This is a genomic window from Gleimia europaea ACS-120-V-Col10b (assembly GCF_000411155.1).
Lineage (GTDB): Bacteria > Actinomycetota > Actinomycetes > Actinomycetales > Actinomycetaceae > Gleimia > Gleimia europaea_B.
In genome coordinates this window covers 1,095,254-1,210,596 of the sequence record NZ_KE150266.1, presented here as the reverse complement: position 1 = coordinate 1,210,596, position 115,343 = coordinate 1,095,254, and the positions used below count along the sequence as shown (strand labels likewise).

Annotated in this window: 98 protein-coding genes, 3 tRNA genes and 1 pseudogene (1 of these 102 cut by a window edge); 49 read left to right on the top strand and 53 right to left on the bottom strand. The window is 57.3% G+C overall.

Features of this window, described 5'->3' with window-relative positions; genetic code table 11:
• Positions 1-319: 319 nt before the first annotated feature.
• The 11 genes from HMPREF9238_RS08980 to dnaA all read right to left on the bottom strand — a co-directional run bounded on the left by HMPREF9238_RS08980 (position 320) and on the right by dnaA (position 11,807).
• Positions 320-697, bottom strand: a complete 378-nt coding sequence (locus HMPREF9238_RS08980; protein ID WP_016444462.1) for a hypothetical protein — start codon at positions 695-697, stop codon at positions 320-322.
• 226 nt (positions 698-923) lie between these two features.
• Positions 924-999, bottom strand: a tRNA-Ala gene (locus tag HMPREF9238_RS05500).
• Positions 1,000-1,012: 13 nt separating this feature from the next.
• Positions 1,013-1,159, bottom strand: a complete 147-nt coding sequence (locus HMPREF9238_RS08870) for a hypothetical protein (RefSeq protein ID WP_016444461.1) — start codon at positions 1,157-1,159, stop codon at positions 1,013-1,015.
• Positions 1,160-1,191: 32 nt separating this feature from the next.
• Positions 1,192-1,265 (bottom strand) — tRNA-Ile (locus HMPREF9238_RS05495).
• A gap of 119 nt (positions 1,266-1,384) precedes the next feature.
• Positions 1,385-1,792, bottom strand: a complete 408-nt coding sequence (locus HMPREF9238_RS05490; RefSeq protein ID WP_016444460.1) for a DUF3566 domain-containing protein — start codon at positions 1,790-1,792, stop codon at positions 1,385-1,387.
• Entirely contained in the window at positions 1,789-4,365 is a 2,577-nt protein-coding gene (gene gyrA, locus HMPREF9238_RS05485; protein WP_051109819.1) for a DNA gyrase subunit A, read from the bottom strand. The genes HMPREF9238_RS05490 and gyrA overlap by 4 nt, the downstream gene beginning before the upstream one ends.
• 108 nt (positions 4,366-4,473) lie before the next feature.
• Positions 4,474-6,504: a DNA topoisomerase (ATP-hydrolyzing) subunit B gene (gene gyrB, locus HMPREF9238_RS05480; RefSeq protein WP_016444458.1), complete on the bottom strand. Its 2,031-nt coding sequence runs from the start codon at positions 6,502-6,504 to the stop codon at positions 4,474-4,476.
• A 311-nt stretch (positions 6,505-6,815) separates the two neighbouring features.
• Positions 6,816-7,433: a DciA family protein gene (locus HMPREF9238_RS05475; RefSeq protein WP_016444457.1), complete on the bottom strand. Its 618-nt coding sequence runs from the start codon at positions 7,431-7,433 to the stop codon at positions 6,816-6,818.
• On the bottom strand, positions 7,430-8,713 hold the full coding sequence (gene recF / locus HMPREF9238_RS05470) for a DNA replication/repair protein RecF (RefSeq protein ID WP_016444456.1): 1,284 nt from the start codon (positions 8,711-8,713) through the stop codon (positions 7,430-7,432). The genes HMPREF9238_RS05475 and recF overlap by 4 nt, the downstream gene beginning before the upstream one ends.
• A gap of 92 nt (positions 8,714-8,805) precedes the next feature.
• A complete protein-coding gene (gene dnaN / locus HMPREF9238_RS05465; RefSeq protein WP_016444455.1) occupies positions 8,806-9,942 on the bottom strand; it encodes a DNA polymerase III subunit beta in 1,137 nt (378 codons plus the stop codon).
• A gap of 389 nt (positions 9,943-10,331) precedes the next feature.
• Entirely contained in the window at positions 10,332-11,807 is a 1,476-nt protein-coding gene (dnaA, locus tag HMPREF9238_RS05460) for a chromosomal replication initiator protein DnaA (protein ID WP_016444454.1), read from the bottom strand.
• A 423-nt stretch (positions 11,808-12,230) separates the two neighbouring features.
• On the opposite strand from dnaA, the gene rpmH reads away from it, so the two are divergent.
• The 8 genes and pseudogenes from rpmH (at position 12,231) to HMPREF9238_RS08805 (ending at position 18,139) form a co-directional block, all read left to right on the top strand.
• Entirely contained in the window at positions 12,231-12,368 is a 138-nt protein-coding gene (gene rpmH, locus HMPREF9238_RS05455; protein ID WP_040316502.1) for a 50S ribosomal protein L34, read from the top strand.
• Positions 12,369-12,722: a ribonuclease P protein component gene (gene rnpA, locus HMPREF9238_RS09180; RefSeq protein WP_016444452.1), complete on the top strand. Its 354-nt coding sequence runs from the start codon at positions 12,369-12,371 to the stop codon at positions 12,720-12,722.
• Positions 12,719-13,009, top strand: coding sequence for a membrane protein insertion efficiency factor YidD (gene yidD, locus HMPREF9238_RS08810; RefSeq protein ID WP_016444451.1), 291 nt, complete (start codon positions 12,719-12,721; stop codon positions 13,007-13,009). The genes rnpA and yidD overlap by 4 nt, the downstream gene beginning before the upstream one ends.
• Before the next feature lie 11 nt (positions 13,010-13,020).
• Positions 13,021-14,364, top strand: a complete 1,344-nt coding sequence (gene yidC, locus HMPREF9238_RS05450) for a membrane protein insertase YidC (RefSeq protein ID WP_016444450.1) — start codon at positions 13,021-13,023, stop codon at positions 14,362-14,364.
• A gap of 41 nt (positions 14,365-14,405) precedes the next feature.
• Positions 14,406-14,960 (top strand): Jag family protein, encoded by a 555-nt coding sequence (locus HMPREF9238_RS05445; protein WP_016444449.1) that lies wholly within the window; start codon positions 14,406-14,408, stop codon positions 14,958-14,960.
• Between the two features lie 30 nt (positions 14,961-14,990).
• Positions 14,991-15,641: pseudogene (rsmG, locus tag HMPREF9238_RS05440) on the top strand (16S rRNA (guanine(527)-N(7))-methyltransferase RsmG).
• A 115-nt stretch (positions 15,642-15,756) separates the two neighbouring features.
• Positions 15,757-16,653, top strand: a complete 897-nt coding sequence (locus tag HMPREF9238_RS05435; RefSeq protein ID WP_016444446.1) for a ParA family protein — start codon at positions 15,757-15,759, stop codon at positions 16,651-16,653.
• Positions 16,640-18,139, top strand: a complete 1,500-nt coding sequence (locus HMPREF9238_RS08805; protein WP_016444445.1) for a ParB/RepB/Spo0J family partition protein — start codon at positions 16,640-16,642, stop codon at positions 18,137-18,139. The genes HMPREF9238_RS05435 and HMPREF9238_RS08805 overlap by 14 nt, the downstream gene beginning before the upstream one ends.
• 1,245 nt (positions 18,140-19,384) lie before the next feature.
• Here HMPREF9238_RS08805 and HMPREF9238_RS05425 read toward each other — a convergent pair.
• From HMPREF9238_RS05425 to HMPREF9238_RS05390, 8 genes are all read right to left on the bottom strand, one after another.
• Positions 19,385-20,341: a D-alanine--D-alanine ligase family protein gene (locus tag HMPREF9238_RS05425; RefSeq protein ID WP_016444444.1), complete on the bottom strand. Its 957-nt coding sequence runs from the start codon at positions 20,339-20,341 to the stop codon at positions 19,385-19,387.
• 14 nt (positions 20,342-20,355) lie between these two features.
• Positions 20,356-21,675, bottom strand: coding sequence for an aminotransferase-like domain-containing protein (locus tag HMPREF9238_RS05420; RefSeq protein ID WP_040316500.1), 1,320 nt, complete (start codon positions 21,673-21,675; stop codon positions 20,356-20,358).
• A 268-nt stretch (positions 21,676-21,943) separates the two neighbouring features.
• Complete coding sequence (trxA, locus tag HMPREF9238_RS05415; RefSeq protein ID WP_016444442.1) at positions 21,944-22,267, bottom strand: thioredoxin; 324 nt, start codon at positions 22,265-22,267, stop codon at positions 21,944-21,946.
• Positions 22,268-22,294: 27 nt separating this feature from the next.
• Positions 22,295-23,212 carry a thioredoxin-disulfide reductase gene (trxB, locus tag HMPREF9238_RS05410; protein ID WP_016444441.1) on the bottom strand — a complete coding sequence of 306 codons (918 nt, stop codon included), beginning with the start codon at positions 23,210-23,212 and terminating at the stop codon, positions 22,295-22,297.
• Positions 23,213-23,323: 111 nt separating this feature from the next.
• On the bottom strand, positions 23,324-25,186 hold the full coding sequence (locus HMPREF9238_RS05405) for a hypothetical protein (protein ID WP_016444440.1): 1,863 nt from the start codon (positions 25,184-25,186) through the stop codon (positions 23,324-23,326).
• Between the two features lie 139 nt (positions 25,187-25,325).
• The gene (gene murJ / locus HMPREF9238_RS05400; protein WP_051109785.1) at positions 25,326-27,074 is read right to left on the bottom strand and encodes a murein biosynthesis integral membrane protein MurJ; all 1,749 of its coding nucleotides are present in this window, start codon (positions 27,072-27,074) and stop codon (positions 25,326-25,328) included.
• Entirely contained in the window at positions 27,064-29,112 is a 2,049-nt protein-coding gene (locus tag HMPREF9238_RS05395; protein WP_016444438.1) for a DUF6049 family protein, read from the bottom strand. The genes murJ and HMPREF9238_RS05395 overlap by 11 nt, the downstream gene beginning before the upstream one ends.
• Positions 29,109-29,651: an NUDIX hydrolase gene (locus tag HMPREF9238_RS05390; RefSeq protein ID WP_040316499.1), complete on the bottom strand. Its 543-nt coding sequence runs from the start codon at positions 29,649-29,651 to the stop codon at positions 29,109-29,111. The genes HMPREF9238_RS05395 and HMPREF9238_RS05390 overlap by 4 nt, the downstream gene beginning before the upstream one ends.
• Positions 29,652-29,769: 118 nt before the next feature.
• On the opposite strand from HMPREF9238_RS05390, the gene HMPREF9238_RS05385 reads away from it, so the two are divergent.
• Positions 29,770-31,227 carry a CCA tRNA nucleotidyltransferase gene (locus HMPREF9238_RS05385; RefSeq protein WP_156824391.1) on the top strand — a complete coding sequence of 486 codons (1,458 nt, stop codon included), beginning with the start codon at positions 29,770-29,772 and terminating at the stop codon, positions 31,225-31,227.
• Positions 31,228-31,309: 82 nt separating this feature from the next.
• A complete protein-coding gene (locus tag HMPREF9238_RS05375) occupies positions 31,310-33,634 on the top strand; it encodes a transglycosylase domain-containing protein (RefSeq protein WP_016444435.1) in 2,325 nt (774 codons plus the stop codon).
• Positions 33,635-33,733: 99 nt separating this feature from the next.
• On the opposite strand, the gene rplI is transcribed toward HMPREF9238_RS05375, so the two are convergent.
• The 5 genes from rplI to HMPREF9238_RS05350 form a co-directional block, all read right to left on the bottom strand.
• Positions 33,734-34,186 carry a 50S ribosomal protein L9 gene (gene rplI, locus HMPREF9238_RS05370; RefSeq protein ID WP_016444434.1) on the bottom strand — a complete coding sequence of 151 codons (453 nt, stop codon included), beginning with the start codon at positions 34,184-34,186 and terminating at the stop codon, positions 33,734-33,736.
• Between the two features lie 19 nt (positions 34,187-34,205).
• Positions 34,206-34,448: a 30S ribosomal protein S18 gene (gene rpsR, locus HMPREF9238_RS05365; RefSeq protein WP_016444433.1), complete on the bottom strand. Its 243-nt coding sequence runs from the start codon at positions 34,446-34,448 to the stop codon at positions 34,206-34,208.
• A gap of 67 nt (positions 34,449-34,515) precedes the next feature.
• Entirely contained in the window at positions 34,516-35,052 is a 537-nt protein-coding gene (locus HMPREF9238_RS05360) for a single-stranded DNA-binding protein (protein WP_016444432.1), read from the bottom strand.
• Between the two features lie 28 nt (positions 35,053-35,080).
• Positions 35,081-35,368: a 30S ribosomal protein S6 gene (gene rpsF, locus HMPREF9238_RS05355; protein ID WP_016444431.1), complete on the bottom strand. Its 288-nt coding sequence runs from the start codon at positions 35,366-35,368 to the stop codon at positions 35,081-35,083.
• A gap of 161 nt (positions 35,369-35,529) precedes the next feature.
• On the bottom strand, positions 35,530-36,915 hold the full coding sequence (locus tag HMPREF9238_RS05350; protein ID WP_016444430.1) for an MATE family efflux transporter: 1,386 nt from the start codon (positions 36,913-36,915) through the stop codon (positions 35,530-35,532).
• 350 nt (positions 36,916-37,265) lie between these two features.
• On the opposite strand from HMPREF9238_RS05350, the gene dnaB reads away from it, so the two are divergent.
• From dnaB to HMPREF9238_RS05265, 17 genes are all read left to right on the top strand, one after another.
• Entirely contained in the window at positions 37,266-38,600 is a 1,335-nt protein-coding gene (gene dnaB / locus HMPREF9238_RS05345) for a replicative DNA helicase (RefSeq protein WP_016444429.1), read from the top strand.
• Positions 38,601-38,679: 79 nt separating this feature from the next.
• The gene (gene thiD / locus HMPREF9238_RS05340) at positions 38,680-39,480 is read left to right on the top strand and encodes a bifunctional hydroxymethylpyrimidine kinase/phosphomethylpyrimidine kinase (protein ID WP_016444428.1); all 801 of its coding nucleotides are present in this window, start codon (positions 38,680-38,682) and stop codon (positions 39,478-39,480) included.
• Between the two features lie 224 nt (positions 39,481-39,704).
• On the top strand, positions 39,705-40,862 hold the full coding sequence (locus HMPREF9238_RS05335; RefSeq protein ID WP_016444427.1) for an LLM class flavin-dependent oxidoreductase: 1,158 nt from the start codon (positions 39,705-39,707) through the stop codon (positions 40,860-40,862).
• Positions 40,863-40,876: 14 nt separating this feature from the next.
• Positions 40,877-41,575 (top strand): CE1759 family FMN reductase, encoded by a 699-nt coding sequence (locus tag HMPREF9238_RS05330; protein ID WP_156824390.1) that lies wholly within the window; start codon positions 40,877-40,879, stop codon positions 41,573-41,575.
• 34 nt (positions 41,576-41,609) lie between these two features.
• A complete protein-coding gene (locus HMPREF9238_RS05325; protein ID WP_198009475.1) occupies positions 41,610-42,089 on the top strand; it encodes a MarR family winged helix-turn-helix transcriptional regulator in 480 nt (159 codons plus the stop codon).
• 138 nt (positions 42,090-42,227) lie between these two features.
• Entirely contained in the window at positions 42,228-42,803 is a 576-nt protein-coding gene (locus HMPREF9238_RS05320) for a 2-oxoacid:acceptor oxidoreductase family protein (RefSeq protein WP_040316497.1), read from the top strand.
• A complete protein-coding gene (locus HMPREF9238_RS05315; protein WP_016444423.1) occupies positions 42,796-44,082 on the top strand; it encodes a transketolase C-terminal domain-containing protein in 1,287 nt (428 codons plus the stop codon). Before HMPREF9238_RS05320 ends, HMPREF9238_RS05315 begins: the two co-directional genes overlap by 8 nt.
• Positions 44,079-45,344, top strand: coding sequence for a thiamine pyrophosphate-dependent enzyme (locus HMPREF9238_RS05310; RefSeq protein ID WP_016444422.1), 1,266 nt, complete (start codon positions 44,079-44,081; stop codon positions 45,342-45,344). Before HMPREF9238_RS05315 ends, HMPREF9238_RS05310 begins: the two co-directional genes overlap by 4 nt.
• 2 nt (positions 45,345-45,346) lie before the next feature.
• Positions 45,347-47,044, top strand: coding sequence for an NAD(P)-binding protein (locus HMPREF9238_RS05305; RefSeq protein ID WP_016444421.1), 1,698 nt, complete (start codon positions 45,347-45,349; stop codon positions 47,042-47,044).
• Positions 47,045-47,168: 124 nt separating this feature from the next.
• Positions 47,169-48,104 (top strand): glycosyltransferase family 2 protein, encoded by a 936-nt coding sequence (locus HMPREF9238_RS05300; RefSeq protein WP_232217601.1) that lies wholly within the window; start codon positions 47,169-47,171, stop codon positions 48,102-48,104.
• A gap of 30 nt (positions 48,105-48,134) precedes the next feature.
• Positions 48,135-48,890 (top strand): alpha/beta hydrolase family protein, encoded by a 756-nt coding sequence (locus HMPREF9238_RS05295; RefSeq protein ID WP_016444419.1) that lies wholly within the window; start codon positions 48,135-48,137, stop codon positions 48,888-48,890.
• A gap of 116 nt (positions 48,891-49,006) precedes the next feature.
• Complete coding sequence (locus HMPREF9238_RS05290) at positions 49,007-50,689, top strand: hypothetical protein (RefSeq protein WP_016444418.1); 1,683 nt, start codon at positions 49,007-49,009, stop codon at positions 50,687-50,689.
• A gap of 196 nt (positions 50,690-50,885) precedes the next feature.
• Positions 50,886-52,358, top strand: a complete 1,473-nt coding sequence (locus tag HMPREF9238_RS05285) for an SLC13 family permease (protein ID WP_016444417.1) — start codon at positions 50,886-50,888, stop codon at positions 52,356-52,358.
• 30 nt (positions 52,359-52,388) lie between these two features.
• Positions 52,389-54,452 (top strand): sensor histidine kinase, encoded by a 2,064-nt coding sequence (locus tag HMPREF9238_RS05280; RefSeq protein WP_016444416.1) that lies wholly within the window; start codon positions 52,389-52,391, stop codon positions 54,450-54,452.
• Entirely contained in the window at positions 54,452-54,922 is a 471-nt protein-coding gene (locus tag HMPREF9238_RS05275) for a response regulator (RefSeq protein ID WP_040316495.1), read from the top strand. The genes HMPREF9238_RS05280 and HMPREF9238_RS05275 overlap by 1 nt, the downstream gene beginning before the upstream one ends.
• Positions 54,923-54,962: 40 nt before the next feature.
• Positions 54,963-55,991, top strand: coding sequence for a pseudouridine synthase (locus HMPREF9238_RS08635; RefSeq protein WP_198009474.1), 1,029 nt, complete (start codon positions 54,963-54,965; stop codon positions 55,989-55,991).
• Positions 55,992-56,151: 160 nt separating this feature from the next.
• Entirely contained in the window at positions 56,152-56,883 is a 732-nt protein-coding gene (locus tag HMPREF9238_RS05265) for an aldo-keto reductase family protein (protein ID WP_016444413.1), read from the top strand.
• Between the two features lie 140 nt (positions 56,884-57,023).
• Here the strand turns inward: HMPREF9238_RS05265 and HMPREF9238_RS05260 are convergent, their stop codons facing one another.
• Positions 57,024-58,514 (bottom strand): amino acid permease, encoded by a 1,491-nt coding sequence (locus HMPREF9238_RS05260; protein WP_016444412.1) that lies wholly within the window; start codon positions 58,512-58,514, stop codon positions 57,024-57,026.
• Positions 58,515-58,734: 220 nt separating this feature from the next.
• On the opposite strand from HMPREF9238_RS05260, the gene HMPREF9238_RS05255 reads away from it, so the two are divergent.
• Positions 58,735-59,193, top strand: coding sequence for a RidA family protein (locus HMPREF9238_RS05255; protein WP_016444411.1), 459 nt, complete (start codon positions 58,735-58,737; stop codon positions 59,191-59,193).
• 42 nt (positions 59,194-59,235) lie between these two features.
• Here HMPREF9238_RS05255 and HMPREF9238_RS05250 read toward each other — a convergent pair whose 3' ends face one another.
• On the bottom strand, positions 59,236-59,934 hold the full coding sequence (locus HMPREF9238_RS05250; RefSeq protein WP_016444410.1) for an N-acetylmannosamine-6-phosphate 2-epimerase: 699 nt from the start codon (positions 59,932-59,934) through the stop codon (positions 59,236-59,238).
• Positions 59,924-60,907, bottom strand: coding sequence for an ROK family protein (locus HMPREF9238_RS05245; RefSeq protein ID WP_016444409.1), 984 nt, complete (start codon positions 60,905-60,907; stop codon positions 59,924-59,926). The genes HMPREF9238_RS05250 and HMPREF9238_RS05245 overlap by 11 nt, the downstream gene beginning before the upstream one ends.
• Before the next feature lie 120 nt (positions 60,908-61,027).
• On the opposite strand from HMPREF9238_RS05245, the gene HMPREF9238_RS05240 reads away from it, so the two are divergent.
• On the top strand, positions 61,028-62,011 hold the full coding sequence (locus HMPREF9238_RS05240) for an acetylxylan esterase (protein WP_016444408.1): 984 nt from the start codon (positions 61,028-61,030) through the stop codon (positions 62,009-62,011).
• A 79-nt stretch (positions 62,012-62,090) separates the two neighbouring features.
• On the opposite strand, the gene HMPREF9238_RS05235 is transcribed toward HMPREF9238_RS05240, so the two are convergent.
• From HMPREF9238_RS05235 to HMPREF9238_RS05215, 5 genes are all read right to left on the bottom strand, one after another.
• Complete coding sequence (locus tag HMPREF9238_RS05235; RefSeq protein WP_016444407.1) at positions 62,091-63,470, bottom strand: ABC transporter permease; 1,380 nt, start codon at positions 63,468-63,470, stop codon at positions 62,091-62,093.
• Positions 63,467-64,201 carry an ABC transporter ATP-binding protein gene (locus HMPREF9238_RS05230; RefSeq protein WP_016444406.1) on the bottom strand — a complete coding sequence of 245 codons (735 nt, stop codon included), beginning with the start codon at positions 64,199-64,201 and terminating at the stop codon, positions 63,467-63,469. The genes HMPREF9238_RS05235 and HMPREF9238_RS05230 overlap by 4 nt, the downstream gene beginning before the upstream one ends.
• A 3-nt stretch (positions 64,202-64,204) precedes the next feature.
• Positions 64,205-65,179: an efflux RND transporter periplasmic adaptor subunit gene (locus HMPREF9238_RS05225; RefSeq protein WP_051109781.1), complete on the bottom strand. Its 975-nt coding sequence runs from the start codon at positions 65,177-65,179 to the stop codon at positions 64,205-64,207.
• Positions 65,180-65,301: 122 nt separating this feature from the next.
• Positions 65,302-67,404, bottom strand: coding sequence for an exo-alpha-sialidase (locus tag HMPREF9238_RS05220; protein WP_232217600.1), 2,103 nt, complete (start codon positions 67,402-67,404; stop codon positions 65,302-65,304).
• Between the two features lie 73 nt (positions 67,405-67,477).
• Positions 67,478-68,245: a FadR/GntR family transcriptional regulator gene (locus tag HMPREF9238_RS05215; RefSeq protein WP_016444403.1), complete on the bottom strand. Its 768-nt coding sequence runs from the start codon at positions 68,243-68,245 to the stop codon at positions 67,478-67,480.
• 93 nt (positions 68,246-68,338) lie between these two features.
• On the opposite strand from HMPREF9238_RS05215, the gene HMPREF9238_RS05210 reads away from it, so the two are divergent.
• The 5 genes from HMPREF9238_RS05210 to HMPREF9238_RS05190 all read left to right on the top strand — a co-directional run bounded on the left by HMPREF9238_RS05210 (position 68,339) and on the right by HMPREF9238_RS05190 (position 74,836).
• Positions 68,339-69,907, top strand: coding sequence for an ABC transporter substrate-binding protein (locus HMPREF9238_RS05210; RefSeq protein ID WP_016444402.1), 1,569 nt, complete (start codon positions 68,339-68,341; stop codon positions 69,905-69,907).
• A 122-nt stretch (positions 69,908-70,029) separates the two neighbouring features.
• Entirely contained in the window at positions 70,030-70,983 is a 954-nt protein-coding gene (locus tag HMPREF9238_RS05205; protein ID WP_016444401.1) for an ABC transporter permease, read from the top strand.
• Between the two features lie 6 nt (positions 70,984-70,989).
• Positions 70,990-73,065 (top strand): dipeptide/oligopeptide/nickel ABC transporter permease/ATP-binding protein, encoded by a 2,076-nt coding sequence (locus HMPREF9238_RS05200; protein ID WP_016444400.1) that lies wholly within the window; start codon positions 70,990-70,992, stop codon positions 73,063-73,065.
• Entirely contained in the window at positions 73,065-73,916 is an 852-nt protein-coding gene (locus HMPREF9238_RS05195; RefSeq protein WP_016444399.1) for an ABC transporter ATP-binding protein, read from the top strand. The genes HMPREF9238_RS05200 and HMPREF9238_RS05195 overlap by 1 nt, the downstream gene beginning before the upstream one ends.
• An 8-nt stretch (positions 73,917-73,924) precedes the next feature.
• Complete coding sequence (locus tag HMPREF9238_RS05190) at positions 73,925-74,836, top strand: dihydrodipicolinate synthase family protein (RefSeq protein ID WP_016444398.1); 912 nt, start codon at positions 73,925-73,927, stop codon at positions 74,834-74,836.
• 309 nt (positions 74,837-75,145) lie between these two features.
• On the opposite strand, the gene HMPREF9238_RS05185 is transcribed toward HMPREF9238_RS05190, so the two are convergent.
• From HMPREF9238_RS05185 to HMPREF9238_RS05170, 4 genes are all read right to left on the bottom strand, one after another.
• A complete protein-coding gene (locus HMPREF9238_RS05185; RefSeq protein ID WP_016444397.1) occupies positions 75,146-75,334 on the bottom strand; it encodes a hypothetical protein in 189 nt (62 codons plus the stop codon).
• Between the two features lie 5 nt (positions 75,335-75,339).
• On the bottom strand, positions 75,340-76,800 hold the full coding sequence (locus HMPREF9238_RS05180; protein ID WP_016444396.1) for an NAD(P)/FAD-dependent oxidoreductase: 1,461 nt from the start codon (positions 76,798-76,800) through the stop codon (positions 75,340-75,342).
• A 325-nt stretch (positions 76,801-77,125) separates the two neighbouring features.
• Positions 77,126-78,604: a Re/Si-specific NAD(P)(+) transhydrogenase subunit beta gene (gene pntB / locus HMPREF9238_RS05175; RefSeq protein WP_016444395.1), complete on the bottom strand. Its 1,479-nt coding sequence runs from the start codon at positions 78,602-78,604 to the stop codon at positions 77,126-77,128.
• A 5-nt stretch (positions 78,605-78,609) separates the two neighbouring features.
• A complete protein-coding gene (locus HMPREF9238_RS05170) occupies positions 78,610-80,160 on the bottom strand; it encodes a Re/Si-specific NAD(P)(+) transhydrogenase subunit alpha (RefSeq protein ID WP_016444394.1) in 1,551 nt (516 codons plus the stop codon).
• Between the two features lie 218 nt (positions 80,161-80,378).
• Between HMPREF9238_RS05170 and HMPREF9238_RS05165 the strand changes: the two genes are divergently transcribed.
• The 4 genes from HMPREF9238_RS05165 to HMPREF9238_RS05150 all read left to right on the top strand — a co-directional run bounded on the left by HMPREF9238_RS05165 (position 80,379) and on the right by HMPREF9238_RS05150 (position 85,704).
• On the top strand, positions 80,379-81,164 hold the full coding sequence (locus HMPREF9238_RS05165) for a class I SAM-dependent methyltransferase (protein ID WP_016444393.1): 786 nt from the start codon (positions 80,379-80,381) through the stop codon (positions 81,162-81,164).
• A 110-nt stretch (positions 81,165-81,274) separates the two neighbouring features.
• Positions 81,275-82,627: a branched-chain amino acid transport system II carrier protein gene (gene brnQ, locus HMPREF9238_RS05160; RefSeq protein WP_016444392.1), complete on the top strand. Its 1,353-nt coding sequence runs from the start codon at positions 81,275-81,277 to the stop codon at positions 82,625-82,627.
• 28 nt (positions 82,628-82,655) lie between these two features.
• The gene (locus HMPREF9238_RS05155; RefSeq protein WP_083938922.1) at positions 82,656-84,455 is read left to right on the top strand and encodes an alpha/beta hydrolase; all 1,800 of its coding nucleotides are present in this window, start codon (positions 82,656-82,658) and stop codon (positions 84,453-84,455) included.
• Between the two features lie 25 nt (positions 84,456-84,480).
• Positions 84,481-85,704 carry a CapA family protein gene (locus HMPREF9238_RS05150; RefSeq protein WP_016444390.1) on the top strand — a complete coding sequence of 408 codons (1,224 nt, stop codon included), beginning with the start codon at positions 84,481-84,483 and terminating at the stop codon, positions 85,702-85,704.
• 12 nt (positions 85,705-85,716) lie between these two features.
• On the opposite strand, the gene HMPREF9238_RS05145 is transcribed toward HMPREF9238_RS05150, so the two are convergent.
• The 4 genes from HMPREF9238_RS05145 to HMPREF9238_RS09130 form a co-directional block, all read right to left on the bottom strand.
• Positions 85,717-86,523: a hypothetical protein gene (locus HMPREF9238_RS05145; RefSeq protein ID WP_016444389.1), complete on the bottom strand. Its 807-nt coding sequence runs from the start codon at positions 86,521-86,523 to the stop codon at positions 85,717-85,719.
• Positions 86,513-87,364, bottom strand: coding sequence for a cytochrome c biogenesis CcdA family protein (locus HMPREF9238_RS05140; protein ID WP_016444388.1), 852 nt, complete (start codon positions 87,362-87,364; stop codon positions 86,513-86,515). Before HMPREF9238_RS05140 ends, HMPREF9238_RS05145 begins: the two co-directional genes overlap by 11 nt.
• A 3-nt stretch (positions 87,365-87,367) precedes the next feature.
• Positions 87,368-88,147, bottom strand: coding sequence for a DsbA family protein (locus HMPREF9238_RS05135; protein ID WP_016444387.1), 780 nt, complete (start codon positions 88,145-88,147; stop codon positions 87,368-87,370).
• 95 nt (positions 88,148-88,242) lie between these two features.
• On the bottom strand, positions 88,243-90,804 hold the full coding sequence (locus HMPREF9238_RS09130) for a lysylphosphatidylglycerol synthase transmembrane domain-containing protein (RefSeq protein WP_016444386.1): 2,562 nt from the start codon (positions 90,802-90,804) through the stop codon (positions 88,243-88,245).
• 127 nt (positions 90,805-90,931) lie between these two features.
• Here HMPREF9238_RS09130 and HMPREF9238_RS05125 point away from each other — a divergent pair, with 127 nt between their 5' ends.
• Both HMPREF9238_RS05125 and HMPREF9238_RS05120 read left to right on the top strand, forming a co-directional pair.
• Complete coding sequence (locus tag HMPREF9238_RS05125) at positions 90,932-91,714, top strand: DedA family protein (RefSeq protein ID WP_016444385.1); 783 nt, start codon at positions 90,932-90,934, stop codon at positions 91,712-91,714.
• A gap of 20 nt (positions 91,715-91,734) precedes the next feature.
• Positions 91,735-93,699 (top strand): DUF6541 family protein, encoded by a 1,965-nt coding sequence (locus HMPREF9238_RS05120; protein WP_016444384.1) that lies wholly within the window; start codon positions 91,735-91,737, stop codon positions 93,697-93,699.
• 84 nt (positions 93,700-93,783) lie between these two features.
• Here HMPREF9238_RS05120 and HMPREF9238_RS05115 read toward each other — a convergent pair whose 3' ends face one another.
• On the bottom strand, positions 93,784-96,153 hold the full coding sequence (locus tag HMPREF9238_RS05115; RefSeq protein WP_016444383.1) for a heavy metal translocating P-type ATPase: 2,370 nt from the start codon (positions 96,151-96,153) through the stop codon (positions 93,784-93,786).
• Positions 96,150-96,380 (bottom strand): heavy-metal-associated domain-containing protein, encoded by a 231-nt coding sequence (locus HMPREF9238_RS05110; RefSeq protein WP_016444382.1) that lies wholly within the window; start codon positions 96,378-96,380, stop codon positions 96,150-96,152. The genes HMPREF9238_RS05115 and HMPREF9238_RS05110 overlap by 4 nt, the downstream gene beginning before the upstream one ends.
• Before the next feature lie 154 nt (positions 96,381-96,534).
• Between HMPREF9238_RS05110 and HMPREF9238_RS05105 the strand changes: the two genes are divergently transcribed.
• The gene (locus tag HMPREF9238_RS05105) at positions 96,535-98,091 is read left to right on the top strand and encodes a PGAP1-like alpha/beta domain-containing protein (protein ID WP_016444381.1); all 1,557 of its coding nucleotides are present in this window, start codon (positions 96,535-96,537) and stop codon (positions 98,089-98,091) included.
• Positions 98,088-98,648 carry a hypothetical protein gene (locus HMPREF9238_RS05100; RefSeq protein ID WP_016444380.1) on the top strand — a complete coding sequence of 187 codons (561 nt, stop codon included), beginning with the start codon at positions 98,088-98,090 and terminating at the stop codon, positions 98,646-98,648. The genes HMPREF9238_RS05105 and HMPREF9238_RS05100 overlap by 4 nt, the downstream gene beginning before the upstream one ends.
• 102 nt (positions 98,649-98,750) lie before the next feature.
• Here HMPREF9238_RS05100 and purB read toward each other — a convergent pair whose 3' ends face one another.
• Positions 98,751-100,193: an adenylosuccinate lyase gene (purB, locus tag HMPREF9238_RS05095; RefSeq protein WP_016444379.1), complete on the bottom strand. Its 1,443-nt coding sequence runs from the start codon at positions 100,191-100,193 to the stop codon at positions 98,751-98,753.
• A gap of 146 nt (positions 100,194-100,339) precedes the next feature.
• On the opposite strand from purB, the gene HMPREF9238_RS05090 reads away from it, so the two are divergent.
• Together HMPREF9238_RS05090 and HMPREF9238_RS05085 are read left to right on the top strand one after the other, a co-directional pair.
• Complete coding sequence (locus tag HMPREF9238_RS05090) at positions 100,340-100,582, top strand: hypothetical protein (RefSeq protein ID WP_016444378.1); 243 nt, start codon at positions 100,340-100,342, stop codon at positions 100,580-100,582.
• The gene (locus HMPREF9238_RS05085) at positions 100,579-102,153 is read left to right on the top strand and encodes a hypothetical protein (protein ID WP_016444377.1); all 1,575 of its coding nucleotides are present in this window, start codon (positions 100,579-100,581) and stop codon (positions 102,151-102,153) included. The genes HMPREF9238_RS05090 and HMPREF9238_RS05085 overlap by 4 nt, the downstream gene beginning before the upstream one ends.
• A 23-nt stretch (positions 102,154-102,176) precedes the next feature.
• Here the strand turns inward: HMPREF9238_RS05085 and HMPREF9238_RS05080 are convergent, their stop codons facing one another.
• From HMPREF9238_RS05080 to HMPREF9238_RS05070, 3 genes are all read right to left on the bottom strand, one after another.
• On the bottom strand, positions 102,177-102,566 hold the full coding sequence (locus HMPREF9238_RS05080) for a phage holin family protein (protein WP_016444376.1): 390 nt from the start codon (positions 102,564-102,566) through the stop codon (positions 102,177-102,179).
• Between the two features lie 49 nt (positions 102,567-102,615).
• Positions 102,616-103,380, bottom strand: coding sequence for a YwiC-like family protein (locus HMPREF9238_RS05075; protein WP_016444375.1), 765 nt, complete (start codon positions 103,378-103,380; stop codon positions 102,616-102,618).
• Between the two features lie 230 nt (positions 103,381-103,610).
• Positions 103,611-104,975, bottom strand: a complete 1,365-nt coding sequence (locus HMPREF9238_RS05070) for a DUF5692 family protein (RefSeq protein WP_040316491.1) — start codon at positions 104,973-104,975, stop codon at positions 103,611-103,613.
• 320 nt (positions 104,976-105,295) lie between these two features.
• On the opposite strand from HMPREF9238_RS05070, the gene HMPREF9238_RS05065 reads away from it, so the two are divergent.
• Positions 105,296-106,261: a hypothetical protein gene (locus HMPREF9238_RS05065; RefSeq protein ID WP_232217632.1), complete on the top strand. Its 966-nt coding sequence runs from the start codon at positions 105,296-105,298 to the stop codon at positions 106,259-106,261.
• Between the two features lie 2 nt (positions 106,262-106,263).
• The gene (locus HMPREF9238_RS05060; protein WP_016444372.1) at positions 106,264-107,274 is read left to right on the top strand and encodes a DUF5692 family protein; all 1,011 of its coding nucleotides are present in this window, start codon (positions 106,264-106,266) and stop codon (positions 107,272-107,274) included.
• 487 nt (positions 107,275-107,761) lie between these two features.
• Here the strand turns inward: HMPREF9238_RS05060 and HMPREF9238_RS05055 are convergent, their stop codons facing one another.
• The 5 genes from HMPREF9238_RS05055 to HMPREF9238_RS05035 all read right to left on the bottom strand — a co-directional run bounded on the left by HMPREF9238_RS05055 (position 107,762) and on the right by HMPREF9238_RS05035 (position 112,771).
• Positions 107,762-108,466, bottom strand: a complete 705-nt coding sequence (locus tag HMPREF9238_RS05055; RefSeq protein WP_016444371.1) for a hypothetical protein — start codon at positions 108,464-108,466, stop codon at positions 107,762-107,764.
• 36 nt (positions 108,467-108,502) lie between these two features.
• On the bottom strand, positions 108,503-109,204 hold the full coding sequence (locus HMPREF9238_RS05050; protein ID WP_016444370.1) for a hypothetical protein: 702 nt from the start codon (positions 109,202-109,204) through the stop codon (positions 108,503-108,505).
• A 255-nt stretch (positions 109,205-109,459) separates the two neighbouring features.
• Positions 109,460-109,533 (bottom strand) — tRNA-Pro (locus HMPREF9238_RS05045).
• A gap of 82 nt (positions 109,534-109,615) precedes the next feature.
• On the bottom strand, positions 109,616-110,578 hold the full coding sequence (locus tag HMPREF9238_RS05040) for a metallophosphoesterase (protein ID WP_016444369.1): 963 nt from the start codon (positions 110,576-110,578) through the stop codon (positions 109,616-109,618).
• 57 nt (positions 110,579-110,635) lie between these two features.
• Positions 110,636-112,771, bottom strand: coding sequence for a transglycosylase domain-containing protein (locus HMPREF9238_RS05035; protein WP_016444368.1), 2,136 nt, complete (start codon positions 112,769-112,771; stop codon positions 110,636-110,638).
• A gap of 249 nt (positions 112,772-113,020) precedes the next feature.
• On the opposite strand from HMPREF9238_RS05035, the gene HMPREF9238_RS05030 reads away from it, so the two are divergent.
• Positions 113,021-113,362 (top strand): WhiB family transcriptional regulator, encoded by a 342-nt coding sequence (locus HMPREF9238_RS05030; RefSeq protein WP_034510614.1) that lies wholly within the window; start codon positions 113,021-113,023, stop codon positions 113,360-113,362.
• A gap of 27 nt (positions 113,363-113,389) precedes the next feature.
• Positions 113,390-113,548, top strand: a complete 159-nt coding sequence (sp36, locus tag HMPREF9238_RS08800) for a Sp36 family protein (protein WP_016444366.1) — start codon at positions 113,390-113,392, stop codon at positions 113,546-113,548.
• 95 nt (positions 113,549-113,643) lie between these two features.
• Here sp36 and HMPREF9238_RS05025 read toward each other — a convergent pair whose 3' ends face one another.
• Entirely contained in the window at positions 113,644-114,333 is a 690-nt protein-coding gene (locus HMPREF9238_RS05025; RefSeq protein WP_040316489.1) for a Crp/Fnr family transcriptional regulator, read from the bottom strand.
• Positions 114,334-114,519: 186 nt separating this feature from the next.
• Here HMPREF9238_RS05025 and nth point away from each other — a divergent pair, with 186 nt between their 5' ends.
• Positions 114,520-115,182 (top strand): endonuclease III, encoded by a 663-nt coding sequence (gene nth / locus HMPREF9238_RS05020; protein WP_016444364.1) that lies wholly within the window; start codon positions 114,520-114,522, stop codon positions 115,180-115,182.
• A gap of 52 nt (positions 115,183-115,234) precedes the next feature.
• On the opposite strand, the gene HMPREF9238_RS05015 is transcribed toward nth, so the two are convergent.
• Positions 115,235-115,343, bottom strand: partial view of an alpha/beta fold hydrolase gene (locus HMPREF9238_RS05015; RefSeq protein ID WP_016444363.1) — the 3' end only. 821 nt of this gene lie beyond the right edge of the window; 109 of the gene's 930 nt are visible here — the last part of the coding sequence; its start codon lies beyond the right edge, outside the window — the gene reads right to left on this strand; it ends in the stop codon at positions 115,235-115,237.

Genomic DNA, 115,343 nt, shown 5'->3' with positions numbered 1-115,343 from the left:
GGTGCTAGACGTTATTATTTAGGGTCCGGCTATCGAATCCTCCTTCCAACAGATGAACGATTGTTGCGTTTTCTTCTTGCCATGCTGCGGCGTTAGGGTCTATCCAGCCTAGTAGGGTGTGGGCGTTCTCGAAATCCTTACTGAAGTCACGTTTAAACACTGGTTCGAGGTGAGCGGCTCTGTTGCGAACAAAGTTCAAATCGGAGAGCAATGTTGTCACCTGTTTTTGGCGTGTCCAGATGTCTTTATTCCCGTTCGGGAAAGCATACTGCAATGCTGGAGTCCACAACGAGGTTAAGTATCGTTTGGAAGTTAGAAATCACCAAAAACCAAAAGAGAGTTCGGCAAGAACTTTGGAATGTGTTACAGGTTTTCTTAAACGGAGTACCCGTTGGCGTGCGATGGCAATATCTTTCTGGGCGTGGTCATCTAGAACATCAAGATCAAACCAGTCAGTATGCGGGCTTATTTTTGCATTCCACTCAGTGAGTGCTCGATCGATAGCGTTGCGCGCCACGACTTCCACCATCGCCGTCATTCCTTGCAGCGCTGTAGCTAATTGAATATTACGGTTATAGAGCACGAAAGCGGTTTCGATGTTGCCATCCATGGCAGCGAGATAGGTGGCCATCCGTTGTTTTGAGAGCAGGTGTAACATCGCCTGAGGATCCCACATGGATCTCTTCGGCAGTGACATCACCGCCTTCTAAGGTAGGATAAGTAACGAAGACCCCGGAACGATCACCAGCCTCGGCTGCATCGCCGGGGTTACGTCTATTGCTCAGGTTATAGGCCATTTTAGCTTTTTGTCGCGTGGCCTAAATGAGTGCTCTTGTGTGCAACTTATGCGCTCTTAGCGGTTCAACGCCAAGAAAACAAAACAAAACCTGCCGGCACGAAAACCTATTCGCACCAGCAGGTAATGGTGGAGCTAAGGGGACTCGAACCCCTAACCCCCTGCTTGCAAAGCAGGTGCGCTACCAATTGCGCCATAGCCCCTATTGGGAATCTGTTAGTCCATCGCGTTAGATGGTTCAGCCGGAACGGGCTGCCACAGACTCTTGTCGTCTGAAAGATCGCGAGTGATCTGGTAAGTGACTATGCCTACCGTACCAACGATCCCGCCAATAACTAGATTTCGTAGTCCTTCGCGAATCATACGAACCTCCGTTACGGTGCTTCAAACGCCGGTGGGCCTAGCTGGACTCGAACCAGCGACCTCTTCCTTATCAGGGAAGCGCTCTAACCGACTGAGCTATAGGCCCATGCGCTGTCGCACCAAATAAGATTACCCAACGCAGTTCAACATTGCCAAACTGCTACCAGTGACAATCATTACACTAGAACTTTTACGCACTTTCTGCACGTTTGTTCTACGAAATGATCATTCGTCCATAAGGGTTACTCGCACGCCGCCCACAAGTGCAGCAACGAGGTTGTAAATGAGCGCTCCGAGCGTACACAGGGCCGTGAGTATCACGATGTTCACCACGCCCACCAGCGTTGCCATTGACATCACCTGCGGCAGACGAGCGTAGTCAAGTAGCTTGACGAACGATTCGGCACCAATGCTGACCAGGAAGTGCTCAATGTCAGCAAAAACATGCATTCCATCGAGCATTAACCAAATCACGAACGTCGCAATGACCGACGCGATCGCGAAGGCCACTGAAAGCATGAAGCTAACCTTCATCACGGTCCATGGGTCAACTCGGGCAACTGCCAGCATCACCTGATGCGGCGTGTCGTTCTCCCAATCTTGTTGAACGTCAGATCGCGAGGTGTCGCTCATTCGTCACCTTCCTCATCTTGCGGCGCGGACTCGGGTTCGATTCCTGGAACGGCCCCAACAGCATTTTGTGCTTCAGGTGTCGCCATGGCCTCATCATCTGAGTCTACTGCTTCAGAATCGTCATCCAACTGCGATTCCAAGTTTTTGGTGATTGCAATGATGCGGTCATCCTTTGAGGGGCGCGCGAATGTCACGCCCTGCGTGTTACGACCGGTACGCGGGACTTCGCTTACCGCGCTACGCACGATGTTGCCGCTCTCCATGATGACGAGCACTTCGTCTTCTTCCGTGACTTCAAGCCCGGCAACGAGGTCACCGCGCTCGTCCACGAGGTTTGCTACCTTGACGCCGAGGCCACCGCGGCCCCGCGTTGGGTAGGTATCGATTGCCGAGCGCTTGGCGAACCCTCCCTCGGTGATGACCAGGAGGTCGCGATCTTCATGCACGACGTCGAGGGAGAGCAGGTAGTCACCGTCACGAAACTTCATCCCGCGCACGCCAGAAGTTGCGCGGCCCATCGGGCGAACCGACTCGTCGCTCGCCTCGAAACGCAAGGCCTGCCCCATCTTCGAAATAAGAATCAGGTGCTGATCGGCATTCACCAGCTTTGCCGATACCACCGAGTCGGACTCTCCATTCACGTCACGAAGGTTAATAGCGATCAGGCCACCGCTTCGCGGCGAGTTGTAGTCCTGTAGCGCGGTCTTTTTCACGAGGCCAGACTTGGTTGCAAGAACCAGGTAGTCGGCCTGATCATAATCCTTGATAGCGAGCACGTCGCTAATTTCCTCATCCGGCTGGAAAGCTAGGAGGTTGGCAACGTGCTGCCCGCGCGAATCGCGACCGCCCTCGGGAATCTCGTACGCCTTGACCCGGTAGACGCGGCCAAGGTTAGTAAAGAACAGCAACCAGTGGTGGGTCGTGGTAACAAAGAAGTGCTGTACAACGTCATCTTGCCGTAGCTTAGCTCCGCGAATGCCCTTACCTCCACGGTGCTGACTCTTGTAGGAGTCAACACGGGTACGCTTTGCAAAACCATCGCGCGTGATCGTCACAACCACGTCTTCTTCAGGAATGAGGTCTTCGGTAGACATCTCGCCCATAAACGGCACGATGCGCGTACGCCGATCATCGCCAAACTTGTCCACGATCTCAGCGAGCTCCTCCGAAACGATCTGACGCTGGCGTTCCGGCTTTACAAGCACGTCTTCGAGGTCCGCTACGCGTGCAGCAAGCTCTGCGTGCTCGTCCAAAATCTTTTGGCGTTCAAGGGCGGCAAGCCTGCGTAGCTGCATCGCGAGGATTGCATCTGCCTGCACCTCGTCGATCTCCAAGAATTCCATGAGGCCGGTGCGCGCGTCGTTTACGGTTGGTGAACGACGGATCAATGCGATCACTTCGTCAAGTGCATCAAGCGCCTTGAGGTAACCGTTCAGGATATGCAGACGCTCGCGCGCCTTATCTAAGCGGAACTTGGTGCGACGAACAATGACGTCAATCTGGTGCTTAGTCCAGTAGTAGACGAATCCATCAATAGACAGCGTGCGCGGCACACCATCGACAAGGGCAAGCATGTTCGCGGGGAATGAATCTTGCAGCTGCGTGCGCTTATACAAGTTGTTCAACACAACCTTTGCAACCGCGTCACGTTTCAATACAATCACTAGACGCATTCCGGAGCGGCCCGAAGTCTCATCGCGAATATCCGCAATGCCCTGAACAACACCATCCTTGGCAAGCTGAGCAATCTTAGCTGCAAGGTTGTCCGGGTTGACCTGATACGGCAGCGAGGTGACAACCAGACAAGTGCGGCCCTTGATTTCTTCCACCGTAACACCGGCACGCTGCACAATAGGGCCACGTCCCGTACGGTAAACCTGCTCGATTCCAGACTTACCGAGAATCGTTGCGCCCGTTGGGAAATCAGGGCCCTTGATGATGCCAAGAAGTGCCTCAAGTAGCTCTTCGCGGGTTGCTTCTGGATGCTCGAGGTGCCACTGCACACCCTCCGCAACCTCACGCAGGTTGTGCGGCGGGATACGGGTGGCCATACCAACGGCAATACCCTCTGAACCGTTTACTAAGAGGTTTGGGAACCTTGCCGGCAAGACCGTCGGCTCCTGGTTACGACCATCATAGTTGTCAATAAAGTCAACTGTATTTTCGTCAATGTCGCGCACCATCTCCATAGCCATCGGGTGCATGCGGCACTCCGTGTAACGCGGAGCAGCGGGGCCCAGGTTACCCGGTGAACCAAAGTTACCCTGACCGGCCACAAGCGGGTAACGCATGGACCAGGGTTGCACGAGTCGGGCGAGCGCATCATAAACTGAAGCATCACCGTGCGGATGGTAGTGCGAGAGTACATCGCCAACCACACGCATGGACTTGTAGAATCCGGCATCTGGCCTGTAGCCGCCGTCGTACATCGCGTAGAGAATCCGTCGATGTACCGGCTTGAGACCGTCACGAACCTCAGGAAGTGCACGTCCTACGATGACGGACATCGCGTAGTCGAGATAGGAGCGCTGCATCTCAACTTCAATATCAACGTGGCTAATCTTTTGAGCCACCGCGCTACCGGCCTGTGCGGTTGCGGCTACCTCATCAGGAGTCTGATTGTCGTCACTCACGTTATTTCCGTTCCTTATAAACTTTAAATCCGAAATTGACCAGGTTGACTAGAAGTCTAGGAAGCGCACGTCCTGCGCATTGCGCTGAATGAACGAGCGCCTAGATTCCACGTCGTCCCCCATCAGAACGGAGAAGACTTCGTCAGCCGATGCCGCCTCAGCAACATCGATCTTCTTTAGTAGTCGCCTTGAGGGATCCATTGTGGTGTCCCAAAGCTCGTCGTGATTCATCTCGCCCAGACCCTTGTAACGCTGAACGCCACCGGTCTTAGGAAGGCGGTATCCCGCGTTCTTCCCTGCGGCGAGCTGTTCGTCCCGCTCCCTATCGGAATAAACATACTCGTGCGGCGCATTGGTCCACTTCAAACGGTAAAGAGGTGGCTGCGCGAGGTACACGTGCCCATCCTCTACAAGCGGACGCATGTAGCGGAACAGCAGGGTCAAGAGCAGCGTAGTAATGTGCTGGCCGTCAACGTCAGCATCAGCCATGAGCACGATCTTGCCGTAGCGAATCTTGGAGATATCAAACTCTTCTCCAATGCCCGTGCCCAGTGCGGAGATGAGGTCGCGGATTTCGTTGCTGTCCAGCGCCCGATCCACGCGTGCCTTTTCAACGTTCAAAATCTTGCCGCGCAGAGGCAGAATTGCCTGGTGTTCGGGATCCCTACCCATAACAGCTGAACCGCCCGCCGAGTCACCCTCGACAATGAAAATTTCGCAATCTTCCGGGTTACGCGAGGAACAGTCGCGAAGCTTACCCGGCATCGATGCGGATTCGAAGACGCTCTTTCGCCGGGTTGCCTCCCTGGCTTTGCGAGCAGCGATGCGTGCTTCCTGGGCAGCCAGTGCCTTTAAAATGATGGCTTTCGCACCGGTTGGATGCGCATCAAACCAATCTCCGAGCTGGGTGTACACCTGCTGCTGCGTGAAGGTTCGTGCCTCGGCGTTACCCAGCTTGGTCTTTGTTTGACCTTCAAACTGAGGTTCCGTGAGCTTAACCGACACAACGGCAGTGAGGCCCTCGCGAATATCATCGCCGGTGAGGTTGTCCTGCTTATCCTTCAAGATTCCTTTTTCGCGCGCGTATTTATTGACGATAGAGGTAAGCGCGGAGCGGAAACCTTCCTCATGCATACCACCCTCGGTGGTGTTGATCGTGTTCGCATAGGTGTGAATCGTTTCGGAGTACGCCCGCGTCCACTGCATTGCGATTTCGATCGACATGGTGCCTTCAGCGTTTTCATTTTCAAAATCAATGATTTCGCTGTTGATGACTTCCGACTTCTTCGTGTTGTTAATGAAGTTTACGTAGTCACGCAGGCCGCCCTCGTACATGTATGTAACCTGGCGGAACCCCGAGATTGGGTCGTCATTGGATCCGAGGTCGTCCCCGGTGATCTCGTCACCCTCATCAATAACACCTGGCCGTTCATCAGTCAGGGTGATGCGCAGGCCCTTGTTCAAAAATGCCATCTGCTGGAAGCGGCTGCGCAAAGTCTCGAAAGAGAACTCAACTGAGTCGAAAATTGACGGATCGGGGTAGAAGGTTTGCGACGTACCAGTTTCGTCTGTTTCTTCCCCCCGAACAAGATCGGTAACAGGGTGACCGCCGTTACCGAACGTCTGCCGCCACACGTAACCTTGGCGCCGCACCTCTGTTTCCACGCGAGACGAAAGCGCGTTAACCACCGAAATACCCACGCCGTGCAAACCACCCGATACTGCGTAGCCGCCGCCGCCGAACTTTCCGCCTGCGTGCAAAATGGTCATTACCACTTCAACGGTTGGGCGTCCTTCCGTGGGGTGTATATCCACAGGAATTCCACGACCGTTATCTTCAACGGTGATTCCGCCGTCCTCACGGATCGTAACTTCAATATGATCGCAGTATCCGGCCAGGGCCTCATCCACCGCGTTATCAACTACTTCGTACACCAGGTGGTGAAGACCGCGCTCGCCGGTTGAACCGATGTACATACCCGGTCGTTTGCGAACTGCCTCTAGACCTTCCAAAACGGTAATGTTCGACGCGTCGTAACCACCATTTTGTTGTTCCTGGCGGGCTTCTAGGTCAGCCAAACTAGCCCCTTTCTAGCGGGAAGCAAACTGCGCCCGGGCTAAACCCGAAAAATCAATCAGATGCGGGCGTTTGTAGTCATGAGAAGATGACTACCATAAACCGCACAAATACGCAGATTTACACTTAAAAACCTCTATAATCTTACCACTTTTTGCAATATCCACAGATTCGAGGAACCTGTTAACCAGTGGTCAACCTTGTAATTCGGAAACCTTAAAAATCACGCCCAAAAAGTTCATTCACAATGGTGGGAAAACCTGTGCATAACTTTTTTAAAACCGAAATATTGTGAACCTCTTTACTCGATCGTTTACCCGTAGGTGTCACGTGGACCTCGGCCCGGAACGTGCAGGCGGCCTTTCCTCCACGAAGGTGCTTGAGGTCCTCGAATGATGACGCGCTTCACTGCGTTTTCTCCAAAAGCCTCGGCAATCTGCTTTTCGAGCGTGGGTAACAAAAACTTCATTTGATTAGCCCACGCAGTTGACGAGGTATTAACCACAAGAACGTTGTCTTCAAACGTCTCTACCCTGCAGTGCTGGGCAACGGAAGGACCTACGATACTCGGCCATCTAGCGGCAATGGTTGCGATACTTAGCACTGAAGACCAGCCCAGCCTGTTGACCAGGTTGCCAATGACGTTATCAACTGGCTGGGGATCATACTTCGATGGGCCGGTACCTAGCTTGGAAGTAGCAAGCCCTTCCTTTGACGTCTCCTGCTCATAGCCGCCCCCGCTTCTGCCAATCCCCCAGCTCTTTCCTCGAAACGAACTAGCGCGTGACTTGCCGCCGCCCTCACTGAGGAGTCTCGCTTTTGCCGTCGTATCGGGGTAGTACCCAGATTCTCGTGCAAGCCTCTTTTGTCGGCGCACAGCTTCTTGCGCATAGCTGCCTGTCTCAGTTTCAAACTCTTCGTTTGAGGTCACGGCACGACCTCTCCATTGGACTGAACAAGCGCCTCATCATTAGTTGCCATAGTTGTCGATCGCTCAGTTCCTCTAGCTTCAGAATCCACAATTTTAGAGCCTTCCCGTCGGTCAAGGCTCACGTTCAGCACCGTGGCGTTGATTTCCTTTGGCAGATCAGTTCCCACAGCTGCAGTTATGAAAACCTGCTCCGCCCGCTCTATCGCTCCCAGCACGGCCTCTCGGCGTTTGCCGTCGAGCTCAGAAAAAACGTCATCCAAAATCAATATGGGAGGGTCTAATTCCTCTTCGTTTTCTGCCTCACCCACAAGGGCTTCAAATGAACCTAACCGCAAGGCCAATGCGACCGACCACGATTCGCCGTGCGAGGCAAAACCCTTCACCGGCATCTCATCGAGCGTCATAGCGAGGTCATCGCGGTGTGGGCCAATCAGATTCACGCCACGCGCTATCTCTTGGTCAATCACCTGATCGAGAGCTTGCTGCAGACGCGCCTCATACATCTGCGGTTCATTAATTACTTCAGACCATAGGGAGATATTATCAACCTGGTAAACCTCGTTTAACGAATGTTCGTAGCTTAAGGTCAGTTCACGCGCTTCTTCAGAGACGATGTCATGCGCTCGAGTAACAGGCTCATTGAGCGCTTCTACGGCCCGTAAGCGATATGCGAGCACCTGTCGGGCGAGTGGGACGTACTGCTCATTCCAAATCTGTACACCCGAATAATCAACATGTCTGCCAGCCCGGCGGTCTTTGCCTAACTGCTTAAGGAGCGCCGCGCGCTGCTTTGCCACCCGCTCAAAGTCAGTTTTTACCACCCTGGCTGCCGGCCACATTTGCATGGCAATTTCGTCGAGGAACCTGCGCCGACCACTGGGATCACCCTTGACTAAATCAAGATCCTCCGGTGCAAAAATGACAACTTTGACAACTCCCATTATCTGGGTTGGACGCACCGGTGATCGATTCAGTTTTGCCCGATTTGCTCGCCCGCGAATAATCTCGAGTTCAACTATGCGGTCTCTCCCGCCTGTATTGACTTTGGCTCGTATTACCGCACCCGCTGGAGATTGTTCATCTGACTTGGCGAATCGAACGAGTGCGGTATCCGCTGCTACGCGATGGGAGGAAAGGCTGGAAAGGTAAGCAACGGCCTCTACCAGATTTGTTTTTCCCTGCCCATTGCGCCCAAGTAAGACGGTGGTGCCGGGTTCAAACTCGACTACCGCGTGCTTATAGGATCGGAAGTCGTCAAGTGCCAGATGCGAGATATACACAAATCCCTCCCTCTAGCTAACCGTATGACTTCTCACCTAACTGCAGACATCCTCAATCTACCCATGACCATGCCTTGGCGATGCTAGGAAGATCAGATTCCAAAACGGATAGGCATAATGAGGTACTTGAAGGAATCGTCCTGGTTGCCAGATTCGCCTTTTTGTCCCGTAATAACTGCCGGTTTAGCTGCATCAGTGAACGAGAAGCAAACGTAGTCTGTGTCAATTACGCCAAGCCCACCTTCTAGGAAACGCGGATTAAATGCGGTAGTTAAACTGCCGCCCGCAACGGTTGCGACAACAACTTCGGAAGCCTGCGCGTTGTCGTCAGTACCCGCCTCTAGGTTCACCTGACCATCTTCAAAAGCAAGGCGAACAGAAGTGCGCTGCTCCGCTACCAAAGACACGCGCTTGACAGCCTCTACGAGCTCGTGACGATCAACCACCGCTTGGATCTGGGTGTCGTCCGGGAATAGACGACGCACCGGCGGGTAATCACCATCCATGAGAGTTGAGGTAGTGCGCCTGGATCCGGAGGCAAAACCAATCAAAGAATTCGCTGTGCCGGCAGCCTCAGTATCAAAAGCTAGTTCAACGCTTCCTCCAGAAGTCATCGACTTTGCCACATCACCAAGCACACGCGCCTTAACCAAAAGAGCAGTGGAAATACCTGGCTGTGCAGGCTCCCACTTGAACTCGCGCATCGCCAAACGGTAGCGGTCAGTACCCAAAAGCGTGATGGTGTCATCCTCAATTTCCATTCTCACACCAGTAAGAAGTGGAATCGTGTCATCGGAAGATGCAGCCACAGACACCTGAGCGATTGCCTGGGAAAATACCTGTGCATCGATCGTCCCGCGTACCTGGGGCATAACCGGCAACGGAGGATACTCATCCACCGACATCGTAGCCAGCGTGAAGTGGGAAGTACCGCAAACCAGGCTCATTTTCGGGCCTTCAAGCGTGAACTGTACGGGCTGATTAGGAAGTGATTTGGCGATGGATGCGAGGAGGCGACCAGAAACTAGAGCTTGCCCAGCAACATCAACCGTTGCCGGAACTTCTGATCGCGTAGAGATTTCGTAATCGAATGATGAAAGCGTAAGAACACCATCGGATGCTTCCATTCGAATGCCAGCGAGAATAGGCACGGAAGGACGCGTGGGAACTGTACGTGCAGTCCAATTAACGGCCTCAGATAGCACGTCGCGCTCAACGGTGAACTTCACGGTCCGCCTCACTTTCAATCATTAGTACTAGCTGTTTTACTTTACGTTATTTTATCCAATTAGGCACGTTGCTGGATCACGCTTAGGCGGTGATGCAAGGTGCCACGCCGTGAACTTGCAATCCACAGATTTTTCTTTTCTGTGCGAACATAGAAATAATAATTTGTAATTCCAGTAGTAGTCATAAGCGCTGTGCAAACTGTGGATAAGTTGGCTTTTCCGCGTGGTGTCGTAGTTTTACGTTGTGAACCAATTCTGGATAACTCTACGTATTGCACGCAACATCTGTGAATACAAAAATTAGCTATAGAAATGTATCCACAGAATTGTTTGTCGAAGAAGCCAAAATTCAGCTGTTATCCACACGAATTCACAAAACCGTGTGGATACTACTGACTCTGGCGTGCCTGAGCGCGAATTCGGCTGATTAGTTCAGTGACGTGATTGTAGATTTCCCGCTTCATCGTCATTTGGTGCGAGATCTTCTTGTTGGCGTGCATAACTGTGGTGTGGTCACGCCCTCCAAATGCTTGGCCAATTTTAGGTAGTGACAATTCGGTAAGTTCACGACACAAGTACATGGCGATCTGGCGTGCTTCAACAATCTGGCGAGATCGATCAGCCGAATTCATCTGTTCAATACTCACCTGGAAGTAGTCGGAAACTTGCCCCATGATCATAGCGATCGTGATTTCGGTATCGTCCGGGTCCGAGAGGACGTCCTTTAGAACAACCTCGGCGAGCGACCGGTTGATCTCCTGATTGGTGATCTGCGCGTAGGCGGTAACGCGAAGCAGTGAGCCTTCGAGTTCGCGAATGTTTGAGGAAATACGCGAAGCGATGAACTCGAGCACCTCGTCATTAACATCGAGGTTTTCCGCGATAGCTTTCTTGCGCAAAATGGCGATACGGGTTTCCAGGTCCGGCGGTTGAATGTCAGTGAGCAGCCCCATTTCGAACCGAGACCGCATGCGATCCCCAAGCCCCTCGAGCTTCTTCGGCGGCACATCCGAGGTGATAACAACCTGCTTGTTCGCGTTATGCAACGTGTTGAAGGTGTGGAAGAACTCTTCGACCGTCTGTTCTTTGCCCTGAATGAACTGGATGTCGTCGATGAGCAAAATGTCGACTTCGCGGTAGCGGCGCTGAAACTGCTCCGCGCGGTCATCGCGAATGGAGTTGATGAAGTCGTTAGTGAATTCTTCTGAACTCACGTATTTGACCTTCAGATTTGGGTAGAGCGAAAGCGCGTAGTTTCCAATCGCGTGCAGCAGATGAGTTTTACCCAGGCCTGAACCACCGTAAATAAACAGCGGATTGTAGGCTTTTGCGGGCATCTCACCCACGGCTGTAGCCGCAGCGTTAGCAAAGCGGTTAGACGATCCCGTAACAAAAGTATCGAAAGTGAACTTCGGATTGAGCCGTGAACCAGAAAAATCGATTGGCGAGGGCGGAGCTGGGTTGCTCACTTGAATCGGATTCACATCGTCTTCCACTTGCTCGGTGACAGGGGTGTGGGACTGTGACAGACCGGCAATGTCCACGGTAGGAGCAAATTCTGCAGCTTGTTCGAGTTCATCGATTTCAGCTTCGACTTCGTCATTGAGGGAGGGATCCACCGTGATTGCGATCCGCACGGGGGAGCCAACGTGGTTCGAAAGAGCGCCACAAATTGCGTCATTTGCATTTTTCTCAATGAAGGTCTTAGTGAACTCGTTGGGGACGGCTACCAAAATGGTGCCTTCCAGGTCGCCAAGTGGACGCGTGGTAGACAAGAACGCCTTTACGGATGGGCCAATTTCGTCGTCCTTCAAAAGATCCGCAATCACGGTGTTCCAAGCGGCGCTTAACTTCTTGCCGTCCACCCCAGCTCCTTATCCAAACGTGACCTAACGCACGGCCGATCATTCAACTTCCCTTAGTTTGTCACTTTTACACCTAATTAGTGAAGTTATCCCCATAATGGGGAAAACTTTGTGGATAACACGAAAAGAACTACATAAATGTGGTTTCCACTGTTTGCAAGCAATTCAGTTTCATATATAACTAGTTCGCGCATAACTTATGCACAGCCACAACGTTGTAGTTATGCCCAGGGTTATTCACAGTTGGTGATAACAATTGTGGTGAATCTCGTCTCTTACCACATTGACTAGACGAAAAGCAGTCAATAAGCTGGATCGTTGTATGTGCAGACACTGCACCATTTAGTGCACGCTTTTTGCGCCCGCAGTAAATGTAAAGATAAGGAGGGCCCTTCAGGCGCCCTCAAGCCTGAGGAGATCATAGTGACGAAGCGTACTTATCAGCCGAATAACCGCCGCCGCTCCAGGAAGCACGGCTTCCGCCTGCGTATGCGCACGCGTGCAGGCCGCGAGATCTTGGCAAACCGCCGCCGTAAGGGCCGCAAGAAGCTATCTGCCTGAGTGCTATCAGCACAGAACCGCTTACGAGACCCGGAGCTATTTCGCAAAGTATTCCGCTTTGGTAAACGTGCGGGCAACCGAAAGTTAGTAGTTCACGTACTGACCGGCGAGGTTTCTCAAAATGAGTGCCTCGTCGGTTTCGTCGTACCTAAGAAGGTATTTGCCCGAGCAGTTGCGCGAAATAAGGTCAAGAGACAGTTGCGACACATCTGCCGCGACAGGGTACAAGCACTTCCGCCTCACACCATCCTCGTGATTCGAGTTTTAGAGGGCTGTCGTGGCAGTGACTATCATGAACTCGAAGAGGCGGTGGACGATGCGCTTTCGCGCGCCCTCGCACGGAGCGGGAAATGAACCCTATTTCGCGTATCCTGGTAGCGCCTGTACGCTTCTATCAGAAGTTCATATCGCCGGGAATGCCGCCAACCTGCAGGTACTACCCGAGTTGCTCCAACTACGCGGTGAAAGCGTTGGAAGTGCACGGACCTGTTAAAGGACTAATACTTGCAACGTGGCGGCTGCTCAGATGTAATCCGTGGTCATTGGGCGGTGTGGATCACGTGCCCGACAAGGGTAAGTGGAAACCCGATCCCTACGTGAGGCCTAAAGACGAAGAGTGGGAAGAACCCAAAAATAAGTAAGGAGTCCAACCGTGTGGTTTGACAAGCTTCTGTACCCCTTCAAGGTTGCAGTTGCCTGGGTGATGGTGCGTCTACACGACGTCTTCGTTTTCCTTGGCATGGATGACGGTTCCGGACCGGCATGGGTGCTGTCCATCATCGGCCTCACCATCATCGTTCGTATCCTCCTTATTCCGCTGTTTTTCAAGCAAATCAAGGCCTCCCGAGGCATGCAGGCACTGCAGCCAGAGCTGAAGAAACTTCAGGACAAGTACAAGAATAAGAAGGATCAGGCTTCCCGCCAGCGCATGAGCGAGGAAATGATGGCGCTGTACAAGGAACACGGAACCTCCCCGTACTCCTCGTGTCTGCCAGTCCTGCTGCAAATGCCCGTGTTCTTCGCCCTCTTCCGCGTGCTGGCATCCACCGGCCCCATCGCCGAAGGCACATACCAGTACAAATCGCTTGGCCCACTCACGGCCTCAAAGGCGGCAGAAATAGAAGGCTCCTCCCTATTTGGTGCGCCACTGTCCGCAACTTTCCCCACCGCTGAGGGCCTCACCCCAAAGATCGTCATCGTTGTCATGATCGTCCTCATGGTCATTACGCAGTTCATTACCATGCGCCAGCTGACCATGAAGAACATGCCGGAATCGGCAAAGGATCCCTCGAACCCGATGATGCGCAGCCAGCAGATGATGATGTACACGATGCCGCTCATCATGGGTGTTTCTGGCTTCTTCTTCCAAACGGGTGTGTTGGTGTACTGGTTCACCACCAACCTGTGGACCATGGGACAGCAGTTCTGGACTATTGCTCAGATGCCGACGCCCGGCTCTGACGCTTATATCAAGCTCATGGGCAAGCGCCGCAAGGCCTACATTGAGTGGGCCCGTCCCGTTTTCGAAGAGTACGACAACGAAGTGCGCAAGCTTGATGCTGAGGACGAGCAGGGCCGCGCCGACCTCGTCGAACGCACCTTGAAGAAGGTTAAGAAGTCAGCGCCGAAACAAAAGATTCCTACGAAGTTTGGTGTGGACGTGACGGCCGAACAGCAGCTGGGCGCATACCGTGAACTGGCATATTCCGAATGGGATGGAATGCCGGATGAGCGTTGGATCCGTAAGTTCGAAATCGCGAAGCGCAACGCGGAAGCAGCGAAGGAACGTAACCAGCCGCAACGCCTCACCAAGCGAGAGAGGCAGGCGCGCGACCAGGCGGAACGTCGCCGTCGTGAGCGCGAACGCCAGATTAAGGAACGCCAGCAGGGAATGTCCCCTGAAGAACTTGAACGCAAGCGGGAGGAGCGCCGCCAGCAGCGTCGCAACGCCGCGCGTAAGAAGAAACAAGGCAAGGATCAAAACAACCAGGCATAGCAGCACCCTGTGCGCTACTAGAAAGATCCAGAAGGTACAAAATGACTGACGAAAACCCCCAGAAGGACCGCATCGCTCACCTCGTTGAAGAGGGTGACATTGCGGCGGACTACCTCGAAGAACTCCTCGACATTGCCGACCTTGACGGCGACATTGAACTCGACGTTGAGAATGATCGTGCACTCGTAGAGATCGGCTCGGAAGACCCTTCCTCGCGCCTGGAGCGTCTGGTAGGTGAGGATGGCCGGGTACTCGACGCCCTGCAGGAGCTCACGCGCCTGGCGGTGCAAAACGAGACGGGCGAGCGTTCCCGCTTGATGCTGGACATTGCCGGATTCCGCGCGGATAGGCGTCGTGAACTTACCGCGATTGCCGAAGAAGCAATCACGCGCGTACGCACTACCGGCGAAGCCGTGATGCTGGAGCCGATGAACCCGTTTGAGCGCAAAATCTGCCACGACGTTGCTGCGCGCGAGAACCTCATGTCTGAATCTGAAGGCGTGGAACCTAATCGCTGTGTAGTGATTCTGCCCGGCACGCTCGCCGAAGAAGCTGGCGAGGAAGAGAGCAGCGAAAGCTCGGATTCGGCCGAGTAAGTGAAGCCTGCGAACAAGGTAGAAACTACGATCCAGACTGCCTCTGACGGCTCCTTTGTTGAGCAGCCGAACGAGGTAGTTCGTGAATTCTTTGGCTCCCAGTTTGGGGCGATGGATCACTTTTCCCGCATGCTCGTTGAGGAAGGTGAGATTCGCGGCCTCATTGGCCCGCGTGAACTGCCGCGACTGTGGTCTCGGCACATCGTGAACTCGGCTGCCGTTCTGAGTTTCATTCCCGAGGGCGTGTAGGTTTTAGACGTCGGTTCGGGCGCTGGATTCCCCGGGCTGGTGATTGCGATCGCGAGGCCGGATCTAGACGTACATCTAGTTGAACCGATGGTGCGCAGATGTGAATGGTTGGCTGACGTGGCCGGTGAAATTGGATTAGATAACGTCACGATCCACAACACGCGAGCGGAAGAACTACACAACGTTGGACAATCTGACATTGTGACGTCTCGCGCTGTTGCCAACCTTAAGCAGTTGACGCGATTGACAATGCCGCTGGTTTTACCCGGCGGAAAAATGCTTGCTTTGAAAGGACAGAGAGCGGCAGAGGAAGTAAAGGCCGCGCGACCCCTGTTCAAGAAGTTCAACGTGGGGCGCGTACAGGTTCACGAAGTGCCCTCTCTTATGGAAGAAGAATCGACGCGCGTAGTGGAGATGCAGAAGAAGCGCTAGGGTCGTTTTCTGTTTTCCACAGTCATTGTCTACGGGGTATTGTTCACACCCGGCAAGCCCATGAGTTTCAGACCGTGCAAACCAACTACACTAGGTGTAGTTGAAAGGAGCATTGGTGACCACTGGTTCTAGTCCCCTTGCAGATGAAATTGGGCGCGCAGCTAGTTTGCGCGCACAACTTGAGGGTGTCGTTTTCCCGCGTCCACAGCGACCGCTGGTTGTTGCAGTCGCGAACCAGAAAGGTGGAGTGGGCAAGACGACGTCAGTGGTGAATCTTGCGGTTGCATTGGCGCAAGCAGGCCTGTCCGTGGTGGTGATTGATTCCGATCCGCAAGGCAATGCCTCTACCGCGCTGGGAATTGACCACAATCAGGGCACCCCCTCTACGTATGACGTACTAAGTAACTCGCTGAACCTTGCGGAATGTCTACACGCGTGTGAGGAATCCGAGAATCTGTTTGTCTGCCCGGCTACGATCGACTTGTCCGGTGCTGAACTTGAACTCTCGGCCATTGAGGGTCGCGAATTTGTGTTGCGCAGGGCCATTAAGGACTTCCTCGCAGTTAATCGAGGTGTGGACGTCGTTTTGATTGACTGTCCTCCAAGCCTGGGATTGCTGACCCTGAACTCTTTTGTGGCCGCAGATCAAGTAATCGTGCCGATCCAAACGGAGTATTACGCGCTGGAAGGCCTTTCCATGTTGGTCAATACGGTTGAACGGATCCGAAACTATTTGAATCCGGGCCTAACCATTGGCGCGATCCTGCTAACCATGTACGACAGGCGGACAAATCTCAGTTCGGAAGTTGCTGCGGAGATAAAGCGTTATTTCCCAGGGGTGGTGTTGGACAGCTACATTCCTCGGCTGGTTAAGCTTTCGGAGGCTCCAAGTTTTGGAACTAGTATTTTTGGGCACGATCCACGCGGCCAGGGCGCTGTTGCCTACAAGGCGGCCGCTTACGAGTTGGCTTTGCGTTGGGCGAATGTAGGAGTTGAAAATGGCGGCGAATGAAAGGCGCGCACTGGGGCGCGGACTTGGTTCCCTAATTCCGGAACGAGATGCAATTGTTTCACGTGAAACAATTTCTCGCGAGGAGAGCGTTGGGCGGCCCTCCGATCTGTTTTTCGCAGGTGGCTCGGGCAAGGACTCCGGAGAGCGGCGTTCGCAGTCTCTTTCCGCTGATTTATTGAAGCCTACGCCACGAAAAGGCCGTCCTACTCGTAGTAAGAGTTCCTCTGCTAAGGGAGCAACCAAGAGCGATGCGGCGGTAGATGCGCGCTCAAAGCGAAGCACGAAGGGTGCTTCTTCGTCGAAGAAATCGTCCAGGAAGGGTTCCTTGGCTGATTCCGTTAAAGTGGGTCGTAACCAGGATGGCTCTGAGCCGGCGGGCGATGCAGGAACAAAGAAGCGTCCTCTATTTGCAGACATTATTCCCGAGGATCCCGGTACTGCGAATACCGAGGCAACGGTTGCGAGTGGTGAATCGGAGTTCGCTGGGAAAGAGACTGTTACCGCTGATTTGGAGGCCGCCGCTGCCACACAGCGGGGGGTATCAGAAGCCTCCGGTTCGCTAGAGGCGCAAGGTGGTGCAACTGAGGATGGTGCGGCATCAGACGATCTGGTGCAGGTACCCGGCGTTTACTTCGCGCTGATTGATGTTGACCTGGTGGTGCCTAACCCGAAGCAGCCTCGTGAAATCTTCGATGAGTTTGAACTCGCAGAGCTGTCTGAGTCGATTAAGGAAATCGGTGTTCTGCAGCCTATCGTCGTACGCGAAATTGACGGCACCACGCAGCGCTATCAAGAAGCTGTTGAACAGCGAAAGGCGGAGGGGGTTGACAAACTTCCAAAGTTCGAACTGATCATGGGTGAACGCAGGCTCCGTGCTTCTAAGCTTGCGGGCGCGGAGACGATTCCCGCGATTGTGCGCAACACCGAAGACGATGAGTTGCTACGCGAGGCTTTGGTAGAGAACCTACACCGCACACAGTTAAACCCGATTGAAGAAGCCAATGCGTATGCGCAACTAATGTCTGACTTTGGGTACACCCAGCAAGAGCTGTCGGAACGAATTAAGCGTTCGCGGCCGCAAATCGCTAACTCGTTGAGACTGTTGAAGCTTCCGCCCTCGGTTCAACGCAAGCTTGCCGCTGGCGTGCTCAGTGCGGGACATGCGCGTGCCCTCTTGGCTTTGCCAAACATCGCCCAAATGGACGCCCTCGCCGATCGCATCGTTGCCGAGGGTCTGTCAGTTCGCACCACCGAAGAGATTGTGGCGCTCGGGGAAGTCTCTACCGTGGCCGCGAAGAAGAGCGCAAAGCGTATTGCGCGGCCACTATCAGAAAATGCTTCGAGCGTAGTGGAACGGCTAACAGACCTGCTCGACACTCGGGTAACGGTAGTGGAAGGAAAACACAAGGGCCGCATCTCGATTGAATACGCCGGCCCAGAAGACTTAGAGCGAATCACGCAGGTAATCGCGAACCTTCGCGGCTAGTTAGCGCCAGGCAACTGCCACACCGAAGGTGCGCTGGTTCCAGGGCAGACCTATGTTCGTATGTTGAATTTACGCCGCGCAACCGCTGTATGGGCTAACAGAGGCACAGCCTTTGCATATTCTTGCAAAGCGTCTTTGCGCATGTAGCGTAGCGAGCACGACCGATACGGCGTCGTACCTTTGGGAGGTACCCGTGCGCGGGTAGCGTGGACAGTCACATTGTTACTCGTGCGCGGAGACGTAAAGACCCGGACCAATGCGCTGGGATAACTAATGAATATTTATTTCGGCGGTTGTTATACGCAGATGGTTTAACCAGATGTGGATGTAGACGTGGCCGAGACGGGGCAGGGCGGGAATTGGAGGAGTTTTAGCAGTTATCGGCAGCCCGCTTAGTGCGTGTGAGCAAATTGTTTCACGTGAAACAATTCCATAGTTTCCGTGTACGCCCGCTGAGTAAACGAACGGCCCCTAAATCAAGCACACTGTGCATGGGCGTAATATCCTGCGAATCGCGCAGAGGTGCGCTGCAAGTGGTTCTTGTGCGGTGGTATGCGTCTGAATTCGTACATTTCGTAGCTCTCGTTACCAACTGCACGACGATTGAGTTTATCCGACAGGAGTTTGTGTCGCAGGCAATACAAGCATCCACAATACGCAGCGGAGTCGGACTAACTGTGAACACGTAAGCTCGGTGAAGTGCTCGACCAACCAATTGTTTCACGTGAAACAATTCAGTCGGTACCAAGTACGAACGTTTTATAGCGGTACCTAGCCCAGTATCAAGCGCGTGGTACCTAACGCTAGTCTTCGTGCCATAGCCGGCCTTTTGGCAGATTCAACAAACGACCTCGCGGATAGCTGCATATCGACGGATATTTTCAATTCCTCACAAGACAATGCGCAATGAGGGGTGGTGGTGCTAGCGAATGCTCAGTAGGTTCGGCCGTGAGAGTGATTGTCAAGCCAATTGTTTCACGTGAAACAATTTAGTTTTGTCGCGTACGTGCTCTAATGAGTAAAACTGATTGAGTGTCAAGCGCATGACTGTTCAAACTCGGTATCGTAGGCGCTCTCAAAGTCTTTCGTGATTTGGTTAATGGCAACGGGCATCGGACTTTGCAGGAATAAACAGAAGCAAGGTCGGTGCGAGTGAACCTGATTGCGAGGCCAATTGTTTCACGTGAAACAATTCGGGCCAGCCTTCGCAGAGCTGGCCCGAAAAGAAAACTGTTGTAACCGGTGTTAGCTTTGGTTTTCTGCAGCGTAGCGAGCGATATCTTCCAGCACGTCGCTAAGGCTGCCGTATTCTTCGGCTGCAAGCGGGAACAGCGAAGTATCCGTCATGCCCGGGCTGACGTTGGCGTCAATGAACCAGACTGTGCCATCCTCGCCGAGAATCAGATCGATACGCGATAAATGCCGCATTCCCACAGTCTTGTGAACCTTGAGCGCTACGTCGCATACAGCCGCGAGCTCCTCCTCGGATAGACGGGCGGGCACAAAGAACTTAGACCGGCCGGTGTTGTAGCGAGCGTCGTAATCATACCTACCATCATCGGTTTCAATCTCAACCGGAGGTAGCGCCACCGGCTCGCCAAGGTCAAGCACAGAAACCGCTATTTCTTTGCCTGGAATGAACTGCTCAACCATAACGGTGTCGCCATAGGCGAAAGCATCAACCATGGCGGAGCGCAGCTCTTCTTCGTTAAACACCTTGGAGAGGCCGAGTGCGGAACCGCCATCCGCAGGCTTTACGATAAGTGGGAAGGTAAGCCCGGCTTCGTTATCGACAATCGACTGAATGATTGCGGGCGCTCCAACCTGGCGGAACAGAGCCTGCTTGAGCGAGAGCCACTTTGGAGTCACCACGCCGCTCAGCTGCGCCAAAGACTTAGCGGTTGGCTTGCTAGAGGCCAATGCGCACGAAGCAGCCGTAGAGCCTACGTACGGGAACGAGATTAGCTCAAGAAGATCCTGAACCGAACCGTCCTCGCCAACCGAACCGTGAATCAGTGGCCACACCACATCTGGCTCAAACTCAGCAACTGTGGGCAAAAACTGAGCGTTAAGGTCACAAACCTCAACCGTGTGGCCCGCGTGACGCAGCACCGTGGCCACGCGGCGCCCCGACCTCAGCGAAACATCACGCTCATGCGTCAACCCGCCAGAAACAACCAAAATCTTCAAAGCTTCAGACACAATGAACTCCTCACTTAAACCTGATCCGGGGCTGGCGCTGACACAGCGTCATCGGGCAACTCTGCGCGATCGTTCGTGCCAAACATTTCCACCAACTCGCGTTCGGCATTAATCACGCGAGATAAACGAAGCACGCCCTCGCGAATCTCCTCGGGTGGCGGATAACAGAACGAGAGCCGCACATGGTCACCGCCGCGGCCGTCAGCGTAAAACGCCGTGCCGGAAACATATGCAACCAAACCTGTGACCGCGCGTGGAAGCATCGCCTTCGCGTCCAGCCCCTCCGGTAGCGTCACCCACGTGTAGAAACCACCCTTTGGCGTAGTCCACTGCAAATCCGGCAAGAAGTCCTCCAACGCAGCCATCATCGCGTTGCAGCGCTCCCGATACATCTGCCGGTAAACCTTCACCTGGCCATACCAGTCATAGTCCGACAAATACTGCTCAATCGCCATCTGTCCGACCATCGAGGGGGAAAGAATCGCGGACTCGGAAGCCAAAACCAACTTATTGCGAATCGCATGCGGAGCAAGCGCCCAACCAATCCGAAAACCAGGAGCAAACATCTTCGAGAACGAACCCAGATAAACCACGCCCTCGGGGTTATAAGACTGCAAAGCTGGAAGCGGATCCGAATCGAAACCGAGCAGCCCGTACGGGTTATCCTCAACAATCAAAATGTGTTCGCGGCGACAAATCTCCACAATCACAGGCCGGCGTTCCTCCGACAGCGTCACACCAGCCGGATTGTGGAAGTTCGGAATCGTGTACAAGAACTTAATCCGGCGGCCCTGGGCACGCAACCTGCGGATCATCTCTTCCAGAGCTTCAGGAATGAGGCCATCCTCATCCATCTCTACGTGCGCAACCTCGCCCTCGTACGCGCGGAACGTGCCAAGCGCACCCACATAAGAAGGAGCTTCCGCCAGCACGACGTCGCCCTTTTCCAAGAAAATCTCAGAAACAAGATCCAACGCCTGCTGCGAACCCGTAGTCACAACCACGTCATCAGGATCAGCATTAATACCGTCATACGTCATCACCTCAGTGATGCGCTGGCGAAGATCCTCCCAGCCCTGGCCGGAGCCGTACTGCATTGCCTGCGCGCCATGACGCGAAATCAGCGTCCGTGCCGACTCGGCCAACGAATCCAGAGGCAAATCCTTAATGTTCGGCATGCCGCCGGCCAAAGACACGACTTCCGGCCTCGAAACCACTGCAAACAGAGCGCGAATCTCAGACGAACGCAACCCGTGGGCTCGCGCCGCATACGCTCCGTGCCAAGGATCTAGCCAAGTGCCTGAATCGGAATGCGGATCTGGACGTTCAACCAATGTAGTAAATCTTTCAAAGCGAAGGGAAAGTTCTTATCTCCCGATTGTGCCACCCAAAGTACGAGGAACCAAAGAAAAACCGTGAAAATAAGACAAATGAGAGAGCAATACCAAAAGGAAACAGGTCGCCCTGCACTCAAGCAATCTTGCCAAACGTGTCACCAAGACGGGTAGATGCGCTACGCGGCGGGAAAAAGTGCGCGAGTCTTGCGGCGCAAAGAAAAGCGGCTGGGAACGCAACATGCTCCCAGCCGCAGCGGATCTACAACTATAGGCCGGCCTCTATATCTGTCTTCAGCTTGGCCTTCGTGCGTCCGCCAACGATTGACTTCACTGGCTTGCCGCCCTGGAACAGGATCATCGTTGGGATCGACACGATCCCGAACTTAGTAGCCAGCGTGGGATTCTCATCTACGTTTACCTTGCCAACAATGATCTTGCCGGAAAGTTCGCTCGCAACCTCATCTAAAATTGGCGACATCTGTTGACACGGGCCGCACCACGGCGCCCAAAAATCAACCAGCACCGGCAGGTCTGAACCATTCACCACAGCCGCGAAGTCGGCATCCGAAATCTTGATTGTCTCCGCCATTGTCAACCCCCTCACTAAGCGTTAAAACTACTTCAGACTCTCTAAATAATGTTGCACGTCAAGGGCCGCCTTCGCGCCCGTACCAGCAGCCGTGATGGCCTGCCTGTAACGCGAATCTGCAACGTCGCCACACGCAAACACGCCCGGAACCGAAGTGTGTGTGGTGGGCGAAGCCACCTTAATGTAAGCACCTTCCAACTCAAGCTGATCCTTAACCAACTCCGTGCGCGGATCATGACCAATCGCAACGAACAGACCATCCGCGGCAAGCTCGCGGCGCTCACCCGTAACCGTATCTTCAAGAACCAGGCTCTGCAGGCTCGCCTCGCCCTTCATATCAACAACAACAGAGTTCCACGCAAACGAAATGTTCGGATCCGCCAGCGCGCGCTCCTGCAAAATCTTCGAAGCGCGAAGCTCATCACGGCGATGAATCACCGTCACCTTGCCAAACCGGGACAAGAACAGCGCCTCTTCCATAGCAGAATCGCCCCCACCCACAACAGCGATCTGCTTATCGCGGAAGAAGAAACCATCACACGTAGCGCAGTACGAAACGCCGCGCCCGGCGTAAGTCTGTTCGCCCTCCAAACCGAGCGTGCGGTAAGCAGCGCCCGTTGCCACAATCACCGCGCGCGCCCAGAACTCCTCGCCGTCAGCCACAACCACCTTGTTGTCCCCGGCAAGGTCAAGGCGCTCCACGTCCTCCATCCGCACGTCAGCACCGAACTTCTCGGCCTGCTCCTGCATCTTCACCATGAGCTCCGGACCCATCACGGCCTCAGGAAAACCAGGGAAGTTCTCCACCTCAGTAGTGTTCATGAGGGCTCCGCCAGCCGTGAATGAGCCGGCAAAAACAATCGGCTTCAAACCGGCACGCGAGGCGTAAATTGCCGCCGTGTAACCAGCTGGACCGGAACCAACAATGATTAGATCATGAACCATGAGATAAACAACTTTCTGTGCAAAACAAACGGCCTACACGTAACAACACTCTAACTAACCGCCCCGCACGCGTAAGTATTCCACGCGGCTACAAAAGGCTCAAAAGCGGCCCTAGTTGACAGTGAGCACGTCAATCTTCGCGCGGAACTGCCCCTCATCATCCGTGGGGAGCGCAACGAAATCGAGCGTTACCGTGGTTCCCACAGCCGGCTCAGAAGGAGTCAACGTGGTGGTCTTTGCCATCTTCGAGGATGTCAAAACAGGTGTGGCAAACGGATCCGCACCATCATTTACGCGCAAATCTACCTGCCCGCCATCAATCGGGCCCTGGAAGGTCACGCTATTGACAGAGCTTTCTTCTTCCAGATGAATGACCAGGCGAATACGGTTGTTCTCCGGCAACTCAGGCTGAGCGAAGTAGCGCGTCTGCCACCTCGTGGACTGATCCCCATCAAACAGGTACTGCGCCCACTCCGGATGGTCGCCATCATCGTTGTTGTACGAAATGACATCAACCGACGCGATCTTGGGAGCGCCCGCAGGAGGCGGGGTAGGAGCTTCCGTAGGTGCTTCCTCCGCAGTGGTCTCAACAACCTCGGTAGGCTTTGGCTGGGTGTGCAAAATCGAGGAGGAGAACGTGCGCGTGCCCGCCATCGTGGTTGCGGACACGATCGTTGCGGCTACCATTAGCGCTACAAACAGCGCAATCGTGGGCCGGGTCGGATCAATACTCTGTCCCTCGTTCAAGGCATCCACGGTGGAGCGAACCGAACGCATCGAGTTTTGAATCACCCGCGTGCCCGACGGCAACTTCATAATGGAGGCGCCGCGCCGCGTGAAACTTACCTTCTTCGGCAAATCAGACTCGACGGCCTTCAAGCTGTCGGTGTCGCCAGCCAATCGTGCCGGTTCGTGCGTTGCCCCAGCCTTCGGAATGCTCGTAGATGAACGCTCGCGGACAGATCCTTCCTTCTTCGCGGACGGTGCTTGGCCCTCATCATCGGAGGATTCGGACGGGCTCGGCGCGCTATCGGCACGGCCTGAGCTGAAATCAGACTCATCGGAGAGGTCGCCCCAGCCGGTTTCTACGGGGGCGGGAAGCTCCCCTTCTTCCTCTTTTGCAAGTTCTTCGAGGCGCTTGGCCTCCGCCTTGGCGCGGCGGGCATCTTCGCGGGCCGCAGCTGCCGCTGCAATCTTGACCGCCTGAGCTTTAATAAAGCTTTTAGAAACATTTGCGATTCGTTTAGTTTCGTCGGCGAGGGAACGCGCAGCCGTGGCCTGCTCGTCTCCGTCTGCCGTAGCGATATCCGAGTTGTCTTCCGCCTGCTGGGCACCGCTCGTAGTCTGCGGCTCATCCACCGCGCGATCACGCTTTTGCTCATCATCTGCATGCGCGACGGTTTGCGTCTCGTTCGCGGGCGACGAGGGGTTGGCAGAAGAATCCGGGTCAGAAGAGACATCCTGGTGTTGTGCTGCGTCCTCATTGTCAACATCGGAAAAACGCTTCTTCTGTTTGCCAAGGTGATTTAGGAAATCGTCGGTCATCTGGCCCTGGCCAGCGGCCACTGCGGCCTCATCTTCAGGCTCGGGAGGAGGAGGCATCTTCGGGGAGCGCACACTGGGGAAACGTTCATCTAACGACGAGATGAACTCCCGCGTCTTATCTGACTTATCGTCCGACTTCGCGCGGGCTTGCTCATTATCTAAGGCGGGCACGTCAGCCGCGACGTCTTCAGAGGCGGGCTCGCTATCAGTCCGCGCGACCTCGTCAAGTTGGGAAGCCTCCGCGTCAGGCCGACCCGCCCGAGAAAACACGCCGCGCAAACGATTAGCCAGGCTGCCGGCAACCATCTTCTCGTTCAAATCCTCAAGCAGGGCATCAAAAGATCCACTGGTCTGCTCAGGCGTGAACTGATCGGTGCGATCTCGCTCAGAATCGAAATCCTCATTCGACTCAAGATCGTCTTTAGACATAGAGCCCCCTCAATAACATCAACTGCAAGACTAATACACGCGGGCAAAGCAAACCTGCGCCGGCGCCCAGTGTCGCTCAAAACCAGACGCCGAGCCGGTCACAACGGAACAAACTTTCAGCGAGCGAGGACAGGGATAGCTACTCGTTACCGGGCGCGGAATCCGGGGCCTGCGCGTCTTCTTGGGCGGATGCAAATCTTTGGAAATACGGGATTCGCGAGCCCAACATGCCCAAAGCCGTTTGGAAATTTTGGCGATCAATCGTTGCGACGAGGCTGAAGTATCCGACACTTACCACCACGGCTACAAGAACCCCGCGCCACAATCCGCCCCAAATCGCGCCCGTCACGGTTCCGGAAGTGTCAAACGCGCCCACAAAATGCAACGCGCCCATTCCCAGTAGCCCAGATACCACCGCCATGCTGCCGTACTTCACCATGTCGCCAATAACCACCCGTGGATTCGCCTGCGGTAACCTGGCGCGAACAAAATATGTTGAAACCACGCCTTGCACAATGCGCGAGACAGTCTCGGCAAATAACGCCCCAAACAGCCAGTACACGGGCGGGAGGAACAGCATCAACGTCCAGCCTAAAGCCACCTGACCCAGCGTTGGCCAAAGCACCGTGTAAAACACGGGACGGCCGTCCTCCAGCGAATAAAATACGCGCTGACTGAAAATCACTACCACGGCGCCTGCCAGGCCCGGCAAAATGATCACCAGTGCATTTGCGTACGCAACCATCTCGGAAATTGGGTTTGACGGCCCCAAAATTTGGAACACCGGGATCGCGGCCGCCCCCAAAATCGCCGCCATCCACATCGTTAGCAAGAGTGAGGACCGCACGCCAATCTGGTAGTTGCGAACCATACTGGCCTGGTTCCCATCAGCAGCTGCCGAAGCGATCTTTGTAAACAGAGCTGTAGCGATCGAAACCGAAACGATCGATTGCGGGAGCATGTACACCGTAAACGTGATGCCAAGCGCCGCCGTGGAAGCAGCGAAAACTCCGGTTTGTGTACTCCACGCGTTTGCCGCCGCCGCAATGTTAGACGTAGACAGGTAGCCCACCTGGCCCACAACCAGCGTTGCGAACACCCAGCCCGCAATCTTAGACGCCCGGCGCAAGCCAGTGCCTCGGAAATGAAAATCCAACCGCAACCGTACGCCCGCGCGCCGAAGCGGAATAATCAGCAACAGCGCCTGCGCAATCACGCCCAACGTTGCCGGCCCCGCCAAAAGCGCCGTCCGCTGGAAATCCCAAACCGACGGATCATTCACATCCGAGGCCGTGCCGTACACGGCAATGAACACGATCAAACCGATAATTGCGATCACATTATTGACCGCCGGCGTCCACATGTACGGGCCAAAAATGCCGCGCGCGTTCAAAAATTCGCCCAAGAGGGCGTAGATTCCGTAAAAGAAAATCTGCGGCAAACACCAAATGGCAAACACGATTGCCAGCGACTTCCACGCCGGGGCCATCAAACCAGCCGTCAAGTTCACCAAAATGCCAGCGGCCGCAACCATCACGATGGTGATACCAAACATGATCAGACCGGCCAGCGTCAGCAGACGATTCACGTAGTCCGAACCGGATTTAGTCTTGAATGCCCGGACAATCTGCGGCACCAAAATCGCGTCCAGCAAACCTGCCGCCAGCAGGTTAAACACCACGTTCGGCAACGTATTAGCCACGTTAAACGCGTCGTTTGCTCCCGCCGCGCCCAAAGCAGCCAGCAGCAGCGCGGTGCGCAAAAAACCAAGCCCTCGGGAAAACGTGGTACCCAGCGCCATGATCGCCGAAGACCGAAATAGGGAGGACTCCTTCGGATCACCAATAGGCTGATCGTGATCGCCAGCCAACTCGGCCTCACTCATCATGTTCTCCCAAGTTCAAATCAGTGGACGCGCTCTCATTCACATGCGGTGTTTCCAGTCCGCCGGTTGCGTCCTTAGTAGCCATATCCACGCGGCGACCTCGCTTAATGGTGCGCCAAATACCTGCTACCAGCAACAGCGCCATAACTATCGAGAACACGAGCGTACCCGTCGACTCCCATTCCGCGCGAACGCGGATCTGCAAGTGCGCCGCATCATCGATCACGAGGCCATTGGGGCCCTTCATCTTAACCTGAACCGCGACATCGCCCGAACCAATCGCACGAACCGGGATTTCTGCAACCGTTGAGCCGTGGGCCGGCACACTAACCGCCACGCTCTTCTCGATCTGTAGGCGCGGGTCGGGCGAAACCAGCTCCACAACCACGTTTACCGGCTCGTCAAGCGCTGAACTTACCCGCACCGGCAAATGCGCCTTGCGATCCAGCAGGTTGATTGGCGCAGACTGTTCCACCTTTACGGAAGTGGCCAGCGCCTCCGCCTCCTCATTCACGCCCCTAATTAATCGCGAGCGCAAGTCCGGTTGTTCCCGCAGCGCGAGGGAGGTGGCCAGCAGCACGCGGGAGCGCTGCTCGGCAACCGTACCCGTGGAATCGGCCAGTGCTGAAGTCATCGCGGCCGTAGACTCGATCGCCTCGTAGAGCGAACGAACCTCCAGATCCGTGATGCTGCCCGAAGATGGAACTAGATCCGGCAGAGTCGTGCGCGGCTCGGGCGCATCCGACATGTCTTTCACGTCTGCAACCGAGATTGGATTCACCCACCGATCCCCGAGCGCAGCCTTCACCCGGGCCACGGTGACCTCGCTGTCCGGATTGCGTTGCGTCAACGCAAGCACGGTGCGCGACTGGTTGGGTAACTGGCGCGTAATGATCGCAGTGGTAGAGCGGATCATCTGCTGAACGTCCAACTCATCGCCCCTAGAAGAGGTGGAAGAAGAAAGAAGATCCGACAGCGCCTTGTGAGCTAGGAGCACGTCCGTGCCGGGCTCCTCTGCGTTCACGGCGCTACCGGTCTGCGCGTCGTAGCGAGACCACGCCGAAACATCATAAGTGAGCAAATCTGAAGGTGCCAAGCCCTCGCTCGTACTCACAACCGTCTGATCAGCCCACAGCTCCACAACCTGGCGGTCAAGCTCGTCTACCTCGGGCAAGACAAAACTATCCAAAACTTCCAGTCCGGCTCGGCGCGCCACCGGCAAGTTCTGCGCGGACTTTGAATCTTGCACCAACTGCACAATCTGGGAACGCTGCGAAAGATGAGCAATACCGGCCACATCCGCATCCGCCGCCGGCAGGGAAATCACCGGGCCCGCACCCGCTTTCGCTAGGTTCTGCGCGAAATCTTCCTGCTCAAGTAAGCCCGCACCAACCGCGAGCGTCACGCCCTTAACCTCAGCTAAATCCTGCGCCACGCGAACCTGCCCTGCTTGTGCATCTGTGGCCCGAACCCCCTGGTCGGACTCCTGCACGCCCATCGCGATCGAACTGACCACAGACAGGTTTAAGGGCTTGACCTCATAACCCGAATCCCACAGCAACAAAGATCTATCCGAAGCCACCAGGTTCCCGGCCTCAGCGCGCACCTCAATGCCTCGTGGGCCCCAAAAGAACGGGCTATAAAATGGCAAATCGGTTGCCGGAATAGAAATTGAAAACGCAGTGGGTGTGCCGGCTTTCACGTCCTTTAACGTCGTCGAAGTAACAAAATCACCCGCGTTGCTCAAATCCTCCAAATACGCCTTCGCTTCCGACACGGTGACCATCGAATCTGAACGCACAAACACGCTCAACGACACTTCGCTTTGCGCCGTGGCAAAACTAACCGTGCCAGAAACCTTCACACTCTTTTGATCCGTCAGCACCCGAGGCGCCAGATCATCTATCTCCACCGTGTAGCCAGGCTGAGCGTCCACCGGGGCGGCCACCGCCTCAAAACCCCCAAAAACACCGCAAACGGCGGAAACCAAAGCTCCCGCCAGCAACAGCGCAACGCCTCTAAAACTTAAACGCCGGCTCACACGTTTGCCTCTGGATACAGCAAATCCAACGCGATCGCCACTACGCGCCGCTCATTCGGATACGCCAACATGCGTGAAACCTTGTCCAACGGGAACCACGCGGCGTCCTCGGCCTCCTGATCCGGATCGTTCTCCACGGTGACCTCGCCCGACACGTACTCCAACAAATAGTGGTGCACCACCTTATGCACCCTGCGATCCCCCGTAGAAAACCAGTAATCAATCGACGTCAAACCCGTCACCAACCGGCCCGTAATGCCCGTTTCTTCAGCGATCTCTCGAACTGCGGCTTCCTCCGCCGACTCTCCGGGCTCCAGGTGTCCCTTCGGTAAACACCACTCGATATTGCCCGCCCGATTTCGCCGCGCAATCACCGCCACCCACGGCACTCCCTCGCGCACCTTAATCACAAGGCCGCCAGCTGACGTCTCATCCACAACCGGCAAATGCCGCGCGCTCACCCGAAAACTGCGCACCGAAAAATGGTGACGCGGGGGTCGCGGAACACCCATCCGAGGAGTGCCGTCATGAATATCCATGCTCCTACTCTATGACGTGGCGCGTCCGATATACCGAATTGTGAGGATTCATGGCACGCTATTAGGGATGCTAAAGGAACAAGAAACCAATAAACGGGCAACCATTACAAGCCAAAATATGAACGCACTCGAGGCCGTGGGATGTGGCGACCTCGAACTGCTTCGCCGCAACGCCGAAAGAGCCCTCGCTGAACTCCCCTCGCAAATCATCGAACTAGGCCACGTTTTTCACGCGGCCGGATTTGAACTCGCCCTCGTAGGCGGGCCGGTTCGTGACGCGTTTCTTGCCGTAACACCACACGACTTCGACCTCACCACCAATGCCAGGCCTGACGACACCGAACGCCTCCTTGGCATCTGGGGTGATAAAACCTGGGACGTTGGCAAAGCATTTGGCACCATCGGAGCGCGCAAAGGAGACCTGCAAGTTGAGGTCACCACGTACCGCACCGAAGCGTACAACCCGAACTCGCGCAAACCCCAAGTCGAATACGGCGACACGCTCCAAGGTGACCTTACCAGGCGAGACTTCACCGTCAACGCCTGCGCCATCACCCTGCCCAACCTTGAACTCGTAGACCCGCACGGCGGCCTGCAAGACCTTGCAGACGCCATTTTGCGCACGCCTGTCACCGCCACCCAATCTTTTGACGACGACCCGTTGCGGATCATGAGAGCCGCAAGGTTCAGCGCCCAACTTGGCATCGACGTTTCCGCAGATGTCATGAAAGCCATGGAGCAGCAAGCCCCCCGCCTCGAAATCGTTTCCGCAGAACGCATTCGCACCGAATTCGAGCGTCTCCTCACCTCCCCCAAACCCCGCCGCAGCCTCGAACTCATGGTTCACACCACGGTTGCCGACATCGTCCTACCAGAACTATCCAACCTCCAAGACCTCAAAGACGAACACAACCGCCACAAAGACGTTTACGAGCACACCCTCACCGTCCTCGAACACGCAATCGCCCTTGAAACCGGGCCCGACGGCCCCGTGCCCGCGCCAAGCTTTATCCTGCGCTTCGCAGCCATCATGCACGACGTTGGCAAACCCGCCACGCGCAGATTCGAACCAGACGGCACCGTCACCTTCCACCACCACGAAATCGTGGGCGCGAAAATGACCAGGAAACGCATGGCCGCCCTGCGTTTCGACAAAGCCACCACCAAAGCCGTTGTGGAACTAGTGCGCCTGCACCAAAGATTCCACGGCTATGGCGAACAGCAGTGGACCGACTCTGCCGTGCGCAGGTACGTCACCGACGCGGGCCCCTACCTCGAATACCTCCACCGGCTTACCCGCGCGGACTGCACCACCCGCAACAAGCGCAAATCCGCGTACCTACAGGCCGCCTACGACGACCTCGAAAATCGCATCCACGAACTCCAAAAACAAGAGGAACTAGACGCGGTACGTCCCGACCTAGATGGCGGCGAAATCATGCGGCTTCTTGACCTCAAGCCAGGTCCCCAAGTTGGCAAAGCATACAAATACCTACTTGAACTTCGCATGGAGCGAGGCCCGCTCGGTAAAGAAGAAGCCGAACATGAACTACTAAAATGGTGGGAAACGCAATAAAACCATGCACAATTGCTAGATAGACGAAAGAGGCACCCGGTCTTCAGTAACCGCCGGGCCCTGCTTTAGAAAGGTGGTTCCAATGGCTGACAGTCGCGAACCTAATAAAAATAGCAACCGGAAACCCTCCGGATTGCCTTCGCGCCGCTCTATCCACCGTCATGGCACGACCGCTACAAACCCGGGTTCCAAAACACCCTCCTCTTCCATCCCTAAGAGCCCCCAGAGCAAACCCGCTGTCACCGCGTCGTCCTCGCCGCGAAAAAATATAAGCACTGCCAGCCAACCGAGTGGCAAAACTACGAAGACAACCGCGCGCAAACCCGCAGCAAAAAGCGGGAAGAAGACAAGCGGGGGGAACAAGAAGAAGTCGACTGGCGCGCGCATAGGAATCGGTATTCTCATTGCGTTCCTCACCGTGGTTATTCTTGGCTCGATCGGATTCATGGTTGCCTACGCGTCCGTGACCTTGCCGAAACCCGGAGAGTTTGCGCTGGCGCAAAAAACTAGCGTCTACTACTCCGACGGTGAAACTGAACTCGGTACTTTTGCCGAAATCGACCGTACCATCATAGATACGCAAACTATTCCGGACTACGTTGGAAAAGCAGTCATTTCTTCAGAGGACCGCACTTTCTACACCAACTCCGGTATTGACCTGAAAGGCATAGCTCGCGCCTTTATTAACAATGTTCGCGGGGGGTCCTTGCAAGGTGCCTCCACACTGAGCCAGCAGTACGTGGAACGCTACTACCTGGACACCACTACGAGCATAAAGGGCAAAATTAAAGAAGCCTTACTAGCCCTCAAGATCAACAGGCAGCAATCCAAGGACGAGATCCTCGAGAACTACCTCAACACCATCTACTTTGGGCGCGGCGCGTACGGTATAGAAGAGGCGGCACTCAAATACTTTGGCCACCCCGCAACCGATCTGACGCTTAGCGAATCAGCCTTGCTTGCCGGCATCATCCCCGCGCCCTCCGCGTGGGATCCCGCAGTAGACCCAGACGTGGCAAAAGTACGCTTCGACCGCGTCCTCAAACACATGGTTGAAGATGGCTGGATCACACAGGATGAGGCTAACGACGCGACCTTCCCGGAAACTATCGACCCGCATTCCGAAACCAGCATGACTGGGTGGAAGGGTCACCTCATGCAACAGATCCGCACCGAACTAGAAAATCGTGCCGGCATAACCCCAGAGCAGCTAGATTCGGGCGGTTACGTGATTGTCACTACCTTGGATAAGGACCTGCAAGACTACGCTGTCGAGGCGGTAAATGAACTCCCCGACGATCACGATGCGGGATTGCAGGTGGCTCTCTCATCCATCAACCCCGTTAATGGCGAAATTGTCGCAGAATTTGCTGGCGCCGACTATCAAGAACGCCAATCCAACGCCGTCACCCAGGACAGGGCGATGGCAGGATCAACGATGAAGCCGTTTGGCCTCATCGCATACATGCAAGCCGGCGGAACAATCGAGGATATGTACAACGGCAACTCGCCGCTACAGATCACCGACAAACGCACCGGAGAAGTAACGCCTCCACTCGGAAACTATGGGGGCTTTTCGTACGGCTACGTCAATATGGTTCGCGCAACTTCGCTATCTATCAACACTCCATTTGTTGAAATGAATAACGAGATGGGTCCGGGTAAAACGCGCGACGCCGCGATTAAGCTTGGCTTGCCAGAGGACACCGTCGGCCTTGACGACACGCTCCGTAACATTCTCGGGTCAGCGTCGCCGCATAATCTGGATCTCACCCGGGCATACGCTACTATCGCGTCCGGAGGACTGCGGAGCACGCCTCATATGATTAAGGAAGTTACCCGCTACGACGGCGAGCAAATCTATCAGGGTCCCACAAGCACCGAGCGCGTGTTTGACTCTGAAATCATTTCTGCCGCGCTACCCGGCATGCAGGCCAGCGCCCAGTGGGGATCTGGGGAAAAGGCTGGAACCATTGGGCGGCCCGTGCTGGCTAAGACCGGTTCTTCTGAAGAAAACCGTTCCGCCCAGTTCGCGGGGGCAATCCCGCAACTTGCCACCGTGGTGTCCATGTACCAGATTGGTGAAGACGGAAACGAAGTCTCCATCACCCCATTTGGTGGAGAATACGAAGTTACCGGCTCCACTTGGCCAGGCACCGTGTGGCAAACGTACATGTTGAAAGCGATCGACAAGTACGAGGTCGCAGAGTTCGACTGGTACAAGCCAGACGTCCGTCGATCCACGTTCAAAACGTACACGCCTCCAACAGAGACGACTACCACACAAACTCAGAAGACGGAGAAGAAGGAGAAGAGGGAGGAGCCAACCCAAACGGAAGCTCCAAACGACACTCCCACCACTAATCCGCCTACCGAGCCGGCAACTGAGCCCGATGAAAACCACTAGCTAGAAGTTGGAGGACCTCGAGAGAGGAATCTTTGGGCTATATGGATAGATAAAAAGTGCCGCCCGCAAAATCTTGCGGGCGGCACTTCTATGCGTAAACTACTTGGCGCTTACACGAACCTTGACGCGTGCGGAAACCTCCGGGTGGAGGTTAACGGTCACGTTGTGGTCACCAACGTACTTGATGGCCTTCTCCACAACGATCTTACGGCGATCTATCTCAATACCGGAAGCTTCCTTGATAGCCGAAGCGATATCACCGGTCTTGACAGCGCCGTAAAGGGCGTCGGTGGTGGAAGCAAGCTTGAAGATCTCTACAAACTTGATTTCCTGAAGCTGGTCACGAACCTCGCGAGCATCATCCACGTTTGCGATTTCCTTCGCGCGCGCACGCTCGGCAATCTTATCTAGTGCCTTCTGTGCGCCCGGCGTCCAGCGCTCAGCGAGACGACGCGGAACGAGGTAGTTGCGAGCGTAGCCGTCCTTAACGGTAACGACGTCACCGGCAACACCGAGGTTAGGGACATCGTGGGTCAAAATTAGTTTTGCCATTATTCAGTCTCCTTCCTCTTTAACGTCCAGAGCTCGAGTACGGCAGAAGAGCCATTTCGCGGGCGTTCTTCACGGCCTTCGCGATCTTGCGCTGCTCCTGAACGGACACGCCAGTTACACGACGGGCGCGGATCTTACCGCGGTCCGAGATGAACTTACGCAAAAGCGCGGTGTCCTTGTAGTCAATCTTTTCAATCTTGGCGGACTTTAGTGGGTTCGCCTTCTTCTTAATCGGCTTATTGCGAAGTTGAGGCTTCGCCATGGTGTCTCCTAAAAATCTCACGCACTAGCGTGCGCCCTGTTGTTGAGCAAAGTTAGATAAGAACCGTTTAGAACGGGGGTTCCGAATCGAAGTTTGTGGAACCACCCGTTGCCCACGGGTCATCAGGAGCCCCGCCCGGAGCCGCGTTGTAGCCGGCCTCACCGCCGAAAGACGGGCCGCCCGAACCAGAGGAATCTTGCATTCCTCCCTGGTTGTATCCGCCGCCGCCCCCATAGTTGGACGGGTTACGGCTAACCTGGGCGCGCGCGTACCGGAGCGACGGGCCGATCTCGTCGACCGCTAGCTCCACGGTGGTGCGCTGTTGGCCATCGCGGGTCTCGTAGGAACGCTGCTGAAGACGTCCTTGAACAATCACGCGCGTTCCCTTAGTAAGGGAATCTGCAACGTTCTCTGCAACATCGCGCCACACGGAGCAGCGCATGAACAGGGTTTCCCCGTCTTTCCACTGCCCTAAGTTGCGGTCAAAACTACGCGGAGTAGATGCAACAGTGAAGTTAGCAACCGGTGCGCCCGACGCGGTGTAACGAAGTTCCGGGTCGGAAGTCAGGTTGCCGATAATCGTGACTACGGTATCTCCAGCCATCTTTGGCTCCTCAGATTCTCATCCAGTGTTACGCTTCCGGGCGCATCAGCTTGGTGCGCATTACGGACTCGTTTAGTGACAGCAGTCGGTTGATTTCCTTGGAAACCTCCGGCGTGGTGGTCATGTCCACAACCACGTAAATGCCTTCAGACTGCTTGTTGATTTCATAAGCAAGACGACGCTTGCCCCAAATATCGACGTTCTCAACGGAGCCGCCAGCCTCGGTTACCTTGGTCAGAAGCTTCTCCATCGAGGGGCCGACGGTGCGCTCATCAACAGTGGGATCGAAGATCACCATCAGTTCGTACTTACGCATGTTTCCCCACCTCCTCTGGTCTCAACGGTCACGGTCGTTCCGTGACAGGAGGGATATGCGAACCGGTACACAAATGTGAACCGAACTCTCATGCTACCGTGACGGCATCGCATGTACCAGGCCGCGCGAACAAATGTGAGCAACTTCCACGAAAACGCGTGTCACTTAGTTCCCTCGGCTTGCGAAATCCATTTTGATCCGCGAGCGCGCAGGCCGATTGTGAGAGCACGCGCCCCCATAAACACTCCGGCGAAAGCTACCCACACCCACACGAGTACCGTGGTTTGGGTTGTAGCGTTTAAAGCACCCTCGTTGGCGAACATTTTTACGATAATCCACAAAGCTGGCAGGTATGGCACCAGTGTGAGCAAGCCTGCTACCGCGAGGAAACGGTTGTCGCCAGCTCCTATCAGCACGCCATCCATCATGAAAACAAAACCGGCTAGAACTTGGAAACCGCCGGCAACCCACAGGCCGCGCATGGCCGCACTGTGCATGGTCGGGTCGGTGCCGAAAATCCACGGAAGCAGGCCGGACGTCGCGATAATTACGAGTCCAAGGCCAGCGCCCGTCGCAACGCCCCAAATGGTGATGCGGCGAACGAGCGCGTGGGTCTTTGCACGGTCGCCGGTGCCGATCGAGTAGCCGGTGAGTGACTGGGCGGAGATTCCCAGGGCGTCGAGGGCAAACGCCGCGAAGTTCCACACGGTGTTTACTACCTGGTGGGCGGCCAGGGCGATCGCTCCAGCGCGGGTGACTACAGCAACGGTGGCGAGAATCGCAATGCGAAGCGTTAGCGTGCGCACAAGCAGGGGTAGGCCTGCGCTGGTGGCGCCAAGCAAACCACCGAATGAGGGTTTCAGGCTCACTCCTTCGCGCCGCGCTCCCTTAACCACTACTGCCACCAGAGTGATCCCCATGAGGGTTTGGGCAATGGCGGTGCCCAAACCAGAACCGGCAATGCCCATGTTTAGCCCGTAAATGAAGATCGCGTTAAGCGCCGCGTTGCCGGCGGCGCCGGCCGTGGCAACGTATAGCGGCGTCTTGGTGTCGAGCAGGCCGCGTAGCGTTCCTGTAGCAGCAAGAACCACGAGCATGCCGACAAGGCCGGGTGAAGAGTACTGCAGGTAGGCGATGGCGTGGGGAACAACCGACGGGTCGGGTCGGAACCAGCTAATGATGGTGGGGGCGGCAAAAATGAGTGCGCTCGCGGTGAGTATGCCAAGAAGTCCGGCAAGCCAGAGTGCCTCAATGCCAGCACGCAAACCGGAGGCGATTTTCCCCGCGCCTAGCGCCCTGGCGGTGATGGATGTTGTGGAGTATGCCAGGAAGATGAACAGGCCCACCGCCGTCATGAGGATTGTTGATGAGAGGGCGAGGCCGGCTAGTTCCTCGGTTCCGAGGTGGCCTACCATAGCCGAATCAATGGTGGTGAATAGGGGTTGGGCCAACAGCGCTCCGAGTGCAGGGAGGGCGAGACGGAGAATCTCACGATTGAGCTCAGAACCTTCAAGTTGTGGTTCAGTCTTACTTGAGTGTTGTGTCAAAGTTATCCACCTATTTACCTTCGACTTTTGTTCCACAGGGTGTGAACAAAACTGTGGATAATTTGGCGCTGTTCTGGGGGTTTGAGAATGGACGTCATTGACACAACTTCCGCACAATCCACACGTTATCCACAGGTTTTGAACAATTTATGGGAGTTATCCACCGAAAATGCACAAGTTATTAACATTTAGGGTTTTTGAGTTTGGCCTTTCGGGGATAACCTTACCGGTATTCACGGTTTCCCTCAGTAACTGTTGATAACTGCGCCTTTGCACAAATGGAGCGCGTTCCCTGGCGCGGCCTGGCTGAAATCGTGGGCGCAGGGTGCGTTAACTAGAAGGCGGTTTTTGTGGCAGACCAGTCGGGTTTTGATCGAATCCCTCCGCAAGATATTGAGGCGGAGCAGTCCGTTCTTGGCTCCATGATGCTTTCCAAGGACGCCGTGAACGATGTTATTGAGGCGATGGATAGCTCCGACTACTACCGTCCGGATCACGAGATGATCCACAACACGATCATGGAGCTCTACTCTCGCGGCGAGCCTGTGGATACCCTCACGGTTGCCGGTGAGCTAAAACGCCAGGGAAATCTAAGCCGTTTGCCAGAGCCCACTTACCTGCACACCCTGATCGCTTCGGTTCCAACTGCTGCCAACGTGGGTTATTACGCGCGTATTGTGCGCGAGCGGGCGCAGCTACGGCGTCTTGTGGAGGCGGGCACCCGGATTGTTCAGCTTGGTTACGCGGAAACGGGCGGGGACGTCGATGACATCGTGGATGCCGCACAATCTGAGATCTACGCGGTGTCTGAGCGCCGGAGCACTTCGGATTACGTGCAGTTGGCTGAGATTGCGGATCCCCTACTTGCCCATCTTGACGAGATCGCGCAGAACAAGGACGTGTCAAAGGGCGTACCCACAGGGATTTCAGATCTGGATCACCTGACTACAGGATTGCAACCGGGGCAAATGATCATTGTTGCGGCGCGTCCGGCAATGGGTAAGTCAACTCTGGCCATGAATTTCATGAGGGCGGCGGCGGTGCATCAAAACATCACGTCGGTTATCTTCTCGCTGGAAATGTCACGCGAAGAGATTGGCATGCGTTTGATCGCGGCCGAGGCCGGAGTGCACTTTGGCAAGATGCGTCGAGGCGAGATGGAAGACCGTGACTGGACGCGCCTGTCAAAGACGATTTCGAACATTTCAAAAGCGCCCTTCTTTATTGACGATTCGCCGAACATGGCAATGAACGAGATTCGCGCAAAATGCCGTCGCTTGAAGCAGCAGCACAATCTTGGCCTGGTGGTGATTGACTACCTGCAGCTCATGTCGTCGGGTAAGCAAGTGGAGTCGCGCCAGCAGGAAGTTTCGGAGTTCTCCCGCTCGCTGAAGCTCTTGGCGAAAGAATTGGAGATTCCGGTGGTGGCGGTGGCGCAGCTGAATCGTGGCCCGGAGCAGCGTACGGATAAGAAGCCGATGATCGCGGATCTGCGCGAGTCGGGCTCGCTGGAGCAGGATGCGGACGTGATCATGTTGCTACATCGCCCGGATTATTACGATCAGGATGAGCGTCCGGGTGAGGCCGACATTATTGTTGCCAAGCACCGTAATGGTGAGACGGGAACGATCCCGGTGGCCTTCCAGGGCCATTACGCGCGTTTTGTGGATATGGCAAGGCAGTAGTTTGCGTGTAATCTGTGCCCTGTAGGCGCGCTTGGTAAGCGTTTGCTTATGCTTTCGAACTATTTTTATCGAGGTGGAAATGTCATTGAGCAATCCAGTTAAGGTCATGACGATTGCAGGCAACGAGGCAACTGGCGGCGCTGGTTTGCAGGTGGATCTAAAGACGTTCCACCAGCTTGGCGTGTTTGGTATGGGTGCGGTTACTTGCATCGTGTCCTTCGATCCGAAGAATAACTGGGCGCACAGGTTTGTTCCGGTTGATCCGCAGGTCATTAAAGATCAGGTTGAGGCGGGAGTTTCCACCTGGGATGTAGATACTGCGAAGATCGGCATGCTGGGCACGGTGGCGACGATTGACGCAGTGCGTGAGGCGCTGGCTACGAACGAGTGGAAGCACATTGTTCTTGATCCGGTTCTGATCTGTAAGGGCCAGGAGGCCGGCGACGCGCACGATACGGACGAGGCGCTCAAGACGAAGGTACTGCCGCTGGCGACGGTTGTGACACCGAACTTGTTTGAAACAGAGCAACTTTCTGGCATTGAGGTCCGTACGGAGGCCGATTTGGCTCGTGCCGCGCAAAAGATCGGTGAGCTTGGTCCAAAGTACGTTCTCGCCAAGGGTGGAATGCAGCTTGCGGGCGATGAGGCCGTTGATTTGTTGTGGGATGGTCAGAAGATCACGCGCTATGCCTCACCGAAGATTGGCGATGAGCGTCCAACGGGCGCGGGTTGCACGCTTGCGGCAGCGATTGCGGCTGAGCTGGCTAAGGGCGCAGACATTTACGAGGCTGTGCGGGTTGCTAAAGAGATTGTGACGCGCGGTATTGCGGGGAGTCTTCCTGCGCACACCCCGTTTAATGCCGTGTGGCAGCAAGCTTAGTTAATGGTGGGCAGCGCATGAGGCGCTGTTTGTAGCTACATAAAGCGGCCGCGAGCTTGGGCTGGCGGCCGCTTTCATATGCTCGCGGCGCTCGCGCAGGGGCATCTAGTAGCTCACAAGCGGGTCTTGTCCGTTGAGTTTCGCGGTGTAGTTGTTACACTAAACACAGTCGTTCAAACTTGAACAAACTTGTTTTGAGTCTGATTTTCGTAACTAGGAGAGCCATGCAGTTCGGGATTTTCACCATCGGTGATATCACTCGTGACCCGGTAAACCACACCGCCCCCTCGGAAAATGAGCGCATCAAGAACACGGTTGAAATAGCCAAGCACGCCGAGGAAGTTGGCTTTGACGTGTTTGCAACCGGCCAACACCACAACCCTCCGTTTGTGGCGCCCGGCAACCCGCCGACCCTCCTCGCCTACCTCGCGGCGCAAACCGAGCGGATCATCCTTTCAACTGCGGTCACTTTGATCACCACGATGGATCCGGTGCGCCTGGCCGAGGATTACGCTTACTTGCAGCATTTGGCTGATGGACGCGTGGACCTTGCTCTTGGACGCGGAAATACGGGCCCGGTTTATCCGTGGTTTGGCAGAGATATTCGCGAGGGTATTTCGTTGGCGGTGGAAAACTACAACCTGCTCTATCGTCTGTGGCGCGAGGACGTGATCAATTGGCAGGGTAAATACCGCACGCCGCTGCAGGGGTTCACCGCCACGCCGCGTCCTTTAGATGGGGTGGCTCCGTTTGTGTGGCACGGGTCAATCCGTAGCCCCGAGATTGCGGAGCAGGCCGCGTACTACGGCGACGGCTTTTTCCACAACAACATTTTTTGGACCAAGGATCATGTGATCCGCATGGTGAATCTGTACCGCGAGCGCTACGAGTATTACGGTCACGGTAGGGCGGATGAGGCGTTTGTGGCGCTTGGTGGCCAGGTGTTTATGCGCAAGAATTCGCAGGACGCGGTGAATGAGTTCCGCCCCTACTTTAATAACGCGCCGGTTTATGGACACGGCCCGTCGCTGGAGCAGTACCAGAGTATGACGCCGCTGACTGTGGGATCACCGCAGGAAGTTATTGATCGCACGCTCGAGTTCCGCGAGTGGGTGGGTGACTATCAGCGGCAGATGTTCCTGATTGATCACGCTGGTTTGCCGCAAAAAGCGGTGTTGGAGCAGCTTGACATGTGGGGTGAGGTGCTTCCAGTTTTGCGCGCAGAGTTTGATTCGTTGCGACCCGCGCACGTTCCAGATGGATCCACGCACGAGTTCCTGGTGGCACGAGATCGCGCGGGCAAGGCGCCGATAGCGGGCGGCGGCCCTGGTTCGCAGGCGTTTGCGGATCGGCAAGAGCGCACCGAGCGAGACTCGAAATAGAGCTTTTTGGAGGCATGATGAGTGAGATTTTGGTGGGTGAGGCTATCGACTCTACGCGTGATCCGTTCACCCCGGAATCGCGCCGCATCGTGGTGGTAAGTGGCGGTCTGTCTGAGTCGGGATCGTCAGCGAGGTTGTCTCGGGCGCTTGCCGAGGCGGCCTCGAACTACTTGTCGCAGCGGGGTGTTGGCGCGGATGTTGAGGTCGTGGAGTTGCGGCCGTTGGCGGGCGCGATCACGGACGCGATGCTGACAATGAATCCGGCCACTGACTTGGCAAAGAGGTTGCGAGCCGTGCGCGAAGCCGACGGCATAATCGCGGTTTCGCCGACGTTCCAAGCGTCATATTCGGGTTTGTTCAAGTCGTTTTGGGACTTGTTCGAGGATCCGCTGAGCGCAAAGCCGGTGCTCCTTGGCGCAACGGGGGGCACGGCCCGCCACTCGCTGATGATCGATTACGCGATGCGCCCGCTGTTTTCATACCTGCGGATGGATGTGTTGCCATCGGCAGTGTTCGCAGCGGCCGATGATTTTGGTGACGTGATTGATAAGAATGACGGCACACGCGACGCCCCGTTACAAGAGCGGATCGAGCGGGCCGGAGCCGCGTTTGCTAAGGCGCTGATGGCGCGTCCTGCCCTTGGCCGCGCGGAAGCTGACGACAGGTTCAAGAATGTGACGCCGCTGGAAGAAATGCTGGGTTCCATTGGCTGAGTTCGGTGATAAAGGCGCGAAATGGCGCGAGAGTGTGGCCCCTTCTTCGCCGCAGGAAGCGGAGCGGAAGGTGGCGGCGTGGCGTGCTTGGCGGGTTTATTTTGAGACCACGGCTCGCGCGCAGGATGCGATAGATGCGGCGCTTCGCGAGGGCGCAGACGTGACGCTCGCGGAGTACAACGTGCTCTTGTTACTACAGGAAGCCGAGGGGCGCAGGTTGCGCTTTAAGGATCTGGCGGCCAAAATGTCGTTTTCTAAATCGCGCTTGTCATATCAGGTTAAGGTGCTGGAAAAGCGCGGCCTGGTGTGTCGTGGTGAGGTCGAGGGTGATGCTCGCGGCCTGTACGTACAGTTGACGCAAGCGGGGTTGCTAACGTTTTTGCGGGCCGGAAAGTTGCATGCGCTCCAGGTGGAACAACTGATGCTGACCGAGTTGTCGATAGGGGAGGCCGAGGTGATTGAGCGCGTGTTCACTAGGCTTGCCACGCGGTTGGAAGAGCTCGGCGAGGCTTAACCCCTAAGGCATATATGTAACACTCAAATTATGAAAAGCCCCAGGTTTACATAATTGTTTACCCTTTATAAGGCGCGTCAAATCAGCGATCCGCCTGCCTGCACCATTGCGCAACTTGTAGGTGCCTAGCATGAACATATGGTCGAAATAAGAATTCATGGTCGAGGCGGACAGGGTGTTGTAACTGCCGCGGACCTGTTGGCAATGGCGGCATTCGAAGACGGCCACCACGCGCAGGCTTTCCCTTCTTTTGGGTCTGAGCGTATGGGCGCCCCGGTTGTGTCTTACTGCAGGATTCGCGACGAAGTGATTCGCAGTCGCGAGCCCGTGCTTTCGCCGGATGTGGTTATTGTTCAAGATCCAACTCTTTTGCCGATTATGGACGTGTTTTCCGGCTTGCAGCCAGACGGCTACGGCTTGGTGAATTCCGCAAAGACGTTGGAAGAACTTGGACTTGCCCAGTTGGAAGAGCGCTCCTTGCCCGGGCACATCATTACGATTCCGGCTACCGAGATTGCGCTCGAACACCTGGGGCGTCCGCTGCCTAACGCGGTGCTTTTAGGTGGTGTTTCAGCGCTTACGAGCATCGTGCGTTTACAGTCCGTGCTCGGTGCGATCTCGGGCCGTTTTGCAGGCAAGGTTGGCGAGGCGAACCAGGAGGCCGCGAAGGCCGCATTTCGTTTGGTTGAGGAAATGAAGGTAGATAATGCTTGAGCAGATTGAGGGTTCGCAAGCCATCGCGAAAGCTGTTGCTGCGTGCCATCCTGAGGTGGTTGCGGCCTACCCGATTAGCCCGCAAACCCACATTGTGGAGGCCATTTCGGCCCTCGTTAAGTCCGGCAAGTTGGAGCATTGCGAGTACGTGAATGTGGAGTCGGAGTTCTCCGCAATGTCGGCGTGCATCGGCGCGTCGGCGGTGGGTGCGAGGGCGTACACGGCCACGGCGTCGCAGGGCTTGTTGTACATGGTTGAGGCGGTCTACAACGCTTCTGGTCTGGGCTTGCCGATTGTGATGACGGTTGCGAACCGCGCGATTGGCGCTCCGATTAACATTTGGAACGACCACACGGATGCGATGAGCCAGCGCGACTCCGGCTGGTTGCAGCTTTACGCGGAGAACAACCAGGAGGCCGCAGACTTGCACGTGCAGGCCTTCCGCATTGCGGAGGAGCTTTCGTTGCCCGTCATGGTGTGCATGGATGGCTTCATTTTGACTCACGCGGTGGAGCAGGTGGATGTGCCCGAGGCCGGACAGGTGGAAAAGTTCTTGCCACCGTACGAGCCGCGCCAGGTGCTCGACCCGTCTGATCCGGTTTCGATCGGCGCGATGGTGGGCCCGGAGGCGTTCACAGAGGTTCGCTACTTGGCTCACGCAAAGCAGTTGCAGGCGCTCGAGCTGATCCCGCAGGTTCAAGAAGAGTTTAAGCGCGTGTTTGGCCGCGACTCTGGGGGCCTGGTGCGCCCCTACAAGTGCGAGGACGCCGAGACGATCATCGTGGCCCTTGGATCCGTGCTGGGCACAATCAAGGACGTGGTAGATGTTCGCCGCGAGCGCGGTGAGAAGATCGGCGTCCTTGGCATCACCTCGTTCCGTCCCTTTCCCGCCGATGCGGTTCGCGAGGTACTGCAGGGAGCAAAACGCTTTGTGGTTTTGGAAAAGGCGTTCTCCGTTGGCATTGGCGGCATCGTGTCATCGCACTGCCGGGCGGCAATGCGCGGCCTGAACTTCACGTGCCACGAGCTGATCGCAGGCCTGGGGGGTCGCAACATTACTGCGGCTTCACTGCACGAGTACCTCGATAGGGCGGTTGTGGACGACGTCGATCACCTTACTTTCTTGGATTTGGATAAGGAACTTGTTGAACGGGAGTTGGAGCGCGAGGCACGCACGCGCCGCTCGGGCGCACCCGCTGAGAACATGATTCGCGACATGCAAGATCGAGTGAACGCGAAGTTGGATTTGGAAGTTTCTAAGAAGGCGAATAACCGATGAGTACTGATAGTGGAGTACAAGAGAGCTTCCCGCAGGTGCGCCAAACTGCGATTCCGGCTCGAGAGAAGGTCAAGTTCTACCAGGTTGGCTCCTACGCGGTAGGTAACCGCTTGGCTGACGAGCAGTTGCGTTCGGTTCAGTCGGATCCTCACCGTTACAACTCACTGACTTCCGGGCACCGCGCGTGCCAGGGATGCGGTGAGGCGCTGGGCGCCCGCTACGCCCTGGACACGGCGATGCGCGCAACCGATAGGGACATGGTGGCGATTAACGCAACCGGCTGCCTGGAAGTATTTTCAACGCCCTACCCGGAAACCTCTTGGACGATCCCCTGGTTGCACTCCCTGTTTGGCAACGCGGCGGCGGTGGCAACAGGTGCGGCGGCGGCGTTTAAGGCAAAGGGCCGCGCAACGCGCGTGGTGGCCCAGGGCGGTGACGGCGGCACGGTAGATATTGGTTTTGGCCCGCTGTCTGGCATGTTTGAGCGTAACGATGACGTGCTCTACATCTGTTATGACAACCAGGCTTACATGAATACGGGCGTGCAACGTTCGGGTGCCACGCCCCCTACGGCGCGCACAGCCACCACTCAGCCGGTGGGCCCGAATCCGGGCAATGAGTGGGGCCAGGGTAAAGACATGCCGCGCATTGCCATGGCTCACGAAATCCCGTACGTGGCAACGGCAACCGTGGCAGATTTGCGCGACTTGGAATACAAGGTAAACCGCGCGATGCAGTTCCGTGGAGCCCGCTACATTCACGTGCTGGTGCCGTGTCCGCTGGGTTGGGGTTCGGCCTCGGCGCAGACGGTTCATTTGGCACGCCTTGCCGTACAGACGGGTATTTTCCCGGTTTACGAGGCTGAGTATGGCGAAGTCACTTCGGTAATGAAGCTGCGCCGGCCCACCCCGGTTGAGGAGTATTTGAAGCCGCAACGCCGCTTCGCGCACCTGTTTAAGAAGGGTGGCGACCAGGAGGCGATTAGGCGTATTCAGGCGGGCGCGGATAGGAATATCCGCCGCTACGACCTGGTAGATGATGAGGATTATGACCTCGCAACTGAGCGTTTTGTGGAGTTCGAAGAGGCTCGCTACGGGTTCAGAAAGCCGTTTGATGAGTTTGATGAGGGCGCCACGGAGCAGACGGACGCAGCCGCGACCCAGGATGAGTATTCTGCGGGCACGAAAACGCGCGCTGATGGGGCGGCAAATGTGAAGGCTGGCGAGGGCGCTGGCAAGGCGGACAAGCAAGGACAGAACTGACGATGAGTAAGAGTGATGTGACAAGTGAGGCCGTAGACGTTTCGGCGGCGGCACGCAGTGACGCAACTTCTGGCATTGGCGATGATACGAAGCCGTTTGCTATCACTTTGGACGTGGGTTCGTCGCTGGCGAATGAGACGGGTTCGTGGCGTACGGAGCGTCCGATCTACGTAGATTTGCTACCTCCTTGCAACAAGGCATGTCCGGCTGGTGAGAACGTTCAGCAGTGGCTTTACCATGCGGAAGAGGGCGACTATGAGTCCGCATGGCGTGAAATCATGGTGAATAATCCGATGCCTGCGGTGATGGGCCGGGTTTGCTACCACCCGTGTCAGACGATGTGTAATCGCGGCAAGGTTGATGAGACCGTGGGGATCAACGCAGTTGAGCGTTTCTTGGGCGATAAGGCGCTTCAAGAAGGCTGGACGGTTGAGCCGGTGAATGCGGATACGGGGAAGAACGTGCTGATTGTTGGTGCGGGCCCGTCCGGCTTGTCTGCGGCGTACCACCTGCGCCGTTTGGGTCATAACGTGACGATTTACGAGGCTGGTCCGATGGCTGGCGGCATGATGAGGTTTGGTATTCCCTCGTACCGTTTGCCGCGCGGCATCCTGGAGGGCGAGATTCAACGCATTGTAGATATGGGCGTGAAGATTGAGCTGAACCGCAAGGTTGACAATGTTGAGGACGTGACGGGCGACTTTGACGCGGTGTTCCTCGCGGTTGGCGCCCACATCGGTAAGCGCGCTTACGTGCCTGCAGGAGAGTCGGCGAAGATTATGGATGCAGTGTCGATGCTGTCTGAGGTGGAGACGGGTGACAAGCCGCTGCTGGGCCGCCGCGTGGTGGTTTACGGTGGTGGCAACACGGCTGTTGATGCTGCTCGTACGGCTAAGAGGCTGGGCGCGGAAGAGGCGGTGATTTTGTATCGCCGCACGCGTGACCGTATGCCGGCGCATGACTCTGAGGTCAAGGAGGCCGAGGAGGAAGGCATTATGATGCGCTGGCTGTCCACTGTTAAGCACGTGGATGGCGGTTCGATCACGATCGAAAAGATGGAGCTGGATGAGAAGGGATTCCCTCAGCCCACCGGCGAGTTTGAAGAGCTCGGCGCTGATTCGCTGATCATGGCGCTGGGCCAGGAGGCTGACCTGTCGCTGATTGAAAACGCGAAGGATGTTCAGATTAAAGATGGCGTGGTGCAGGTTAACCGCCAGATGATGACAGGCCTGAAGGGCGTGTTCGCGGGCGGTGACATGGTGCCGTCTGAACGCACGGTTACGGTTGCGATTGGTCACGGCAAGAAGGCGGCCCGCTACATTGACGCGTACCTGCGCGGGGGCGAGTACGAGCCGCCAGTCAAGCACGATGATGCTGCGTTTGAGCGCCTGACCACCTGGTATTACGCGGATGCTCCCAGGCGTATGCGGGCCCGTTTGGAGGGGCCGCGCCGCGCGTCTACGTTTGATGAGGTCGTGAAGGGTCTGGACGAGGATTCAGCGCTGTTTGAGGCGCGCCGCTGCATGTCGTGTGGCAACTGTTTTGGTTGTGACAACTGCTTTGGCGTGTGCCCAGATAATGCGATTACGAAGATCAAGCCGGGCGAGTACGAGTTCAAGTACGACTACTGCAAGGGTTGCGGTATTTGTGCCGAGGAGTGCCCGTGCGGTTCGATTTCGATGGTTCCCGAACAGGTTTGATTCGGGAAAACCTTTGCCGCATGGCAGATAGGGGGAGCGGGGTGTTTCGCACCTCGCTCCCCCTGCAGTTTGAACCGGGTTAGCGGCTCGGCTGGCCGCCTGTTGTCGCTGTTATACTTTAGGCGTGAATTTGCAGAAGATTTCCATTGTTGTGCCCTGTTTTAATGAGGAGCAGACGCTACCTGAGCTGGTTCGCCAGGTGGAGGCCGTGTTTGCGGACGCCGGGCGAGATTGGGACCTCATTTTGGTTGACGATGGGTCTGCAGATGACACGGCCACGGTGATTGCGGAGCTTGCGGCCAAGCATGAGCGGGTTCGCGGCGTGTTGTTTTCACGTAACTTCGGCAAAGAACCGGCAATGCTCGCCGGGCTGACGTATGCCGACGGTGACGCCACGCTAATCATGGATGCGGATTTGCAGCACCCGCCCAGGCTGATACCAAAGCTGATTCAGACGATGGAGGACGAGGGCGTTGACCAGGTGGTTGCGCTACGCAATCGCGATGGTGACTCAAAGCTCAGAACCGCTTTTTCCCGCATGTATTACAGGCTGTCGAACAAGATGATGGAGGAAGTGGAGCTGGTGGACGGGGCCGGCGATTTCCGCCTGCTTTCGCGCCGGGCAGTAGAAACACTCCTCGCCCTCGATGAGCGCTCGCGGTTTTCCAAGGGATTGTTCTCTTGGATTGGCTACCCCACCTCGTACGTGAAGTACGACAATGAGCAGCGCATCGCGGGGGCTTCTTCGTGGTCGCTTAAGTCCCTGTTCAACTACGGTTGGGACGGCATCGTCTCGTTCAACGCAAAGCCGCTACGCGTGGTTGCGGGACTGGGTGGTTTCATGTTTGCCCTGGCCCTCCTCTATCTGATTTGGCTCATCATTAACTGGGCGATTTACGGCGTGCAGACTCCCGGTTACGTTACGACTATCGCGGCAATCATTGCTTTTTCAGGTATTCAGCTACTGGCGCTGGGTGTGATTGGCGAATACGTGGGTAGAATTTATCGTGAGGTTAAGCATCGTCCTCATTTTGTGGTCGATAAAGAGGTCGGATTTTAAGAGGCAGGTGCGCGCGCGAAGGAGCGAGGCATGGCGCAACAGGTTACGTTCGCAGGGGCGACGGGGCTGAAGCTCAGCGGAGTGCTTGACACGCCGGAGGGGGAGCCGAAAACCTGGGCTATTGTTGCGCACTGTTTCACGTGCAACATGTCTGTTCCCGCAGTGTCACGGATTGCGAAAGCGTTGAAAAATCGCGGGATTGGCGTGTTGCGCTTCGATTTTGCGGGGCTGGGAGCCTCGGCTGGGGACTTCACAGAGTCCACGTTTTCTGCCGATGTTGAAGATTTGAAAGCCGCGTGCCGGTGGATGAACTCCCAGGGGCGCACCGTGAAGTTACTGGTGGGTCATTCACTTGGCGGAGCGGCAGTGCTCGCAGCGGCGGGGGATCTGGCGTCCGTTGTTGCGGTCACGACCATTGCGGCGCCCTCGGATCCGGGGCATGTGGCAGAAATTTTGAAAGACCGTTTGGCCCCAGTTTTCCAGCAGGGCACCGCCGTCATTCAGATAGCCGGTCACGAGATGCTGGTGGGCGCGCCAATTTTCCGCGACCTGCAGAATCAAGACGATTTTCATAAGAAGATCGGTGCGCTTTCAGCTGCCCTGCTGGTGATGCATTCGCCTCAAGATGGGGTTGTGGACGTGCATAACGCGATGGATATTTACAGGTCAGCGCAGATGCCAAAGAGTTTTGTGGCGCTAGACGGAGCGGATCATTTATTGACGAGGCCGGGTGTGGCCGTCTGGGCGGGAGAGATCATCGCCAGCTGGGCGTCGCGCTACATTTAGTCAGCTACCCGCGCATTCTGTCTGACGCAGATGTGTCCGGTTGGGAGGGCGCGCTGTCCCGGGTAGTGTTTGCGCACTTGTTAGACTTTGGGCGCTAGTGATTTGAAGGGTTTTGTATGCGCGCATTTTCGATTAGGGCACGGCTAGTATCCGGTTTGATTGCCACGTTAATGGTGAGTGGTTTAGCGGCCTGCTCGAGTGCGTCGAAGGATTCGTCCGCATCTGCGCCGGAAGTTCCGGAACGGCCCCTAGCGCCCACTGAAACAGTTGCTTTCGATACGGATGTGGAGGTTGCAAAGGCGCTGTTTGACCGCGCTGAGGGCGCGGTGGTTGCATCTGCGGATCCGGTTGCGCAAGCAAGGGCAGCCGCAGTGGCGCAGGCCCTATCACTGCCAATGCTGACCGAGACGGGCGATAGCGAGGTGGCTACAGAGCTTGACCGCTTGGGCGTAAAGACGGTGTTGGCCGTAGGCGGAGTGGACGTTGCGGCCAATGTGGACGTGATGACAGATACGGGCGACGCGCAGGCGCTAAGCACTGTTTTGGGCTCCGAGGTTCGCGCTTGCGATGAGTTTGGCGTGGATGATCTGTTAAACCTTGATCCTACCGATGTGGCGGTGCCGGAGTTTTCACCACAGCCAGGGGCAAAGGACACTGAGCAAGCCACGCAGACAGAGCAAGCCGGCGGGGAGGCCACCGAGGCCACGTCCGGGCAGAGCCAGGCCGTCCCCACCCCGAAAATGGTGGATCTAGCGCCTCTTCCACGCGGTGATAGGGGCAATGCAAACACGAAGGCGATCGCGTTCGCAACGCAGAGTTCCCCTTTGGGCGTGGTGGCTAACGCGTTGAGCGCAGGGCTTGACGTGAGTGTGCTGGCGCAGGCTGATCCGCGCGCCACGAGTGAATCTATGAAGATGATGCGCGAGGGCCGGGTTGCGGTTGGTTTGGGTCCCGATTTTGGGGGCACGCAGACGCTGCGCCACGCCGCCCAGCTGGCAACTTCCGCAGATGAACTTCCGGGTGGAGGTGGCCTGGTGTTTCCAGGCCGGAGAATGGTGGCTCTGTACGGCCACCCGCATACGCGGGCTTTGGGAGTGCTCGGCGAGCAATCTCCAACCGAAGCGGCACAATTGGCATTGCAGTATGCGAAGCAGTACCAGCAGTTCAGTGACGTGCCGTTTATTCCGGCGTTTGAAATCATTGCGACGGTGGCGTCGGCGGGTGCGGGCGATGATGGCTTTTACTCGGACGTGACGGCGGAACCTGATTTGGCTCCCTCCATTGATGCGATTAGCGAGGTAGGTGGCTACGCGATTATCGACCTGCAGCCGGGGCGCGCGAATCTGCTTGATCAGGCGAAGCTTTACGTGGATCTGTTGAAGCGCCCAAACGTTGGGTTGGCGCTCGACCCGGAGTGGAAACTGTATGGCAACCAGGTGCATTTGGAGCAGGTTGGCCACGTTGAGATTGCGGAGGTGAACGAGGTTTCGCAGTGGCTGGCCCAGCTGGTGCGCGAAAACAATCTGCCGCAGAAAGTGTTTATGTTGCACCAGTTCCAAGTGCAGATGATCCGCGATCGCAACCAAATGGTGCAGCATCCGGAGCTGGCAACGGTGATTCACGTGGATGGTCACGGCACTCCGGCAGCGAAGATGCAGACGTGGGACGTAATTCGCGAAGATTTGCAGCCGTGGGTTTGGCTGGCGTGGAAGAACTTCATCGACGAGGACAAGCCGATGCTGAACGCGGAGCAGACCATGGGTATTGAACCGCGCCCGTGGTTTGTGTCGTTCCAGTAGCGCGCGGCGAACCGGGATTCATAGAGCACAATCGTCGCGTATCTCTGTTTGGGCACGGCCCGGGCGGGGTTTGTAAATAGTTTGGCGAGCGTATTAGTTGTGCCCCATTGGCTGTTTAAGTGTGAGCTAGACTATAGGGACGCTACGCCGCGCTCAACGAGGAGCCGGCATTTGCAGATATGGATGAGGACGCACTATGACCCCCGGATCTAAGCAGGTTCGGCGTCGTTCAGCTACGCCGACGGTTAGGAAGTCAGCGCCCCGTAAATCGGGGCCAAAAGCGGTGGTGGCCCAGCAGACCACCAAGTTGCAAAGATTTGGCCAGATCGCCGCAGTCATAGGCTTTATTGTTCCGTTTGTCGTTGATATTCCGGGCCTCGATCCGGTTGGATCACGCATGTTGGCGATCTTCTTGGCCGCGATCATGCTGTGGGTTACCGAAGCTATCCCACTGTCAGCTACGGCCGTGCTGGTGATAATGGCAGAGGTTCTGCTGGTTTCAGATCAGGCTCTGTTACCGGTTCCCGAGGGCGTACCCACTTCTGCCACGTTCTTTGCATCTCTTGCTAACCCGGTGATCATCTTGTTCCTGGGTGGCTTCATGCTTGCGGATGGAGCCGCGAAGTTTGGGGTGGATAAGGCTATTGCGGCGGTAATGTTGAAGCCGTTCCTGTCGTCGCCAAAAATGATGCTGATGGGCGTCATGCTGATTACCGCCACCCTTTCTATGTTCATGTCGAATACGGCTACCACGGCCACGATGTTCGCAGTGTTCATGCCGGTTTTGGCGCAATTGCCAGAGGGGAAGTCGCGCGTGGGCTTGGCCCTGGCAATTCCGGTGGCTGCGAATGTGGGCGGTATTGGCACGCCTGTGGGGACGCCGCCAAATGCTATTGCGCTGGGCGCACTCCAAAGCGCAGGGATTCACATTTCATTCATCGGCTGGATGGCGATTGCGGTTCCGCTGATGCTCGTGGTGCTCGCAATCTCGTGGGCTTGGCTGGCGTTCGCCTACATGCCGAAGGACCTCAAAATCGAGCTTGATCTCAGCGCCAAGTTTGAGACGGGCCGTAACGCCACGATCTTCTACGTGGTAGCAGGCATTACCGTGTTGCTGTGGATGACGGAGCCCCTACACGGCATTTCGTCTAACACGGTTGGTTTCGTGCCCGTGGTACTCCTGATGGTCACGCAGGCAATGTCGGGTGATGATCTGCGCAACCTGGACTGGCCCGTGCTGTGGCTGGTTGCGGGTGGTATTGCGCTGGGCATCGGGGTGGGTAAGACCGGACTGGACGCGTGGATCATTGGCCTCATTAACTGGGAGGCCGTGCCGGTTGCCCTGCTCATGCTGACGCTCGCGGGCGTGGGCTTCTTGATGTCGAACGTGATCTCGCACTCGGCCGCAGCTAACCTTTTGATCCCGCTCGGCATGGGCCTGGGCGCTTCGGTTGCGGCAACACCGGCCGAGATCGCGGTTGTGTTGGCGTTGGGCTGCTCACTGGGCATGTGCCTACCAATTTCCACGCCGCCGAACGCTATCGCCTACTCGACGGGCGAAATCAGCACTCCGCGCATGATCAAGACGGGCTTGGTGGTGGGCGTGTCCGGCACGCTACTACTCGCTTTTGTGATGCCACTGTACTGGGGTGGGGCGGGCCTGTTGTAGGGCGAAGCGCTGGGCGGAAAGCAGGTGGATGTGAGCGTGACTCGAGTGGGCGGCGACTCGGCAGATTACATGCTGCACATTTTGGCGGTTGCCGCAGATGAGAACGATCCGGTTTGCCAAGCGGCCTGCGATATCGAGGGGGAGCTAAGAAATTGTGACGTGCGCGTTGCGTTCGGGTTTGCGCAAGTGGAGCGGGCGCTCGCGTCGCAGTGTGACACCGACCAGTGCCTAGTGCCAGGCGTCCTCATTTCGCCGCGTTTAGGCAACGTAGACGAGGTGGTGACGCGCTTACGCAAGTTTGGTGTGCTGGCGCGTGCTGGCTTCATCTTGATTACGGATAAGATGCGGCACGAGGACGTGGCCCGGTCTGTGCATGACGGCTCCCTGGTGTCGGTAGTGGCGGTGCCGTGGACTCCGCCCGCGCTGGTAGAGCAGATTAGCGCAGTGATCAGCAGGTGGTTGTTCAAGTATTTTCCGGATGCGGAAATAACGCGGGTGACTGCCGGGTTTGACGCGGGGGATGAGCCGCGCGCAGGAGATTTGCTGTACGGGCTGGACACGCCCGGCGAGCAGGTGCAGCGCGTGCTTTTGGAGGGGATTGAACGGATTTTGGGGCCGCGCCCGCGCATGGTGTTACCCGAGGGAGTGGATTTGACCCGTCAGGGTGAGTCTGTGGACGCAGTGTACCTGGTGCTGAGCGGTTCGGTGGCGCTCCACCGCTCCTCACAGTTCGGGGACGTGCTATTGCATCACGCCACCTCGGGGCCGCTAATCGGTCTGCTGTCGTTGGCACGCCAGCAACGGGCAATGTTTACGTCCACCACAACAACGCAGGTGGAGCTGGTGCGCCTGTCTATCGAGCAGTTGGAGTATGTGCTCCAACATTCGCCAGATACCTCGGCAAACTTGGCGGTGGTGGCGATCCAGGCACTCACTGCCCGGCTGGTGCGCGCCGAGTACCTCCACATTGAAAACCACGAGCTTGCCGAACAGCTTGAGATTGAGCGCAAGAATTTGGAAGAAACGCTCGCTCAGCTGCGTTCAGCGCGCGAGCAGCTGGTGGAGCAAACGAAGTTCGCGATGCTTGGGGAGCTATCAGCCGGCATCGCGCACGAGTTGAACAATCCCGTAGCGGCGCTGCAGCGAGCCACCGAGCATATTGCTAGCGATGTGGAGACGGTGTTGGGCGCTTGCGGCGGCATGGAGGATGCGGCGCAGGCGATGACGCGTGCCCGCGATGCACGCCCGCGATCAACTGCGCAAGAGCGGGCTTTGGTGCGCGAGGTCATGGCTTTAACTGATGGTGATAGGGAACTGGCCAAGAGGCTAGTGGGAGCCGAGACCACGAACCCGGATCTGGTGCGCGAGGTTTTGCGCGGGCAGAAGAAAAGCCGGTTTGGGCGCGGCTCGGACCGCTCTTCGCTGGAGGTTATTGAGGCGGCGGCGGGCATTGGACGCTCGGTGCGAAACTCCACGGTGGCGGCGGGGCGCATAACCAATTTGGTGTCTTCTTTGAAGGCGTATGCGCGCCCGGATACTTCGCCGGTGGAGGGCGTGGACCTCGATGAGAATATCGAGGACGTGCTACGCCTGACCGCGCACCGCATGCGCGGGGTTGAGGTGGAGCGCCGCTTTGCGCAGCTGCCGCCGATTCGTGCGTACCCGGCACGGTTGGAGCAGGTGTGGACGAATCTGCTGATCAATGCGGCGGAGGCTATCCAGGACGAGAGCGCCGAGGTGGCGCAGGCAGTGCCGTCCGCGCTACCGGCTCGCGGAAACGAGCCGGCGAAGATCGTGGTGGAAACGTCGGCTCCCGATGCCCGCCACGTGCGCGTTGCTATCACCGACAACGGTCCGGGCATTCCCCAAGAGCTTGTGCATCGCATTTTGGAACCGCATTTCACCACTAAGGATGGCCAGGTGCGGTTTGGGTTGGGGATGGGAATGTCGATTTCAAAGTCGATTGTGGACGATCACGATGGCTCGCTTTCGATCGTGTCAGAGCCGGGTCGCACCACGATTTGCGTGGTTTTACCCGTTGCGGGGCCGAATGTGGAAAAGTTGTTGTTAGAAAATAGTGGAAATGAGGAATGATGAAGCTTGCGATCTTGATTGTGGAGGATGAGCCGGAGGTTCGCGACGCGCTTGAGCGAGACCTCGATTCGTTCCAGGGCGTGTGCCGCATCGAGGTGGCTGATTCGGCGGAGGACGCGCGCCTTGCGATTGATGAGATTGACGAGGATGGCGACGTGCTTGCGCTCGTGTTGGCTGACCACCGGCTCCCGGGGGAGTCAGGCGTTGATTTCTTGATTGCGTTGGCCTCTGACGGGCTGACGGCGGACACGCGCAAGGTGCTGGTGACGGGCCAGGCGGATCAGGAAGACACGATCCGGGCGCTCAACGAGGCCAGTTTGGATCACTATTTCACCAAGCCGTGGAATGCGCAGGAGCTAGTAGACGAGGTACGCGAGCAGCTGACGGACTACGTTATCTCAATGGGTATTGACCCACTGCCGCACATGCGCGCGCTGGACGCGGTGCGCGTGATGGATGCGATCCGCTAGGCAGGTTCCTCCCGCTCGTGGGGGAGTGCGTCCAATTCGCGTGAGCGTTTCGGATTTTGGGACGCTTCGCGCCGCCCTCGAAAATCGTTTTCCAACTTTGAACGCGGCCGCCCTTGACGCGATTTTTGCGGCTGGAGATGTGGTTGATTCGCGAGGGCGGAGCTTGGATGCGGATGCTTGTGCAGCCAGTCTTTCGCAGGGCGTGTGGATTTATCGGCCCATACCGGACGAGCCACCCACTGCGATTGAGGTGGGTGTGCTGGCCCGTGGTGATGGTTGGCTGGTGGCGGATAAGCCGCATGATTTAGCAACGATGCCGCGAGGCAGGTTTGTGGCGCGCACGCTCACGGTGGCGCTTCGCCGGCAAGAGCGCAATGATGACATCGTTTTTGCCCACCGTTTGGATCGGGCGACGGCCGGAGTGATTTTAGCGACCTCGGATCCGGCTAAGCGCGGCATGTATCAGCAGATGTTTTCGCGCGGCGAGGTGAAAAAACGCTACCTTGCGATCACTGGCCTGCCGGCGGGCGAGGATGTTGCGGGGTTGCCGGGTCAGGAAGCCCTCGGCCTTGATAGTGCGGGCGCGCTGGATGCGAAACGATTTGCGGCGCGGGCACATAAGAACGTTGCGGTGTTAGGCGGCGTAGATGAGCGTGGCCCCTACCTGCGCGTCACGTCGCGCATTGAAAAACGCGGAATGAGGGTTTTTAACGAGGCTGGCGCGCCTAACGCGGAGACGATCATGCGCCCCGCACGAGGTTTTATACCCGAGGTTTCTGAGCTGGCCCGCGCGGCGGGCATGCAGGCGTGGGAGGTTGAGCCGGTAACCGGACGCACGCATCAGATCCGCGCTCACTTTTATGGGTTGGGTATTCCGATTGTGGGCGACCCGCTGTACTCAGGCCGGTTTGCGGCAAGGTACGGGCTGGACGAGACTCCACCCGGCTTCGCCCACCTGCAGTTGCTGGCGCAAAATCTGGAGTTTACTGATCCACAAACGCGTGAATTGGTGAGTGTATCTAGCCGGCGCGGGTTGGAGTATGCCAAGTCGGTTGACGGCCGGAACTAAAGGTTGCGCGTAAATTCTGCCTCGTGGTGAAGGGAAATCCCGCTCCAAAGAGTGAGATCATTTTGCGACAAATTAGACAATTTGCAAACTGAGGCAAAGGCATGAGTCAATAAATGGTAAAGTAATTTTGCATAAAGGTTAAAAGAGATTGGGGGTTGCGATGTTTGAAATGAACACAACGTTCGAGTCGCAGTCGGTGAGCCTAAACGCTCCTGTTGGCATTAGCTTGACCAACGCGTTCGCTCGCTGCGCACAGCGCGCTGGCACAGAAAAGGTTGATCTTTCTGGCCTGCGTTTTGTTGAAGCTACGGACTGCGCCGCGCAATCTTTCTTGGCAGATGCTCCCGCCCAGTCAGCTTTGAGTATTCAATTGGGCAACCCCAGCGAACCCGCCGTGTTGCACGATCTTGGCCTTGATCCGCAGCTTCTGGAAGTCGCCGTCTTGGCGGCGCTCCAGCGCACCGGCAGAGAGAGCCTGGATATTGTGCAGCTAACCGGACAGAGCGCTGACCACCTGCTGTCACTCAAGCAGGTGGAGACCCTGCGCGCATTGAAGGATGAGGGCCTGGTTCGCAACTGGGGGGTTCATGTACGTACCGTCCGTCAGGCGATGCGCGCCATGTCGCTCGTGGGCCTGAGCTACGTTTCGTTCAGCGCATCAGACTTTGGCGCCGAGGCCACTGTCGGTATTCTGGCGGCGGCGCGCCGGGCGGGCACCACAGTAATAGTTTCGGTAGATGCCGATACTCCCGCGCACGTCATTTCTCAGTTGCGTTGTCACCCGAGTGTTCTCGGTGTTTTGATTGAGGTTCATACTCTGGATGGCCTCGCGCAATCTGCCTCTACTATCGAGACTCTGCGCCGCTTCAGCAACGTTTTGCGCATCGCGTAGAAATAGGACTACTTTCGCGCGGTGTTGGTCGGAGCTTAACCCGGCTTGAGCCGCAGTTCCACGCACGGCTGATAGTTTTACGTCGCGGGCGCAGCCGGATGCGTTCCGGCAGGCACCCGCTAAAAGCGTGAGCCGTTTGCCTAGTGGTCTACGCGCGAAAGATCAGCGGTTGCCGGGTCCACCATTTTTGATCCGGTAACCAGCTTGTGTCCCACCCACAGCAGTAGGAACGCGATCAGGCCAACGTAGGTGGAGAAGATTGCGCCGACGTTGAACTGGCCGGAGAAGATCTCCATGTTCTGTCCGAAGATGATGATCAAAACCATAATGAGGGCAACGATGGGGCCTAGCGGGAACAGTTTGGAACGGAAAGGCAGTTCAGCAGGGTCGTGGCCTTGCGCTTTAAGGGCCTTGCGGAAGCGGTAGTGGCTCCACGCAATGCCGGCCCACACGATGAAGCCAGACAGGCCGGAAACGGTGACGAGCCACAGGTAGGCCGCGCCATCGCCAATCAGGGACGTGATGAATGCGAACGCACCCACCGCAGTGGTGGCCAGCAGGGCCGGCATGGGAACGCCGCGCTTATTGACCTTGGTGAAAATCTTGGGTGCCTTGCCCGAAATAGCCAGGGAATACAGCATGCGGGACGAGGCGTACATACCGGAGTTTCCGGCCGAGAGGATAGCGGTTAGTACCACCGCGTTCATGATCGTTGCCGTGCCGAGAATGCCGGCGCGCTCAAAAATGAGGGTGAACGGTGAGATGGAAATGTCGCCAATATCTGCCGCCAGCAGGTGCGGGTCAGAGTAGTGCAGCAGGAAACCGATTACCGCGATCGCCCCAATGTAGAACAGGGTGATGCGGAAGAACACGGTGCGCACGGCCTTGGGAATAGTGTGCTCGGGGTTTTCCGCCTCACCTGCGGCAACTGCAATAAGCTCGGTGCCTTGGAAAGAGAAGCCCGCTATCATCATGATGGAGAACCATCCTAGCCAGCCGTTAACAAACGGGGCGTCACCGGAAGTCCAGTTTTGCGTGCCGGGGGACGGGCCGCCCAGAATCCCGAAGATCATGGCAACGCCAACAATCAGGAACACGATCACGGTGACGACCTTGATGAGAGCGAGGTAAAACTCGGTTTCGCCAAATCCTTTCACGGTGAAGGCGTTGATGAGGAACAGGACGGCAAGGAACAGGGCTGACCACACCCAGGAGGGCACGGTGGGGAACCAGTAGCGCATGACGAGCGCGACGGCCACGATCTCTGCGGCCAGAGTGATAGCCCAGTTGAACCAGTAGTTCCAGCCGGTGGCAAAGCCAAACGAGGGTGAGATCCACCGGGTTGCCCAGTTCTCGAACGAACCTGCGGTGGGTAGCCACGTGGACATTTCCCCCAGCGACTGCATGAGCAGGTACACCATGAAACCGATGGCCGCGTAAGCAGCGAGGGCGCCACCTGGGCCAGCCTGGGAGATCGATCCGCCCGATGCGACGAGGAGGCCGGTGCCAATCGCGCCGCCCATAGCGATCATGTTCAGGTGGCGAGCCCCGAGCTTTCGTTTCAGCTTCTCCGGGTTTGCCCCAGACTCACTGGCTGGCTGCCCCGATGGGGTGTTTTGCGGCGCGCTCATCACAGTTCCAATCTCGATTGTTATTTCCTATTGGGAAACTTACAGCAAAACGCTTCGCGCTCCGAAGGGCGCTCATTTTCTGCCCGAACTGTGGACGTTACCTCGAAGTATGAGCGCGTTCAATTCTGTGTGGCCAGTGCCGCAAATCCGCGCGATATTGCGCGTGGTTTTAGTTTTGGCACGGGCTTGGCTTGATAGATTTGGGGCGAAAGGAGCTGCTATGAGTGTCAGTGAGCGTTTGGAAGAACTTGGCGTCGAGTTGCCGAAGGTGGTGGCTCCCGTAGCGGCGTACACGCCGGCCCTCGTTTTTGGAAATACGGTGCGCACATCTGGCCAGTTGCCAATCGCAGATGGGCAACTGGTGTGCCAGGGCCGCGTTGGGCCTAACCGAACCAGCCCGGTGGAAGCATACGAGGCCGCCCGCCTGTGTGCTTTGAACGCGCTAGCTGCCGCAGCTGAGGCTGCCGGCGGAGTGGACCGCATCAAGGGAGTGCTAAAGGTTACGGGTTTTGTGGCTTCCTCACGCGCCTTTCATGCTCAACCTGCCGTGATTAACGGGGCGTCAGAGTTGTACCAGGAGATTTTTGGCACCCAGCACGTGCGCTCCGCAGTGGGGGTAAACGCCCTCCCTCTGGACGCCTCCGTTGAGGTAGAAGTCGAGTTCGAACTCCAAGACTAGGCCAAAACCGGTAGCTAAATCCCGCTACCGGCCGCCGGTCAGCTACTTAGCTACGCCCTCTTGGACGGCGGTGGCAAACCACTTGGTGATTGACGTGGGGTGCGTGATTGCGGTGCCAACCACGGCCGCCCAAGCGCCGGCTTCCATTACCTGGCGAGCTTGATCGACGGTGTGGATGCGGCCTTCGCACAGCACGGGGTGGTTGGGGAATTCCGCAACGATGCGGCGGAGCACTTCAAAGTCGGGGCCGTCGGTCTTGGGGCGCTCGCCCGTGTAGCCCGAAAGCGTGGTAGAAAGAATGTCGCTGCCAGCCTCGGCGGCCATCACCGCGTCCGCAAAAGACCCGCAATCGGCCATCACCACGGCGCCCTCCTCGTGCAGGGCCGCCACGGTCTGGGCGTAAGTGAGGCCATCGGGACGGGGGCGGCGCGTGGCGTCAAGGGCAACTATGTCAGCTCCGGCCATCATGCACGCGCGCGCGTGGCGCAACGTGGGGGTGATGAACACGCCGTCGTGACCGTCCTTCCACAGGCCGATCACGGGCACATCCACCTGGCCACGAATCGCGGAAATGTCGGCCAGGCCCTGGCAGCGGATGGCAACTGCCCCGCCCTGTTGCGCGGCGAGCGCAATCTGCGCCATCGTTTCGGGGTGGCGCATCGGCTCGCCCGGGTATGCCTGCACCGAGACGACGAGGCCGCCTTTGATCTGCTGTAACAGGGCGTTTGCTCTATCGTTCATTTTCTACTCCTTCAAGTTTGGAAGCGGCCCAGGTGGTGGCGCCAAGTATGGGAGCGTCAGATCCGAGCGTGCCTTCAAGTATTTCGATTTCTTTAAGTATGGGCAGGGCGCCGGCCCGGAAGGCATCTTTTAGGGCAGACCACCAGATCTTACCCGACCTCGTAACGGAGCCCGAGAGCACTACGACCTGAGGGTCAACGCAGTTCGCAATGCCCGCTATTGCGTCGCCCAAACCGGCTCCAGAATCTGCCAGCACCTGCGTGGCCAGAGCTTCGCCCGCCTGCGCGCGCTGGGTGATTTCCCGCCCGCTTTCAGCCCGAGCCTCATTAGCGCTTTTGCGCGCATTGTAAAGGTCAACCTGGCCGGTGCCCGACGCCACGGACTCGATGTGTCCGCAAGCCCCGCACGAGCAGGGGAAGCCGGCGGCGAGTGGGTGGGGAACATGGCCGACGTGTCCGGCGGCAAAGTGCGCACCCATGCACAGCTTGCCGCCCGTAACAATAGCCCCGCCAATGCCGGTGCCTACCGCTACTGCCAACACGGATTCATATCCTTTACCCGCCCCGAACGTACATTCGCCAAGCGCGTGGGCGTGCACGTCGTTCAACGCGGCCACGGGCAATCCAAACTCATTTTCTACCAGCTGTGCCAGGGGCGTTCCCGCCCAGCCCTTAATCAAATCCGTTGCCGAAATGATAGCCCCGGTTGTCGTATTCACAACGCCAGCAGATGCAATGCCAATAGCCGCTGGGGCTTCGTTTTCACAGGCGAGGCACCGTCGAACTGATTCCAATACGGCCTCGACTACCGCGTTCGACCCTGCTTGGGCGGGGGTGGGAACCTCGGATTTGTTGCTAACGCGGGGGAGGGAGTCGCCTAGCTCAACGGTGGCTGACGCGATTTTGGTGCCGCCAATGTCGATGGCGATGAAATGCCGGGGGCTGGTTGCAACTGTTGAGGAGGTTGGTGCCACCGTTAGCTCCTTTGCGCGCGAAACTGTTTCCCTCAAATCCTAACAAATAAGACGTCTGATGAAAGGGGTGTTTATTGTGAAACTCGAATCGCACTGGTGGACGGGGGTTAATCTGGGGGAATGGCACTTACAGATCTGACTTTGACCGAGATGCGCTCGTTCCAACCCGACGTGCACATGCCTTCTGACTTCACCTCGTTTTGGGAAAACACACTGGCGCAAACCCGCCAGAAGATTACCCAAAACGGCCTGGTCTATTCGCTCACCGCGCTTGACACCCCGTATCAGCAGGTGGAGTTTTACGACCTCGAATTCCCCGGTTTCATGGGTGATCCGATCCGCGGGTGGCTATCCGGGCCCGCTGGTTTCATGCAACAAACCGATTTGCCAATCATGGTGCAGTACCACGGGTACGGAGGCGGGCGCGGCATCCCCGGCGCCTACCCGCACTGGCCGATGGCAGGCTACGTGCACCTGTCGATGGATACGCGCGGGCAAGGCGGAGATTTTGGAGGATACGCTGCCACGTCGGATCCGCACCCGGCCTCCTCGCACGCTCGCGGCTTCATGTCGAACGGGATCGAAAGCAAGGAGGACTACTATTTCCGCAGGCTGGTAACCGACGCCGTTATGGCTGTGGATACCGCTCTAGAACTTCCGTTTGTGGATAAGTCGCGAGTGTTTGTTACGGGCGCCTCCCAGGGCGGCTATCTGTCCATCGCGGCGGGGGCCCTCCACGATTGCGTGCGCGCCTCCATGCCCGATGTTGCGGGCTTTTGCTACCTGATGCGCGGAGTTGACCTCACGGATGACAATCCGTACCGCGAACTTGCACGTTTCTTTAACACCCACCCCACGCGCGTAGATCACTACGTGAAAGTGTTGAACTATTTTGACGGCGTGAACTTTGCACGCATCGCTCAGGCCCCGGCGCTATTCAGCCTGGGCATGATGGACGTGACGGTGCCGCCCTCAACCACATACGCCGCATACAACGTTTACAACGCTCCGGCTGAAATCGAGGTTTACCCCTACGCCGGCCACGATGGCGGCGGCCTGCATCACTTCCTCAAGCAGGCCGAATGGGTCGGCCAGTTCCTCTAGCGCATCGCTTGAAAGAGTGAAAGGGCCCGCTTACGTGCCGGTAGATATCGGAGGTAAGCGGGCCAGATGCTAGGAGACGCTAGTACCTGATCGCGTCGATCGGTTTTACCTTCACCGCGATGGCTGCGGGGATGATACCGGCGAGGGCACCCACACCCGCTGCGATGAGGACGCCCAGCAGCGCGGCGGTCATCGGGTAGGGGATGGATGAGACCGGGATCGGGAAGTCCAACCAGTCACTCGGCGCAAACCGGATGGTGAGGATCGAGAGCAAAACGCCCGTAAAGCCGGCGGCAGTAGTGGCTACCACGGATTCAAGGAATACGGAGAAGAATACGCGCCGAGCGGAGGCGCCCATCGCTCGCCTAATGCCGATCTCGCGGATACGCTGGCGAACCGTCACAATCGAAACGGTCAGTAGACCAAACGCGCCCAGCATGATCACAATGCCACCGATGATGGAGACGATGGTCGTAATGATCGCCCGCTGATCCTCGCCAACATCGGACTGTTCCCCAGACCAGTAGCTGTCCACCTGCCAGTCGGGTCCAAGCTGAGACTTCAGCGTGGCCAGCACAACCTCGTTCGCAACTTTTTCTTGCCCAACTGGAACCAGTGCGCGCAACTCGCCCGCCTCAAGATTTACCGGGCCGCTTTCCCCCGCACTAAGACGAGGTTGCGAACCAATCAGGCCGTCGTAGTGCATGAAAATCTCGTTTTGATCCCACCTCGTCTGAGTCTTAACAACACCCACCACGGTAAGGGTCAAACCCGGATCGCCCTCAACGATGATTCGCGGATAGTTCAGCGGATTGGGCCTGCCCATGTTGTCCCACAGCTTCTCGTTGATTACAACGGGATTCATCTGGAGCGTCGCGTCAGCGTCATTAATGAAGCGCCCCACCAGAAGCTGGCGCGCAAAAAACTTGAAATAAATCGGGTCAACGCCGCTTAGCTCCACCTGGTTATCAAAGCAGTCTTCCTTGTTGTAATCGCATTTAGACACCCACGAAGAGGTGCGCACGTTCGGTGATGTTTTCACCGAACGCGACCAGTTGGTGATCTTGAGATCCTCCATCGTTGCGCGGGCCGCTGCCCCGAACTTGCTTGTGCGCATACCCGTGGAATCTTCCACGAGGTCGGCGCTCTTGCCCAGCTGCGACTGGCTAGACCCACTGCCGTAACCCTCGGGGCCGTACGGGCCGGAGGGGCCAAACTTGGTTTCCGGATTGCCTTCGCCACCACTGGAAGGGCTGGCTTGGAAGGTGAGAATACCGGGCCGGTTGCCAGAGATGGTTTGGAAATACTCATCGGTTGCAATCGCCATCGAACCCAGTGCGAGCACGGTAGCCATAGCCCACACGGCCACGGCCACACCCGTTAGGGACAGAACAAACCGGCCCTTGTTGATCTTGATTTCGCCCCAGGCCTCAATGAGGGCGCTCAGAATCTTATTCACTGCGCCTCCACCTCTAAAGACCGAGTAGCTAAAGCATCGTGCACCTGTTCGTGACTGCGCTCAACCAGCACGCCCTCGGAAATCTGATAAATCTGCTTCGCGCGGGCCGCCACCTGCATGTCGTGCGAAATGATGATGAGGGCAGAGTTCATTTCTGCTGCCACTTTCTCCAGCAACTCCATCACCATGCTGCCGGTTTGCAGGTCAAGGGCGCCCGTGGGCTCATCCGCGAGGATCACTTTGGGCCGGCGCACGAGGGCGCGAGCAATCGCAACGCGCTGCTGCTCACCGCCCGACAGTTGGCTAGGCATCGCCTCCAGACGATCCCCCAGGCCCACAAGCTCAAGCATTTCTGCAGCCAAACTAGAGCGGCGAAACAGCGTTCTTGTAGAGGACGAATACAGTAGCGGCACCTCCACGTTCTCCAGTGCCGTGCGCGCGTTAAACAGGTTGAACTGTTGGAACACGAAACCAAACGAGCTGCCGCGCAGAGCCGCACGCTTACTTTCAGAGAGTTTAGCTACGTCCTCACCCGCAAAAATGTACGTGCCCGAATCGGGTAGATCCAACATGCCGATGATATTCAGTAGCGTTGATTTACCCGTTCCGGACTGGCCCACAATCGAAATGTGATCGCGTGCGGACACAGTTAGGTCAACCCCGCGCAAAATCGGGAGGGGATTGCCGTTTTGCAAAGTGACCGTTCTGGTTACGCCGGTAAGTTCTAACACGGTTTAACCGACTCCACCCGCATCCGTGTACTCCTGCGCCGGACCATTCTGATCGTTGTCCTGGCGGGGAACGAACTCCAAAATCTCCTGGCCTTCGGTCAAGCCCTCTTTGATTTCAATGAGGTAACCATCCGAAATGCCGAGTTTAACCTCAACCTTTTCCGGCTTTTGCGTGATGTCGTCCGTGGGGAGGTAGACCATGCCCCGCTGGTAGCGGCCCTCCACAGCCGTGACGGGCACGACGAGAGCATTCTTAGCCTCGCCACCGTGGATGATTAGCTTGGCTTTCACACCGTCAAACACGAGCTCGGAATCAGGAATGTCGCAACGCAGCTGAGGGCCGGAATTGCTTTGCCCTTCGCCCTCTTTTTGTACCGGGGAGCCGGTCACGGTCTTTAGGCCCGTGCACTTAAACGGTGCGGGACCGCCGGTAACCGCCAGTTCGGCTTCCTCGGGAACGCCCTGCAGTGAATACAACTGATCGGGTGTAACGGGAACTTCCGCGTGGAACGTGTCGGGCACGATCGTGGCAACGGGGGTGCCCACGTCAACCTGCTGGTCGATGAGAGCGTCCAAAGAAACCGTGCCGGGTGAAGCCGCAACCACGTTGTGGTAAGTCTCAACCGCAGGGGCAGGAGGCGCCACTTCACCATCCGGGCCAGGATCGGGAGTTTCTGGAACCTCCTTGTGCATGATCTGCATGATGCGATCACCCGCGTTCACCTTCGCGCCGTCCTCCACGAACAGCCACACCACGGTGCCCTGCGCGGTTGCCTTCACCGTTTCCGACTTGTTGCGCACAACCGACGCGTCGAGCGTAACCTCGTGCGAAATATCAGAGCGCGTCACCTGCGTTGTGGGGAACGTGAAATCTCCATCTCCCACCAAATCGGGCCCTTTTTGTTGATTGGGAAAGAACGCGAACTTAACTAGCGCGATGGCGATAACCACCCAGATCAGCAATCGCAGGATCTGCATTATGAGAGTTCTAGTGGGGTGTGCGTTCATAGGGCGCCCTCTTTGGCTCGCATCCGGCAAATTGTTTAAAAGCATAATACTTTGTGGAATGCCGAAATTTTTAATTCCGAGTTTATAAAGCCCTACGCGCCTGTAGCGCCGCCCTCATTTATCGGTTCAGGAAAGAACGCGAAGGGTACGAAACTGAACCACACGCCCGCAGTTTCGCGCTCCCACAGCATGCCGATTCCGTTGTCGAGGGCAACGATGCTCTGGTAGCCGTGGTGGCGCGGGTTGATCGCCAGCTTGACCCAGTTTGGTTTCGCGCCTGGGCGCATCAGGCTGTGCGCGTCGGTTCGATACAGCGTTCCGCAGCCACGGTAGGGCAACATTCGCGAGGCGTTAGCGAAATACACGAAGGCACCTTGGGCCACTGCTGCCGGTTGGCAGAAAATCTCCGAAATCTGCGTTTCTTCCGTGACTTCGCCCCAAGTGAGTCCCCCATCTTTTGACACTGCGCGCTGAACGAACGGACGCTGCGATCGCGAAAACATCACCACGTTGCCATCGGGCAGTTCAACCACCGCAGATTCAGACATCGTTGCCGCCGGGTTAGTGAAGCGGCACGGATCCACCCGTTCGCCATCAATCGTGCGCGAGTCATTGGGGGAGCCTGAGCGCCGCCACGTCTGGCCGTCATCATCAGAGTAGATCACGGCGGCCGAGAACTGCGAGGCTCCCTCGTTCGAAAAATACACCGGCACCAGTAGACGGCCCGCGTTTTCGCCGTGGCGAAGGCGGATTCCCGCGCCCGGGCCGATGCCCAGGAACGTCATCCACTCATCTTTAACGTCGCTAGTTATAAGGCGAGGAGGAGACCAGGTTTCACCTCGATCCGTAGACGTCACGATAGCGATGTGTCCCGTTGGGATCACCGTTAGTGGGCCTGCCCCCAGAATCTGCGGGCCAGCCTGGGCCACAAACTCGGTGAGCTCACCGCCGCGTGTCACCACCGGCGTTGGTTGCTGTGGCCAGCCTCCAGGCACTAAAAACTCCTGCCCGTCCGGTGAGGTCAACACCAGGTCATCGCCGTCATGGCCGTGTCCCGGCGCCGAATTCAGTAGGCCAATCCCCGCTGGGTACAAGTCAAACAGCAGGTGGATACGCCCCTGCGCGTCCTCCACGCACGCCGGGTCGGTGACCGAAATCGGGTTGTCCAGGCGTGACAGGTAGCCGGCAATCGCACGGGGAGCAGACCACGTGGCTCCCTCATCGTCAGAAAAAGACGCCACAATCTCGGTTACGTTCGGAGAATCATTTGGCAGGCCGTGGCGCGCATCCGCGAACGCTACTAAGCGCCCACTACGGTGGCGCAAAAGACTGGGAATCCGGTGAAAAATGCCGTCCGGGAAGCGGTCAAACACGGGGGTTTGGGCCACCGGCGCACGCCCGCTTAGCGCTGCAATCTGCTGGTCGTTTAGCGCCGGGTAGATGCCCCCGCGCCCCACCTCGCCCATCAAGCGTTCGCCGTGCAACGACTGCCCGATCACGAAGCGATCAAGGCGCGGCGCAGACCCGGGAGCATGGCCCGTCAGCCAACCGTCTACAAACACCTCGATAGCGCCGCCGCCAAACGCTACTACGAGGTTGTGCCAGCGCCCATCAGACCAAGCGCCAGCGCACTCAATCCGCGTATCTGCCGCAGGTAGCTCCACCCTTATTCCGGCCTCGTCAATGCAGGCGGCAAGCGCGGGTTTTCCTTGGTTTTGGGCGGCAAATACCGTGCCGTACTGGCCCTCGCCACGCACCCGGAAGCGGGCGTGCACCGCCCATTCGCGCAGGTTATCAATGCGCGCGGCGTCGCGGGCATTAAGCTCCATGGCCGCAAACTCAACCAACGCGTCCGGCAGGGGGCTACCTTGCCTCACCGCGCGCGCAATGTCCTCGTACGCGGTTCCGGTTACCGTTACCGAAGTATCTGCACCTACCGGGTCGCTAACGGTCACCGGAGCAGACCACACCTCGTATCCGTCCAAGAAAATGCGCGTCGGCCCACCCGGAAAAAGCGCGACCGTGTGTTCGCCTCGCAGGCGCGTATCCTCCATCGCGTAGTGAAAACGGCCCGGCTTATCACCAGAGAACACCAGGCAATCGCCATCCACGGCGAGTCTCCAGTCCGGTCCGCTCATAACCGTGGCCGTGCCGCCAACCCACCTCGAAAACCAAACGCTAGCGGGTGTCATCATCACCATCCTCAAATAAACGTGGCGCTACCCCAAACGGAGCGCGCCACAATGAAACGGTTCTGCCTGCCTTAAATCAGCCAAGTTTAAGAATGTCTGCAAGCGGCTCGTAATGGGCGTAAACAGCAGCGCGATACGCATCGGCATCACCAGCCTGCGCGGTTTCCAGCATGAGGGCGTGAGCTTTCGCGGTGCGCACCAGATCCGGCTTAATCGTTTCCTCCATGTCCGGAATGAATGACTGATGCACCATCCACATCGCCGCAACCAGCTGATTCAGCAGGCTGTTATCCAAATAGGAGGACAGCCCGTTGTGGAAAGCAATGTCTTCCTCCAGGTAGGTCTGCCCGGCCTCGGCCTTCTTAATCATGACCTCAACCAGTTCTTCTAGCTCCGGATTGGAAGTTCCCTTCAGTTCCCGTGCCAGGCTGTCGCTCATTCCCAGATCAATGTATCTGCGGATAGCCACCACGTGTCGCAAGGATTCCGATCCTTCAAAATGATCGAGGGCGTAGCGCAGAACCAGGGTTTCAACCATCGGTTGAAGCGACATTTCCCCCACGAAGGAGCCGCGTCCCTGCTGGACTCGCACGATGTCGAGGGCCTCGAGCTTACGAATGGCTTCGCGCACGGATGAGCGGGAAACGCCAAGGTCTTCACACAGCTGAATTTCCGTGGGGAGTGGATCGCCAGGCTTTAGCTGGTGGTCAAGTATGTAGGCTTTTACCGCGTCCATAGTGGCTTTGGACCTGTGAACAGACGCGATTCGGCCAGAGTCTGAGCTCTTCGGCAGGTTTTTAGAAGTGCTTTCCAAAAACGCTTGCATTAGGTTGTCTGTCATCATACGATTATCCTAACTGATACTTAGCAACGATGCTTATTGTTTCAGAAGTGAAGCGAATCCGTTTCATTCCCATCTCAACGGAGAGGAAAAGTTATGAGTTCTTCGAAACGCTGGGCCAAAGTAGCCGCAGTTGCAGCAGCTGCGGCACTTGCACTCTCGGCATGTGGCGGAGGGGCAGACAAAGGCACCACAGATTCCACAGGAGCGGCCGGTGATGGTGCACCCACCGGCACCCTGAACCTGGGTGTAGCGTACGAAACCACCAACTACGATCCTTCTACCACGTCCTCGGCCCTCGCAATGGGTTCGAACTGGCACGTGATGGAAGGCTTGTACGAGTTCAACATGGCAACCTACGAGGTCTACCCGGCACTTGCTGATGGGGAGCTAAAGCAGGTTTCCGACACCGAATATGAGGCTACGCTCCGCGCGGACGCCAAGTTCTCCGACGGCACCCCCGTGACCACAAAGGACTACCTCGAGTCCTGGGCACGCACCACGGACGCGACCTCCATCTACCAGCAGTTCTTCGCAATGGTGGACTCGGTAGAGGCCAAGGACGATTCCACCCTCGTGTTCAAGCTGAAGTACCCGTTCGCTAACCTGGCGCAGCGCCTCGTGAACGTTAAGGTAGTTCCCGCCTCGTCCACGCAGGAAGAGATGACCGCATTCCCCGTTGGGACTGGCCCGTACAAGTACGAATCCATCACCGACACCGCCATTGAAGCCGTGCCGAACGAGTTCTACAACGGCTCCAAGCCCGCAACGGTAGAGAAGATGCACTGGGACATCCTCAAGGATGACTCCGCTCGCCTCTCCGCAGCACTGGGCGGCACCATCGACATCATGGAAACCGTTCCCTCCGCGCTGAAGTCGCAGGTTGAGGGCGCCGGCTGGACCATCCAGGAAACCCCGGGCTACAACAACGCGTTCCTCATGTTCAACACCTCGAAGGCTCCCTTCGACAAGCCGGAGGTGCGCCGGGCATTCCACCAGGCCATCGACCGTCAGAAGCTGGTTGAGCAGGGTCTTGCAGGTGACGCGGTAGCGTCCACCTCGTTCCTGCCTGAAGTTAACCCGGCATACAAGAAGGCCGCCACGCAGTTCGACTTCGACACTGAAGCCGCGAAGGCAGCATTCGCAGACGCTGGCCTCACCGAAATCACGCTGATCACCACCGACCACGCGTGGATCGCAAACCTCATCCCGCAAGTTAAGCAGGATCTTGAGGCCGCCGGCCTGAAGGTAAACGTACAGTCCATGGCATCCTCGGATCTGTACGCAAACTACGCGGACGTTGATGCGGCAACCTACGACGTAGCAATGGCACCTGGTGACCCGTCGGTATTTGGCCAGGATCCAGGCATCATCATCGACTGGTGGTACGGCGACAACGTCTGGACCCAGAAGCGCACCTTCTGGCAGACCTCGGATCCGGAGAACTACAAGAAGCTCCGCGACCTCGTTGCCGAAGCCTCGCAGCTTGAAGGCGATGCGGCAAAGGCCAAGTGGGGCGAAGCTCAGGATCTAATCGCTGAGAACGCACCCCTATTCCCGCTCTTCCACCGCACCATGATCACCGGTGTGAACGAGAACAGGGTCTCTGGCTTCAAGGGCATCGGCACCACCGGCCTTGAAGCACTTGGCGTAACCGTCAAGTAGCACGCAACTAGGCAAGTGAGGAAGGGGCGGGATCACGTCCCGCCCCTTCCTCCTTCCCAAAATCAGTAAATCCCATCAAAATCTGCGTCAGTTCTTAGCGAAGATAGAACAGGAAATGGGTTGTGAACAATCTTCTTAGACTTCTCGGTCGGCGCCTCGTCGCCCTCCCGATCATGGTGATTGGAGTGACCTTACTGGTCTTCTTCATCATGTATCTGTCGCCAATTGACCCGGCCTACTCGGCCCTTGGCGAATTCGCCACACCTGAGGCACTAGAAAAATACCGGATGGACAACGGTCTAAACGATCCGTTCTTGGTTCAATACGTCAACTACCTGGCCGGCATGATCCAAGGTGACCTTGGCTCCTACGGTGTGGGAAGTGCAAACCGCGTCTCTGACCTCGTGGGCACCGCCCTACCAATCACGTTGCAACTAACGTTCTTCGGCCTCATCATCGCGGTTATTTTCGCATTCCCGCTCGGCATCATCGCAGCTATCTACCGCGATCAGTGGCCAGACCAGGTAATCCGCGTTCTGTCAGTAATCTTCCTGGGAACCCCTTCCTTCTGGCTAGCCAGCCTCCTCGTGCTCGGCTTCGTTGGAACCTCCCTGCCCGTGTCGGGCGCCCTGCCCTCAATGACCGGCGACTTCTCCGGCTGGTTCATGCGCATGCTGCTACCCGCCCTTGCCCTCGCAACCCCGGTTGTTGGCCAAATGACGCGCGTGGTGAGGACGTCGATGGTTGAAGAACTCGACTCCGACTACGTTCGCACCGCCCTTGGCGCCGGCATCCCCCGCGCTGTCGTTATCTCTCGTAACGTTCTGCGCAACGCGCTCATCACCCCGGTAACCGTGCTGGGCCTACGCGTTGGCTACCTGATCGGTGGCGCAGTAGTTATCGAAATCATCTTCAACCTGCAGGGTATGGGACGCGTACTCGTCACCGGTATCCAAGCGAACTACGTGACCTTGGTGCAAGGCGGTGTGCTCGTTGTGGCAATCGCGTTCATCATCGTCAACATCATCGTCGACTTGCTCTACCTGCTAATCAACCCGCGCATAAGGTCGGTGTAAACAGCGATGACTTCAAAAAAGAAGAAGCTCGAAAAAGTAACCCAGCCGGGCGTGAAATTCACGCGTTTCAAGAACATGTCGATCGGCTCGCGCATCTCCGTGTTCGTGCTCGCGTTCGTCGTTCTCCTCTCGCTACTCGCGCCCCTCATCGCGCCTTACAGTCCGTCCCAAACGTTCGCCAACTGGGTTGCACCCAGCGGTGAGCACCTGTTCGGAACCGACCACGTGGGCCGCGACATCCTCTCCCGCCTCCTGTACGGTGGCCGCTACTCGATCACCATCGGCCTGTTCGCCGCCCTCGGTGCCCTCCTCGTCGGATCAATCATCGGCGCGATCGCCGCGGTCTCACGCAAGTGGGTAAACGAAGTGATCATGCGCATCATGGACGTCATCATGGCGGTTCCCGGCATCGCCATGGCTGCCGTCATGGTTCTCGTGTTCAGTAAACGCCTTGACGCAGACAACGTAGTTGGCATCGTCGCCGTTATCATCATCGCAATCGCCTTCGTTTACACGCCGCAAATCGCACGCATCGTCCGCGCAAACGTAATGAGCGCCTACGGCGAAGACTACGTGCGCGCAGTCATCGTTTCGGGCGCGCGGGCGCCGTGGATCGTGACCAAGCACGTCGTGCGCAACACTGCGGCACCAGTCCTCGTGTTCGCAACCGTCCTCGTCGCGGACGCGATCATCCTCGAAGCCTCCCTTACCTTTATCGGTTCAGGTCTGCAACCAACCATGGTTCCCACCTGGGGTAACGTGCTGTCTGAAGCCTCCTCGTCCGGTTCAATCCTGGCGGGCATGTGGTGGACCGCGACGTTCCCCGGCATCATGATCATGCTGACCGTCCTGTGCCTCAACATCTTGTCTGAAGGCATCACGGATGCGATGGTGGCCGCGCCCGCATCCAACCAGAAGGTGCAGGCGGTTTCGGGCGAGCGCAAGGAAGACCGCCTGCTACTTGACCCGCGCCTGGCGTACGCGGAACAGGCCGAATCTCTCCAGCAGCGCATCAACCAGCTGGCCGCCTGCGAACGCGAACGCACCGACCGTTTCGCCCCCGTAGAGACCGGCAAGGTACTGCTCGAAGTTAAGAACCTGTCGATCAAGTTCCCCCGCCATGGCGACGTGAACGTTGTGGACGGCGTTTCGTTCTCGGTTCGCGAGAACGAAACGATGGGTCTCGTAGGCGAATCAGGATGCGGCAAGTCGATCACCGCGCTCACCATCATGGGGCTGATTGACCCGAAGGCGCAGATCACCGGCGAAATCCTCTACCAGGGTCGGGACCTGTTGAAGATGGCGCCCAAGGAGCGCCAGAAGCTCCTCGGTCACGAGCTGGCAATGATCTACCAGGACGCCCTTTCTTCGCTCAACCCCGCAATGCTGATTCGCTCCCAAATGAAGCAGCTGACCAGGCGTGGCGGCACCCGCACCGCAGAAGAGCTCCTCGAACTCGTTGGTCTGGATCCGAAGCGCACGCTCGAGTCCTACCCGCACGAACTCTCCGGTGGGCAGCGCCAGCGCGTCCTCATCGCAATGGCCCTCACCCGCGACCCGAAGCTCATCATCGCAGACGAGCCCACCACGGCACTCGACGTAACCGTTCAGCGCCAAGTGATCGACCTGCTGAACGAGCTGCGTGAAAAGCTGGGCTTCGCCATGGTGTTCGTCTCGCACGACCTCGCCCTGGTGGCCGAAGTCGCCCACAAGATCACCGTCATGTACGCCGGTCAGGTGGTGGAGCAAGCAACCACCTCGGAACTGCTTACCAACCCGGTACATGAGTACACGCGCGGCTTGCTCGGCTCCGTGCTTTCGATCGAAGCCGGATCGGGACGCCTCCACCAGGTTCCCGGCACCGTGCCTTCACCTCGGGACTTCCCCGACGGAGACCGTTTCGCGCCCCGCTCGTCGCACCCGGACGTCGGTTTGCACACCAAGCCGATCATCATGAGTATTCCAGGCGTGAGCCACAGGTACGCAGCCGAGCCAGACAGCGCTTGGATCGAGGCCGGCTATGAGCCGCCAAAACAGCCAGGCAAGTCTGTTGAAACCGAGTTGAATGGGGAGGTCAAATAATGGCGCGCAAAGCTTCAATGCCAGAACTCGCCCCTTATGATGGGCCAATCATTGAACTACAGGACGTCAACGTGACGTTTAAAACCCGAACCGGCTCGGTTTTCAACCCCAACAAGGTCAGCGCCGTGCGGGGCGTCAGTATGAAACTGATGCCCGGCAAGGTCCTCGGCCTCGTGGGTGAATCCGGTTCCGGAAAGTCCACCACCGCCAACGTGATGTGTGGCCTGCAGTCCGCCACAACCGGCAAGGTGTTCTTCCGGGGTGAAGAAGTCACCAAACGGTCGGCCGCAGACAGGCGAAAAATCGGACGCGTGGTATCCGTAGTGTTCCAGGATCCCGCAACCGCATTGAACGCACGCATGGCTGTGCGCGACCAGCTGATGGACCCGCTTCGCGTCCACAAAATCGGCAGTGAAGCTGACCGAGAAGCGCGGGTGGAGGAGCTCATCGAAATGGTGGGCCTGCCCCACTCGGCTCTCGATGCGCTCCCCGGACAGCTATCCGGCGGCCAGCGTCAACGCGTCGCTATTGCGCGCGCTCTCTCGCTCAACCCGGACGCGATAATCGCAGACGAACCCACCTCGGCCCTCGACGTGTCGGTGCGCGCCCAGATTTTGAACTTGCTTATGGATTTGAAGAACGAACTTGGCCTCGCAATGGTCTTCATCTCCCACGACATCCAAACTGTCCGCTACATTTCCGACACTATTGCGGTGATGAACTCGGGCAAGGTCGTGGAACAGGGACCAGCTAAGCAGCTGCTCGAAAATCCACAGCACCCATACACAAAGACTCTTCTCGGTGCGGCACCATCCCTGCTACACCCGGATCTTGGAACCAGTAAGGCTTGAGGAAGATAATGAAATTCCACGGAATTATTCCCCCCGTTGTAACCCCGCTTACCGACGATCATGAACTTGACGTCGCCTCTTACGAGCGGTCCTTGAATCGCATGATTGAGGCCGGTGTTGACGGCTTGTTCGTACTGGGATCGTCCTCCGAAGTCGTGTTCTGCACCGATGAGCGCAGGCGGCAGATTGTCGAGACTGCAATGCGCGTGGCCGATGGCCGCGTTCCCGTGTTGGTTGGAGTTATCGATACCTCTACCCCGCGTGTCCTCGAACACGTGCGCGTTGCGGAAGAACTGGGAGCCGACGCCATCGTTGCGACCGCCCCGTTCTACGCCATCGTGGGGCAAAAAGAGGTAGAGCGCCACTTCCGCCTCATTCACGAGGCTACCGATCTGCCCATCTTTGCCTATGACCTGCCCCAGTGCGTCCACATAAAGTTGCAGGGCGACATGCTGGTGCGACTTGGAGTTGATGGAGTGCTGGCGGGCGTGAAGGACTCCTCGGGCGACGACGTGAGTTTCCGCTACCTAACGATGGCTAACGATCTTGCAGGCCACCCGCTCCAGGTATTTACCGGGCATGAGGTTGTCGTTGACGGCGCCTACCTGTCTGGTGCGGACGGCTCCGTTCCCGGCCTCGCTAACGTTAATCCAGATCTGTACGTGGAGCAGTGGAAGGCATACCAGGCTGGTGATTGGGATCGCGTGCGCGAACTCCAAACCCAGGCTGCGCGCCTCATGCGTATCACTTCGGTGACGCGCGGCGAGTTCGGCTTTGCTGCTGGTGTAGGCGCGTTCAAGACTGCTCTGAACCTGATGGGCGTCTTTGACTCTGCGCAGATGCCAGAACCTGTGCTGCCTCTGGAGGGCGAGAACCGGGTGGCAATCGCCCAGGTTCTCAAGCAGGAAAGCTTGCTGTAAAACTACGGCAAGGCTTGCTGTGACCCCGTTCGGGTCCAAGCCCAGCGCTTCGGACCCGAACAAGAAACATGGGGGCGGCCCGAGTTTAACTCGGGCCGCCCCCATGTCATCCCATCAACACAATGCAAGGTTTTCAGTCTCGAGGAGTCCAATCTGAAAACAGCTCCTCACCGATCTTCCCGGTGATTAATTAAAACGTAGGTCCCTTTTCTGGGTAGGGCTTAAAACTAACCTGGAAAATTCTTGGGAAAAATTTTGGTGGACCACTTTCGTGGCCCACCAAAATCAGTATTCAGCTACGTAGTGCTGTTACATGCTTCGACGCACGATGTCGAGCGTACGGATGTTGAACATTGCAAAACGTACCAGCTGGTAGGGAATGAAGTTGCGCTTGAACGTCGTGTACTTGGTTGGAAGCGGTGCGCGCGCAAGACGTGCAGCCGTTCGCGGGTCAAGTTCTTCGACAGTCTTCTTTGCTTCCGCAGTTTTTTCTGACATGTTGATCACTCCGGCAGTAGGTTCCAGCCCGGAAGAGCCTTCGCCTTATAGATGAACAGGTAGTGGTACAGGATCTTGATCCAGTGGCCGAATAGGCCGAGCTCACCCTGCGTGAGAGTGGGGTGACGGCCCGTTTCGGGGTACACGGTGTTATCTGGAACAACCGGGTACATGACCATTGCGGCTGCGGAGCCGGACAGCATGTTACGACCGGTCGAGGCGTCACAAATCGCGCCGAGGTCACCCAGTGATGCCTCACGAAGAGGAGCATTCGGATCCTTCAGACGATCGAGGATCGACTCGGCAACCTTAGCGGCCATCGTGCCCGAAGGCTGACCGGTGCGCGGAGGCGCCGGAGCGATCATGGTGCCATTCGGGGTCTTGGTCGGCTCAGAAATTGCGTGCGGCGGAGCAAACGCAATACCAACGGCAAACATGTTGCCGTAGGTCGGGTTCTGGTAGGTGCGCGGCCAGTCCTTTGCCCGCCACTCCTCGTAAGACTTTGGCGTGTAGTCCGCGTCAACCTTCATGAAGCCCGCCGGGTTAAAGACAACGTCCGAAATGTCGTTGCCCTCCCGGTCGAATGCCTTCATCGGAATGCCGGTGAACGGAGGCAAAAGCATAGCGAAATCGTAATCGAGATCGTGTTCTTCACCGTCAGCGTTCTCGTAGGTTAGCTTGTTGGCCTCGATGTTCTTTACCGCAACCTGGGCGATAGCCTTAACGCCGCGCTCGCGGAAGATGGACTCGGTCCACAGCTGTGAGGTGGTGTAGTAGCCGTCCTGCTTGAAGGTCATACCGCCAACGCCAAGGTCACCCAGCTTGGGCTCGTTCGTGATGTAAACGATCTCTGCCTTGTCGCGCACGCCGTGCTGACGAAGTTCGAAGTCGGTGTTGAAGGTGTACTCGAATGCTGCGCCCTGGCAGGTGCAGTTACCGGCGCCAGTGCCGATAACGAAGCGGAGGCGCTCGCCATTCTTCATGCGGTTTACTGCGCGAAGGAACTCTTCGCCACAAACCTCAGCATGTGCGTCGGTGCACACGGACTGGGTGTAGCCGCCGTCGGGGCCAAGACCCGGGGTTGCAGCGAAGTTCAGCTTCGGGCCGGTTGCGTTAATCAAGTAGTCAAACTCAACGCAATCCGTCTGGCCCTTGTGAGCCGGATCAGTGTATTCGAACTCTACCTGCGAACGCGGGTTATCTTCCGTGCCTTCCGGGTAGATGTTTTGCGCGGCCGCCTGGCGGAAATCGATGCCGTACTTTTCGTAAAGTGGGCGAAGTTCGAAGACCACCTTTTCACGAGGCATTGAGCCCGTGCCAACCCAAATGTTAGATGGAATCCAGTTCCAGGTTGGTTTTGGCGAGATGACCACGACCTGATGTTCTGTGTTCTTTAGCTCTCTTGCGAGGATCATCGCGGCCGTGTGACCAGCGATGCCTGCACCAAGAACGACAATTTGAGCCACGGTGTTTCCAATCGTCGGAATTGAAATATGACAACAATGAATTAAGCTCGTCTGGCACAACATTGTGCTCTTAACTCACTACGCTGTGCTGGTTGAGCTACAGCTTCAATGCTAACAGGGCACCCGCATGTTAGCCACATCACAGAGTCGAAAAACCGCCTAGAATATGCGACTTCATATACGACAGTTGTGAAACGTGTGGCGAAGATCTCAAAAAGCTGTGACTGTGGGGCATGTTTTGGCTACCCTAAATCGCGGCAAATCCTTCAGAAAACAAGACGGAGGGCGCGAGCCGAAGCTCGCGCCCTCCCAAATCTGCGCCCGATTAAAGCGTTGCGATAATGTTTTCTACCGAAGCCTTAGCGTCTCCAAACAGCATCTTCGTGTTCTCCTTGAAGAACAGCGGGTTCTGCACGCCTGCATAGCCGGTGGCCATGGAGCGCTTAAACACGATCACGTCGCGGGCGTTCCACACTTTCAAAACCGGCATGCCGGCAATCGGGGAGCCCGGCTGCTCCGCTGCGGGGTTCACCGTGTCGTTGGCACCGATGACGAGGACGACGTCAACGTCACCGAAGTCGTCATTCACCTCATCCAGTTCCTTAACGATGTCGTAGGGAACCTTTGCTTCGGCCAGCAAAACGTTCATATGGCCAGGAAGGCGGCCGGCAACCGGGTGGATGCCAAACTCGACCTCAACGCCCGCCTCCCGAAGCTTACGAGTCAGGTCGGCAACGGGGTACTGTGCTTGCGCGACCGCCATGCCGTAGCCCGGCGTGATCATCACGCGCTTGGCATCCTTGAGCAGCTCGGCAACCTCGGAGGCCTGAATCTCTTGATGAGTGCCGTGCTCCTCTTCCCCGGAAGTCACGGCGCCATCCGAGCCAAATCCGCCCAAAATCACCGAAATGAACGAGCGGTTCATAGCCTTACTCATGATGTAAGACAGGAACGCGCCGGAAGAACCAACGAGGGCGCCGGTCATAATCAGCAGGTCGTTATTCAACATGAAGCCCGCAGCGGCGGCAGCCCAACCGGAGTACGAGTTCAGCATCGACACAACCACCGGCATGTCACCGCCGCCGATAGCGGCCACGAGGTGCAAGCCAAACGCTAAAGCGATCAGCGTCATCGCGATCAGCATTACAGTTCCGAGCGGGGTAACTCCGCCCTGGCGAATGAATACCACCATGATGATCAGGGTTACTACGAGGGCCGTCAGGTTAATCCAGTTGCGGCCAGGCAGCGTGAGTGGCGCACCCTTAATCTTGGCGGACAGCTTCAGGTAGGCGATGATCGATCCCGTGAACGTGACCGCACCAATGAATACGCCCAGGTAAACCTCACCGAGGTGGAAGCCGCCGAGCATTTCCGCCTGCGCGTCGGGTGCCAAGTACGAGTTGTAACCAACCAGTACAGCGGCAAGGCCAACAAAGGAATGCAGTAGCGCGATGAGCTGCGGCATGCCGGTCATCTCTACGTTGCGCGCCTTCCAAATTCCGATCATCGCGCCAATTAGCATGGCCGCCGCGATTAATAGTGCGGTTACGGCAACGCCGCGATCTGGGTTGGAAGATAGTGCCAGCGCAATCGTGGCAATGAGGGCGATAGTCATACCAATGATGCCCGCATTGTTTCCCTTTTGCGCGGTTTCGTGCTTGGAGAGCCCAGCGAGGGCGCGGATGAACAGCAGTGCCGCGATGATGTATGCCAGCGATACGAACGTTTCGATGCCCGAGGCGGTGGCAGTTGCAGCGGGAACTGCGGGAAGCAGGGTGCTCGCTTGAATGAGAGAAGTAAACATCTATATCAGTCCTTCTTGAACATGGCGAGCATGCGGTGCGTAACTGTGAAGCCGCCAAAAATGTTGATGGAAGCTACGACGATCGCAATGAACGACAGAGTTGAAACTAGGAGGTTGCCAGAGCCAACCTGCAAGATAGCGCCCACGAGGATGATGCCGGAAATCGCGTTCGTTACCGACATGAGGGGCGTGTGTAGCGAGTGGGTGACCGAGGTGATCACGTAGAACCCGAGGATAATGGCTAGAGCGAGCACCATGTAGTGACCGAGCACGGGCGCGGGTGAAACCCACACCAGGGCGAGGCCAAGAACTGCGGCAACTGCGGTCCAGATGAACCGGTTGCGCTTCTTCGCGGCCTCCTTCCGGGCTTCTTCAGCCGCGCGGGCGGCTTCAGCTGCCGGGTCGGGCTTCGTAGCAGCGGCCGTGGGGGCGGCCGACACCTTTACTGGCGGAGGCGGCCACATCACATCGCGTAGATGCGTAATGGTAATGCCGCGCACAATCTCGTCCTCGAAGTCGAAAACGATGTGCCCGTCCTTTTCCGGCGTCATTAACTTCAAAAGGTTCACGATGTTCTGGCCGTAAAGCTGCGATGACTGGGCGGGGAGCCTGCCCGCAAGATCCGTGATGCCCAGAATGATCACGCCGTTTTCGGTGACAACGCGCTCGCCGGGAACCGTGAGTTCGCAGTTACCGCCATTCGCGGCGGCCATATCGACAATGACGGAGCCGGGCTTCATGCCGGCAACAGCCTCCGCAGTGAGCAGAAGCGGCGACTTTCGGCCCGGCACGTTTGCCGTGGTGATGACAATATCGGAGGCTGCGGCCTGCTCGGTGTATAGCGTCAGTGCAGCGTTGCGCTGTGCGTCGGTCATTTCCTTGGCGTAGCCGTCGGAGGAAACCTCGCTGGCTGCGGGAATGGCAACGAAGTTCGCGCCCATGGACTCAACTTGCTCACCAACCTCGGGGCGAACGTCCGTGGCGTAAACCTGCGCGCCCATCGAGTTCGCGGTGCCGATTGCGGCCAGACCGGCAACGCCAGCGCCAATCACGTAAACGCGGGCGGGTGGCATCTTGCCGGCAGCCGTGACCTGGCCGGTAAATAGGCGGCCGTACTCGGCAGCCGCTTCGATGATGGCACGGTAGCCGGCAACGTTAGCCATTGACGAGAGCACGTCCATGGATTGTGCTCGCGAGATGCGCGGAACGGTATCCATCGCGAGAGCGGTGATGCCCCTCGAAGAGAGTGCTTCGATGAGCTCCGGGTTGCGTGCGGGCGCCAGGCGCGCGATGAGGGTGGCACCCTCGTGCATCATGTCTAGCTGTTCCGTGGTGGGCGCGTCGAGCGTTAGCACAATGTCAGAATCCCAAACGGTTTCTGGCGTGGTGATGCGCGCACCGGCCTCTTCATACTGCGCATCCGGGTAGCTCGCTGGCTCTCCTGCGCGTTCTTCGAGGGCAACTTCGTAGCCCAGTGCTATAAGTTTTTTGACCGTATCGGGAGTGGCGGCCACAAGTGCCTGCCCGTCCCGTTCTTTTGGAACCCCTATGCGCAAAACTGCTCCTTTGTCTTCGAGGTTAACGCGACTTTACTTGTTCTTTAGTTCAAGAAGCCGCAACTACATACGAGAATAGCGGGAAGGCAAGATGATGCAAACGTCGCGTTGGGATTTCCCATAATCCAAAATGGCGTGCTAAAAACGTGTGATTTACGCGACTTTTCGCCCGGTTTTCCCCACGTGGTAGGTTGTGCGTTGTAATCGAAGGAGGACGTGTGAGCGCTTACGACCCGTGGGATGAGAACGCGCCGGCTAACGCGTTTGAGCGCGCGGGCAGTGAGTACCAGGATTATCGTCCTTCATACCCGCCGGAGTCGGTGAGGGCAGCGTTGGGCGCGGAAGACGCGCGAGGCTTGCGGGTTGTGGACGTGGGCGCGGGGACGGGTAAGTTTTCGTATCGAGCGGTGGAGGCCGGGGCGCGCGTGTGGGCGGTGGAGCCCGCACAGGCAATGAGGCGTCAGCTGGCCGTTATACAGAAGAAATACCCGGATGATCTGCAGGTGGTTGCGACCACGGCAGAGGCTACGGACTTGCCTTCGGGGTTTGCTGATGCGGTGGTGTTTGCGCAGAGCTGGCATTGGGTTGAGCCTGGCGCGGCACTGTCTGAGGCCGCGCGGATTCTGCGTCCGGGCGGACACGTTGCGATTGTGTTTAACCAGATGGATGTAGCGATTCCCTGGGTGCATCGCCTCACGCGAATCATGCGTTCGGGAGATGTTCACACTCCGTCGCGGCCCCCACTACTTAGCTCAGATTGGACCGTACCCTCGTTGCATAAAACCGATTTTGTGACCGGCCTCGACATTGAAGGGGTTAAGGCGCTGGCACGCACGCGCTCGTCATACTTGAAGTCCACGGCGGCGAATCGGCAGAAGATGCAGGCAAACTTGCAGTGGTATTTGGCAGAGCATCTGGGTTATACCGAAACGGACATTATTGACATCCCGTATTACACACTTGTTTGGAAAACTTTGCCCAAACGTGGAGCTTCTGATATCTAATCGCTCACGAAAATGCGAATTCCTCCAGAGAATGGACGGATTAGCGGCGATTTTGACGATCTTGATAATTGTTTGACCGTCCGATTTTAATTTGAAGGATGGTGCGCAAAATGCGTAACAGTCGCACTTATGTGCTTGTAGTAACCGGTATGGCGTTGTTCGCAATGTTTTTTGGTGCGGGCAACCTAATTTTCCCCGTCATGATCGGCGTGGAGGCTGGCGTTTCCTTCACGCCCGCGATTCTAGGCTTCCTTGGCACCGGTGTTCTACTACCTGTTCTAGGCATTGTTGCGGCCGCGACGTCGCAGGAGGGCGTGACGGGCATCGCCTCTCGAATTGGCAAGTATCCGGGTTTGGTATTTACGATTGTGATCTTCCTGTCCACCGGTATGCTGTATGCGATTCCACGGGTTGGCACGGTTAGTTACGAGATGGCGGCGGTGCCGCTGATTGGTGAAGACTATGCGGGGTCGGTGGCGCTACTGATCTATACAGCCGTGTTCTTTACCGTCACATTCTTCTTGGCTCTTGATCCCAAAGGCTTCTTAGATCGTATCGGCGCGTGGCTGACGCCGGTACTGCTAGTTTTGCTCGTGATTTTGATCGTTACCGCGATGGTCAAACTTCCTGTTGCGATGGGCGAACCCACCGCAGAGTATGCCCAAACTCCGTTTGCTGAGGGCCTTCTGAAGGGCTACTTCACGATGGATGCGATTGCGTCGCTCGTGTTTGGTATTGTCATCATCTCGTCGCTCCAACACTCGGGCCTGTTCAAGACGAAGAACCAGGTGTTTGCCGGCACTGCTACGGCCGGTCTGATCGCGGGCGCACTGTTGGCGGTGTTCTACCTGGGTTTGGGTCAGATCGGTATTCGCATGACACCGTTTAACCCGGCCAATGGCGCCGAGGCCCTGGCCATCGCTTCCGTGGAACTGTTTGGGCACGGCCGGCAGGCTCTATTCGGTCTAATCGTTATCCTGGCGTGCCTCACCACTGCGGTTGGCCTGGTCGGAGCGTCGTCACAATATTTCATGACGTTGTTCCCCCGCATCTCGCGCGTACAGATGGTTACGATCCACGTTCTGGTCTCGTTTGCCCTCGCAAATCTTGGTTTGCAAACCATTTTGAACGTGGTGGCCCCGATCAACCAGTTGATCTATCCGATCGTAATCTGCATCGTTTTCATCGCTCTGTTCGATATTTTCGTACCCGGCGAGCTCTACTGGACGTACCGACTAGCGGCGTGGCTTGGGGCATGCTTCGGCGTGTTGGAGGCGCTTCGGTCAATTGGTGATTCGTTCAACTGGCTACTCCCGTTCCTGGATTCGTTCCCGCTGGGATCGGTAAGCATGTCTTGGGTTGTGCCAGCGTTGGTAGGTTTCGCAATCGGCCTCGTTATCGACACGGTGAAGGGCGACCAGATCTGGACTAAGCGTCCAAACGAACAGCCCGTCGAGACCTGAGGCGCGCTTGTGCCATAAGATCGAGAGCGTGGATACAGCTCGGCAAACAAACGTGAAGCTTGCGCGCAAGGATAAGATGCGCGTGAGGCGGCTCGTATCCACGCTCTCAGCATTGTCCCCATCGTCGAGGGCCGGGATGGCGCTCGCGGCAATAATGTTCGTAATCTCGATGTCGCCCTCTTTGCTGCCGCGCATGTGGTGGTGGCAGGGCGTGGTCTCTGGCATTGTGATTGAGGTAAGTTACGCGGTTGGTGCTTTACTCGGCTGGTTAGTGAACCGGATCTGGCGCGCGGCTGACGTAAAGATCAGTGCGAACCCGAAGTGGGTTAAGGCCGGTAAATGGCTAGTCGCGCTGGCTATGGGCGCGTGGGCTGTGTGGATGCTCGTGCGCTCGGTCATCTCAAATAACCGCGCCGCTAGGCTTATGGGTTTTAAGACGTTGGGCATTACCGATTATTTGGCGGCAACGGGAATGGCCGTATTTTCGGCCGCAGTGATCGTGGGGCTCGCGATCTTGATTGTCGCCTTGTGGCGCTGGGTGGCGAAATGGGCGTCGCGTCTACTTCCCAGGTGGGGTGCGGGCATTGTGGCCACGGTGATTCTTGCCGTGGTTTCCACGTTCTTGATCTCAGATGTGTTGTTTACGCGCGGCATGGAATACACGTATCGCGCATTCGCGGCCGTGGACCAAACGGAGGAGCCGGGCGTGACGCGCCCTGCTACGCCGGAGAGGTCAGGCTCGGTCTACTCGTATGAAAATTGGAACAACATTGGCAAGCAGGGCAAGAGGTTCTTGTCCAAGGGGCCGCGCGCGCAACAGATTGAGGAGGTGACGGGCCGCCCGGCAATGGAGCCGATCCGCATTTACGCGGGTCTGGCCCAGCACCGTAGCTTAGAAGACAGCGCTCGCCTGGTGGCCGCCGAGATGCAGCGCACGGGCGCCCTGTCTCGTTCCGCCCTTATGATTGTGACCACTACGGGCACCGGCTGGGTGGAAGAGTGGTCTGTCCAGCCGTTCGAGTATTTGACCGGCGGCGACTGCGCGATTGTTGCAACCCAATATTCGTACGTGCCGTCCGCCATCGCGTTCCTACGCGAGTTCGACATGCCAGTAACGGCCTCAAAAATCTTGTACGAGGCCGTGATGAATGAAGTCAATAAGCTTCCCGAGGACGAGCGTCCCGCAGTTTATCTTCAGGGCGTGTCTTTGGGTGCGTTTGGGTCGGAGTCGATTTTTGCAGACGAGGCTAACCTGCTCGAAAATGTGGATGGCGCGGTGTGGGCGGGAACGCCCAATGTGACGCAACTGTGGCAGAAGATGACGCGCGAACGCAACGGGGGCAGTCCGATGATCGCGCCGGTGATAAGTAGCGGCCACAACATTCGTTTCGCTACGAAACCGGAGGATCTGCGGGCGGATATTTATGGGCGTGACCTGCCCCAGTGGCAGTATCCACGTGTGGTAATGCTGCAGCATGCCACGGACCCGGTGGTGTGGTGGAACACGGGCATCATCCGCAGCGAGCCAGACTGGTTGAAGGAGAGTCCGCCTTCGGATATGAATCCGGATATGCAGTGGACGCGCCTCGCCACGTTTATCCAGGTGAGTGCGGATCTACCGGTTGCGGGACTGACGGCCGATGGGCACGGTCACGTTTATCATCGTGAGTTTATCCCCGCGTGGGCGGAGGTTCTTGGCCTCGTAGATAATGGGGAGTCGCAGCGGTACACGGGCGTGAATCCGTATCGCCGAGCCGACAGTTCGTGGTTTGACGCGGCGGCGGAAGATTCCATTTCTGCGGCTATCAGTAGAGATTTATACGATTAGCAGATAGTGAAGGCGGGTGGTTTTGGTGAAGTCCTTTCGGCCTTTGATCGGTCTGGGATTGGCCGCCATGATTGGGTTGGCTGCTTGTTCACCTTCGCACGAGGCCGATCCGGCTTTGCAAACAGAGTTTCCGCTCGCGGTTACGCAGCCCACCGAGCCGGAGCTTGCGCCGGTGACGTTCACGGTTGTGGGCACGGGTGATGTGCTCTCGCACATGCCGGTGGTTCAGCGTTCGCTCCAGGCGGATGGTTCTTACGATTACGCACCGCTGGTGGCTGACATTAAGCCGTTTATCGAAGGCGCGGATTTGGCGTTGTGCCACCAGGAGGTACCGTTGACGCGGGACGAGGCTTCGGCGCACGGCTACCCGGTGTTTGCCGCTCCGGCAGGGTGGGCTGAATCCACGGCTACACTGGGCTATGACGGTTGTTCAACGGCTTCAAACCACTCGTGGGATCGCGGTGAGGATGGCCTGGTTGAGACGGTGCAGATTTTGCAGGAAAAGGGTCTGGGAGCAGTGGGCACGTCGGTGTCTGCGGAGCAGGCTCCCATCCAGTATTACGAGATTGAGCGCGCCGGCCGTAGGGTTTTGGTGGCTCACCTGGCGTTTGCGTACGGGTTGAACTACGAGTATGTTCCCGAGGTGGAGCAAAACCCGTGGCTGGTGAATATCAACAACCCCGGCCGCATGATCGAGTTGGCTAAACAGGCGCGCAGTGAGGGCGCCGACGTGGTGATCGTGTCTGCACACGGCGGTATTGAGTATCAGGCGGAGCCGTCGAACCAACAGTTGGAATGGGCGCAAGAGCTTGCAAGTTCAGGCGTGGTTGATCTTTACCTGGGCCATCACGTGCACGTGCCGCAACCGATCCAGCAGTTTGCGGGCGGAGTTGAGGGCCGGGGCATGTGGGCGTTCTTTGGCACGGGCAACCTCTTGTCGAACATGGGGCCAGACATGGGCTGGGGCACGCAGAACGGTTACATTGCGCAGGCGACTATCACGGTTCCGGCCAAGGGAGCTGCAATTGTGGACGAGGTTGGTTATACCGGCCTCGTGTTGGATACGGACACGAACCACGTGTATGTGGCGGCCAATTACGATCAGGCGGATCACCCCGGATCGCTTCTATCGAATGAGGCAAGCGCCGCGTTTTATGGGCATTTGAAAGAGGTTATGGGGGATGCAAAAGAGATTACGCAGGCGCCCGCAAAGCCGGCTGTGCCCGCTCGGGTGATTGAACGCCGTTAGTATGAGCCTTTGTTAGATCAGCACGTAGAACGAGGCGATGAACAGGAACTGGGCGCCGATTGCCGCCCAGAGCGTTGTGAACATGCGGCGCAACGCAAAGGTGCCCAGCCCCAGCAGGGGCCCCAGGACTATGAGAATCACGGCGTTCGTAAGTGTTGGCGCAGTGAAAGCGATGGGGATCATCCACAGGATTGATAGCAGTAGGGAAGCGAGCAGGGGCTTCGCGTCGGTGTGGCTCAGCCGCCGGGCCTTGGCGACCACGAGGCCGCGCAGAAGGTATTCTTGCGTGAATGCCCAACAGAATGCGGCAAAAAGGCCGGTGACGGCGCCCGTGGGGGTGACTTCACTGTCGGCGAGGCCGAACGTGATGACGATGAGGGCGCCGAGCGTTGCGAGCGTTCCCGCCAGCCACCACAGGCGTGATATGCGTGGTTGCACGTTGATCTCGTAGAGCGGTTCGGGATCTGAGGATAGCGCGGTGCCCAACAGAAGATCATCGGAGGTGTCGAGGGGTGGCGCATACGTGGGCGCCTTGCCCCCATTTTTGGGGAGCACGTATTCGGGTTCGCGCCAGATGACGTAAGTGAGGTGGGCGCGCACCGCGAAGTATTTGACCAGTGCCGCCCCGAGGATCATGGGGATCGCCACCTCGTAAATAGCGAACATAGGTTCGCGTAGCCGTAGCAGGGCGGGAAGGGGTTCGTAGCCTTTAGAAATCACCCAAAAGTGGCCGGCGAGGGTAGCGGCGAAAACGAGGGCGTAGACGGCGAAGTACTGGAGTAGCAACCTGATCCAGTGTCTTCGCGTTTTATTTGCCACGGTTTCGCCTTTCTTTCACGGTGACGACGATGAGGGCAACGAGGACGGCGGCGAATGTGAAGAAGAGCCATCCGGGAACGCCGGCAACGTTGTTTATGATCTTTGATTCTAGTTCGACTTGTTGCGTTGCGGTGAGGATGGAGGGCAGTCCAGCTTGCCCACCAAAGAATACGAGAACCGCACCGAGAACTACGAAGATGGCACCGGAAATGATGTTCATGCGGGTGGTCCAGCGGCCGAGCAGTTTCGCGGGTTTGGGTTTGAGCCAGCTCTTTTTGCTGAGGTTGAACAGTTCCCAGAGGAAGGCAAGGAGGGCGACGGGTAGGACCATTCCGATCGCAAAGGTGGCCATGAGGAGGGCGCCGGTCAGGGTGGATCCTCCCAGGGTGGCGAAGGAGAGGACGGCGCCAAGGATCGGGCCGGAGCATCCTACGCCGGCGATGGCGTAACCGATGCCGAGCAAGAATACCGCCAGGTTTGTGGGCGCTCCCCCTTCTGCCTGGTTGCCCGCTGATTTGGGGGTCATGAGAGAGGATGCCCAGCGCGGCGTGGGGATGGAGATGGCGAACATTTGGATGATGCCAAGCGCCATGATGAGCAGCCCGGCTACCAGGGTGACGGTTTGAGAGTAGCTCCGAATGAGGGCGCCGAGGCTACCTGCGAATGCTCCGAGGGGAACCAGCACGATGATGACGCCGAGGGCGAAAACGAGGGTGCGGGCAAGTAGTGTTTTTCGCGAGGTGAAGGCGTATGCGAAGAACGCGGGCAGGAGCATGGCCGCACATGGCGCGAAGATCATGAGGGCTCCGCCCAAAAAGGCAGCCAGGTAGCTGATCTCCATAGGCTAACCCGCTAGTTCAAGCTGGCGCGCGATGGTGTTGCGGAAGTAGTCAACGGGTTGGGCGCCAGAGATTACCGCGTCATTGACAATGAAGAACGGTGTGCCGGTGATGCCGATGTTCATCATGGCGTGGTCGGTTTCTTCTTTGACGGAGGCCGTAGTTTCGGGCGCGTTGTAATCGGCTTCGAACTTGTCTAGGTCGGTGATGCCAATAGTTTGGGCGATTTCGAGGACTTTCGCGTCGTCGTAGGTGGGGTGGTTGCCAGCCCCGGCGAGGTGGTACGCGGTTTCGGTGTATTCCCAGAATTTGCCTTGGTTCGCGGCGGCCCTCGCTCCGCGCGCGGCTTTGTCGGAACCGTAGTTGGGGAAGATGGTGAGGTCGTGGAATTCGATGCGCAGTTTGCCTTCGTCAACGAGCGGTTTGAGTTGCGGGTAGACGTTGGTGAAGAAAACGGTGCACATGGGGCAGGAGAAGTCTTCGTACGCAACCATCACGACGGGCGCGTCCACTTTACCCATTGCGCGCGGGTCACCGTTTACGCGGCGTGGTTGGGCGCGCAGCAGTTCTAGAATTTCTGGTTTTTCCTGCGAATCAGCGTACTGGGGGCTTTCGGTAGCCGCTTGTGAGGGTTCGGCTTCGGCGGATTGCTGCTTTTCGGGCGCAGGCTGTGCCTCGGGCGCATTCACGCTAGCGCGGCCAAGGAAGAACGAGATCACCATGGCGAGGATTATCGCAATGACGATGAGGATGTTCTTAAGCGTCGTGGTTAAAGTTTTTTCCATGTTTAAACACTCACATAACTTGTTTGTCTTGTCATCTTCGGTGCGAATTTTGGTTACTTCGAGGAGTGATGTGCCCGGGATTTTCACCGGGCGCGTTAGATGAGGTTGCGGCGTTGCAGGATGCGCAGGGCGATCCAGCCCAGTGGCGCCCGGGCATAGAAGGTTACGAGGCGGTAGACGAGAGCAGTGGAAATGGCGACGCCGGAGGGGATGCCCGCAACGGTAAGGCCGGCGGTGAGTGCGGCTTCGACGGGGCCGATACCGCCCGGCGCGGGGATGACGGAGCCGAGGGAGGTGGAGGCGAGGAACGTGATGGCCAGGGTGGTGGCGTCGAGGCTGTAGCCGAACGCGGCGAGAGATGCGCCGAATGCGGCGACGTAGGAGACGGTCATGATGAGGTTGCCAAGCACGCCAATGGCGAGGCGTTTAGGCTGGCTGGCTACCCACACGAGGCGTTCCCGGATCTGGTTCCAGCTGGGTTGAAGTTTTGCCCAGATCATGTTGCGCAGCTTGGGGATCACCAGGATTATCGCCACCGCTGTGACGAGGCCGCCCACCACGTACACCACAGTGCCGGAGGGGATGTCGAGGGTTGTGGAACGCCCGGTGACGAGGATGACGAGTAGCAGCGTGATGACGGTGGTGGCGAATTGGGTGAACTGGATGAGGGCAACCGTGGCCAGGCCAACGGGTGTGGAGACGCCGCGTTTGTTCAGGTAGCGCAGGTTGAGCGCGGCAGGGCCAATGCCGGCGGGGGCAACGAGAGAGACGACGGACGCACCGACTTGCACGAGCGTGGTTTCACGCAAACTGAGCCGTTCGGGCACGAACCAGGCCAGTGGGATCGCGGCCCCAATGTAGGTGAGGAGACCCAGGCCAAAGGCACCCAGGATCCACCAAGGGTTGGCGGTTTGGACGGCCTCGTACACGGTTTCGAAGTTGAGGGAGCCAAGGATAACCCACAGGGCGATGACGCCAATAATGGCGAGAATAACGGTTTTGAGGGAGAAGCGGGTGAGGGGCGTTTCGGGCACCTGTTGGGGCGGTATTTCCCCGATCATGTTTTGCCGCAGTTCGGTCAGCAGTCCGGAGCGGCGCAGGGCGGCACGGGTGGGTGCGGGGAGGGCCACTTTTTGCAGGACGGGCGCGGTGAGTTGCAGGGTGCGTTGCCCGAATACGCGATTGGCGGAGGCAAGGGCGCGTTCAGGCGTGGTGATGAGAGCGAGGACGGTGAGCATTTGCGCAATGTCAATGTGGCGGTTGACGTTGGAGGTCGCTACTTGGCCTTCGTCCCAGCCAAGGATCCACGTGCGATCCCCTTCATCTACGGCTAGTGAGGTGGCGGTGATGGAGCGGTGGGCAATGCCGCGATGGTGGGCGCGTTTGAGTTCGGTGTAGAAGCGGTCGAGGATTTGGTCGGTGATGCGTTCGGGCGCAAGTTCGGTTAGGGGCGTGGCGTTGAATACGGGTTCTTGGACGGTGAATACGGAACTGCCTGCGGAGGTGACGGCAATGGGTTTGGGGGTCATGACGCCGGCGTTGTGCGCGGAGATTTTGACCAGCAGACCGCGTTCGGCGGTGGCTTGCAGTGAAGGCGCGATCCACCTACTGAGGTTTTTAAGGCGGATGTTGCTCCACAGGTCGTGGATGAGCGAGGTGTATTCGGTGTCGGGGTCAAGGACGATGAGGTCGTATTGGGTGCCGCTCGTGTCCCAGCACACGTAGTGGCGGTCGGATTCGGCTGCGAGGCTTTTCAGCGTGCTGAATTCGAGGGTTCCGACGTCGTGTTCGGCGGCGGCTTCGGGGTTTTCTACGAGGGGGAGGTAGGCGGAGCTCCAGCTGGTTTGGTCGCCGGGTTTTTCGGTGACGATGGTGGTTTCGAGGGGGTGCTGCTCGGTGTCGAGGTCGGCGCGCACGATGCGGGCGGGGGTGATACCGATTTGGAGCAGGCCGTCAACGAGGTCGGTGGGGCCGCCGCGTTCTTCGCTGTAGCCGAGAATGTAGCGCGAGAGCAACCCGATCGCACGTCCGATGAGGAGGGTGACGAGAGCGGAGGGAAGGGTGAGGGTGCCGCGCAGGACGTAGACGAAAGCCATAGCGTAGAGGAATATCCACGTGTAGCGTACGGCTTTGGATTCGGAGGCTTCAGATGCGCTAGTGAGGAAGGCGGCGAGGACGGCAATGAGCGTGTCGAGGGCGAGGTGTGTGCCGGTGACACTGGTGATGACCAGTGGGCCGGTGATTTCGAGGGGGAGGTGGGGGCCGGCGGAGAGCAACGCAGTCATGAGAAGCGCGGTGACGGTTGCGGTGATGACGGCTTCAACTATTTGGCGCAGGCGCCCACGGATAGCTAGTTGGACGATGATGAAGATGGGGGCGGCGAGAACAACGATGGATTCGACGAGGGTGAGGGGTAGAAGCAGGATTTGGCGCAGTACGCCGGAGAGGGCGCTGCGAACGTCTTCGGTGACGGCGGTGGTGGTGGATTGGGCGAAGGCGCCGATGAGTAGGATGAGGCCAATGGCGAGGAGCGCGAGCGTAGTGTCGATGAGATCGCGGGTGCGCCGCACGCGGGTGCTGCGCCGGTCGGCGACGAGTACGGGGCCGCATAGGCGCGATACGGGCGTGGGCTCGTAGCTGACTGGGGTTGCGCTCATGGTTACAGCTTACGTGGAGTTTGCCTGATAGTGGTTTTTGGTGAACCTAACAACACTTGTAGTTTGTGGTGAGGGTTTGTTTGTGGGCGCGGTTAGGCTGTTGTCGAACTGTTGTTAGGGGGTTTCCTTGTCGCTTACTTGTGCTTTTGCTAATGCGATTTCGGATTTGATTTTACAGGTGGTGCCGGGCGCGCCGTCTTGGTTGGAGACGGTGATCGAGTGGTTTAAGGATCCGGAGACCCTACTGGTTGCGATGGGGCCGTGGGTTTTGGCGGGCGTCGCACTGATTGTGTTTATCGAGTCGGGCGTGTTGTTCCCGATTTTGCCGGGCGATTCGCTGGTGTTCACTGCGGGTTTGTTGCATTCGCAGTTGGGGCTGTCCCTGTTCGTTCTGGTGCTCACGATTACGGTGTGCGCGGTGGCGGGTTCGCAGGTGGGTTATTACATTGGCCACCACTGGGGTCGGCGTTTGTTTAAGTATGATGCACGGGTTTTGAAAACCGAGTATTTGGTGCAGGCGGAGAACTTTTTTGCGCGCTATGGTGGCCGTTCGCTGGTGATCGGCAGGTTTGTGCCGTTTGTGCGCACGTTCGTGCCGATTGCGGCGGGCATCGCGCGTTATAACCACATGAAGTTCACGGTGTGGAATCTGCTGGGCGCACTGTTGTGGGGCACTGGCCTGACGGTGGTGGGCGCGGCGCTGGGCGGAGTGGCGTTTATTCATGACAATCTGACGGTGATTATTTTCGTAATCATTTTTGTGTCGCTGTTGCCGATGGTGTTTGAGTACGTTTTGCACCGTATTCGCAGTAAGAATGAGTTTGATGTGGCGCAGGAGATTGCCGAGGTTGTTGTGGGCGATGATGAACAGCCGCAGTCCTCGTCTACTTCCTCGTCTGATTCGGAGTAGAGCCGGCGTTAGGTTCGCAAATGGCATGGGTTTTGCAGTTGCCGATTTTGGTGGCGATGTTACTGGTTGCGGCACTTCCGGGCTGGATGTGGCTGCGGGTATTTAGTTTCCGTTTTGCAGATCGACGGGTGGGCACTCTGGTGCAGCTTGCAACCGCGCCGTTGCTGTCGTTTGGTTTCCTTGCGGTTTTAGCTAATCTGGCGCCGCGCTTTGGCGTCCGCTGGTCGGCGGGGTTTGCGGTGACCACGCTGATGATCTTGGCGGCTGCCGGGTTTGTGGTTGATTTGATTGTTCGTCGAGGACGTCGCGCGGTGACTGCCGGGACTTCTCCGGCTCGTTGGGATTGGCCTTTGATTGGCGCTATCACGGGTGGTTTCACGATTGCGGCATTGCCGCTGCTGGCGTTCGCTGATCCGCGTAATCCCCTGCAGCAGTGGGATCCATCGTTCCATTACAACGGCGTGTGGCAGATGGTGCACTCCGGTGACGGTTCGCTGTTTGGCCTGTCCCCTCTGTTCTCTGTGATGGGTGAGGCACACACGTATTATCCGGCTATGTGGCACGCGTTTGCCGCCCTGTTTGCAACGCCCTCTACGGTTGTGCAGACGGTAAACACGTCCTCACTGGCGCTTCTGGTTTGGTGGATAGTGGGGATGGCGGCCCTCGCGCACTACCTGTGGGAGGATCGCAGGGCAACGCTTACTGCGGCGGTGATCGCGTCGCTGACTTTGAGTTTCCCCGCTGATTTCATCTCGATGTACGCGCAGTGGCCGAACGCGGTTTCTATGGCGCTTTTGCCGGGCCTATTGACGCTGGCGTGGGTGGTTGGAAACGCATGGGTGAGGGCTCTGTTTGCCTCGAACCAGTGGCGCGTCGCCGCGATTTGGACGGCCCTGTTCTTGCTCGGCGCGCTGGGCACGGTTGCGATCCACCCGATTTCGTTCTTCAACGCGTTCGCGTTTGTGCTGGTGCCCTTTACGGCTGCGATGGTTCGTCTGATGCGGGGCGCGCGTAAGGCTGGCCGCCGCGGCCTCGTCGCATTTTTGGGTACGGCAATGGTTTTGACGGTCGTGGTGGTGGGGGTTGCAATGTTTAATCCGCGCACGCTCGCTACGGCCAGTTTTGAGCGGGGTCGTTCCTTGCTAGACGCCGTGGTGCGCCCGTTGATGCCGGTGCCTCCGTTTCCGATGGCACTGGGTTTTGTGCTTGCGATGGTGGTGTTCGCCGGGTTGCTGGTGCTCGGTTTGATGCGGGCGCGGGCATTGGCGAAGTCACGGTGGCTGATTGGCACGTGGATGGTGTTCGCGGTTCTGGTGTTCTTGGCGTATGCCCCTAACTTTGGTCTGCAGATTCTGACGGGCCCGTGGTATTCAGATCCGCGCCGCCTGATGGGCGCGATGCAGGTTGTGCTGGTGCTTTTATTCACGCTTGGCGCGCTCCGTTTTTCGACGCGGTTACGGCAAAAGAGGCCCATGCACCAGGCTCTTCCGGTACTGCTGATCGTTGTGTTGAGTGGCGTTGGTGCGATTGATTCGAGGTCGTTGGCTGTGCGCGCGGTGTATGACCCGCAGCATCTGGGGCCGGCCGGTATGGCGTCTAGTGAGCAACTGGATCTGTTCCGCGAGGCTGCGGCGATGCTCCCTCCCGACGCTCTGGTACTGGGTGACCCGTCCGTGGGAACGGTGTATTTCCAGTCGCTTGGAGGCGTGCGCGTAGTGCTACCTGGATTGTCGCACTCTGACGTGGATGAGGATGTGCGCGCTTTGCCGTGGAACTTCAACCACATTCATACGGAGCCAGCCGTGTGTGAGACGCTAAATCGGATTGGCGTAACCCATTTCTACGAGGGCGCAGACAGGCCGTACTATCGGACGATGCGCTCGAAGGTTCGCCCGGGCTTTTACGGGGTTGATACCTCGCACGGTTTCGAGGTTGTGAAGCGTGTTGATGGGGCAACGCTGTATGAGATAACTGCCTGCAGGTAGTTAAATTCTGCAAACCTCCGGCTAGACCGCCTGCAAATCTCCGGTTAGAACGTCTGCAAACCTCCGGCTAGCCTTGTTGCAAGCCTATTTTTCCGCGCTCCGCAGTCTCAGCGAGTTGGACACTACGATAACGGATGAGGCCGCCATGGCGGCTCCTGCGATCATGGGATTGAGGAGGCCGGCAATGGCCAGGGGAATGGCCGCAACGTTGTAGGCAAACGCCCAGAACAGGTTCTGCTTAATGATGCGCAGGGTCTGGCGAGAGATCTTGATCGCGGTTGCTGCGGAGCGCAAGTCGGAGCCAACCAGCGTGATGTCGGCGGCCTCGATTGCTACTTCGGTGCCCGAGCCCATGGCCATACCCAGTCCCTGAACGCCAGCTTGGGCAAGAGCGGCCGCGTCGTTCACGCCGTCGCCAACCATCGCCACGTTGTGCCCTTCTGCCTGTAGGCGAGCTACGATGTCGCGCTTTTCGTCTGGTAGCACGTTCGCGTAAACCCGCGTTATCCCCACTTCTTGGGCAACCTGGTTGGCCGCGTTCTCGTTGTCGCCGGTGAGCAGCACGGGTTCGATGTCCAGGTCTCGTAGCTGCGAGATAGCCTCGGCAGATGTTTCTTTCACTTCGTCCGCAACGGCAATGACAGCGGCTCCAAATCCTCCACTAACGCGGGCTTCCTGCCAGCCAGTAGTAGTGACCAGCGCGTGCCCTACGCCGCCTCCTGGAATTTGCGTCCGTCCGGTCAAAGAGGCCGTGTACCCGGCTTTTTCAATAGTTTCAATCAGTTGCTCATTGGTGATTGCCGCATCGTCAAGTACCACGTGCGCGGCCTCAGTGGCCAGGTTCACTTGCGCGCTAACACCGGGAATTTTGCCGAGTTTGCGCTCCACCCGGTTCACGCATGACGCGCACGTCATCCCCCCAACGCTAAGATCCACGGCCCATTTGCCGGCCGCAGAATCTTCCGTGTCCGTCAGTGCAACCTCGTGTTCTTCGCCCAAAATAACGTTGTCAAGGTCGGTGGTGGCAACTACCGAGACTGTGGTGCCACTTTGCTGGGCGGCGGTAATAGCTTCCTGGACTTTTTCCAACGAGAAGCCAACTTTTTGGATCCACGCTGGGCTGCCCACAAACACCCGCTTGCCACCAACCGTTGCGGAAACGCCGGAGCCGGCGTGGTTTACAAACCCTTCAGCCTGCACGTCAGTCGCGAACGCCTTTGTGATCGCGGTGGCAACGGGATGGGAAGAACCAGCCTCCACGCTCGCGGCCAGGCGCAGTACTTCATCGGGCCCAAAGTGGGAGGTGACGTGCATTTTCGCTTTGGTCACGGTTCCCGTCTTATCCAGCACCATCGTGTCGATTTCACGCGTAGATTCGAGGATTTCCGGGCCTTTGATGACGATGCCGAGCTGGGCGGCACGGCCGGATCCAACCAGCAGTGCGGTGGGCGTTGCCAGCCCGAGGGCGCACGGGCACGCAATCACCAGCACTGCCACGGCCGCAGTAAATGCGGGCTGCACACCGGGGCCGAAGATCAGCCAGCCGATCAGCGTCAGGACGGCAACAGCGATAACGACGGGTACGAATACTGCGCTAACGCGGTCAGCTAGGCGTTGCACGGGGGCCTTGCCGGCCTGCGCGGCAGTCACCATCTGGCCAATGCGGGCAAGAGTGGTTTCGGCTCCAACGCGCGTTGCCGTGATGGTTAGCTGCCCGTCGGTGTTGATCGTGGCGCCGGTTACCACATCACCGGGGCCAACATGCACGGGAATGGATTCGCCGGTAAGTAAAGACGTGTCGAGGGTAGCGTGGCCGGTGTCGATAGTGCCGTCAACGGGAATCTTCTGCCCGGGTTTAACCACGATCTTGTCGCCAACTCGCAGGGTGTCGACGGGCACAACCTCAATGCCACCCTCCGGTTTCACACGGTTCGCGGATTTCGCGCCGAGTTCCAGCAGGGAGCGCAAGGCGTCACCGGCGCGGTAGCGGGAGCGAGCTTCCGCGTAGCGTCCGGCCAGTAGGAAAGTGACCACCATTGTGGCGGCCTCAAAATAGATTTCAGCGTGGTTGGTGGAGGCGTGGCGAGGCATGAAACTCATGTTCATGGTCATGCCGATGTGGCCGGCACCGCCAAAGAATAGGGCCCAAAGTGACCACAGGGTAGAGGCGATCACGCCCATGGATACCAGCGTGTCCATGGTGGAAGAGCCGTGTCTTGCCGCTTTTGCAGCGGCGACGTGGAAGGGCCACGCTGCCCACACCACGACGGGTACGGACAGGGCGGCTACCGCCCACTGCCAGCCGGGAAATTGGAGCGCGGGAACCATTGAAAGGACCATTACGGGAGTCGCAAACACTGCGGCTACGATTAGCCTTTTCTTCAGGTCTTCGGCGCGTTCGCGGGTTGCCTCACCTACTTGCGGGGTCTTGGCTGGCGGTGGGCTTGGGGTCATCGGTTGATGCCTGCCAGTTCGAATCCGGCTTCGACAATGGCGTCGCGAAGTTCGTCATCGCTGACATCGCCGGTGGTACTCACGTGCACTTTAGACGCCACGTCGGCGTTACCGGAAAGGTCGACGTTGACGGACTCGACGGTTCCGATTTCAGATAGCTCCTCGGTTACGGACATGACGCAGTGTCCGCAGGTCATGCCTTTAACATCGAGATCAATGTTCGCCATTTGCTTCTCCTAAGTGTGCTTTTGCGCGAATATTCGCGCAAAACTCATGTTTCGCATTCTAGGATAGCCCGCAAAATTTGCAGTGTCGATAGATGGGGTGGGGCGCTAAAGTGGTGTTGAGAGGCAGGTGCTTACGTCCAGGAGGGGTGGTGTTATGGCCGACAGGTCGCGGATTTCTCGTCTTCTTGCGCGCCAGGAAGCACTAATTTCTGGACGCTTTTGGCGGCGTTCGCCGGTAGCGGAAGACGCTGACGTGACTCCGCGCAGGCACCGGCAAACACCCAGGTATTACGGGGCGCGCAGAGTGCCAGAGACGATGTGGCTGGGCGACGCCATAGATGTGTTGGGCCCGCTCGTTGTTCAGGTGGGGGCGCACTTCGCGTTTTCGATGATCGCGCAGTCCGCGCCGCTTCCCCCTTCGGCGCAGGCCGCGATGCGCGAGTTTTCTGCCCGCCAGGGGGAGCAGTTGTTGGAGGACGCGCAACGCCGTTTTTTTGACAATCCGGGTTTGGACACGCTGGTGGTGCAGGCCTTCGCCCGCGCTTGGCGCGTTCCGGTGGCGGCAGGCCGGGGTTATCTGCGCGCGAAGATCGCACTTGGTTTAGATAAGGATGGTCGGGCGGCAAGGATGCTCCCGCTGGTGCCAAGGCGCGATTTTGAGGCGCTGATGGTCAGCTATTTGACGATTGGTACGGCGGTGGGATGGTTCCGTGGGGGAACGGTAACCGCAAACTTGTGGTATCAGGACGGCGAGTTTTTGGATTTGCCCACGGGCACGCCTAACGTGCGCCCGCGCAGGTTGGAGGCTCCGCGAACCTTGATGGACATGGCGGCTGATATTGACGACATGTACTGGGTGGAAGCTTTGGGCCAGCCGGTGAAGATAACGAGCGTAGGTGAGGGCCAGCGTCGGCGCTGGTTGATTTCGCTTCCCGGTACGGACCACTTGAGCCCAGAATCGACGCTGAATCCTGCGGATACGGAGACGAATACGCGTGAGGTTTTGGGCCTCACCTCTGCGATGCAGTCGGGTGTGGTGGCGGCGCTTCGTCACGCGATGGCGCTGGAGGGCGTGAGTGAGCGTGACATGGTGCGCGAGCCGGTGGTCATTATGGGCCACTCACAAGGCGGCATGGTGGCGCTGTCGTTGGCGGATCGACATCCGCGCAAGGTGAATGTGCGCGGGGTGATTACTTTGGGCACACCGGGCCGGCGTTTGCGCGTGTCGCGCGATGTTGCGGCTTTGACGTTGGAACATGACCAGGACGTGGTTCCCTCCCTCGATGGCCGTCCGCGCCGCCGGGTGGATGATCGCGTGGTGGTGGGCCGACATTTGATTCGCCCCCGCACGGGCGCCCTCTTTTATGCGCACGCATCGTCTACCTACACGGAGACGGTGCATTTGATGGAGCGTCGCGCGAAAGTGTCACCGCAGTCACGCATTGGCCGCACGGTGTCGCGAATTGAGCCGTATTTGCCGCGCGAGGGTGAGGCTTCGCGCGTGTACGTGTACGAGATTGTGCAAGAGTTGCTGAGCGGTTCAACCCGTGATTTGGAGGGCGCGATCGAGGTGTTTGCGGCAATGCCGGAGGGCGCCTACCCACCCTCGCTAATTGGCAGCGAGGTTAGCGACCGCCGGGTTACCACGCTGGTGCGGCCGGCGCTGGCACAATGGAAGGACCGCAGGATGGGTAAAGGGGAGGCGCGATGAGTGATCCGTGGCCGTTGCCGGGAGCTGATAGGTGGCGCCGGATTGTGCGCAGCATGGGTGAAACCTTGCCGGTGAATAAGTTTGAGTCGGGCGCACCCCGCTCTCGCAAAATGCCAACCATTAGTAACCCGTTGCTGATTGGCGGCCTTGGGGTGGCAGCGGTGGGCGCGGGAGCAGCGGTGAAGTATTTGAAGCCGATGGCAGCGTCGAGGCAGGATCAGCAACTGTTGAAATTGTTGCAAGCTAAGTTGGAGCGCGTGCCGGGACTGGCAGATGTTGGGGTGGAGACGAAGCAGTCGTTCGGTAAACCGCTGCTTGTGCGCACGTCGGTGGAGCTTTTGCAGATGCCGGTTTCGCCCACGGATTTGTTGGAGCGCGTGGCACGCTACGTGTGGGATGGGGCGCCGAAGAGTCCGGTGGCATTGCAGGTGAGGTTGTCGAGCCCGGGCGAGCAGTGGACTTTGAAAGACCTGGATTTCCCAGATGAGGTTGCACGCCCCCACGAGCTGTACGAGAGGTTTGGGGCGCCAGCCTCGGATCCTACCTGGAAGCCGTGAAATTTTGGAGGCCGTAAACGCGCCCCAGATAGGCGCCGGCGCGTAGGTACGGAGGAGGGCGCGGCCCCTCAGGATCCGCGCCCTCTGTGTATATCCAGCCAGTTAGTCCACGTAGTCGATGACTTTCGCGGCCAACCCAACGTAGGTTGCGGGCGTGAGCGCAAGCAGGCGCTCTTCCACGTCGCTCGGCATGTTGAGCCCCTTGATAAACTCGCGCATTTGGACGCCGGTTACCCGGTTGCCCCGAGTGAGTTCCTTGAGGCGCTCGTACGGGTCTTCCATGCCGCTGGCTCCCGCGATGGCGGCAGCGCGCATGGCTTGCTGGACGGCTTCACCCAGCACCTCCCAGTTGCCGTCGAGGTCGGCAGCCATCTTTTCAGCGTTGATGTCAATGCCAGCCAGGCCGCGTTGCAGGTTGTCGAGGGCAAGCAGTGAGTGCCCGATGGCAACGCCGATGTTGCGCTGCGTGGTGGAGTCGGTGAGGTCGCGTTGCATCCGCGAGGTCACTAACGTGGCGCCGAGCGTGTCGAGGAGCGCGCTAGATATCTCCAGGTTCGCCTCGGCGTTTTCGAAGCGGATGGGGTTCACCTTGTGCGGCATTGTGGAAGATCCGGTAGATCCTTGTGCCGCGAGGTTTTGGTGGAAGTAGTCCAGTGAAATGTAGGTCCACGCGTCGGTTGCGAAGTTGTGGGCGATGCGGTTGTAGCGTGCAATGTCGGCGTACAGTTCCCCCTGCCAGTCGTGGCTCTCAATCTGCGTGGTGACGGGGTTCCAAGTGAGCCCCAGGTGCTCTACAAATCCGCGTGAGATTTCAAACCAATCTGCACTTGGAACTGCGATGACGTGAGCGCCAAATGTGCCGGTGGCACCGTTAATTTTGCCCAGGTATTCGGTATTTTCTACGCGTTTGATCTGCCTTCCCAGGCGGTAGGCGAATACCGCGAGTTCTTTCCCGATTGTCGAGGGCGTGGCCGGCTGCCCGTGCGTGCGTGAAAGCATCGGCACGTCCGCACTCTGGCGGGCGCGGGTCAGCAGATCCTCTTTAAGGGCGCGCGCGGCGGGTAGCCAAACGTTTTGGATGCCGGCTTGGATGACGAGCGCGTAGGCCAGGTTGTTGATGTCTTCGGACGTGCAGAAGATGTGCACTACCTCGTGCAGGCCGGGCAGGTTTGTTTCCCCCAGCGCGGCGGGAGCGGCTTCGAGCCGGTTTTTGATGTAGTACTCAACGGCTTTGACGTCGTGCCGCGTGACGGCCTCGGTTTTGGCAAGTTCAGCGATGGTGTCAGAGTTGAAGTCGCGGGTGAGTGCGCGCAGGTATTCGCGCTCCGGGTCGGTAAGGCGGGGCGCCCCAGGCAGGACGTTGTTGTCCAGAAGGTAGACGAGCCATTCCACTTCCACATACACGCGCGCGCGGTTCAGGCCGGCTTCGGAGAAGTAGTTGGCAAGTGGTGCCACCGCAGCTCGGTAGCGTCCGTCCAGTGCGCCAAGTGCGATAGGAGGCTGCATTTGCGCCATGTCTTGCAGTGTTTCGTTTGCGTACGCCATGCCTTCATCGTGACACAAAACGGGCGGCTTTTGGGCACCGGTCCGACTTTTGGCTACCTGTCCACAACCTTTGCGCGAGCGCGTGTATCCACGATCTCAAAAATCGATTGCGATGTGCGTTTGGAGCGGCCTTTAGGTTTGGGGCTATGGATGCGATTTTCGAGGCCGAAGCTGGCCTGCAGGCTTTAGATTTAGCGATCTCGTACGCGGCGGGCGTGCGCATGGATTGGGATGGTGAGGCAGCGCGCGCGGCGAACGCGCAGCTGAGCGCCCACATCGGGCAACTGGTGGAGTTGCGCCACCGCTTGTTTGATGCCAGGCAGGCCGCGATTGCTGCGCGCATGGACTACTACGCGCAGATGAGTGCCGCGTGTTTGGGGGTGCTATGAGTAGCGCGGTGTTTATTGATTCGGGGCCGGTACGTGTGAATGTGAGTAGTGTTCGAGACGGGGCGCACTTGGTGAGCCTTTCGGTAGGCGCGTTAGATTCGGCCCGCGCGAGGGTGGTGGCAAGCGCGGGAGCACTCCAGTTTGAACCGCTGTTTTCCACGGGGTTCTCCGGCGCACTTGAGATGGGAGGTGCCGGCTACTTGCACGCAAGTTCCCGACTGGCGGATGTGGCTGGATTGCTGGAGGTGGCGCGGGAAAATATGAGTTCGCTTGCGGCAAGCTTGAACCTGGGCGCCAACGTGTATGAGGGAGCCGAAGCCACCGCAAGCCTGAATTTTGCGCAGGTGATCGGCACGCAGCACGCCAACTTGGGCTTCGCTGATCGCGCGCAGGCGGGAATGACAATGTTGGGCGAGTATCTGAGCCCCCTCATTTCGCAAGCAGACTGGTCCGTGCGAGCCTTGACTGCCGCTGTGCGGGGGTTTTCTGACAGATCGAATTATCGGGTAAGTGTAGCCACGCAGTTCGCCGCGCTCGCGGCAAAGCGGTGGAGATTGGAGCGAGGTGCGGATACGCCGCTGGAGCGCTCAGCGGCAATATTAACGCAGGTGTACCCCGCAGTAGAGAAGCTGACGGGAACGCACAAAGGTGATCTGGTGATGCATAGATCGGACTCTCCCGATCCGGCGCTCGTGTGGAGCCGCGAATCATACAAAGTCGGTCTCGAGGGGTTTAGTTTGCGCCGGGACGCAAAGCTTTCTGCCAACGTGCAGCCGCTGTTAGATCCTCCATTAACCGCAACGGTATTGCCGGTAGGGGTACTCGGTGGCGCTAGTGTGCAGGCGCCGCGCTCCAGTGTGGCAACGCCGCATCGAGCTAGCGATTTGGTGGAGCGGGTGCGGGAAATGCGGATGAATCCAACCGCTGCGGGTGCAAAGGGAGATGACTCTTCACACGGCGAGTTTGAGATATTGCGTCACGACAATGGGGGTGCGAGACCGTCGTGGTCGGTGATTGTGCGTGGCACGCAGCAGTGGCTGCCGGGTACACCTAACCCGAAAGATCTGCAGGCGAATTTGCAACTTCTGGCCGCCGTTCCGGCAGATGAGCAGTCCGCGATCATGGCGGCGTTAGAGTTGGAGGGGGCGCAGCCCGGCGACGTGGTGGAGCTTGCCGGCCACTCGCAGGGTGGTATGGTGGCTGGCGCGATGGCGGCAAACCCGGTGTTCAATAGTCGCTTTCAGGTGGCCAGCGTGGTGGCAGCTGGATCCCCAATTTCAACCATGCCGATTCCAAGCTCAACACTGGTGCTTTCGTATGAGAATGCCGACGATTTTGTGGCAGCCCTGGATGGGGCAAGGCAGCAGACTTCGCCCTCTAACATTGCGGTTTATTCTTCGGGGAGGGCAGCAGAGGCACACTCTTTAACCCAGTACGCGCTGGATGCGAAGGCTGCGGAGAGCATGGGGAACAAAGACCTGCAGGCGTGGAACGAGAGGCGCGAGCGCGCTCTTGGGCTGAGTGCGGGTAGTGAAACTACCGGCCAGCGCTACGCGTTTACAAGACGGTAGCGCTGGCCGGTTGAGGGGGGTGGTTACTTCTTTGCGCCCACCGTGGAGGCCAAAATCGCGCCGGCGATGGACGAGAAAATTGCTGTCACGATGGCGCCAAACAGGGCGGCCCAGAATCCGGTGACTTCCATGCCGTAGCCGATTTGGGTGGTTACCCAGCCGGTCAGCATGAAGATGAGGGCGTTGACCACAAGGGAGAAGAGGCCAAAGGTAAGGAGGTATATGGGGAAAGTCAGTACCTTCAACAACGGGCGCACAACCAGGTTGAGTCCGGTGAATACGAGGGCGATAACAGCCAGAATCAAAATAGCTTGCCCGGCTCCGTCCGCAGAAGGGAGCACGATGCCCGGAATTATGAGGCTGGCAAACCAAATACCCACCATGTTTGCAATAAGTAAAAGTGAGAAGTCCATGATTCTAGTGTATGTCTGCAATGCCGGGTGCGCGCGTTAGCGACCGAGGCTACACGGCCCACGGCAATGCGGCAAACACTAATAGCGAAAGAACGGTCTCTACCGTGCCCACTACGGCCGGGCGCCAGGGCTTACCACGGTGCGTAGCAATTAGCGGCATCATGATAGCTCGAGCACAAACTAAAACCCACGCCAGCGCATGCCAAATTGGAACCAGATCAAGTGCGAAGAAAACCCACACAATAACGGTTGCGATCACGTGCCCAACAATCGAGCCGTGTAGCCAAGTAGGATTGTTGCGTTCCCGGATTAGCGTCTTCACGTACGGCACGGTTAAAGCAAAGTATGCTCCCAGCAGGCCGGCCATAAGCCACGCTCTCTTTTCGAAATGCGCGAACCAAGGCGCCCCGCTTGAGGTATTAACTGCAACTGGGATAACCAGCGCCGCTGCAATTATGGTGGAAAAACGAGGCGCAAGATCACGTTCTTTTCTTCGCCACACACTAAATGCCCAGTAGCCAATCAGCGGAACGTACAACAGCGCCCACCAAAACAAGTTCGGAGCGGTAAGCAGTGTCAATGCGGTGAAAGCTGCGGCCAAAATAGCGTAGGTGATAGTCGCGGGCCGGTAGCGAGGCCGGAAACGAGACTTAATGTACTTTTCACTCACGCTAAATAGCAGGAAGCCGCTGACCCAGGCCAGGGTTAGGAACGTGAGCGCGGGAGTCTTGGGGGTAGTAATAATGAGGCCGGCGGTTAGCGGCATTAGCGCCATGGGCCACGCCCCGTGCTGGTCTGGAATCCAGCCATTCATTACGAGGGGTGACCTCTTTTTTCTTGATGAACTAACGCTACCCATGCCCCAATTAAACTCGAGCACTGGTGTAAGTAAACTGCGCAGACGCCTCGCATAAGCGACTAATCGGCAAAATGTCGCCCAAATCTGGCGGTGTGGTTGTGCCCAGACAGGATGTCAGAAAAGCGGGGCACACAACACGTGCGCCCCGCTTAGGGTATGAAACCCATTTAGTTGGATATGTAAGGTTACTGGTCAGCTTGTTTGTCGCTTGGCTTTACGTCCCACTGGGGGTCGGACTTGATGCCCTTTTCAACAAGCTTCGGGTCAGCGGAAAGCGGTGTGCGTAGCTTCGGCCAACGCTTGTCTACCTTGTTCCACCACGGCATGTAGCTTACGTAGCCGTCAACCGGAGGCGTGTCGGATTCGGGTTCAAATCCAAGTTCACGCGGGGTTTCGGGGATCATGTCGGTCAGGAAGTACTTGTCCTTGTCGTCGCAGTGTTCCTTAACGAGGTTCCGGAAAGCACCCATCTCAAAGAACAGTGCGTTGGTGATCGGGTTGCGACGGTGCTTGACCACCTTGTAGAGCCAGTAGATGAATACGCCAATGTTGAAAGCGAGTGCCAAGCCGGAGCTGAAAATGTTCGCATTCGGATCCATGGTTGCGAAGTTGTGCATCGCTCCTGGTGGCGTTGATAAGTAGGGGAACCAGTTGTAGAAGCTGATCCAGAACACCAGCGTGAAGCATCGGAACCAGATCCATTGCCCCTTAGCCCATGTGAATGCCGGGATCGTACAGGCCAACAGTAGCGCTAGCGTGCAGTACCACGTGTAGTCTGCCAGGGCGTTGTACAAGAAGGCGTGGTTCCACAGGTCGTAGGCGATGATCCAGGGCCACACCTGATCAACCCAGAGCAGGCCTTGAACCTTCTGTTTACCCCTGGAAGAGACGATGATCTTGCCCAGGCCGGTTACGGTGATGCAGTTAAGGAGGCCGGCGGCGGCGCTCATCAGGTTCCAGTATCCACCGATGGTGCGGAAGCCGGTTGCGGGGTCGATGCCTACGTGGCCGGTTGCGAAGTTAGCGGCAAGAGCCTGGTACCAGGCGTCCGAGTGGAGGGGTTCGGTGACTCCGCGCGCCTCGGGTAGCCCGGCCAGCATGTCTGCCGCGTGGGTGTCGTTAATACCCTTCAAACATTGCCAGTCCGCTGCGCACTGGTAGTAGGTGTCTGCTTGGAAGTAGATCACGACGTCGCGGATGTTTGCTTCCATGATGTTGAAAACAAGGCCGATCCACAGGGCCACACCAAACCAAATGGCGTATCTGCGTGCTAGTTCAGGGTTTCGTTTGCCTATGACCAGCAGCGTGCCTGTCATGGTTGCGGTGAGGACCATGAGGACGTATTTGCCAAATGGGAACCAGCCAAAAACGGGTTCACCAACGATTGCGGCGTAGGGCATCATAAGGACGCCCCCTACTGTCCACAGCGCAAAAATTGTCCAGTTCCATCGCCTGTTTATTTCGGCAATGGCGATTTGCGCGACAAAAACTACTATCCAGATGATCCAGACGCGAAGAGGTCCGACCTCCCATAAGAATAGGGAATCCATCTTTCTGACTTTCTTAATAACTGTGTTGGGATGATTTGGATCACATAAGTAAAATCCACTCAAAGTTTATCGCTGAGACAGTCGTAAATATTGAACTCAAAATTTGTTCAATAGAGCCGCGTGAAGCTGGACAAAATTGCAGTTGGTATTGAGGTTTTGTGACTTAGCTCAATGTTAATTTGTAATACGACCCATCAAATCTTTGGCACAAATTTTGTCGAAGTTTACACAGTAAATAGCAGGTGATTAATTTGGCCTCTTCAAGGACGAAGAAGTTATTAAAAGCTGCCGGCGTTGCCGGCGCCGCAACATTGGGAGGAATGGTTTACTTCTCCCAGTTCAGCGGTAAGGCGACAAAAGCGGAACAAGAGTGGGTGTATCCCGCTGATGACATTATCGATGCGAACTACACCAACGGGCGCTCGTCGACTTATGCGATCGACATTGATGCGCCGGCCTACGCCGTGTACCGCATTTTCAAGCAGATTGGCGCACAGAAGGCAGGCTCGTACTCTTCAGAGTTCCTAGAAAGAGCGTTTGCGCGGCTACCGTTCTTCAACCAGTACGAGATTCAGGAAGAGTTCCAAAACGCTGACGCTATTGCTCCAGGCGATATTGCGGCGTTTGACTACCACGGCATGTCAATGGAGTGGGCAGACGTGGTTCCGGGCAAGTACCTGGTGCAGTGGGTTGACACTAAGAATCCGCCAGCTGCTCCCGGCTCGTACGCGTTCCGCTACCCGGGCATGAAACATTATGCGGCGGCTTGGTGCTTCTATGTGGTTCCACTGGAGGGCGAGCGCACCCGCCTCATCAACCACTGGCGCATTGGTTTTGAGGACGACAACCTGTGGAACAACGCGATCAACTGGATCAACATTGAGCTGATCGGCGGCGTGATGGCGCACATGCAGAATATTTACGTGAAGCGCGTTGCTGAGTTCCGTAAGAAGGAACAGTGGCACTCGAAGTTCATGCGCGGCGTTTTGGGAGGCGAGTTCTTCAAGTCAGGAACTCCCGCAAGCCGCTGGTCTGGCACCCCGCTGTTTGAGGACACGCAAACCCAGTGGTTCCGTTACGGCAGGCAGGCCCCCGCGGTTGCGGAGATCAGGCCCCCGGTTACCGACAATCCGGATTGGCCTCCAACGGGCCCGGATTCGCCGTGGGCGGACCGCGTTGATAAGGAATACTTCGACGGCTGGTCCGAGCCGGATTTCAGCTGGGACGAGCAGATTCGCCAGAAGATGGAGAAGACGTACCTTCCCGGATGGGGAAAGGAAAACTAACCGTGTTACCTTTGCAAGCCAATCTCTTCTTTTTTGAAGTAGGAGAGTGGTGGGATTACGCGATGCTGGCCGTTGTGATCGCCGCTTTGGCGTTCCTGGCTTGGATAGCGGTGCGTAGCAAGTGGGCGGCAATCGCTTTGTTTATTGTCATCCCCGTACTGCTAACCATTTTCTGGTGGCCCTACTCAACGCAGGGAACTCAGAGTGCAGGCTGGTTCGCGATTGTTAAGCAATACTCCGCCCTCCTCGGTTCGCTGTCTCTTGTGGCGCTGCAGTACTTCCCGAAGTTGCGGCGTAACAATTACTATTTGCTGATTCCGCCGTTCATTCTGGCGGTCAACATTCTTGAGGCCGTGATTCGTGACTTCCAGTGTTATGGAATTCATGGTGCAGATCCGGTTAGCGGTATCTGGACTATGGGTGGCCCGTGGAACATCATGAATGCCATCGCAGGCATTTTGAACATGATCATGATTGCGGGCTGGGTTGGGATCTACGTTTCGAAGAAGGACAAGCACATTATTTGGGCTGACCTTACGATTTGGTGGATCATTGGCTACGACCTGTGGAACTTTGCGTACGTGTACAACTGCCTGTCTGATCGCGCGTGGTATTCGGGTGTCGCTCTGCTTGCGGCATGTACCATTCCGGCGTTTATGAAGACGGGTCGAGGTGCTTGGATCCAGTACCGGGCTTACACCCTCACGTTCTGGTCTGCGTTTGTGCTCACGTTCCCACGGTTTACCTATGAGACGCAGTTCGCGCACGAGCACAGCCAAAACCCGACGGCAATGTTCACCATCGCTTTCTTGGCGCTCGTGTTCAACGCGGGTCTGTTTGTCTACCACATCTGGTGGATCGTGAAGACGAAGCGTAATCCGCTAAAGGTTGAGCTTTACCCGGATGCCTTTGGCAACCCGAACCTCATTAGTGATACGGCTACCGATGAGGTCAAGCAGCGTATTGCAAACCGCATTGGCAAGACGGTTCAAGAGGCTGGTTTTAGCCGGTAGTGGCTGAAAAGAGCTGATATTTGGTTGGAGGGCGCTACGGCGCCCTCCAACTTTTTGTTACTAGGACGCGGCCTGCCCCTCGCCTCAATAGAAAGGTGGTTAGATGTTTAGTTTCGAGGTCGCAGGTGAGGCGTGCAGACATAGTTACCTCACCTCGTCGGAGTTTTTGTGGGAAACAAAAAAGCTAGGAGGTTCAAACTCCTAGCTAGTGTGTCGGGGTGGCGGGATTTGAACCCACGACCTCTTCGTCCCGAATGATTTCGCTAGTTTCCAAACCGCTTGCTTCCAAGTGTTCAGGACCGCGTGAGCTTATCAAAGTTAATCAGATGCGCGAAGTCGGGTGACATGGAAGTGTCTGGAGAGCGAAAGAATTTAGAGTTAGGGTCATCCATCCGAACGCACAATTATCGGTCGGTTGGTGAGTGTGAGCATCCCGTTTGGGTGATTTCTTCTGAGTCTGGTGAGGCAGTAGCTGTTCGGTGCGGGTCTAGGTTGGCTGTTCTGACTCTGCTGCAGTATTAGCAGTTGTCGGTGGTTGGACTAGCGCGTTTAGTTTGGCGAGTTCTTCGGGGTGGGAGTTGTAGTATTTGCGGTGGTTGTCATAGGCCTTCCAGGCTACGTCATTTCGGGCCATTTGGGCTTCGTCTTCCCAGCTGGGGTCATCTGGTGATACTCCGTAGAGTGTGAAGCGGCGGTGTTGGAGTTCTTCTAGTAGGCGGATGAAAGCCAGGGTGTAGTCGAAGCGCGTGTAGTCCAGGTTGATTTTCTTGTCACCTTTGTAGAACTTGTAGCGCTGGTTGGTAACACTGAGTTTGATGTCAGTGATTTCGTCGAAGCGGACTTCCTTATAGTAAATCTTGCCGAATTTTGACCAGACTTTGTCTTGGTCTACACCGTAGCGGCGGAACAGTCCGATAGCCGTCAGGGTGTACATAAAGAGTGCCATTAGTATTGGTGCGATAACCGAGGCGAGGTCATCATTGGTACCGCGGAAGTAAGCGGGTGTCATGATTAGTGCTGTTAGGGTCATTAGGAGTGCTCCGGGTATTCCCACACCCAGTAGAATTGGTGCCTGGTTAAATACTCGTGTTTCTTCGGGGTACTTGCTCATCTTCCGCAACAAGAGCGGCAAGTTCTTATTGTATGGGGACCATATATTCTGTTCCGGCCCAAACTTCATCGGCTCAACCATTGAATAATTCCTCCTATTTTCATTGAATAATTCCTTCTATTTTCCAAGTCCGTCTTTAATGCCTGACGCGATCCCTTGAGCCAAATTGACAGAATGGTCAACGCCCATAGTGACCCCATCCACGCTATCTTTTTCAGTAGCATTCTTAATGTTGTGACCAACAAAATCAACAAACGATCGTTGCGTGGTGTCAACAGCACCCTTGAATATGCCTCGACCCCACTTCTCACCCAAGGAGGCTGTATCCGCATCTAGAGGCATAGGATTGACGCCAAACGTGAGAGCACTTGCATGCGCTTTTGTAGCCGCATTGACTAGGCCCTTTGCGTTACTTGTTGCCAACCCTTCAACAGTGAAAATCTTGTTCGCGTCTATTAGTGTTTCTGTTGCGTATCCTGCATTGGAGCTCACAACTTCACCAGCCATATCGCCTAGCAGTTTCCTTGTGAAGTTATCTGTGGCCATATTGAGGCTATTTTTAGCCTCGTACTTCACTGCCTGCTGGATTGCTGACGTTCCATTCATCCGGGACCAGAGCCCTGTCCCAGCCGAACGCACCTTGTCTACATTCCCATGCGTGAGCAGGGCTTTTTGAGCTGCTGGGGACGCCTGGGCCATCTTGGCGCCAATTAGGTTCGAAACACCCATAGAAACAAAGCCGGTGACTGCTCCAACAGTCGCAGCAATTCCTACCTCCTTCCAGTCGATAGGCTTGTTGGAGATCTTCTGCGTAAGCAAGGATGTTCCACCACCGACCAAGCCTCCAGCCCGGGCGCCAGCCAAAATGCTTGCGGTAAAAGTTCACCAAGAAGTCCACCGGGAAAGCGGCAAGAAGCGTATCTAATGCAATCTCGCGAAGGCTGGTCCTTCGGGTATTCGATGACCAAAGAAATATCCCCGTTAAAGAATCAGTTGCCCGAAATGACCTATAAGCCGAAATTAGAAAAACCACGGACACTCATTTTGGTTTGAGTTTCCGCGGTTTGCAGTGTGTCGGGGTGGCGGGATTTGAACCCACGACCTCTTCGTCCCGAACGAAGCGCGCTACCAAGCTGCGCCACACCCCGTGTCTCTTGGACTCAACAAGTATAACCAGCGGGGGCCAAACCCCAAAATTGAAAGGAATGCGTTTACCTCACATTCCAACGGTTAGGTGCGGACCGCCGGCCGCATTTCGATAATGGAGGCTTCTGGCCGGCACGCGAAGCGAACCGGCGCGTAAGGTGAGGTGCCCAAGCCGGCACTCACATGTAGTGGCGACTCTTTGCCGGCAAAGCTCCAAATGGTCAGGCCAGAGGCAAGCTCGCGCGGCAGGTCGCAGTTTGTAACCAGGGCGCCATACCCGGGCACGCACAGTTGCCCTCCGTGTGTGTGTCCGGCAAGAATCAGGTGCGCATCGTCCGAGGTGTACTCGTTCAAAACCCGCTGGTAGGGGGCGTGCGTTATGCCTAGTCGAATCGTGTCAGCCGCGTACCAGCCGTCCGGCAGCTCCGGGATGCGGTCGCGTTTGATGTGCGGGTCATCAACACCAATCAAGCCAACTCGCACCAGGCCAGTTTGTCCAGCGTCGCCCTCAAAAATAGATCCCTTTACAGGCACGTCAATGACTTCCGCCTGATTAGTCAGATTCACCCAACCAGCAGATTCAAAGAAACTGGCGAGATCTTCCCACGGTAGGTCCGGCACGTTTCGCTTCTTGCTGTGTTTTGACGGACCGGTCAGGTAAGTGGACCAGCGCTTCTTACGTGGCGAATAGTAGTCGTTTGAGCCAAAAACGAATGCTCCAGGCCGGTCCATTAGCGGCTCGAAAGCACGCCTAACCATGTCCGCACCTGCAATCGATCCAAAGTTGTCGCCCGTTGCAACCACGAAGTCGAAATTTTCATCTGCGAGTCCCCGAATGAAGTCCACGAGGAAGTCCTGGCCAGGGTACAGGTGAGGGTCCGCGATTTGCAGTATGCGCAGCGTTGGGGTTTCGAGGCCCTCGGGAAGTTCTACCACGTAGCGGCGCAACGTCGGCATGCGCCGCTCAATCTGCGTCCATGCGGCCACGCTTACGCCAGCCGCGGTAGCAACTACCGCAGTTGAACTAAGCAACTTCCTCGCGCTCATGTTCCTCCATGTTCGCGAGCCCGCTTCACGCGTGGATTCACCAGCTTTAGCCATCTTCTAGTCTTTGTTATCGTCCCGGTTTTGCGACGGCTGCGTGGGTGGCGCTGGAGGCGGCGGTGCGGCGCCAAGATCGGCCTGCGGGAGGTCTACATAGTCCATCCCCTCGGTAGCTCGATTCATGTATGCGCGCCATACAGGCCCGGTGAACGTGCCGCCATACACGTAGCCCCACTGGACGCCGTTGGCGTAGATGCCGTTCATTGACTGCGAGGATGCCCGAGCATGCCCGGCCCACACAACCGTTGAAATCTGCTTGGTTGCGCCAGCTACCCACAGGTTAGCGTTGTCGTCAGAAGTACCGGTCTTAGCGATGAAGGGGTGGCCAATAGCGATATTCGCGTAAGAGCCGGAGCGGCCCACCTTTTGCAGCACGGTTGAAACCATGTTCGCTTCCTTAGCGGGAACCGCCTGCTCGCAGGATGGCTCGTATGCCACGATCTGTCCACCGTCACGGCCAAGTACTTCATCAACCGGTAGCGGCTGGCAGAGCACGCCATCGTTCGCAAGCGCGGCGTATGCGCCAGCGAGGGCCAGTGGGGTTGCGGGAGCGCCGATTATCTGCGGCGGGTATGGTTTGTGCGGCGAACCGTCCGCCTCCGCGATGCCAAGTGCAGCCATGCCGTCAAAAATTTCGCACATGTTCAGTTTGGTTGACATTTCCGCGAATACGCGGTTGATTGACAGCGAGGTCGCGTCGATCACGTTGAATGTGCCGCCCTTACCCGCAAGGTCGCTAACCGTCCAGTCTGATGCGTATCCGGGACCGCATGGGATGTTGAACTCTGAGGCCGCGAAGCGCGGTGAATGTCCGCCCAGTCGTTCCCACGCTCCGTGTCCCTCGCGGAACCACTGCAGCATCGTGAAGGGCTTCAGCGTTGATCCTGCAGAAAAGCCGTCGCCGCCGCCCTCGGCCTTATCTACGTTGAAGTTCGACTGCGTGGCCTGGGGGTCACTTTCGGTGGGAACACCAAAGTTCGTGTTTTGCGCCATAGCAAGAATACGTCCGGTGGATACCTCGCGCGTGACCAGCGCCGTGTTGGCTCCAGACGCGTCATTCACACCAATCAGGCCCGTGATTTCCTCGAACGCGGCCTGCTGCATGTTTGAGTTCAGGGTCGTCTTGATGGTGAGGCCACCGCGAAGTAGCTTTTGTTTACGCTCGGCCTCGTTGGAGCCAAACTGGTCGGATGCCAGCAGGTACTGGCGCGCGTATTCACAGAAGTATGCGGCGTTACCCGCGCCAGCGCAGCCCTGCGAGCGGAAGTTTGGTTTCAGCATGTCAGCGATTGGGATCGCGGTTGCCTGGTCGTACTCTTCCTGCGTGATCTTTTCTTCGGCAAGCATCGCGGCAAGCACCGTGTCACGCCTGTTCTGCGCGGCTTCCGGATCGTTAAGCGGATCGTACTGGATGGGTGATTTAACCATCCCGGCCATCATTGCGGCCTCGGGAATCGTCAGGTCTTTCGCGGACTTAGAGAAGTACCTTCGCGCGGACGCCTCCGCCCCGTAAACATTCGTACCAAACGGGGCGATATTCAAGTAACCGGTCAGAATGTCATCTTTCGACATCTTTTGTTCAAGAGCGAGGGCGTAGCGGGCCTCGCGAAGCTTACGGCTAATGGTCTGCTCGGTTGCCGCGTCGATCTTGTCTTGGTCGCCCTCTTGCAATCCAGCTTCGAGGAGGGTGTTTTTCACGTACTGCTGGGTGATAGTGGATGCGCCCTGCGTGCTTTGATCTGAAACGTTGTTGATCGCGGCGCGTGCCATGCCGTTGGGGTCGATTCCCTTGTGTTCGTAAAAGCGTCTATCTTCGATGGCAATGATCGCGTCTTGGAGGTGGGGCGAAATTTCTTCGAGGGGAACGATGATTCGGTTCTCGGCGTAGAACGTTGCTAGCACGCTGCCGTCGGCAGAAAGCAGTGTGGATTGTTCGGACGGGGGAAGGATTTCAAACTCGGCGGGTAGCGCGTCAAACACCTGCGGGCCGGCTTTAGCTACGAGGCCCGCCCCTCCCGCAGCGGGAACAACGAGCCCCGCTAAGAGCACGCCAAAAAGCGCGGAAGACGCCAAGAACGTGGTAAGCAACGTGGCGAACTGCCGTTTTCCGACGTGACGAGAACCTGAATTCGACATGGTTCAAGCCTACTTTGAAAACGCTTTTTTGTAACGACCGGGCGCTAAACGCCGCGAATTAGAAGAACTTTTGTAACCGGACTTTGTGCCTAGAGATTTTGAAAATAATTCTGGTAGGTAACGATGATTTGCACAAATGTTTGGTTTAGGAGGGTGTCTGAGCGGGTTTCAACTTGATCTGAAACCCGAATTGTGTGTATGGTCACATCAGGTTCAGTGCTTAAAGCACATGCGGACAATGGGGTGAAGATGAGCTACGCACATTCCGATAAGGATCAAAGTTGGGCGGCAAAGGCGCTTTGCGCAACTGAGACTCCGGACGCGTTATTTGTACAGGGGGCAGCGCAACGCCAGGTTCGTTCCCGTTGCATTGCATGCCCAGTTCGTCTTGAGTGCCTAGCGGACGCGTTGCAGTCCGAAGCTAACTTCGGTGTTTGGGGCGGTCTTACAGAACGTGAACGCCGCGCGATGCTACGCTACTACACTCACGTAACTGACTGGCGCACGTGGATCATGGAGTCTGACGACCCGCTGGCAGAAGAACTGCGCTCGCCGCAGATCCCGCGCGTCCTCGCTCGCGTTCGTCGCTAGAGCGCATACCTCTTATAGGAGTGACCTATGACTAAATGGGAATACGCAACCGTACCCCTAATCATTCACGCTACGAAGGCAATCCTTGACCAGTGGGGCGAGGACGGTTGGGAGCTAGTCCAGGTGGTGCCTGCACCTAATAATCCGGACAACCTCGTGGCGTACATGAAGAGGCCCAAAGCGTAGGCCGCGCGTAGCGCCCACAAGCGTTTAAAAATGAGGGAAGGTTTTCACCTTCCCTCATTTTTATTGTTTGGCTAACTACGGCCTCACAAATCTAACTAGCGCGCGCGGCGAGCCAGACGATCAAGGTCGAGGAGTGTGACGGCACGGCCCTCCAGGTGGATCCAACCACGGGAAACGAAATCGGCAAGCGACTTGTTAACGGTTTCACGCGAAGCGCCAACCAGCTGGGCGAGCTCTTCTTGCGTGAGGTCGTGCGGCACGTGAACGCCATCTTCAGCCGGGGTGCCAAAACGATCTGCCAGGTCAAGCAGGGCCTTAGCTACGCGGCCGGGAACGTCAGAAAAGACGAGGTCCGCCAGGCTTTCGTTGGTGCGGCGCAGACGGCGAGCCAACGCGCGTAGCATGTGCTTAGCCATCGTTGGGTTCGTATCCAAGATCGTGCTTAGATCAGCATGATCCAGGTGTAGCAACGTGACCGGTGAAACTGCGGTAGCAGTGGTGGAGCGTGGGCCCGGATCAAACAGGGTCAGCTCACCAATGATCTCGCCGGGGCCAAGCACTGCAAGCAAGTTCTCGCGCCCATCCGTAGAGGTGTGGCCAAGCTTTACCTTGCCTTCAGTGATGATGTAAAGACGGTTGCCAGGTTCGCCCTCTTCGAATAGAACCTCCCCGCGACGCAGGGTGGTCTGTCCCATTTTGGAGCGCAACGAATTTTGCTGCGCTTCATCTAGCCCTTCAAACAGAGGGACTTGGCTGATGTAGTTTCTTTCCACGGTCACCTTCATTCTCCGCCAAAGCGGCTATGTGGTTATAAGCGTATGTACGCCCCCGTAACGTGGATGCGCGCACCTATTTACCAGTTTAACTGCTTCTGGTGCGTTTTATGAGGAGAACAGCACACTCCTTCACGATTTGGCGGGTGTTGCGCACGTTTGCCAGGCGCGGAACTGCACGGTTTGTATGCTCTAGTTATGAACGCGCAACAAATCAAAAGCCAGCCAGACGAGGTTACGAGCCAGCCAGAAGAGGTGGCGCAGACACTGGCGCGCCTATATCCGGACGCGGCGTGCGCCCTGGCGCATGAAAATGCTTTTGAGTTGCTGGTGGCAACTATCTTGTCTGCCCAAACCACTGACGAGCGGGTGAATACCGTGACGCCCGCGCTGTTTGCGGCTTATCCAACGCCGCGCGACATGGCACATGCAAACGAAGCTGACATTGCTCAGATAGTGCGGCCTCTGGGTTTTCAAAATCGGCGCTCAACCCAGTTGCGGCAGATGGCGCAGGCGTTGGATGAAAAGTTTGCTGGGCAGGTGCCCAGTTCGCGGTCTGAGCTTGAATCCCTACCCGGAGTAGGGCGCAAGACTGCGCACGTCATCATGGGTAACGCGTTTGGGATCCCGGCAATTACCGTGGACACGCACGTGGGCAGGCTAGCGAAGCGGCTCGGCTGGTCTGCGGCTAAGACGCCTCTTGCGATCGAGCGGGACATTGCGAAAGCTCTGCCGGGGCAGGACTGGACCGTGCTTTGCCATCGGCTTATCGAGCATGGGCGGCGCGTGTGTCACGCGCGGTCCCCGCAGTGCGGCAGCTGCGCCCTCGCGCCCCTTTGCCCATCCGCACAAGTCGATTAGAACAGGTTGATTAAAGAGGCGGCAGAGCGGCTCGTGAAGCCAGCTGGAAGTGTTAGCTGGCGCAGGCTTTAAGGTGGCGAAGGGCGGCCTCGTTCAACTGTTCGGGGGCTTCCTCGGTGGGGAAGTGACCGCAGTCCAGCTGGAACGTGGTGATCGGCTGT

What these genes read in the sequence shown, in the direction of transcription:
- HMPREF9238_RS05315 (WP_016444423.1), top strand. Translation starts at nt 42,796, where the DNA reads ATGCTTGAGCAGATTGAGGGTTCGCAAGCCATCGCGAAAGCTGTTGCT.
- HMPREF9238_RS08805 (WP_016444445.1), top strand. Translation starts at nt 16,640, where the DNA reads ATGGCGGCGAATGAAAGGCGCGCACTGGGGCGCGGACTTGGTTCCCTA.
- HMPREF9238_RS05140 (WP_016444388.1), bottom strand. Translation starts at nt 87,364, where the DNA reads ATGGAGATCAGCTACCTGGCTGCCTTTTTGGGCGGAGCCCTCATGATC.
- HMPREF9238_RS05240 (WP_016444408.1), top strand. Translation starts at nt 61,028, where the DNA reads ATGGCACTTACAGATCTGACTTTGACCGAGATGCGCTCGTTCCAACCC.
- HMPREF9238_RS05405 (WP_016444440.1), bottom strand. Translation starts at nt 25,186, where the DNA reads ATGTCTAAAGACGATCTTGAGTCGAATGAGGATTTCGATTCTGAGCGA.
- HMPREF9238_RS05310 (WP_016444422.1), top strand. Translation starts at nt 44,079, where the DNA reads ATGAGTACTGATAGTGGAGTACAAGAGAGCTTCCCGCAGGTGCGCCAA.
- HMPREF9238_RS05275 (WP_040316495.1), top strand. Translation starts at nt 54,452, where the DNA reads ATGAAGCTTGCGATCTTGATTGTGGAGGATGAGCCGGAGGTTCGCGAC.
- HMPREF9238_RS05075 (WP_016444375.1), bottom strand. Translation starts at nt 103,380, where the DNA reads ATGAATGGCTGGATTCCAGACCAGCACGGGGCGTGGCCCATGGCGCTA.
- HMPREF9238_RS09130 (WP_016444386.1), bottom strand. Translation starts at nt 90,804, where the DNA reads ATGAGCGCAACCCCAGTCAGCTACGAGCCCACGCCCGTATCGCGCCTA.
- HMPREF9238_RS05055 (WP_016444371.1), bottom strand. Translation starts at nt 108,466, where the DNA reads ATGGTTGAGCCGATGAAGTTTGGGCCGGAACAGAATATATGGTCCCCA.
- HMPREF9238_RS05290 (WP_016444418.1), top strand. Translation starts at nt 49,007, where the DNA reads ATGCGCGCATTTTCGATTAGGGCACGGCTAGTATCCGGTTTGATTGCC.
- HMPREF9238_RS05085 (WP_016444377.1), top strand. Translation starts at nt 100,579, where the DNA reads ATGAGTAGCGCGGTGTTTATTGATTCGGGGCCGGTACGTGTGAATGTG.
- HMPREF9238_RS05260 (WP_016444412.1), bottom strand. Translation starts at nt 58,514, where the DNA reads ATGAGCGCGCCGCAAAACACCCCATCGGGGCAGCCAGCCAGTGAGTCT.
- HMPREF9238_RS05385 (WP_156824391.1), top strand. Translation starts at nt 29,770, where the DNA reads ATGAACGCACTCGAGGCCGTGGGATGTGGCGACCTCGAACTGCTTCGC.
- HMPREF9238_RS05035 (WP_016444368.1), bottom strand. Translation starts at nt 112,771, where the DNA reads ATGTCGAATTCAGGTTCTCGTCACGTCGGAAAACGGCAGTTCGCCACG.
- trxB (WP_016444441.1), bottom strand. Translation starts at nt 23,212, where the DNA reads ATGGTTCATGATCTAATCATTGTTGGTTCCGGTCCAGCTGGTTACACG.
- HMPREF9238_RS05335 (WP_016444427.1), top strand. Translation starts at nt 39,705, where the DNA reads ATGCAGTTCGGGATTTTCACCATCGGTGATATCACTCGTGACCCGGTA.
- HMPREF9238_RS05190 (WP_016444398.1), top strand. Translation starts at nt 73,925, where the DNA reads ATGAAATTCCACGGAATTATTCCCCCCGTTGTAACCCCGCTTACCGAC.
- HMPREF9238_RS05225 (WP_051109781.1), bottom strand. Translation starts at nt 65,179, where the DNA reads ATGCAGATCCTGCGATTGCTGATCTGGGTGGTTATCGCCATCGCGCTA.
- thiD (WP_016444428.1), top strand. Translation starts at nt 38,680, where the DNA reads ATGTCATTGAGCAATCCAGTTAAGGTCATGACGATTGCAGGCAACGAG.
- HMPREF9238_RS05265 (WP_016444413.1), top strand. Translation starts at nt 56,152, where the DNA reads ATGTTTGAAATGAACACAACGTTCGAGTCGCAGTCGGTGAGCCTAAAC.
- rpsF (WP_016444431.1), bottom strand. Translation starts at nt 35,368, where the DNA reads ATGCGTAAGTACGAACTGATGGTGATCTTCGATCCCACTGTTGATGAG.
- HMPREF9238_RS05375 (WP_016444435.1), top strand. Translation starts at nt 31,310, where the DNA reads ATGGCTGACAGTCGCGAACCTAATAAAAATAGCAACCGGAAACCCTCC.
- HMPREF9238_RS05070 (WP_040316491.1), bottom strand. Translation starts at nt 104,975, where the DNA reads ATGGATTCCCTATTCTTATGGGAGGTCGGACCTCTTCGCGTCTGGATC.
- HMPREF9238_RS05110 (WP_016444382.1), bottom strand. Translation starts at nt 96,380, where the DNA reads ATGGCGAACATTGATCTCGATGTTAAAGGCATGACCTGCGGACACTGC.
- nth (WP_016444364.1), top strand. Translation starts at nt 114,520, where the DNA reads ATGAACGCGCAACAAATCAAAAGCCAGCCAGACGAGGTTACGAGCCAG.
- rpsR (WP_016444433.1), bottom strand. Translation starts at nt 34,448, where the DNA reads ATGGCGAAGCCTCAACTTCGCAATAAGCCGATTAAGAAGAAGGCGAAC.
- HMPREF9238_RS05490 (WP_016444460.1), bottom strand. Translation starts at nt 1,792, where the DNA reads ATGAGCGACACCTCGCGATCTGACGTTCAACAAGATTGGGAGAACGAC.
- HMPREF9238_RS05200 (WP_016444400.1), top strand. Translation starts at nt 70,990, where the DNA reads ATGACTTCAAAAAAGAAGAAGCTCGAAAAAGTAACCCAGCCGGGCGTG.
- HMPREF9238_RS05445 (WP_016444449.1), top strand. Translation starts at nt 14,406, where the DNA reads ATGACTGACGAAAACCCCCAGAAGGACCGCATCGCTCACCTCGTTGAA.
- HMPREF9238_RS05210 (WP_016444402.1), top strand. Translation starts at nt 68,339, where the DNA reads ATGAGTTCTTCGAAACGCTGGGCCAAAGTAGCCGCAGTTGCAGCAGCT.
- sp36 (WP_016444366.1), top strand. Translation starts at nt 113,390, where the DNA reads ATGACTAAATGGGAATACGCAACCGTACCCCTAATCATTCACGCTACG.
- HMPREF9238_RS05120 (WP_016444384.1), top strand. Translation starts at nt 91,735, where the DNA reads ATGGCATGGGTTTTGCAGTTGCCGATTTTGGTGGCGATGTTACTGGTT.
- HMPREF9238_RS05255 (WP_016444411.1), top strand. Translation starts at nt 58,735, where the DNA reads ATGAGTGTCAGTGAGCGTTTGGAAGAACTTGGCGTCGAGTTGCCGAAG.
- HMPREF9238_RS05320 (WP_040316497.1), top strand. Translation starts at nt 42,228, where the DNA reads ATGGTCGAAATAAGAATTCATGGTCGAGGCGGACAGGGTGTTGTAACT.
- HMPREF9238_RS08980 (WP_016444462.1), bottom strand. Translation starts at nt 697, where the DNA reads ATGTCACTGCCGAAGAGATCCATGTGGGATCCTCAGGCGATGTTACAC.
- HMPREF9238_RS08870 (WP_016444461.1), bottom strand. Translation starts at nt 1,159, where the DNA reads ATGATTCGCGAAGGACTACGAAATCTAGTTATTGGCGGGATCGTTGGT.
- HMPREF9238_RS05080 (WP_016444376.1), bottom strand. Translation starts at nt 102,566, where the DNA reads ATGGACTTCTCACTTTTACTTATTGCAAACATGGTGGGTATTTGGTTT.
- brnQ (WP_016444392.1), top strand. Translation starts at nt 81,275, where the DNA reads ATGCGTAACAGTCGCACTTATGTGCTTGTAGTAACCGGTATGGCGTTG.
- HMPREF9238_RS05185 (WP_016444397.1), bottom strand. Translation starts at nt 75,334, where the DNA reads ATGTCAGAAAAAACTGCGGAAGCAAAGAAGACTGTCGAAGAACTTGAC.
- HMPREF9238_RS05195 (WP_016444399.1), top strand. Translation starts at nt 73,065, where the DNA reads ATGGCGCGCAAAGCTTCAATGCCAGAACTCGCCCCTTATGATGGGCCA.
- yidD (WP_016444451.1), top strand. Translation starts at nt 12,719, where the DNA reads ATGAACCCTATTTCGCGTATCCTGGTAGCGCCTGTACGCTTCTATCAG.
- HMPREF9238_RS05390 (WP_040316499.1), bottom strand. Translation starts at nt 29,651, where the DNA reads ATGGATATTCATGACGGCACTCCTCGGATGGGTGTTCCGCGACCCCCG.
- HMPREF9238_RS05295 (WP_016444419.1), top strand. Translation starts at nt 48,135, where the DNA reads ATGGCGCAACAGGTTACGTTCGCAGGGGCGACGGGGCTGAAGCTCAGC.
- HMPREF9238_RS05090 (WP_016444378.1), top strand. Translation starts at nt 100,340, where the DNA reads ATGGATGCGATTTTCGAGGCCGAAGCTGGCCTGCAGGCTTTAGATTTA.
- rplI (WP_016444434.1), bottom strand. Translation starts at nt 34,186, where the DNA reads ATGGCAAAACTAATTTTGACCCACGATGTCCCTAACCTCGGTGTTGCC.
- HMPREF9238_RS05330 (WP_156824390.1), top strand. Translation starts at nt 40,877, where the DNA reads ATGATGAGTGAGATTTTGGTGGGTGAGGCTATCGACTCTACGCGTGAT.
- HMPREF9238_RS05025 (WP_040316489.1), bottom strand. Translation starts at nt 114,333, where the DNA reads ATGAAGGTGACCGTGGAAAGAAACTACATCAGCCAAGTCCCTCTGTTT.
- HMPREF9238_RS05105 (WP_016444381.1), top strand. Translation starts at nt 96,535, where the DNA reads ATGGCCGACAGGTCGCGGATTTCTCGTCTTCTTGCGCGCCAGGAAGCA.
- HMPREF9238_RS05030 (WP_034510614.1), top strand. Translation starts at nt 113,021, where the DNA reads ATGAGCTACGCACATTCCGATAAGGATCAAAGTTGGGCGGCAAAGGCG.
- HMPREF9238_RS05250 (WP_016444410.1), bottom strand. Translation starts at nt 59,934, where the DNA reads ATGAACGATAGAGCAAACGCCCTGTTACAGCAGATCAAAGGCGGCCTC.
- HMPREF9238_RS05065 (WP_232217632.1), top strand. Translation starts at nt 105,296, where the DNA reads ATGGTTTACTTCTCCCAGTTCAGCGGTAAGGCGACAAAAGCGGAACAA.
- HMPREF9238_RS05285 (WP_016444417.1), top strand. Translation starts at nt 50,886, where the DNA reads ATGACCCCCGGATCTAAGCAGGTTCGGCGTCGTTCAGCTACGCCGACG.
- HMPREF9238_RS05040 (WP_016444369.1), bottom strand. Translation starts at nt 110,578, where the DNA reads ATGAGCGCGAGGAAGTTGCTTAGTTCAACTGCGGTAGTTGCTACCGCG.
- purB (WP_016444379.1), bottom strand. Translation starts at nt 100,193, where the DNA reads ATGGCGTACGCAAACGAAACACTGCAAGACATGGCGCAAATGCAGCCT.
- HMPREF9238_RS05305 (WP_016444421.1), top strand. Translation starts at nt 45,347, where the DNA reads ATGAGTAAGAGTGATGTGACAAGTGAGGCCGTAGACGTTTCGGCGGCG.
- HMPREF9238_RS05215 (WP_016444403.1), bottom strand. Translation starts at nt 68,245, where the DNA reads ATGATGACAGACAACCTAATGCAAGCGTTTTTGGAAAGCACTTCTAAA.
- pntB (WP_016444395.1), bottom strand. Translation starts at nt 78,604, where the DNA reads ATGTTTACTTCTCTCATTCAAGCGAGCACCCTGCTTCCCGCAGTTCCC.
- HMPREF9238_RS05115 (WP_016444383.1), bottom strand. Translation starts at nt 96,153, where the DNA reads ATGACCCCAAGCCCACCGCCAGCCAAGACCCCGCAAGTAGGTGAGGCA.
- HMPREF9238_RS05100 (WP_016444380.1), top strand. Translation starts at nt 98,088, where the DNA reads ATGAGTGATCCGTGGCCGTTGCCGGGAGCTGATAGGTGGCGCCGGATT.
- HMPREF9238_RS05220 (WP_232217600.1), bottom strand. Translation starts at nt 67,404, where the DNA reads ATGATGACACCCGCTAGCGTTTGGTTTTCGAGGTGGGTTGGCGGCACG.
- HMPREF9238_RS05360 (WP_016444432.1), bottom strand. Translation starts at nt 35,052, where the DNA reads ATGGCTGGAGATACCGTAGTCACGATTATCGGCAACCTGACTTCCGAC.
- murJ (WP_051109785.1), bottom strand. Translation starts at nt 27,074, where the DNA reads ATGATGAGTGAGGCCGAGTTGGCTGGCGATCACGATCAGCCTATTGGT.
- HMPREF9238_RS05135 (WP_016444387.1), bottom strand. Translation starts at nt 88,147, where the DNA reads ATGGAAAAAACTTTAACCACGACGCTTAAGAACATCCTCATCGTCATT.
- trxA (WP_016444442.1), bottom strand. Translation starts at nt 22,267, where the DNA reads ATGGCGGAGACAATCAAGATTTCGGATGCCGACTTCGCGGCTGTGGTG.